89 protein-coding genes and 1 pseudogene (1 of these 90 running past the window's edge) are annotated in these 115343 nt (G+C 69.7%); 40 read left to right on the top strand and 50 right to left on the bottom strand.

All coding sequences use genetic code 11. From position 1 onward, the window contains the following. Positions 1-149 precede the first annotated feature (149 nt). Genes HZB25_03600 through HZB25_03610 form a run of 3 tightly spaced genes read left to right on the top strand, consistent with a single transcriptional unit; the run spans position 150 to position 3675 of the window. Positions 150-1667 carry an efflux RND transporter periplasmic adaptor subunit gene (locus tag HZB25_03600; protein MBI5836309.1) on the top strand — a complete coding sequence of 506 codons (1518 nt, stop codon included), beginning with the start codon at positions 150-152 and terminating at the stop codon, positions 1665-1667. Positions 1668-1720: 53 nt separating this feature from the next. Continuing rightward, positions 1721-2461: an ABC transporter ATP-binding protein gene (locus tag HZB25_03605; GenBank protein MBI5836310.1), complete on the top strand. Its 741-nt coding sequence runs from the start codon at positions 1721-1723 to the stop codon at positions 2459-2461. Then, the gene (locus HZB25_03610; GenBank protein MBI5836311.1) at positions 2458-3675 is read left to right on the top strand and encodes an ABC transporter permease; all 1218 of its coding nucleotides are present in this window, start codon (positions 2458-2460) and stop codon (positions 3673-3675) included. The genes HZB25_03605 and HZB25_03610 overlap by 4 nt, the downstream gene beginning before the upstream one ends. 94 nt (positions 3676-3769) lie before the next feature. On the opposite strand, the gene HZB25_03615 is transcribed toward HZB25_03610, so the two are convergent. Beyond that, the gene (locus tag HZB25_03615) at positions 3770-5068 is read right to left on the bottom strand and encodes an MFS transporter (GenBank protein ID MBI5836312.1); all 1299 of its coding nucleotides are present in this window, start codon (positions 5066-5068) and stop codon (positions 3770-3772) included. 122 nt (positions 5069-5190) lie between these two features. Here HZB25_03615 and HZB25_03620 point away from each other — a divergent pair, with 122 nt between their 5' ends. Next, a complete protein-coding gene (locus HZB25_03620) occupies positions 5191-5622 on the top strand; it encodes a hypothetical protein (GenBank protein ID MBI5836313.1) in 432 nt (143 codons plus the stop codon). Continuing rightward, complete coding sequence (locus HZB25_03625) at positions 5619-6320, top strand: hypothetical protein (protein ID MBI5836314.1); 702 nt, start codon at positions 5619-5621, stop codon at positions 6318-6320. The genes HZB25_03620 and HZB25_03625 overlap by 4 nt, the downstream gene beginning before the upstream one ends. A 96-nt stretch (positions 6321-6416) precedes the next feature. Here the strand turns inward: HZB25_03625 and HZB25_03630 are convergent, their stop codons facing one another. Then, complete coding sequence (locus HZB25_03630) at positions 6417-6824, bottom strand: DUF2203 domain-containing protein (GenBank protein ID MBI5836315.1); 408 nt, start codon at positions 6822-6824, stop codon at positions 6417-6419. Positions 6825-7245: 421 nt separating this feature from the next. On the opposite strand from HZB25_03630, the gene HZB25_03635 reads away from it, so the two are divergent. The 3 genes from HZB25_03635 to HZB25_03645 all read left to right on the top strand — a co-directional run bounded on the left by HZB25_03635 (position 7246) and on the right by HZB25_03645 (position 11316). Next, a complete protein-coding gene (locus HZB25_03635) occupies positions 7246-7689 on the top strand; it encodes an Hsp20/alpha crystallin family protein (GenBank protein MBI5836316.1) in 444 nt (147 codons plus the stop codon). 165 nt (positions 7690-7854) lie between these two features. Continuing rightward, the gene (gene dnaK, locus HZB25_03640; protein ID MBI5836317.1) at positions 7855-9774 is read left to right on the top strand and encodes a molecular chaperone DnaK; all 1920 of its coding nucleotides are present in this window, start codon (positions 7855-7857) and stop codon (positions 9772-9774) included. Positions 9775-9915: 141 nt separating this feature from the next. Then, positions 9916-11316 carry a hypothetical protein gene (locus HZB25_03645; protein ID MBI5836318.1) on the top strand — a complete coding sequence of 467 codons (1401 nt, stop codon included), beginning with the start codon at positions 9916-9918 and terminating at the stop codon, positions 11314-11316. Here the strand turns inward: HZB25_03645 and HZB25_03650 are convergent. Further along, positions 11276-12139: a PEP-CTERM sorting domain-containing protein gene (locus HZB25_03650; protein MBI5836319.1), complete on the bottom strand. Its 864-nt coding sequence runs from the start codon at positions 12137-12139 to the stop codon at positions 11276-11278. The two genes, HZB25_03645 and HZB25_03650, sit on opposite strands and share 41 nt — an antisense overlap. A 206-nt stretch (positions 12140-12345) precedes the next feature. On the opposite strand from HZB25_03650, the gene HZB25_03655 reads away from it, so the two are divergent. Beyond that, on the top strand, positions 12346-14079 hold the full coding sequence (locus HZB25_03655; GenBank protein MBI5836320.1) for an HAD family phosphatase: 1734 nt from the start codon (positions 12346-12348) through the stop codon (positions 14077-14079). 82 nt (positions 14080-14161) lie between these two features. Here HZB25_03655 and HZB25_03660 read toward each other — a convergent pair whose 3' ends face one another. Further along, positions 14162-14983 (bottom strand): response regulator transcription factor, encoded by an 822-nt coding sequence (locus HZB25_03660; protein MBI5836321.1) that lies wholly within the window; start codon positions 14981-14983, stop codon positions 14162-14164. A 170-nt stretch (positions 14984-15153) separates the two neighbouring features. Between HZB25_03660 and HZB25_03665 the strand changes: the two genes are divergently transcribed. From HZB25_03665 to HZB25_03675, 3 genes are read left to right on the top strand one after another with little or no spacing between them, the layout of a single operon-like run. Beyond that, positions 15154-16071: an ABC transporter ATP-binding protein gene (locus HZB25_03665; GenBank protein ID MBI5836322.1), complete on the top strand. Its 918-nt coding sequence runs from the start codon at positions 15154-15156 to the stop codon at positions 16069-16071. Then, positions 16068-17477 carry an ABC transporter permease gene (locus HZB25_03670; GenBank protein MBI5836323.1) on the top strand — a complete coding sequence of 470 codons (1410 nt, stop codon included), beginning with the start codon at positions 16068-16070 and terminating at the stop codon, positions 17475-17477. The genes HZB25_03665 and HZB25_03670 overlap by 4 nt, the downstream gene beginning before the upstream one ends. Next, positions 17474-18154: an SCO family protein gene (locus tag HZB25_03675; GenBank protein ID MBI5836324.1), complete on the top strand. Its 681-nt coding sequence runs from the start codon at positions 17474-17476 to the stop codon at positions 18152-18154. The genes HZB25_03670 and HZB25_03675 overlap by 4 nt, the downstream gene beginning before the upstream one ends. 68 nt (positions 18155-18222) lie before the next feature. Here the strand turns inward: HZB25_03675 and HZB25_03680 are convergent, their stop codons facing one another. Together HZB25_03680 and HZB25_03685 are read right to left on the bottom strand one after the other, a co-directional pair. Next, positions 18223-21909 (bottom strand): UvrD-helicase domain-containing protein, encoded by a 3687-nt coding sequence (locus tag HZB25_03680; GenBank protein ID MBI5836325.1) that lies wholly within the window; start codon positions 21907-21909, stop codon positions 18223-18225. After that, on the bottom strand, positions 21902-25030 hold the full coding sequence (locus HZB25_03685) for a PD-(D/E)XK nuclease family protein (GenBank protein ID MBI5836326.1): 3129 nt from the start codon (positions 25028-25030) through the stop codon (positions 21902-21904). Before HZB25_03685 ends, HZB25_03680 begins: the two co-directional genes overlap by 8 nt. A 303-nt stretch (positions 25031-25333) precedes the next feature. Between HZB25_03685 and HZB25_03690 the strand changes: the two genes are divergently transcribed. After that, positions 25334-25627 (top strand): hypothetical protein, encoded by a 294-nt coding sequence (locus HZB25_03690; protein MBI5836327.1) that lies wholly within the window; start codon positions 25334-25336, stop codon positions 25625-25627. Between the two features lie 39 nt (positions 25628-25666). On the opposite strand, the gene HZB25_03695 is transcribed toward HZB25_03690, so the two are convergent. The 7 genes from HZB25_03695 to metG form a co-directional block, all read right to left on the bottom strand. Next, positions 25667-26266, bottom strand: coding sequence for a hypothetical protein (locus HZB25_03695; GenBank protein MBI5836328.1), 600 nt, complete (start codon positions 26264-26266; stop codon positions 25667-25669). 48 nt (positions 26267-26314) lie between these two features. Then, positions 26315-26905: a hypothetical protein gene (locus HZB25_03700; protein MBI5836329.1), complete on the bottom strand. Its 591-nt coding sequence runs from the start codon at positions 26903-26905 to the stop codon at positions 26315-26317. A 184-nt stretch (positions 26906-27089) separates the two neighbouring features. Further along, on the bottom strand, positions 27090-27725 hold the full coding sequence (locus tag HZB25_03705; GenBank protein MBI5836330.1) for a hypothetical protein: 636 nt from the start codon (positions 27723-27725) through the stop codon (positions 27090-27092). Between the two features lie 187 nt (positions 27726-27912). Then, positions 27913-30066 (bottom strand): hypothetical protein, encoded by a 2154-nt coding sequence (locus tag HZB25_03710; GenBank protein ID MBI5836331.1) that lies wholly within the window; start codon positions 30064-30066, stop codon positions 27913-27915. Further along, positions 30063-30911: a ribosomal RNA small subunit methyltransferase A gene (gene rsmA / locus HZB25_03715; protein MBI5836332.1), complete on the bottom strand. Its 849-nt coding sequence runs from the start codon at positions 30909-30911 to the stop codon at positions 30063-30065. The genes HZB25_03710 and rsmA overlap by 4 nt, the downstream gene beginning before the upstream one ends. Continuing rightward, entirely contained in the window at positions 30908-31732 is an 825-nt protein-coding gene (locus HZB25_03720) for a TatD family hydrolase (GenBank protein MBI5836333.1), read from the bottom strand. Before HZB25_03720 ends, rsmA begins: the two co-directional genes overlap by 4 nt. Before the next feature lie 79 nt (positions 31733-31811). Further along, complete coding sequence (gene metG / locus HZB25_03725) at positions 31812-33437, bottom strand: methionine--tRNA ligase (GenBank protein MBI5836334.1); 1626 nt, start codon at positions 33435-33437, stop codon at positions 31812-31814. A gap of 141 nt (positions 33438-33578) precedes the next feature. On the opposite strand from metG, the gene HZB25_03730 reads away from it, so the two are divergent. Then, positions 33579-34370: a hypothetical protein gene (locus tag HZB25_03730; protein MBI5836335.1), complete on the top strand. Its 792-nt coding sequence runs from the start codon at positions 33579-33581 to the stop codon at positions 34368-34370. Positions 34371-34478: 108 nt separating this feature from the next. Here HZB25_03730 and HZB25_03735 read toward each other — a convergent pair whose 3' ends face one another. After that, positions 34479-35447 (bottom strand): GNAT family N-acetyltransferase, encoded by a 969-nt coding sequence (locus tag HZB25_03735; protein ID MBI5836336.1) that lies wholly within the window; start codon positions 35445-35447, stop codon positions 34479-34481. 450 nt (positions 35448-35897) lie between these two features. Between HZB25_03735 and HZB25_03740 the strand changes: the two are divergent. Next, a pseudogene (locus tag HZB25_03740) lies at positions 35898-35981 on the top strand (PEP-CTERM sorting domain-containing protein). Positions 35982-36122: 141 nt separating this feature from the next. On the opposite strand, the gene HZB25_03745 reads toward HZB25_03740, so the two are convergent. Next, positions 36123-39503, bottom strand: a complete 3381-nt coding sequence (locus HZB25_03745) for an Ig-like domain repeat protein (GenBank protein MBI5836337.1) — start codon at positions 39501-39503, stop codon at positions 36123-36125. A 321-nt stretch (positions 39504-39824) separates the two neighbouring features. Here HZB25_03745 and HZB25_03750 point away from each other — a divergent pair, with 321 nt between their 5' ends. After that, entirely contained in the window at positions 39825-41339 is a 1515-nt protein-coding gene (locus tag HZB25_03750) for a M48 family metallopeptidase (GenBank protein MBI5836338.1), read from the top strand. Positions 41340-41348: 9 nt separating this feature from the next. Here HZB25_03750 and rmuC read toward each other — a convergent pair whose 3' ends face one another. From rmuC to HZB25_03865, 23 genes are all read right to left on the bottom strand, one after another. Continuing rightward, on the bottom strand, positions 41349-42740 hold the full coding sequence (gene rmuC, locus HZB25_03755) for a DNA recombination protein RmuC (protein ID MBI5836339.1): 1392 nt from the start codon (positions 42738-42740) through the stop codon (positions 41349-41351). Between the two features lie 48 nt (positions 42741-42788). Further along, positions 42789-44153: a deoxyribodipyrimidine photo-lyase gene (locus tag HZB25_03760; GenBank protein MBI5836340.1), complete on the bottom strand. Its 1365-nt coding sequence runs from the start codon at positions 44151-44153 to the stop codon at positions 42789-42791. A gap of 28 nt (positions 44154-44181) precedes the next feature. After that, positions 44182-45420, bottom strand: coding sequence for a TlpA family protein disulfide reductase (locus HZB25_03765; GenBank protein MBI5836341.1), 1239 nt, complete (start codon positions 45418-45420; stop codon positions 44182-44184). Positions 45421-45566: 146 nt separating this feature from the next. Beyond that, positions 45567-46073 carry a hypothetical protein gene (locus HZB25_03770; GenBank protein MBI5836342.1) on the bottom strand — a complete coding sequence of 169 codons (507 nt, stop codon included), beginning with the start codon at positions 46071-46073 and terminating at the stop codon, positions 45567-45569. 166 nt (positions 46074-46239) lie between these two features. Continuing rightward, entirely contained in the window at positions 46240-47286 is a 1047-nt protein-coding gene (gene ada, locus HZB25_03775) for a bifunctional DNA-binding transcriptional regulator/O6-methylguanine-DNA methyltransferase Ada (protein MBI5836343.1), read from the bottom strand. A 92-nt stretch (positions 47287-47378) separates the two neighbouring features. Then, positions 47379-47705: a hypothetical protein gene (locus HZB25_03780; GenBank protein MBI5836344.1), complete on the bottom strand. Its 327-nt coding sequence runs from the start codon at positions 47703-47705 to the stop codon at positions 47379-47381. Positions 47706-47726: 21 nt separating this feature from the next. Next, complete coding sequence (locus HZB25_03785) at positions 47727-48536, bottom strand: stage 0 sporulation protein (protein ID MBI5836345.1); 810 nt, start codon at positions 48534-48536, stop codon at positions 47727-47729. 173 nt (positions 48537-48709) lie between these two features. After that, complete coding sequence (locus tag HZB25_03790) at positions 48710-49945, bottom strand: hypothetical protein (protein ID MBI5836346.1); 1236 nt, start codon at positions 49943-49945, stop codon at positions 48710-48712. A 187-nt stretch (positions 49946-50132) separates the two neighbouring features. Beyond that, positions 50133-51056 carry a PD40 domain-containing protein gene (locus tag HZB25_03795; protein MBI5836347.1) on the bottom strand — a complete coding sequence of 308 codons (924 nt, stop codon included), beginning with the start codon at positions 51054-51056 and terminating at the stop codon, positions 50133-50135. A 212-nt stretch (positions 51057-51268) separates the two neighbouring features. Beyond that, positions 51269-52405: a glycosyltransferase gene (locus HZB25_03800; GenBank protein ID MBI5836348.1), complete on the bottom strand. Its 1137-nt coding sequence runs from the start codon at positions 52403-52405 to the stop codon at positions 51269-51271. A gap of 504 nt (positions 52406-52909) precedes the next feature. Then, positions 52910-53080, bottom strand: a complete 171-nt coding sequence (locus tag HZB25_03805; GenBank protein ID MBI5836349.1) for a hypothetical protein — start codon at positions 53078-53080, stop codon at positions 52910-52912. Positions 53081-53294: 214 nt separating this feature from the next. After that, complete coding sequence (locus HZB25_03810) at positions 53295-53927, bottom strand: helix-turn-helix domain-containing protein (GenBank protein ID MBI5836350.1); 633 nt, start codon at positions 53925-53927, stop codon at positions 53295-53297. A 101-nt stretch (positions 53928-54028) separates the two neighbouring features. Further along, a complete protein-coding gene (locus tag HZB25_03815; protein MBI5836351.1) occupies positions 54029-55225 on the bottom strand; it encodes a peptidoglycan DD-metalloendopeptidase family protein in 1197 nt (398 codons plus the stop codon). Beyond that, positions 55222-56091 carry a hypothetical protein gene (locus HZB25_03820; GenBank protein MBI5836352.1) on the bottom strand — a complete coding sequence of 290 codons (870 nt, stop codon included), beginning with the start codon at positions 56089-56091 and terminating at the stop codon, positions 55222-55224. Before HZB25_03820 ends, HZB25_03815 begins: the two co-directional genes overlap by 4 nt. Further along, entirely contained in the window at positions 56088-56741 is a 654-nt protein-coding gene (locus HZB25_03825; GenBank protein MBI5836353.1) for an ATP-binding cassette domain-containing protein, read from the bottom strand. The genes HZB25_03820 and HZB25_03825 overlap by 4 nt, the downstream gene beginning before the upstream one ends. Then, positions 56738-57703, bottom strand: a complete 966-nt coding sequence (gene pdxA, locus HZB25_03830) for a 4-hydroxythreonine-4-phosphate dehydrogenase PdxA (GenBank protein ID MBI5836354.1) — start codon at positions 57701-57703, stop codon at positions 56738-56740. The genes HZB25_03825 and pdxA overlap by 4 nt, the downstream gene beginning before the upstream one ends. 70 nt (positions 57704-57773) lie before the next feature. Further along, a complete protein-coding gene (locus HZB25_03835; protein MBI5836355.1) occupies positions 57774-58010 on the bottom strand; it encodes a hypothetical protein in 237 nt (78 codons plus the stop codon). 17 nt (positions 58011-58027) lie between these two features. Continuing rightward, positions 58028-59350, bottom strand: a complete 1323-nt coding sequence (locus HZB25_03840) for a peptidylprolyl isomerase (protein MBI5836356.1) — start codon at positions 59348-59350, stop codon at positions 58028-58030. A gap of 18 nt (positions 59351-59368) precedes the next feature. Beyond that, positions 59369-61069 (bottom strand): peptidyl-prolyl cis-trans isomerase, encoded by a 1701-nt coding sequence (locus HZB25_03845; protein MBI5836357.1) that lies wholly within the window; start codon positions 61067-61069, stop codon positions 59369-59371. Positions 61070-61103: 34 nt separating this feature from the next. Then, positions 61104-64508 carry a transcription-repair coupling factor gene (mfd, locus tag HZB25_03850; GenBank protein MBI5836358.1) on the bottom strand — a complete coding sequence of 1135 codons (3405 nt, stop codon included), beginning with the start codon at positions 64506-64508 and terminating at the stop codon, positions 61104-61106. Further along, positions 64505-66511 carry a BatA domain-containing protein gene (locus tag HZB25_03855; protein ID MBI5836359.1) on the bottom strand — a complete coding sequence of 669 codons (2007 nt, stop codon included), beginning with the start codon at positions 66509-66511 and terminating at the stop codon, positions 64505-64507. Before HZB25_03855 ends, mfd begins: the two co-directional genes overlap by 4 nt. A gap of 1 nt (position 66512) precedes the next feature. Next, the gene (locus HZB25_03860) at positions 66513-67430 is read right to left on the bottom strand and encodes a DUF58 domain-containing protein (protein ID MBI5836360.1); all 918 of its coding nucleotides are present in this window, start codon (positions 67428-67430) and stop codon (positions 66513-66515) included. Positions 67431-67494: 64 nt separating this feature from the next. Next, positions 67495-68505, bottom strand: coding sequence for a MoxR family ATPase (locus tag HZB25_03865; protein ID MBI5836361.1), 1011 nt, complete (start codon positions 68503-68505; stop codon positions 67495-67497). 517 nt (positions 68506-69022) lie between these two features. Between HZB25_03865 and rlmD the strand changes: the two genes are divergently transcribed. Then, positions 69023-70489, top strand: a complete 1467-nt coding sequence (gene rlmD / locus HZB25_03870) for a 23S rRNA (uracil(1939)-C(5))-methyltransferase RlmD (GenBank protein ID MBI5836362.1) — start codon at positions 69023-69025, stop codon at positions 70487-70489. A gap of 714 nt (positions 70490-71203) precedes the next feature. Here rlmD and HZB25_03875 read toward each other — a convergent pair. From HZB25_03875 to rpmH, 11 genes are all read right to left on the bottom strand, one after another. Beyond that, complete coding sequence (locus HZB25_03875; GenBank protein MBI5836363.1) at positions 71204-72172, bottom strand: DUF523 and DUF1722 domain-containing protein; 969 nt, start codon at positions 72170-72172, stop codon at positions 71204-71206. After that, positions 72172-73035, bottom strand: a complete 864-nt coding sequence (locus tag HZB25_03880) for a ParB/RepB/Spo0J family partition protein (protein ID MBI5836364.1) — start codon at positions 73033-73035, stop codon at positions 72172-72174. The genes HZB25_03875 and HZB25_03880 overlap by 1 nt, the downstream gene beginning before the upstream one ends. Next, on the bottom strand, positions 73025-73735 hold the full coding sequence (locus HZB25_03885) for a ParA family protein (protein ID MBI5836365.1): 711 nt from the start codon (positions 73733-73735) through the stop codon (positions 73025-73027). The genes HZB25_03880 and HZB25_03885 overlap by 11 nt, the downstream gene beginning before the upstream one ends. A 404-nt stretch (positions 73736-74139) precedes the next feature. Beyond that, positions 74140-75000: a class I SAM-dependent methyltransferase gene (locus tag HZB25_03890; GenBank protein MBI5836366.1), complete on the bottom strand. Its 861-nt coding sequence runs from the start codon at positions 74998-75000 to the stop codon at positions 74140-74142. Beyond that, complete coding sequence (gene mnmG, locus HZB25_03895; GenBank protein MBI5836367.1) at positions 74997-77015, bottom strand: tRNA uridine-5-carboxymethylaminomethyl(34) synthesis enzyme MnmG; 2019 nt, start codon at positions 77013-77015, stop codon at positions 74997-74999. The genes HZB25_03890 and mnmG overlap by 4 nt, the downstream gene beginning before the upstream one ends. A gap of 153 nt (positions 77016-77168) precedes the next feature. Next, positions 77169-78728, bottom strand: a complete 1560-nt coding sequence (mnmE, locus tag HZB25_03900; GenBank protein MBI5836368.1) for a tRNA uridine-5-carboxymethylaminomethyl(34) synthesis GTPase MnmE — start codon at positions 78726-78728, stop codon at positions 77169-77171. 53 nt (positions 78729-78781) lie between these two features. Next, positions 78782-80317, bottom strand: a complete 1536-nt coding sequence (locus tag HZB25_03905) for a Jag N-terminal domain-containing protein (GenBank protein MBI5836369.1) — start codon at positions 80315-80317, stop codon at positions 78782-78784. Positions 80318-80325: 8 nt separating this feature from the next. Continuing rightward, entirely contained in the window at positions 80326-82008 is a 1683-nt protein-coding gene (yidC, locus tag HZB25_03910) for a membrane protein insertase YidC (GenBank protein ID MBI5836370.1), read from the bottom strand. Positions 82009-82023: 15 nt separating this feature from the next. After that, entirely contained in the window at positions 82024-82248 is a 225-nt protein-coding gene (yidD, locus tag HZB25_03915; GenBank protein MBI5836371.1) for a membrane protein insertion efficiency factor YidD, read from the bottom strand. Positions 82249-82259: 11 nt separating this feature from the next. Continuing rightward, the gene (gene rnpA / locus HZB25_03920; protein ID MBI5836372.1) at positions 82260-82598 is read right to left on the bottom strand and encodes a ribonuclease P protein component; all 339 of its coding nucleotides are present in this window, start codon (positions 82596-82598) and stop codon (positions 82260-82262) included. Positions 82599-82626: 28 nt separating this feature from the next. Beyond that, complete coding sequence (rpmH, locus tag HZB25_03925) at positions 82627-82767, bottom strand: 50S ribosomal protein L34 (protein ID MBI5836373.1); 141 nt, start codon at positions 82765-82767, stop codon at positions 82627-82629. A gap of 1328 nt (positions 82768-84095) precedes the next feature. On the opposite strand from rpmH, the gene dnaA reads away from it, so the two are divergent. The 11 genes from dnaA to HZB25_03980 all read left to right on the top strand — a co-directional run bounded on the left by dnaA (position 84096) and on the right by HZB25_03980 (position 102030). Then, positions 84096-85436: a chromosomal replication initiator protein DnaA gene (gene dnaA / locus HZB25_03930; protein ID MBI5836374.1), complete on the top strand. Its 1341-nt coding sequence runs from the start codon at positions 84096-84098 to the stop codon at positions 85434-85436. 417 nt (positions 85437-85853) lie between these two features. Next, positions 85854-86972, top strand: coding sequence for a DNA polymerase III subunit beta (gene dnaN / locus HZB25_03935; GenBank protein ID MBI5836375.1), 1119 nt, complete (start codon positions 85854-85856; stop codon positions 86970-86972). 94 nt (positions 86973-87066) lie between these two features. Beyond that, on the top strand, positions 87067-87372 hold the full coding sequence (locus HZB25_03940) for a DUF721 domain-containing protein (GenBank protein MBI5836376.1): 306 nt from the start codon (positions 87067-87069) through the stop codon (positions 87370-87372). A gap of 6 nt (positions 87373-87378) precedes the next feature. Continuing rightward, positions 87379-90708, top strand: a complete 3330-nt coding sequence (gene gyrB, locus HZB25_03945) for a DNA topoisomerase (ATP-hydrolyzing) subunit B (protein MBI5836377.1) — start codon at positions 87379-87381, stop codon at positions 90706-90708. A 1-nt stretch (position 90709) separates the two neighbouring features. Continuing rightward, positions 90710-91624, top strand: a complete 915-nt coding sequence (locus HZB25_03950) for a hypothetical protein (GenBank protein ID MBI5836378.1) — start codon at positions 90710-90712, stop codon at positions 91622-91624. Next, positions 91624-95697 carry a DNA gyrase subunit A gene (gene gyrA, locus HZB25_03955; protein MBI5836379.1) on the top strand — a complete coding sequence of 1358 codons (4074 nt, stop codon included), beginning with the start codon at positions 91624-91626 and terminating at the stop codon, positions 95695-95697. Before HZB25_03950 ends, gyrA begins: the two co-directional genes overlap by 1 nt. A gap of 14 nt (positions 95698-95711) precedes the next feature. Continuing rightward, complete coding sequence (locus HZB25_03960) at positions 95712-96386, top strand: redox-sensing transcriptional repressor Rex (GenBank protein MBI5836380.1); 675 nt, start codon at positions 95712-95714, stop codon at positions 96384-96386. Further along, on the top strand, positions 96383-97231 hold the full coding sequence (locus tag HZB25_03965) for a DMT family transporter (protein ID MBI5836381.1): 849 nt from the start codon (positions 96383-96385) through the stop codon (positions 97229-97231). Before HZB25_03960 ends, HZB25_03965 begins: the two co-directional genes overlap by 4 nt. Before the next feature lie 80 nt (positions 97232-97311). Then, positions 97312-98391 carry a pyridoxal phosphate-dependent aminotransferase gene (locus tag HZB25_03970; GenBank protein ID MBI5836382.1) on the top strand — a complete coding sequence of 360 codons (1080 nt, stop codon included), beginning with the start codon at positions 97312-97314 and terminating at the stop codon, positions 98389-98391. Between the two features lie 328 nt (positions 98392-98719). Next, positions 98720-99769 (top strand): esterase, encoded by a 1050-nt coding sequence (locus HZB25_03975; protein MBI5836383.1) that lies wholly within the window; start codon positions 98720-98722, stop codon positions 99767-99769. Between the two features lie 110 nt (positions 99770-99879). Next, entirely contained in the window at positions 99880-102030 is a 2151-nt protein-coding gene (locus HZB25_03980) for a S9 family peptidase (GenBank protein MBI5836384.1), read from the top strand. Positions 102031-102080: 50 nt separating this feature from the next. Here HZB25_03980 and HZB25_03985 read toward each other — a convergent pair whose 3' ends face one another. Beyond that, the gene (locus HZB25_03985; protein ID MBI5836385.1) at positions 102081-102689 is read right to left on the bottom strand and encodes a flavin reductase family protein; all 609 of its coding nucleotides are present in this window, start codon (positions 102687-102689) and stop codon (positions 102081-102083) included. Between the two features lie 254 nt (positions 102690-102943). On the opposite strand from HZB25_03985, the gene HZB25_03990 reads away from it, so the two are divergent. From HZB25_03990 to HZB25_04045, 12 genes are all read left to right on the top strand, one after another. Next, complete coding sequence (locus HZB25_03990; GenBank protein ID MBI5836386.1) at positions 102944-103663, top strand: hypothetical protein; 720 nt, start codon at positions 102944-102946, stop codon at positions 103661-103663. Between the two features lie 55 nt (positions 103664-103718). Then, positions 103719-104357, top strand: coding sequence for a hypothetical protein (locus HZB25_03995; GenBank protein ID MBI5836387.1), 639 nt, complete (start codon positions 103719-103721; stop codon positions 104355-104357). Between the two features lie 14 nt (positions 104358-104371). Next, positions 104372-105007, top strand: a complete 636-nt coding sequence (locus tag HZB25_04000; protein MBI5836388.1) for a DNA-3-methyladenine glycosylase — start codon at positions 104372-104374, stop codon at positions 105005-105007. Further along, the gene (locus tag HZB25_04005; GenBank protein MBI5836389.1) at positions 105004-105654 is read left to right on the top strand and encodes a hypothetical protein; all 651 of its coding nucleotides are present in this window, start codon (positions 105004-105006) and stop codon (positions 105652-105654) included. Before HZB25_04000 ends, HZB25_04005 begins: the two co-directional genes overlap by 4 nt. A 349-nt stretch (positions 105655-106003) precedes the next feature. Beyond that, positions 106004-108205 carry a hypothetical protein gene (locus tag HZB25_04010; protein ID MBI5836390.1) on the top strand — a complete coding sequence of 734 codons (2202 nt, stop codon included), beginning with the start codon at positions 106004-106006 and terminating at the stop codon, positions 108203-108205. Between the two features lie 408 nt (positions 108206-108613). Continuing rightward, positions 108614-109795, top strand: a complete 1182-nt coding sequence (locus HZB25_04015; protein MBI5836391.1) for an SDR family oxidoreductase — start codon at positions 108614-108616, stop codon at positions 109793-109795. Then, positions 109762-110982: a DUF3419 family protein gene (locus HZB25_04020; protein ID MBI5836392.1), complete on the top strand. Its 1221-nt coding sequence runs from the start codon at positions 109762-109764 to the stop codon at positions 110980-110982. Before HZB25_04015 ends, HZB25_04020 begins: the two co-directional genes overlap by 34 nt. Before the next feature lie 4 nt (positions 110983-110986). Further along, the gene (locus HZB25_04025; protein ID MBI5836393.1) at positions 110987-111706 is read left to right on the top strand and encodes a hypothetical protein; all 720 of its coding nucleotides are present in this window, start codon (positions 110987-110989) and stop codon (positions 111704-111706) included. Positions 111707-111716: 10 nt separating this feature from the next. Next, positions 111717-112301 (top strand): hypothetical protein, encoded by a 585-nt coding sequence (locus HZB25_04030; GenBank protein MBI5836394.1) that lies wholly within the window; start codon positions 111717-111719, stop codon positions 112299-112301. Positions 112302-112314: 13 nt separating this feature from the next. Then, entirely contained in the window at positions 112315-113418 is a 1104-nt protein-coding gene (locus HZB25_04035) for an ABC transporter permease (protein ID MBI5836395.1), read from the top strand. After that, a complete protein-coding gene (locus HZB25_04040; protein ID MBI5836396.1) occupies positions 113415-114122 on the top strand; it encodes an ABC transporter ATP-binding protein in 708 nt (235 codons plus the stop codon). The genes HZB25_04035 and HZB25_04040 overlap by 4 nt, the downstream gene beginning before the upstream one ends. Continuing rightward, positions 114119-115343, top strand: partial view of a hypothetical protein gene (locus HZB25_04045; GenBank protein MBI5836397.1) — the 5' portion only. The gene runs 194 nt beyond the window's last position; the window shows 1225 of its 1419 coding nt (coding positions 1-1225); the start codon lies at positions 114119-114121; its stop codon lies off the right edge, out of view. The genes HZB25_04040 and HZB25_04045 overlap by 4 nt, the downstream gene beginning before the upstream one ends.

Genomic DNA, 115343 nt, shown 5'->3' on the forward strand with positions numbered 1-115343 from the left:
CTTCCCGCCGCAGACAATCGGCCGCTCCGGAGGTAGAATCAGCCGTGTAGCGCCTCGCCGGCACCGCGAAAGAAACCAGCCAGCCGCGAAATCGGCAGGGGGCCCTCATCTTCTCGGCGCTCGCGAATAAAGCAGGCTAGGAGGATCGCTTGTCGAAGGGGAAATGGATCATCGGAGGGCTGGTGGTCGTCGCGGGGCTGGCCGCGGGCGGCTACTTCCTCACCCACCGCAACGGCCAGGTGAAGCTGATCACCGGCGAGGTGACCAGGGGCCCGATTGACGCCAACGTGAGCGCCACCGGCACCGTGAACCCGGTGATCATGGTGCAGGTCGGCAGCCAGGTCTCCGGCACCGTCTCGCAACTGCACGCCGACTACAACTCCCGCGTGGCCGCCGGCCAGGTGCTGTTGCGTCTCGATCCGGCCATCTACGACGCGCAGCTGGCGCAGTCGCAGGCCAACCTCGAGAAGGCCCGCGTCACGGTGAGCGACGCCCAGCGCGCCTTCAAGCGCGCCGAGGAGCTGTTCGCGCAGAACTACGTGAGCAAGGCCGAGCGCGACGCCGCGGAGACCGCGTGGCAGAGCGCCATCGCTTCCGAGAAGCAGGCCCGGGCGGCGGTGAACCTGGCCCGGGTGAACCTGGACCACTGCACCATCACTTCCCCCATCTCGGGCCAGGTGATCTCGCGCAGCGTGGACGTGGGCCAGACGGTCGCGGCCAGCCTGCAGGCGCCCGAACTGTTCCGGATCGCCAACGACCTGACGCGCATGCAGGTGGAGACGGCCATTGACGAGGCAGACATCGGCAAGCTGAAGGTCGGCCAGCCGGTGACGTTCACGGTGGACGCCTACCCCGACGACACCTTCCACGGGCGCGTGACGCTCATTCGCTCACAGCCCATCACGGTGCAGAACGTGGTCACGTACGTCACCGTCATCGAGGTGCCCAACCCCGAGTTGAAGCTGCGTCCGGGTATGACGGCGAACGTGTCCATCCTGGTGGCCCACCGCGACGAGGTGGTGAAGATCCCCAACGCGGCGCTGCGATTCAGACCCGCCGACGACGTGGCCGCCCGGCTTGGGATCAAGCCGGACAAGGGCGGCCGGAGCGGCGGCGGATCCGGAGAACCGGGGCGCGGCGACCAGGCGGGAGCACGCGCGAATGGCGGAGCACGCGCGGAAGGTGGAACACGCGCTGAGGCCGGCACACGCCCCGAGGGCGGAGCACGCCGTGAGGGCGGAGCGCGCACGGAAGGCGGAGCGCGCCCGGAGGCCGGAGCACGCGCGGAGGCCGGAGCACGCGCCGAGGGCGGAGCGCGCGCGGAGGACAGAGCGCGCCCGGAAGGCGGAGCGCGCCCGGAAAGCGAAGCGCGCGCCGGGGGGGGCGCAACGGGTCACGGCGGCGGCAGCTGGAGCGGATCCCGGGGTGGCCGCGGGTTCCGTCCGCCCGCACGCGTGTACGTCGAGACAGCCCCCGGCAAGCTCAAGCAGGTGACCATCCGCACCGGGCTCAGCGACGGCAGCTTCACCGAAGTCATCAGCGGCGACATCCAGCCGGGCACGAAGGTGGCGACCGGCATCCTTGGGGCAGGCGCCAGCGCCGGCAACAACAGCCGTGGCGGGCCGATGGGTGGTCCCATGGGTGGTCCCATGGGCGGGCGGCGCTAGGAGCGGGCGTGGCGGACATCATCGTCGTCGAGGACCTGGCGCGCGACTACCACATGGGCGACATGGTGGTGTCTGCGCTTCGCGGGGTCACCCTGTCCATTCCCGAGCACAGCTTCGTGGCCATCAGCGGCGCCTCGGGCTCCGGCAAGTCCACCTTCATGAACATCCTGGGCTGCCTCGACCGTCCCACGGGTGGACGCTACCTGCTGGGTGGCGTGGACATGCTCACGCTCCCCCGGCAGGAGCTGGCGCAGGTGCGGGGCCGCACGATCGGGTTCGTGTTCCAGAGCTTCAACCTGCTGGCGCGCACCTCCGCGTACGAGAACGTGGAGTTGCCCCTCCTCTACCAGCACATCGACTCCCGGGAGCGGCGCCAGCGAGTCACCGAGGCGCTGGAGCGCGTGGGGCTGCAGGACCGCATGCACCATCACCCCAGCCAGCTCTCCGGCGGACAGCAGCAGCGCGTGGCGGTGGCGCGGGCGCTGGTGAACCGCCCCAGGCTCATCCTGGGCGACGAGCCCACCGGCAACCTGGACACCCGCACCGGCATTGACATCATGGAGCTGTTCCTGGAATTGAACCGCCAGGGCATCACCGTGGTGATGGTCACCCACGAGCCGGACATCGCCCAGTACTCGGAACGCAACCTGGTGTTCCGGGACGGCTGGCTCTTTTCGGACAAGCGCGTCCCGCAGCGGCGCGACCCGAAGGTGGAGCGCGCGGCGCTCGACGAGCTGGAGAAGAAGCTGCACCACGACAGCGCCGCGGCACCGCACCCAGGAGGAATACAATGAACCTGCTGATGGTATTCCGGATCGCGCTGCGCGCCCTGAAGCGCAACCGTATGCGCTCCACGCTCACCGTGCTGGGCATCATCATCGGTGTCGCCGCGGTGATCGCGATGGTCTCCATCGGCCAGGGCGCGCGCGCGTCGGTGCAGGCGCAGATCGCCAGCCTGGGCAGCAACCTGATCATGATCTTCCCCGGAAGCCACACCGCCGGCGGCGTGCACATGGGCACGGGCGCCTCCTCGGCGCTCACCGAGGATGACGCGCATGCCATCCTGCTGGAGTGTCCCGCGGTGCTCCGCGTCTCGGGCGTGGTGCGCACCGGGGCCCAGGTGGTGGCGGGTGACCAGAACTGGGGCACGCAGGTGCAGGGCGTGTGGTCCACCTACCCCGAGATCCGCGAGTGGCCACTGAGCGCCGGGGCGTTCTTCACCGAGTCCGACGTGCGCGGCGCCGCGAAGGTGTGCGTGCTGGGCCAGACGGTGGTGGACAACCTGTTCGGGAACGTGGACCCCGTGGGCCAGGTGATCCGCATCAAGAAGCTGCCCTTCCGCGTGGTGGGCGTGCTGTCGAAGAAAGGCACCGATCCCCGCGGCAACGACCAGGACGACCTCATCATGGCGCCGCTGCCGGTGGTGCAGCGGCGCATGCAGGGCATCACCAACGTGAACAACATCATGGTCAGCGCGGTGAGCAACCTGCTCACCGGGCAGGCCATCGACGAGATCACCGCGCTGCTGCGACAGCGGCACCGCATCCAGCCGCGCGAGGCCGACGACTTCACGGTCCGCAGCCAGGCGGAGATCTCCGCGGCCGCTGAGACCACCACCGGGATCATGACCATGCTGCTGGGGAGCATCGCCAGCGTGTCCCTGCTGGTGGGCGGGATCGGGATCATGAACATCATGCTGGTGTCGGTCACCGAGCGCACGCGCGAGATCGGCATCCGGCTGGCCGTGGGCGCGCAGGAGCGCGACATCCTGTTCCAGTTCCTGATCGAGGCGGCGTTCCTGAGCATGCTGGGCGGGATCATCGGCGTGGGGCTGGGGCTGCTGACGAGCCAGGTGGTGAGCAAGCTGGCAGGATGGCCCACGCTGGTTTCGCCTTCGTCCGTGGCCATGTCGCTGGGGTTCGCGGCGCTGGTGGGGATCTTCTTCGGGTTCTACCCGGCACGGAAGGCCAGCCGGCTGGATCCCATCGAGGCGCTCCGCTACGAGTAAGGCGGGCATCCGTGCCTGCGTCCCACCGCGCCAGGACCTGCGTCCTCGCGGGCCTCTCCCGGGGCGTGGATGTCGGCAGGCGTGAATGCCCGCCCTATGACTCGTCGGCCAGCGCCAGCGGCTTGCGCAGCGCGCCCGCTGCCAGGATCAGCGCGGCGCCGGCGAGGATCGTCGCGGCCAGCGGCGTGACACCGATCCCGAACCGGTCGCCCGCCCAGCCCCCGGCCAGCGCGCCCGCCAGAGCCCCGAATGCTTCCACGCCCGTGATCACCCCCAGCCCCCCCGCTCTCTGATCGCGCCGGATGATCGAGGCCACCATCGCGTTGCCCGCCACCACGAACGCCGGATAGATGGGAATGATGAACAGCGCGGCCACCAAATAGGGCTGCGTGATCAGCACGTTCACGAGGAAGTACACCGCGTAGCCCAGCACGCCCGCCAGGAAGACCACGCGCGAGCCGAAGCGGTCCACCCAGCGACCCGCCCAGCCGAAGAAGAAGACCCCCGCCAGGGCGGACAAGCTCGAGGCCAGGCCCACGATTCCCAGCGAGCCGCGCAGGAAGTCCGTGTACAGGATCGAGAAGAAGGTGTAGAAGAGCCACCGCCCGGCCGTGGTGAAGAACCACACCACGGAGATCCACAGCAGCGCGGGAGTCTCGTAGAGCGCGACCAGCTCCCGCCAGAAGCCGCGCGTGACCGGGGCGGGGCGCGCGGTGGCACCGGCGGCGCGCACCCCTCGCTCGGGCGGCTCCCCCCCGGGCTCCCGGGCCTCGAACTCGTGCGCGCCGATCTCCGGCATGCGCAGCCACGTGAAGACCAGCACCGCCCCCGCCACCAGGGAAGCTCCCGCCAGCGCCCAGTTCATCGCCCGCCAGCCGAAGGCCTCCAGCATCGAGAGGCAGCCCAGGTTGCCGATCAGCCAGCCGATGCTCTGGTTGCGCATCAGCGCGGCCAGGGCGTGCCCCTTGCGCAGCGGTTCGCGCAGCGTCACGAAGGAGAGCGCGGCGGGCTTGAGCGCCGAGTACAACAGCGAGCCTACGAGGGCCGCCAGGAGCACCGCGCCGGAGGTCCGGCACATGGACAGCGCCAGGAGCATGGCGGTGTAGCCGGCCAGGCCCAGCAGCACCAGCGGCTTCAATCGGCGCCACTGGTCGCCGAGGGCGCCCCACATGTTGCTGGCCAGAAACACGCCGAATTGCGGCAGCGCCACGACCAGTCCCACCACCAGCAGCTTGCTCTCACGCAGGTTACGGTGGAGGTGCAGCGGCAAATAGAACACCAGCAGCGCGTCCACCAGCCCGGCAAGAAGTGCCGCCGCGTACAGGGTGCGCGGGAACCGGAACGGTTGGGCCGGCCGGGAGAAGATGCGGGACAGGGCGGGTGGCACGGTCATCGTGGCGGTCCCCGGCGGAATTCCGGGTCGGATTCCTTTCCGTCTCAAGAAGCAGCCCGGGCGGGCCGACATTTCGGGCAAGCAGGAGAGCCGTACCCGCGCTCCAACCAAGAGGATAACGCATGACGTCCCAGGGCCGAAAGCTCCACAGCCGCGGTGGCATGGAGCACCTCCCCAGGTGCATCTCGCTGGTGGCCGAGGCCGGCCGCCGCGCAGGAATGTCCGCGCGACAGCGGGAGGTCCTCGAGTCGGCCGTTCGCGACGCCTACCTGGCCATCGTGGAAGCCGGCCAGCGCGACTCCCGCCGCGCGCCCATCGAGGTGGAAGCCGGCTGGAACGACGAGGCGGTCACGGTGCGCCTCACCCACGGGGGCTCCTCGCTCGAGAAGCTCTTTGACCGCCGGCACCCCGACCCGCGAGTGGCGGCCATGTGCACCGCGCTCGACGAGGTCATGTACGTGAAGGGCGACCGCCACGGTCACCAACTCTCACTGTGCGTGCGCGTGAAGCGGGCCGCCCGTCCCGCGGCCCGGCGCACCGCGGGCTCGCGGTGAGTTCCCGCGCCGGCGCCCAGCCGGAACCCACGCCACCCATAGACGACGAGACGCTGCACCTCTTCTGTCACGACTTCCGCGTCCCGCTCACCACGCTCTCGGCGTACGCCGAGCTGATGCGCGCGCCGTCGCTCCCGGCGGAGCAGCGCCGGCAGTTCGCGGAGGCGCTGCTCAACCAGGCCTGCCGCCTGGCCCGCATGGTGGACGACCTGGAGGGTCTCTCGGCCAGCGCCGGGGAGCTTGCCGAGGACGCGACGGCCGAGGCCGGGGCCTGCGTGCGTGCCGCGGTGGAGGACGTGCGGCTTTCCGCGGAGGCGCGCGGCGTGCGCGTGGTCTTCTCGCCGGCGAAGATGCCGCTGCCGACGCGCGTGCGCGCCGACCACCTGGAGCGGGCGGTGGCGTGGCTGCTGGAAGTGGCCCTGCGCCGCAGCGCCAGCAACACTTCCGTGACGGTCTGGGCGTGCCGCGACCGGGGCCATGTGCATGTCGGGATGGAAACCGGGCTGGACTCGGTGCGCGAGTCCGACGCGGAGGCCCTGCGTGCGTTCCAGCCGGGCCCTTCCCCGCCGGACCTGGTGCGCGGCGTGGCCGGCCCGCTGTGGGCCTCGCTGCACAACCTGGAGCGCGCGGGCGCGACACAGGTGATCACGATCGTGCCCGGCGGGCTGCGGTGGGGGCTGCTGCTGCCCCCGGGGTAGGTGACGCAAAGAGCCGGCAGCGGACAGAGGCAGCACCAGACGTTGAAGCGGGGCGCCCGGATGGGACGCCCCGCTTCGCATTGCCCCTCGGTGCGCCTACAGCGGCACCCTCCCGCTGTAGCCGCTGTGCAGCTCGTGCCAGAAGGAGATCTTCTTCTCCCCGCGGCGCCAGCACAGGAACACGATCCTGCCCGCGCGGCGCGAGTAGAAATCCACCAGCCCCTGGTCCAGGTCCTTGGCCAGGCAGCCCATTTCCTGGATCTCGCGGACCAGCTCCTTCATCTCCTCCACTCCCGCCTGGTGCTCGCGGGTGTGGGCGAGGAATTCCTCGTGGTCGGGATTGTGCGGCTCGCGGATCTTCTCGGCCCACAGCAGTCGCAGGATCGACACCTGGGTCTGCAGGAGACGCAGCCTGTCCTTCTGCTGGTCAATCCGGGAAAAGATCTCCTCCAGCTTGGGCAGCACCTCGTTGGCTTCCTCGACGGTGAACACCCGGTGTTCCATGGCCAGGTCCTTTCAGGGGCGTCGCGTGATCCGGTCCTATTCTGTCTGATACACGCGGACCGCCGCCGATTCTTCCGAGGAACCGATCGTGGTTTCAGATTGAATCATAGGCTTACGGAATGAAGATGGTCTGTGTTTCAATACGAAACATGGCGTCCCGCCGGGGTTGAACATGCGCTGAGGTCCATTCATGTAAGAAATTGTACACCAATAGAATATGCGCTTGCAGGGCGATGGGGCGCCGGCTGGCACATGGGTTGCGATACACCTTTGCAGCGACCCCTCGGGCCGAGAGCCCGCCCGCCGCCCGGGCGGTGGGCCGGGATCCCGACCTGATCACGCAACCAGACCCAAACCGGTTTGCCTGGATCCGACGGGCCGGCGCACCGCGCCCGCCCACACCAGATAAGGAGCCATGACCATGTCCATCGTACGCTGCCACCCCGCCCGCGAGCTGAACTCGTTCGACGAGGACCTCAATCGTCTCTTCCGCGGCTTCTGGGGCCGTGAGCCGCACTGGAATGTAGCCCCCACCGCCTACCTGCCGCCGGTGGACGTCGAGGAGACCAGGGACCAGTACCGGGTCAGCGTGGAGCTGCCCGGGCTCACGCAGGCCGACGTCAAGGTCACCGTGGTGGACGACGCCCTGGTGATCCGCGGCGAGAAGAAGGACACGCGCGAGGAGAAGGACGTCAATCACCACCGGGTCGAGCGCACCTACGGCAGCTTCGAGCGCGCCCTGCAGCTGGGCACCCGGGTGGACCGCAACAAGATCCGCGCCACGATGAAGGACGGCGTCCTTCGCGTCGAGGTGCCCAAGATGGAGGAGGCGCGCGAGCGCGAGATCTCCGTCGAAGTGAACTAGAGGCTGGCGCCCGGGCGGGACAACTCCCGCCCGGGGCCGCGAACCGGGGCGCGAAGCCCGCGCCCCCGGGAGCAACGGAACATCCACCGCGCGATCCGGGCCACCCGCCCGGCCGAGCCGGGCCCCCGCGGGCCCGGCCTTCCGCGCAGCAAGGAACGACCTGCCATGGGAAAGACGATCGGGATCGACCTCGGCACCACCAACTCGTGCGTCGCGGTGATGACCGGCGGCGAGCCGACCGTGATCGCCAACTCCGAGGGCGCGCGCACCACGCCTTCGGTGGTGGCGTTCACCAAGACCGGGGAGCGACTGGTGGGCGCGGTCGCCAAGCGGCAGGCCGTGACCAACCCGCAGCGCACCGTGTACTCCATCAAACGTTTCATGGGCCGCCTGTTCGGCGAGGTGCCCTCGGAGCGCAAGCTGGTCCCCTACGAGGTGATGGAGGGCGAGAACCACACCGCCCGGGTGAAAATTGACGACCAGGTGTTCGCCCCGCCGCAGATCTCCGCGATGATCCTGCAGAAGATGAAGCAGACCGCGGAGGACTTCCTGGGCGAGAAGGTGACCGACGCGGTGATCACCGTCCCGGCCTACTTCAACGACGGGCAGCGCCAGGCCACCAAGGAGGCCGGCGAGATCGCGGGCCTCAACGTGAAGCGCATCATCAACGAGCCCACCGCGGCGGCGCTGGCGTACGGCCTGGACAAGAAGAAGGACGAGAAGATCGCCGTCTACGACCTGGGCGGCGGCACGTTCGACATCTCGATCCTCGAGATCGGCGACGGCGTCTTCGAGGTGAAGTCCACCAACGGCGACACCCACCTGGGCGGCGACGACTTCGACCAGCGCATCGTGGACTGGCTGGCGGACAGCTTCGCGAAGGAGCACGGGCTGGACCTGCGCAAGGACCCGATGGCCCTGCAGCGCCTCAAGAGCGAGGCCGAGAAGGCCAAGATCGAGCTGTCCAGCGCCACGCAAACCGACATCAAGATCCCGTTCGTCACCGCGGACCAGTCGGGACCCAAGCACATCGACGTCACCCTGACCCGCGCGAAGTACGAAGAACTGGTGGACGACCTGGTGGAGCGCACCGTGGGACCCTGCGAGCGCGCCCTGAAGGACGCCGGGCTGTCGGTGACGCAGATTGACGAAGTGGTGCTGGTGGGCGGTGCCACGCGCATGCCGCGGGTGCAGGAGCGGGTGAAGAAGTTGTTCGGCCGCGAGCCCCACAAGGGCGTGAACCCGGACGAAGTCGTGGCCATCGGCGCGGCCATCCAGGGCGGCGTGCTGGCCGGCGACGTGAAGGACGTGGTGCTGCTGGATGTCACCCCGTTGTCCCTGGGCATCGAGACCCTGGGCGGGGTGTGCACCCGGCTGATCTCGCGCAACACCACCATCCCCACGCGCAAGAGCGAGACCTTCTCCACCGCCAGCGACAACCAGCCGGGCGTGGAGATCCACGTGCTGCAGGGCGAGCGCGAGATGGCCTCCGACAACCGCACCCTGGGCAAGTTCACGCTCGACGGCATCCCGCCGGCCCCGCGCGGCGTGCCGCAGATCGAAGTGGCGTTCGACATCGACGCCAATGGCATCCTGCACGTCTCGGCGAAGGACAAGGCCACGGGCAAGGAGCAGTCCATCCGCATCGAGGCGTCCAGCGGCCTGAGCGACACCGAGATCGAGAAGATGGTCAAGGAGGCCGAGGCGCACTCCAAGGAGGACAAGGAGCGGCGCGAGAAGGTGGATACCCGAAACCGCGCGGACCAGGCCGCCTTCGAGAGCGAGAAGCGCCTCAAGGAGATGGGCGAGAAGCTGGACGCCGACAGCACGGCGAAGCTCGAGGCCGCCACGCAGCGCGCGCGCGAGGCGGTGCAGAAGGAGGACCACGCGGAGATCAAGAGCGCGCTGGCCGACCTGGACCAGATGTGGCACCAGGCCTCCGAGAAGCTCTACCAGGGCGCGAAGGCCGCCGGCCCGCAGCCGGGCGGCGGTGGACCCGAAGACACCCCGGGCCCCGAGCCCGAGGGCGGCAAGGGCCCCGTGGAAGCCGACTTCGAAGTGGTGGACGAGAAGAAGAACACGTAGGGCCGCGTGGCCGCCGCGGCGCGGCGGAGCCGTGAGCTCGAAGACAATAGAGACAGCAGCGGCGGGATGGCTTCCACGCTCTCCCGCTCGCACGTGGGCCCGCCGGCTTGTACGGCGGGCCCGGTCTTTTGTGTCGTGGCCTTGACCATCACCCCCCCGGCTGCCCGGCTGCGCCGTCTCGTGCCTCACGTCGCTGTCGCCATCGCCTGGGCCGCGCTGTACCTGGCCGCACGCACACCCGAGGGCGGGCAATCCTGGAACGCCGTCGCCGCCGCGGAGCTGCCGTGGAGATTCCTGACTTCGTTCGTGGGAGTGGAGGCGCCTCAAGAGTGGGTTGCGCTGGTGGGACGCTCGCTGCCGTGGGCGGCGCTGGGCTGCGCGGTCGCGGGGGGACTGCTGCTGGCCACGGACCGGGAGAAGCCCGGCAGAAAGTCCCAGCCCTGGCCCTGGCTCGCCTGGGCCGCGCTGGGCCTGGCACCATTGCTCGGGGTGGCGGGCCAGTGGAGCGCGTACTACTTCAGCTTCGCCGCCGCGGGGCTGTGCCTGGCCGCCGGGGCGGCTTCGCTCCGGGGGCCCGCGTGGGTCACCGCCCTGTTGCCCGCGCTGCTGTTGATCTCGGGGCAGGCGACCACGCTGCTGCCGGTCCCCCCGGAGGGAGCGGGAACCTCGCGCGACCGCTCGTCGGTGTCCCCGGCGCGGCTGGAGTATGTGACCTCGATCGTGACGCGCGCCTTCGCGGACATTCCCGCGCGCGTGCCCGCGCCGCGTCCGGGCAGCCTGTTCCTGTTCGAGGACCTCCCGGACAACAACGGCCTCATCTCCGGGGACGGCCCCGCAATCCGGCTCATGTACTCGGACCCGACCCTCGCCGCCGCCTACCTGGGCGACGTCGGGGAGCGGACCCGCCTCGACCGCCCGCTCTACTCCGTGCGCATGGACGCCACCGGCGAGCGTTTCGTGGCCCTGGAGGTCTCCCCCGCGATGCGCTCCACGTTGCGCATCGGCTTCGAAGTCAGCGGGCGCACCGGTGGCGCGCTGGCGGCGCTGCGTTACGACCTGGACCACGGAGTGATGGGCCCCGCGGAGCACGCGTGGAACCTGGGCTACCTTCGCTGGCAGGCCGGGGACACCGCGGCCGCGGCCGCGGCCTGGGCGGAGGGCTCCCGCCTCGAGGGGCTCGATCTGGCGGCGGCGCGAACGCAGCTCCGGGCGGCGGGCGCGGTGACGGACGCCGCGCTGCGCCTGGGCGCGCTGCTGCCGGTGTGCCGCGCGCTTCCCCGGGAATCATCCGTCCTGGTGGAGGCGGGTGAGGCCGCCGTGCGCGCCCGGGACCCGCAGGCCTACGCGTTGTACTTCCGGGCGGCGATGCTGGCCCCCGCCGACTCGGCACTCGTGAGCCGCGCGGTGAGACTCGGCACTCGTGAGCCGCGCGGTGATTCGTCATCTGTCGTCCGGCGCCTGCCGGCGCACCCGCCCAGGCCCCCTGGAGCCCGGCCTGCGGCTAGGCGGACTTCCGGAAGCGGAACAGCGCCAGGCCGATGAGGCCGGCGCCCAGCAGGCCCAGCGTCTTCGGCTCGGGCACCACGCCGCCGGTGTCGATCTTGGAGCGCGTGGCCAGCGTGAGGATCCGGCCGGCCGCGTCGTTGTCCACCACACCCATGCCGCCGGTGCCGGTGAAGAAGTTGTGCGAGGCGTTGCCGTTGATGTCGGCGTTGGTCAGCCCCAGCGAGGCTCCGAAGGCGGTGATGGTGTTGCCAACCTCGGGCTGGTCGAGCGCCGAGGTGCTGACCAGGAACGGCAGGTAGCCGTAGTGGCCGCCGCCAGGGGTGAGGTGCGCGCCGTTGTTGCTCTCGGCCATCGCGTACAGCCCGCCCCCGTCGTTGAGGAAGTTGATGATGTCGGCGCTGCGCCCGTTCAGGATGTTCAACTCGGCCTGAGTGAGGATGCCGCCGAAGTCGGAGGCCACCACGATGCCGGAGTACTTGCTGCCCAGCAGGTTCAGCTCGGCGTTGAGGTCCGAGGCCGTGTGGCGCTCGAAGTCCACGCCGGAGGTGTAGCCGCTGGCGACGATGCCGTTCATGCCGACCACGTGGCCACCCGGGGGTGCGATGGTGGACTCCACGAACAGGAACTTGTTCACGCCGCCGGCCACGAACGGGTTGAAGCCGGCGTCCATGATGTAACCGATGGCGGTGGTGTTGATCTTCCGCGAGCCGACGAGGTTTCCGCCCATGCTGGCGTGGAAGTCGGGGTCGTGGGCGGTGATGAAGATGGAGCCCGCATGGGCCGCGAGCGGGGCGGCCAGCGCCGCACCGAGCAACAGCGCAGCAACGAGCTTCCCACTCCTGAAGAGGGGACGGGTCATGGCGCGAACCTCCTGGATGTTGCGACCAAGTGAATAATGTTTCGCAACCCGCTCGCGGCCAGACCGGGTTGACTGCGACCTTGAGGATAGATTCTTATCTTACAATAAACTAGGCTGGTTGTCAACTTGGGCTGGGAGTGTGGGGGCGGGGCTCCGGAAGGCCGGGAACCCGCCCGCACGGGGATCAGGGAGGATCGGGCGACACCATGAAGCTCGGAGTCCTGGCGCTCGACTACGACGGCACCATCGCCCGCGACGGCGCACTGGAACCGGCCGTGCGCGAGGCGCTCATGGCGGCCCGCGCCCGCGGCGTGGTGGTGGCCCTCGTCACCGGCCGGATTCTCGCCGATCTGCTCCGGGCCGCCGGCGACCTGGATTTCGCCGACGCCGTGGTGGCCGAGAACGGGGCGGTGATCGCGTTCCCGCCCACCGGGCGCTCCTCGGTGCTGGGCGCTCCCCCGCCCGCACGCTTCCTGGATGAACTCTCCCGCCGCGGGGTCGCCTACCGCGTGGGGGAATGCGTTGTGGAGGCCGACGCTTCCTGCGCGCACTCCATCCTGGACGCCATCCACGGGCTCGAGCTGCCGTTGACGCTGTTCTTCAACCGCGGCCGGGTGATGGTCCTCCCGCAGTCCATCAGCAAGTCCCTGGGGCTGCACGAGGCGCTGGCTTCGCTGCGCCTCTCTCTCCACAACACCATCGCCATCGGCGACGCCGAGAACGACCACGACCTGCTGGCGGCCTGCGAGATCGGCGTGGCGGTGGCCTGGGGCAGCGCCGCGCTGAAGGCGGCCGCGGACGAGGTGCTGGCCGGGGACGGACCCGAGGCCGTGGCCGGCTACGTGCGCGGGCTCATCGCGCAGCCCCGGCTGGCCCCGGAGCGCGCCGCGCGCCACCGCTTCCCGCTGGGCTACGCCGTGGACGGCACCGAGGTCTCGCTCCACGTGCCCGGGCGCAACGTGCTGGTGGCCGGCGAGCCGCGTTCCGGGAAGTCGCTGGTGAGCGGGCTGCTGTGCGAGCAGTTGATCCTGCGCCACTACTGTGTGTGCGTGCTGGACCCCGAAGGCGACTATCGCCCGCTGGTGGCGATGCCCGGCGTGGTGGTCCTGGGCGGTGACGTGGAGCCCCCTCGGCCGCACGAGCTGGCGCGCGCCCTGCGCCACCCGGACGTGAGCCTGGTGGTGGATCTCTCGCAGGTGCCGCACGCGGCCAAGCTGAGCTACATCCGAGTGCTGCTGCCCGCGCTCGCCGCGCTGCGCCGCCGCACCGGCCTGCCGCACCGCATCGTGCTCGACGAGGCCCACTACTTCCTGGACGCGCCCGGCGCTGCGGGGCTGCTGGATCTCGAACTGCACGGGTACACGTTCGTCACCTACCGCCCCACCACCCTGAACTCGGAGGTGCTCACGACCGTCGAGTCCACCCTGTGCACGCGTCTCGTGGATCCCGACGAGGTGCGCGCGCTGGCGATCCTGGCCGGACTGGGCCCCGGCGATCCCGGACTGGGGGAGATGCTGAAGGACCTTTCCAACGGCGAGGCGGCGCTGATCGCCGGCCCCGGCGGGCCCCCGCCGTGCCGGTTGCGGCTCACCCCGCGACTGACCTCGCATGTGCGCCACCGGTCGAAGTACCTCGACGTGCCGGTTCCGGAAGGACAGGCCTTCTGCTTCTCCTCCGACCGCGGCGGGCCCGCCGGACCCCGGGCGCGCACCATACGCGAGTTCGCGCGCGCCATCCTGCGCAGCTCGCCCGAGGTGCTGGAGGATCACATGCGCCGCGGCGACTTCTCGCGCTGGATCGCGACCGTGTTCGGGGACCAGACGCTCGCCTCGCGCATCCGCAGGCTCGAGGAGCGGCACCGCATGGACCACATCCTGGACCTCAGCGAGGCCCTGGTGCAGTTGATCCGCGAGCGCTACGAAGTGGGCGGCGGAAGGTAGGAGACGGATCGCTGCGGCGGGTGACGGTGGCCGGGGGCCGGGAGCGGGGTTGCTGCTCCGGACCACCACGAATGCGGGATCGCTAGCGCTTCGGTCCGGGCGTGCGGTTGAGAACCAGCGGATTGCGGGCGATGTAGAGGCCGATCTGCAGCCGGTCGTCCAGCCCCAGCTTCTCGAGCAGCCGCCCCACGTGCTTCTTCACCGTCGGCTCGCTGATCTTCAGCATAAGGCTGATGTCCTTGTTGGACTTGCCGTCGGCGATGAGGCTGGCCACCTCCAGCTCGCGCTCGGAGAGCGGTTGGGCCTCGCTGCCCGGGCCCATGCCCAGCGAGCGCTGGAGCATGCGCGAGGCGGTGCCGAGGTCGTACCAGACATTCCCCGAGGCCACCGCACGCACGGCGCGGAACAGGTCCTCCGGGGAGGCGGTGCGCCGGATGGCGCCCACCGCGCCCTGGACCACGGCCAGTTCGAGGCAGTCGGTGGCCAGGCACGCCGGCCCGGTCTCGGGAGCTTCGTGCGCCGGCTCGGACTCCTGCGCCCGATGGAAACGCGGCGGGTTGAGCACCAGGCAACGCTGCTCACCCCGGTCCGACACCGCCAGGACGCGGGTCTCGGGGCAGGCCTGCCGGGCGGCGACGATGGATGCGATCCCGTCCAGCCCGGGCATCCGGACCCCCAGCACCAGCACCTGGGGGCGCAGTTCGGCGCACATCCGGACGGCTTCCTCGCCCGATTCGGCCTCGCCGCAGATCTCGAAATCGGGCTGGGTGGCAAGCAGACTCACCATTCCCTTGCGGTCCATCAGCTGGTCGTCGGCGATGAGCAGGCGAATGCGGGGGGCGCCGGAGTCGCGGGTTTCATGGCCATTCGCAGGGTTGGGGCCCTGCGACACGGGAGTCTTCATGGGTCCCATGGTATACCCATGCCGGGGCCGGGGCAAGCTACCTTCGGAGCATCCGGCAGGGGCCGACGCCCCGGGCCCTGCACCGGAACCTGCTGCAACACGCGATTCCACAATCACGTGACCCTGCTATGATGCCGCCTGCAACCGGCCCTTCACCCCCCGGGAGGCTCATGGAGAACGTCGTACTTCGCGTCGCCGACGCGCGCAAGACTTTTGGCCCGGTGAAGGCGCTCGACGGCGCCGCACTGGAGCTGCGGTCCGGCGAGTTGCTGGCCCTGCTGGGCCCCAACGGGGCCGGGAAGACCACCCTGGTGCGGGCGATCGCCGGGAGGGTCCGCCTGGACGGCGGGACCATGGAGCTTTTCGGCCAGCCGGCCGACTCGCCCGGAGCTCGGGACGCGCTGGGCGTGGTGCCGCAGGAGATCGCCCTCTACCCCCACCTCACCGCCGGAGAAAACCTGGATGCATTCGCGCGCCTGCACGGCGTGGCCGGCTCCTCCGTCCGCGAGCGGGTGGAGTGGGCGCTGGACTGGACGGGCCTGGGGGACCGCGCGAAGGAGCCGGTGAAGCGCTTTTCCGGCGGAATGCGCCGGCGGCTCAACATCGCCTGCGGCGTGCTGCACCAGCCGCGCGTGGTGCTGCTGGACGAGCCCACCGTGGGGGTGGACCCGCAGAGCCGCGAGCGGATCTACGAAATGCTGGACCGGTTGCGCGCCGCCGGGTCTTCGCTGTTGCTCACCACCCACCAGCTCGACGAGGCCGAGGCGCGCTGCGACCGGATCGTGATCCAGGATCACGGCCGCGTGGTGGCCTCCGGCACGCTCTCGGAACTGGTGGAGCACACCGTCGGGAGCCGCCGGCACGTGAGCGTCACCGTGGACACGCTGCCGTCCGCCTCCGTGGATGGCCTGGAGGCGGAGCCCGGCTCCCGGGTCCTGAACGGGACCGTGCTGGACGTGGGCGCGGAGCTGCCCGGGCTGCTGGTGCGGGTGAAGTCCGCGGGATGCCGCGTGGACGACCTGCAGGTGCGCAGGCCCAGCCTGCAGTCGGTGTTCCTCCACCTCACCGGAAGGGAACTGCGCGAATGATCGGGATCATCGTGCGCATCGGGCTCACCTCCATTCGCCGCGACCGGGTGGTGCTGCTGCTGGTGTTCGGCGTGCCCATCATCTTCTTCAGCGTCTTCGCGATGGTCTTCGGCGGGGCCCGCTCCAGCACCCCGCGGGTGCACGTGGCGGTGGTGGACGAGGATCACACCGGTCTGAGCCGCCGCCTGGTGGCGGCGCTGAAGCTGGAGAAGGGCCTGGTGGTGGTGACGGGCGCGAAGGCGGCCACGCCCGCGCGCCGGCCCGCCGGGATGCCGCGCACGGCGCGCACCGATGCGGCCGGAGGCGCGGCGCCCGCCACCGGCGGCGGGAACGCCACCTCGACAGGGGGGACCACAGGCTCCGCCTCGGTCGCCGAGATTCCGTTGGACCGTGCGCGCGCCCGGGAGATGGTCCGCCAGGGCGAGCTGCCCGTCGCCATCGTGCTGCCCGCGGGCCTCGACTCTTCGTTTGCGCGCTTCGAAGGCGGCAGCGCACGGATCCAGCTGCTCGCGGACAACTCCGATCCCATCGCGCCGCAGATGGTGACGGGCCTGCTGCAGAAGTGCGCCATGACCGCCGCGCCGGACCTGTTCGCCCGGCGCGGCATCGGCGCCTTCGAGCGCTATGGCGGCGGCCTCACCGCGAAGCAGCGGCAGGTGATGGACCAGTGGCTGCCCGTGATCGGGCGCGCCGCAGCTCCGGAGAGCACCGGCGCGAAGCCCGCGGAGGGGGCCGCCGGCAACGCCATCACCGGACTGGTGTCCGTGGACGTGGTGGACATCATGGCCGCCGCCAATCGCAGGGCGCCGGTGGTGGCCTTCTACGCCGCCGGCATCGCGGTGATGTTCCTCCTGTTCAGCGCCTCGGGCTCGGGCGGCTCCCTGCTTGAGGAGGCCGAGTCGGGCACGCTGGAGCGCGTGATCAGCTCGAAGCTCGGCATGCAGGGCCTGCTGATCGGCAAGTGGCTCCACATCACGCTCGTGGGCTGCCTGCAGATCCTGGTCATGTTCACCTGGGGATGGCTGGTGTTCCACCTGGACCTGCCGGGGCACATCCCGGGATTCGTGGTCATGACCGTGACCACCGCCGCGGCCGCCGCCGGGTTCGGCCTGGTGCTGGCCACCGCCTCGCGCAGCCGCCAGCAGCTCGCGGGCATCTCCAACATCGTGATCCTGACCATGTCGGCGCTGGGCGGCAGCATGTTCCCGCGCTACCTGATGAGCGAAGGCATGCAGAAGATGGGGCTGTTCACCTTCAACGCGTGGGCCCTGGACGGTTACATCAAGGTGTTCTGGCGCAATTCTCCGCTGGTCGAGCTCGCCCCGCAGGTGGGCGTGCTCGTGGGGCTCACGGTGGTGTTCCTGGTGGTGGCGCGCATGCTCGCGAGGAGATGGGAAGTCTCGTGAGGATTGGCGGGCTCGGACGGATGGCGCTGGCGGCCTCGCTGCTGCTGGCGGCGGTTCCAGAAAGAGAGAGCGCTTCCGCGGCCGCCCCGGATGGCGCGCGTGCTTCCGCGGCGGCGCCCGTGGCGGCGGGGGCAGCGGATGTGAAGCCCGCCAGTGGGAAGCGCGTAAAGCCCGCGGGCCCCGCGGCCCTCCCCGACGTCCGGCTCACCGACTCGCGCGGCCGGCGATTCCGTACCCGCACGCTGCGCGGCGGGCCGGTGGCGCTGGCGTTTCTCTACACGCGCGGTGAGCTGCCGGAGACCTGTCCGCGGCTCGCCCGCCAGCTGTCCGAGACGCAGGAGATGATCGGGCTGCCCACCGAACTGCAGGGGCGCGCCCGCATCCTGACCGTCACGCTGGACCCCGAATACGACACTCCGCCGCGGCTGGCGAAATACGGCCGCGAGCGCGGCGCCGATCCCGCCCTGTGGATCCTGGCCACCGGCGACAGCGCCTCCCTCGCCGCGCTCCGCACCGCCGCGGGCGAGAAGACCCGCGGCCGCGGCGTGCGCATGACGCACGACGAAGGCGTGCGGGTGTACCGGCCCGATGGGACATTCTTCCGGCGCATGGAAGGAACGCGGTGGACGCCGCGGGAGCTGGCGCAGGTGATGGAGGAGGCGGCGAAGGACAGGTAGGGCGGGCAGCTGTGCTGCCTGTCGGGAATCGAAGTGACGCACGGCGGCAGGCAACAGAGCTCCCTGCCCTACGACATGCAGCGGAACGCCCTGTTGCCCTCCAGCTTCTTCAGGCACTCCGCGCACCCCGGCCGCGCCATCTCCTCCTCCCGCCCCAACGCCAGCAGCGCGGCCTCGATCCGGCGTTCCAGCACGTCGGCGTCGCCCGGATTCCACGGCAGGTCCTCCACCACACCACGACGCAGGTAGATGAGGCGCCGGCCCGCGACCCTCCCCATCCCGGCGCGCTCCACGGCGGCGGCGTAGATGGCGGTCTGGCGGTCGTAGGTCTCGGCGAGGTCGTCGCCCTTGTCGGTCTTGAAGTCCACCACGCGCCATGCGCCGTCGCTCAGGCGCACCAGGGCGTCCAGCCTGCCGGAGATGCGCGAGCGCAGCACCGACCATTCGAGCACCAGTTCCCGCATCACCCGCTCCGGCGCGCCCGTCAGCTCCCCCAGCGCGGCGGCTACGTCGGGGTTCTCCAGCCACTGCGCCAGGTCACGGCGGTCCTCCGGCGTGAGCTGCGCCAGCCCCGCGGCCCGATCGAAGTCCTCCTTCGGGCTCACGCGCACGTCCCAGTGTTCGAAGAAGGCGTGGACGCGCTGCCCGCGCTCGCTGGCCGCGCCGCCGGCCTCTCCCGCGCCACGCGCGCTCCGGCCCTGGACCTCATCCACGAAAGGGCGGAACCGCAGCAGCCACGGGCACCGCAGCGCGGTGCCCATGTCGGCAGCGCCGACGTCGCGCGGCACCAGCTCGGGGGCGGGGGCGGGCCTCGCGACCCGCTCGAGGATCTCCTGTGCGCGGGCATCCAGGGCGGAGTCCGCCGCCACGGGGATGGGCGCGCCGGCGCGGATCGGGTCGGAGTGGGCCTGCCACAGGGAGGCGAGGGCGCGCGACGAGGGCTTGGGACGCGTGACGTCGGAGGCATCCACTTCGTCGCGGCTCAGCAGCGTACCAACAGGCTGCCCGGCGGCCTCGGCGCTGCGCAGCGCGTCGTCCAGCCAGCGGCCGTAGCCGTCGGGCCAGGTGGCGCCGCTGGAGGCGCTCACGAGTTGCGTTCCGGCCAGGATGAGCCGCTCGCGGGCCCGCGTGGCGGCCACGTAGAGGAGACGCACTTCCTCCAGCCGGTCGTCGTGGTCCTCGGCCGCGTGGAGCAGGTACGGAGCCCAGCCCTTCAACGCCGCGTCGCTGCCCAGGGATGCGCCCATGCGTGCGGCCAGCGCCAGTCTCCGGTCCGGCCCGTCGAAGCGCAGGGTCAGCGCCTTCGGGTCGCGGCCATGGGTCTTCCACCTGCGCCCCAGCCCGGCGACCACGACGATGGGAAACTCCAGGCCCTTGGCCGAGTGGATGGTCGCCAGCTGCACCCCGCGGCCCGATCCGACGGCGCTCTCGCGCGGACCGTTCTCGGTGTCCGCGAGGTGACGGAGGCGTTCCAGCAGGCCCGCGAGGTCCCCGCGGGAAGGCTCGAGGGAGCGGCACTGTTGCAGCAGCGCACCCAGGTTGGCCGCCACCTGGTCGCCGTCGCGTCGCGGGGCCTCGCGGGCCAGGTAGCCCGTCCCGTCCAGCCACTCGCGCAGGATCACCGGCGCGCCCTCGAGGAGGATGCGGCCGCGCGTGTCGTCCAGGCGATCCAGGAACTCCCGCACGCGCCCCGTGTCCCCGGAATCCAGCGCCCCGGCGATTTCGGGGTCCCGGAGCATCCCGATGAGCGGCGGGCGTTCCTCCCCCCGCGCGGTGCACCGTGACGCGGCCTCGGCAAGCCCCAGGAGCGACTCGTCCCGCAGGCCCACGAACGGGGAGCGGAGCACGCCCGCGAGCGGCAGGTCCTGGATCGGGTTGCGCAGGACCTGGAGCAGCGCCACCACGTCGCGGCCTTCGACGCTGTCCAGCAGGCCGGCCTGGAACTGGGTCTCCACGGGGATGCCGGCGTCCGCGAACGCCTTCGCGTAGACCGGGATGGCGCTCTTGGCGCGGGAGAGGACCGCGATGTCGGACCATTTCATGGGGCGCGAAGTGAATTCCCCGGACTCCGGATCGCGCTGCGGAACCTGGGTGCCGCCCTCGCGCAGTTCCAGCAGGCGGGCGGCCACCCGGCGGGCTTCCGCCAGTCCGGGGGTTTCGGCGCCGCGGCCGGCACCGCGCGCGGGCTTGCGAACCACGATCCACTCCACCGGCGGGGCGGGCACGGAAGGCTCGTCCCTGCGGGCCTCCACCCGGTCGAACTCCGCGCCCCCGCCACCGGCGTCCGCCACGCGGACCAGCCAGGGAAACACGGCGTTCACGAAGTCCATCACGCCGCGCACGCTGCGGTGGTTCTCGTGGAGCCGGTAGCCCTTCGAGGTGCTCCCGGCGTCCGTGCCCGCGAGCCGCTTCGCGAAGAGCTCCACGTCCGCGTGGCGAAAGCGGTAGATGCTCTGCATGGGATCGCCCACGCCAAAGACCTCTCCGGAGCGACCCAGTTCCTCGATCAGCCTCGACTGCAGACCGTTGACATCCTGCAGCTCGTCCACCAGGAGCCGTCCCAGCCGGCGGTCGCGGAAGGCCCGGAAGTTGGCGGATGCCTCGCCGAGGCGCATGACGCCCAGCAGCACGTCCTGGAAGTCCAGGCGCGGCGGGATCATCTCCCGCTTGGCCCGGCCGAACGCGCGCAGGTGCTCCCGCAGCACCGGGATCATGACCTTGAGCAGGCGGAAGATCTCCGCGTCGGCGAGCCCCTCCGGCTTCCTGAACTCCTTCCAGGGGGACTGATCGAGCTTGGTGAAGTCCCACGCGGCCTGGCGGACACCTTCGAATCGCGCCTTGTCCGCTGCGGCCCCGTGCTGCTTGAGGGCGGCGTGGGCGTCGGTCCACGCCTGCAGGTCCCAGGCGGGGCCCCCGAGACGCCGGATGCAGTCGCGGATCGTGTCGCGCTCCGCGTCGGTCCGCGTGCCGTCCGCGGCGGCGACCGTGAGACTCCCGCGCACGGCGTCCAGCGCGCGGTGCTGGAGCGTCACCTTGCGCGGCTCGAGATCGCGCATGTAGGACTCCAGGTCCCGCCCCGGGCCCGCCTCCCACTCGTCCAGCAGCGCCTCGGGATCGCCCGCGGTACACAGCCTGCGGGCCGCCTCGATCAGCACGCCGGCCAGCGTGTCGACCTCGAAACGGGTGAACCACTCCTGCAGCGACGCGGCCGCCGCCGGGGAAGTCGTGGACGGCGCCGGGGACGCCGCGGCGGCCGAAGCGGTCGGTGCCGCCGCGGCGGCCGAAGGGATCGGCATCGCGGCCGCGATCCTCCCCGCCACGCCCTCGAGGACGGCCCGCGCCACCTCCCGCTCGAGCTGGTCGCCTTCCACCGGATCCAGCACCTCGAAGCGCGGATCCAGGCCCAGGTCCACGGCATGCTCGCGCAGCGTCTGCACGCAGAAGCTGTCAATGGTCCCGATGCTCAGCCGGTCCACGGCCCGGGTGGCCTCGCGCGAACCGGCGCGGGTCATCCGCTCGCGCAGCCGGTGGGTCATTTCCTGTGCGGCCTTGCGGGTGAAGGTGAACGCGACGCTGCGCTCGGCCTCCGCGGGGCTGGATTCCAGGAGCCCCGCGAGCCGCTCCACCAGGCAGCGGGTCTTGCCGGAGCCCGCCGCGGCCGAGACCCACACCACGCGCTCGGCGGCGCCGATGATGGCCTGCTGGGCCGCCGTCATCCGCTCGCGCTCCGCGCGCGTCTTGCCGGCGTCAGGCATCGGCGCCCTCCCCCTCGCCGGAGGCGGCGTCCGGGGCCGCGGTGTCGTCATCTCCCTGCTCCACCGCCAGCACCCGCACCCACTGGTCCACGCGGCACACGGAGATGTACGGGCAGAAGTCGCACTCGCCGGAGGCGGGTCGGACGCCCACCACGCCGGCCCCGATCTCTTCCCCCAGCCGCAGCGCCAGCTTCCTCGTGTGGTCCTCGACATCGAGCGGGGGCAGTTCCGCAGACTTGCGCCCGCGGTTGAGCGCCCGGTCGAAGTCCTGGAACTTGCCGTCCTTGAAGTGGAAGTGCCCCACGGTCTCCGCCGTCACGCCGGGCATGGCGGCGAGGGCGAGCCGGTACAGGTTGGCCTGCAGCAGCCGGCCGTCGCGCAGCCGCGCGGCGACGGAACTCCTGGCACTGCGCTTGTAGTCCAGGATCCGCATCCGGCTCGGGTCGTCCGCGGCGCGGTCCACCCGGTCCATGCGGCCGGAGAGACGCAGCTCGACCTGCTCGTTGCGGAGGACCAGGGGGGCCTCCAGCGAGGCAGGATCCGCGGGCACCGTGCCCCGGTGCCCCGGCCCGAAGGCGAGCTGGAAGTGCGCGGGGATCCACTTCCCCTCCTGGTGCTCCGCCCACAGCGCGCGGGCGAACCGGCCCAGCGCGCCTCTCAACATCTCCACGCGCACTTTCCACAGCGGGCGCTCCACCAGCCCGGGGAGCCTGCGCCGGACTTCCTCGTCCAGCAATTCGTGCAGGCGCGCGGTGAGCGCCTCGACGCCACCGGTGGATTCCACGCCGCCGGCAGCCTTCAATTCGCGAAGACAGCGGGTGGCGACGTCGTCCAGGAGGGTTCCGTCTTCCAGCGGGCCGAAGTCCTTCTCCCGGGCTTCGCGCAGGCGGAGCGGGAACTGAGCGAAATGCCGGAACGGGCAGCCGGCGAAGATCTCCAGCGCGGTGGGGGCCATCGCCAGCCTGGACCGCTTCAGGCGGGCGATTTCCCCGGGCGCCTCGGGCATCTCCCAGGGCGAGGGCCCGCCGCGGGACAGCCGCGCGTTGTACAGGGCGCGCGCCTCCGCGGTGACGCGCTCGCCCTCGGCCCGCGGCCGGGACAGTTCCAGCGCCACGCGCGATTCCAGCTCGGCCAGGTCGGCGGAGTTGGCGAAGTCGGCGTCGAACGCGGTAACGCGGCGTTCCCGCAGCCACGGCCCCAGCGCGCGGGCCGCCTCGCGCAGGAATGGCGAGGGCTGCAGCCCGCTGCCGTCGCGATCCGCGGCCGGCCGCGACAGGCACAGCCGCTCGGACGCGCGCGTCACCGCCACGTAGAAGAAGTAGTACTCCTCCAGGGAGCGCTCGGAAGCCAGCGGCAGGCGCCGCCCGGTGTGTGCCGCGATCCGACGACGGTCGGCGTCGGGCAGCAGCCGGTCTTCCGACACCGGTGCGGGGAACAGACCCTCCGAAAGACCCGGCAGGAACAGCGCGCGCACTTCCGGCAACCGCGACAGGAACACGTCCCCCACCAGCACGCAGCCGCCCAGGTGCGGCACCTCGCCTCCCGGTTGCGCCGAGAGCAGCTCCAGGAAGACGGCCTCGAACCGGTCCAGCGCCACCGGTCCCTGGAAGTGAGCCTCGAGGTGTCCCAGCAGTTCCTCCACCCCCGCCCACTCGGCGTGGTGGCGCAGGAACAGCCGCGGGTCCGCGCGGCGCGCGTCCTCCGCGCCGAGGGCGGCCAGGCCCTCGCGCACCCTGCCGGCCCACCCGGCGCCGTCGCGCGGCCCGGGCTCCGATGTGAGCCGGGACAGGGCGCGCGCCACCGGCGCCAGCGGCGAGGTCTCCCCCAGCAGCGCCGGGGCCTGCTCGAGCAGCCGCGCCGCGCGCACCAGGCCCTCGCTGCGGGCCCGCATCTCCAGCCGGTCGGCGTCGTCTCGCAGCCCCGGGACCAGCGAGCTGCGGAAGAGCGCCATCGCGGTGTCCGCGTCGGCGGTGGAACGGTGCAGGCGCAACAGCTGGCGCGCGGCGCGCGCGGGCGCGGTGTGCAGCAGCTCCTCGCCGTCGGGGATGAACACCGGCACGCCGCGGGCGCGGAAGATCTCCTGCACGCGACGGCGCGAAGCCTGCAGGCCGCGGAACAGGACCGCGATCTCGTCGTGGCGGTAGCCGTGGTCGCGCACCAGCACGCGGATGCGCCGCGCGATCTCCTCCAGTTCCGCGTCGGGGTCGGCGGCGGCGAAGCACGCGACGCTGTCGTCTTCCGGAACGCCGCCGGGCCGCACCTGGTACAGTCCGCGCTCCAGCCCGGCGATGGCGCGGGCGGATGGGTGGAAACGCCGGGGAGGCGACAGCGTCCGGATGTCGGCGGCGGAGGCGAGGTGCGAGGTCAGCGAGAGCCGGTCATTGTCGAGATGCTCGAACACCCACGGCCGGTCCTCCTCGTAGGGAAACGCCACGGTGAGCGACTCGGCGCGCTTCGCCAGGAGGCGCAGCACCTCCAGTTGCCAGTGCGTGAAGTGCGAGAAGGAATCCACCAGGAAGCGCTGACCCGCCAGGCGCTCCGGGTGCGCGGCCAGCCAGTCCAGGGCGCGACGCTGCAGGTCGGCGGTGTCCGGCTTGCCCGCTGCCGCCAGGTCGTCGCGGTGGAGCGCGTAGAGTCGTGCGAGCTCCCGCTGGCGTGCAAGCCGGGCGTCCGGGCCGAACGCGCCGGCGATCTCCCCGGGGGTGAGCAGCGCCTCCTTCCACTCCCGGAACAGCCGCAGCAGCTCCTGCGCGAAGCCCAGCGTGCGCGCGGCTTCCGCCAGTCCGCCGCACCCGGGTGGATGCTCCTGCAGCATTCGCCGCACCCGCAGCAGCTGGTCCACTTCGGAGATGGCCTCGGTCCACGCCGATTCCCCGGTCACCCCCTCCAGCGCCCACTCCGCGAACGAGGCGCCGGAGGAGCGCGCGTCGAACGTGAGCACCGGACGGCCCAGGACCACCCGCAGGTCCTCCGTGGGCAGCGCCGCCCGCATACTGTATGCGCTCTGCGCCGGCACCAGCAGATGCACCCGGTCCCAGTCCCCCTCGCGCTGCGCCCGGCGCAACTGCTCGAGGCACCAGAAGGTCTTCCCGCTGCCGGCAGGGCCCTGGAGGATCTTCATCGCCATGCCGGCGAATGTAGTCGAGGCGGGAGTGCGGGGCAAACGAAGAGGCTGGAAGTGAAGGTGGGGTCGGGTGATCCGTGTCGGCGCGATCGGTCGCTCGGGACGGACGGGGGCCTGACCTGTCTGCTGCGCCTCCGGTCGGGCTCACCGATGCAGAACATTCCAGCGGTGAGCCCTCCAACGTCGGCTTCGCAGACAGGTCAGGCCCCCGTCCGTCCCGAGCGGCTTCCTCGCGTTGCGATTCGCGGTATCATGCTCCCGATCGCACCGTCACTTCCGTCCCCTTTGGGAGAAACTGAAATGGCACAGTGTCAATTCTGCGGCGCCGAGGTTCCGTTCAAGGGGCGGGTGCCGCGCGAGGAGGAGTGCCCGGGGTGCCGGCGGGACCTGCACTGCTGCCGGCAGTGCCGGCACTTCGATCCCGCGGTCCACAATCAGTGCCGCGAGACCAATGCCGATTGGACGGTGGACAAGGACCGGCGGAACTTCTGCGACTACTTTCTGCTGAGCGAGAGGCCGGCGAAGAATGCCGGACCGCGGGAGACGGCCGAGGAGAAGTGGAAGCGGCTGTTCGGGAAGAAGGATGGCGGGTAGGGAGGGCAGGCGCATGAGGCCGGCCCTCCCTGCGCGTCTCTACCGGACGGTGTACTCCCTGCGCACTTCCAGCAGCTCCGGCTTGCCGGAGGGCTGATCGGCCCACTCGGCGAGCCTCCACATGCCGCTGCCGGCGGGCTCCTGCACGAAATAGAAGAGCGCCGGGCTCACGACGGCCATGGCGTTGCCGTCGCTGAAGGTGATGGTGAGGTTGGTGCTCACGTTGTAGCGCAGCCAGCCCGCGTGCCCGAACCGGGGGTCCGGACCGCTGCCGGTCTTGGTGATCACGAGGCCGATCCTGCTGGCCGGCGGCGCGCCGTCGGGCCCGCCGCGCTGGAACAGGTTCTCGGCGAAGTTCATCTCCTCCACGCGGATCAGCGAGTCCGGGGCGCCCGCGGTGATGTCGGCAGGCTGGAACCGGAAGATGTAGCCCGCGGCCAGCACGGAGTCGTACTGCGTGAAGTCGCGGCTGATGTAGAGCGTCTCCAGGTTCTTGATCACGTTCTCCGGGCTGATCGGGGCGAGGTACTTCGGCGCCGGCGGCTGAATGACATCGTCGTCGGGGAAGAAGATACATCCCCCCAGCGCCAGCGCCAGGACCGCGGCTCCGAGCAGCACGAGCAGGGTACGGGATCTCATGGGTCCACCTCTCCTTGGGGGAGACGGTATTCGCGTCCGGGGACTGGCCTAGCGCGCGCTCACGACCACGGGGGCTCCGGCGGGCTGGTCGGCCCACTCCACCAGCTTCCAGTGGCCGCTGCTGTCGGGTTCCTGCTTCAGGTAGAACAAGGCCGGGCTGGATACGTTGTTCCCGCTGCCGTCCGGGAAGTTGATCGTGAGCTCGGTCCTCACGTTGTATTTCATCCAGCCGAGGTTCCGGTGCTGGATGCGATCGTCCGGCCCGGACGAATTGATGGTGATCCGCAGCGTGATGCGGCTGGCCGCGGGCAGGCCCTCCGCCGGCTTGCCGGTCTCGAACAGGTGCCGCGCGAACTCCACTTCCTCGGCCTTGATCAGCGAATCGGGCTGGCCGGCCACGATGTCGGCCGGCTGGTAGCGGAACACGTAGTTCGCGCCCAGGGTCTCCTCGTACTTGGTCACGTCGCGCTTCTCGTACAGAGCGCTGACGTTGTGGATCACGTTCTCCGGGCTGGTGTCGGGGAGGTACTCCTGCGGCGGCGTGGTACCCCCCGAACCCGGGCTGAAGATGCACCCCGCGGCCGTGAGCAGCGCGGCGGAGGCGACCAGGATGCAGAGGGCGGCCGGACGAAACTTCATTGAATAACCTCCCGGAAGAAGAAAAAGGGGTGCCCGGTGTTCCGCGACACCCCAACACAAGCCATCCTAAGTATAAGCCTGCCGCAAGGGCACGGTCAAGGCACTATCAAATCGTTATGCGCAGCCAAATATGCTCCACAGCGCAAGTTACGAGAAGTCCATCGAATAGGGAAGCCGCGCGCCCTCACGAACGGTTCTTGAACCGCATCGCCCCCCACGAATCCCGGGGGTTCGAGGCCTGCTCGCGGTGGTCCTCCCAGATCAGGATTTGCCACTCCCCCGCGGTGTTTCGCTTCATCGTCAACCGGGCCGTACCGGCGATGTAGGGCGAGGATCCCAGCGGGATGTTCACCCGGTAGGTGATCAGCAACACGCGCCCTTCCGCCAGGTCACCCAGGTCCTGGTCCTTCACCACCACGGCGCGACCGGTGTCCGGTTCGGACGAAGCCACGGAGTTCATCATCGAGGTCAGCGCGTTGCGTTCCTGGACCGAGTGCCAGCCTCCATTCACGAGTTCCCGGCCGGCCGCGTCGGTGGGCAGGACCTGCGCGTCCGCCTGGTCGAAGATCGCCAGGAACTCCTCGGTGGCCCCCCCGGACGTCTGCATGATCCCGCGCATGTAGGCCTGCACCGAGCCGACCCGGAACGCCTCCTTGATGTTGACCAGCACGCTGTCCGGCTCGGTAAGCGATACCGTCCGCGCCACCTTGCCCGGGGAGGGTGACTCGGGGACGGCAGTGGTCAGCCAGTCACATCCGCCGGCACCGGCAACCAGGAGCAGGGCCGCCACGACGCGCAGTCCCGGTGCGAACATCGCCACTCTGGACCTCCCCTGGGCGGAGTCGGCGGAGGCCCGCCGGACCGACGTTCCGGGGCCCTTCGGAGGCACCCCACCGGAACACACGAGACTCCACAAGGAGATAAACCGCAATCCCGCCATGGTTCCCGCCTTCTGCACCGTCCTCATCGGATGCTCCCGCTTGCCCGGGCGTTGCCCCGCGGCGCGCTCACCGGATCACCAGGTCGAACGTGGCCGTGATCAGGAAGTAGTCCCGGTTGTTGTCCCGCGGAGTGCCGGGCTTGCCCAGCGAGTATGGTGTGTAACGATCGGCGCGCGAGGAGCGGGAAAACGTGCCGTTGATCCGCGCGCGCTCCGAGAACGGGTAGGCCACGTTCATCCCGAGGTTCAACTCCATGATCCGCTGGCGGCTGCTGGGGACGGGGTTGCCCAGCCCGTCCAGCCCGTTCTGGTGAATGAATTGCGCGCGCGTCTGAACCTGGGCCGACACGGTGCGCACCAGCCGGTAGTTCACCTTGAGCAGCAGGTCGTTGTTCTGCCCCCGGCTCGATTCCCCCAGCAGCCGGATTCCCAGGCCCGGATCCAGGTCGTAGCTGCCGCTGCGCGTGAGGCGAAGGTTGTTGTTCATTTCGATGTCCACCTTCTTCGTGAGGTTGGTCAGCAGGCGGGTCACGTAGGAGGTGGTCTTGGTGTAGCGGTTGTCCGCCAGGATTCCCGGGTAGCTCTCGAAGTCGGAGATGTTGGCGTCCGCGCTCACGATGTAGCTCTGGCTCAGCGACAGCCCGGCGCGCGGCCGGAACATGATGTCGTACTCGATGGAGTACAACCGGTCGATGGCGTTCTTGTTCGACTGCGAGGAGTGCAGGAACACGTAGTGCGACATCACCTCGCTGGCCTGGAAGCCCAGCGTGATCGGGAACTCCGGCGAGTAGGTGAGGCTGCCCCCGATGCGCCGGTTCAGGTAGTCCTGGTTCTGCGTCGGCACGTCGTAGCGCGTGCCGTTGAGCTGCGCCGACAGATTGAGCTGGAGCTGGAAGCGCTGCTGCATGAAGGCGCGCTGGTAGGTGACGGCCAGCGTGTGCTCGGTCACGTCCTGCAGGCTGCCGGAGTTGCGCTTGCGGAAGTCATTGGTGCTCAGCCGGTCCCCCAGCACCAGGCTGAGGGAGCCCAGGCGCATCGGGTCGGCGTAATTGAGCGCCACGTTCCCGCCGCGGCTGCGGGTGTCGTAGTTGCGCGAGGAGTCCACGTCGCTCAGCACCAGGTTCTTGTTGGCGGTGGCTTCCACGTTCAGGATCAGCTTGGGCACGAGTTGCGCGGTCACCTTCCCGTTCAGGTTGTCCACCTTCTGCGTGAGTGTCTCCTGCCGGCCCAGTGTGGGCTGCTGCTGGCGAGTGTCGCCGTGGGTGGCGCTGAGCTCCGCCGAGAGCGCGTGCCACGGCACCGCCAGCCTGGCCTTGCCGTTCAGGTTGAAGTCCTTGTTCCGGTTGCGGGTGTTGGCGACCAGGGTGGTGTCCTGCCCGCCTACTCCCACTCCCTGCTGGACTCCCTCGGCGTCGGTGACCACGTTCGTGTTGCTGCCGAGGAGCTGCAGCTTCAGGGGCCCGCGCGGCACGTACGTCCACTCGAACTTCTGCGCCAGGTCGTTGCCGCTGCCGGTGCGCCGCACACCCCCGGATTCCTCGCGGCTCACGCGGCCGCCCTCCAGCCCCAGCCGGAGGAAGTTCACGTCGCTCAGGTACACCGAGTCCGACAGTGTGAGCCGGGCGCTGGTGGTGTTGAAGGAGGATGTCGGCTTCAGGCGCCCGTTCACGATGGGTCCGTCGTTGTCGCGCTGCAGGTCCAGCGCGAAGCCCACGCGCAGCCCCCGGGGCTTCCCGTAGGTGAGCGACAGGTTCTGGTTGCGGCTGCCGGTGCGCTGCTTGCGCTCGGTGTCCTCGCGGAAGTTGATGGTGGTGGAGTTGTCGATCTTGAGGTCACGGTAGCGGGTGTCCACGTTCAGGATCTGGTTCCACGTGGCCAGGTTGCGGTTCACCGAGTAGCTGCTGGTGTAGTGGAACGGCGCGCCCGAGGTGTCCCGCGGGGCGGCCACGAAAGGGTTGCCGGTGTCCGCGGCGGCGCTGTCCACGAGCGCGCTGTCCCCGGCGGCGGCATGGAGGCTGTCCACGGCCTCGGGGTTGGAGGTGATGGGCGCCCCCGGCACCGGCGGCGGGGCTCCCTGCGCGAAGGCGCCGGAGGCCAGGCAGGCGAGCGCGATCCAGAGAACGGCGAGCGTGGCCCACGCGGGCCGGCCGGGGCGCGTCGCGCCGCGTGGCCGGACGGCGGCGGCACGCGTCGGGCGCCGGAACGCTTCGGCGCGCCTCACACCAACTCCCCTTCCAGCGCCTCGGCCAGCAACAGGAACTCCTCCAGGGAAAGCGTTTCGCCGCGGCGCTCGGGGTTCACCCCTGCGTGCCGGAATCCCTCCAGCATCCGCTCGCGCCCCGCGGGCATCAGCTCGCGCAGCGCGGTGCCCAACTGCTTGCGACGCTGCCCGAAGGCGCGGCGTACGATGCGGAACAGTGTCTTCTCGCGCCCCGGGGACAGGCCGCGGTCCGGGCGGAGCGTGAGGCGCACCACCGCCGACTGCACGTCCGGACGGGGAAAGAACGCCCCCGACGGCACCCGGAACAGCTTCTCCACCTCCGCGAAGTACCCCACGAACACGCCGATGGACCCGTAGCTGCGCACCCCCGGCGGGCTCACCAGCCGTTCCGCGTACTCCTTCTGCACCAGGAACACCGCCCGGCTCACTCCGTTCCGCTGATCCAGCACGTGGACCAGCAGATCGGTGGTGCAATAGTAGGGCAGGTTGCCTGCCACGGCGAACGGTCCCTCCGGAACCAGGTCGCGGAAGCGGACCTCGCGGGCGTCGCCCTCCACCACCGTCACGTCCAGTTCCCCGCGCAGCCGTTCCGCCAGGGAGCGGTCCAGTTCCAGCGCCCACACGCGCGCGCCCCTCGCCAGCAGGCTGCCGGTCAGCTCCCCGGTGCCCGAGCCGATCTCGATCACGTTCTCGCCCGGCCCGGGGGCCACCGCCTCGGCAATCCGCTCGCACACGCGCCGGTCCACCAGGAAGCACTGGCCGAGGCTCTTGCGCGGCCGCACGCCCCAGCGCTTGAGCCGCGCGATGGCGCTCTCGGCGTGGGGGGAATGGGCCGGGTGGCTCATGGTTCCGCCGCGGGCCTGCCCGCCGCGCTCGCCGTGCCGGGGCCAGCCATGCGGTGGAAGAAGCGCCGCGCGTTGGCGTCGGTCAGCGCCTCGAGTTCCGGGAGCGTCATCCCCAGCGCGCCGGCCAGCGCCAGCGCCGAGTGGCGGAGGAAGGCGGGCTCGTTGCGCTTGCCGCGGTGCGGCACGGGCGGCAGGTAGGGCGAGTCCGTCTCCAGCAGCAGCCGCTCGCGCGGAATCACCGCCAGCGCGTCGCGCGCGGGGTTGTCCGCGCCCTTCCTCCCGTAAGTGAACGCGCCGCCGTAGCCGAAGTAGTAGCCCTGCGGCGTCACGCGCGCGGCGGCGGCGGGGCCTCCCGCGAAGCAGTGCAGGTTCACCGGGCGGCGCTCCGCGGCGCGCTCCTCCTCGAGGATGTCCAGCACGTCCGATTCCGACGCGCGCTGGTGGATGATGATGGGCAGGTCCGCCTCGCGAGCGGCGCGCACCTGGTCGCGGAACAGCGGCTCCTGCACCTCGCGCGGCGCGTAGTCGCGGAAGAAGTCGAGCCCGATCTCGCCCCAGGCCACCACCTTCGGGTGACGCGCCATTTCCAACAGCTTCTCCACGTCGCCGGGCCGTGCGTCGCTCGCGTGATTGGGGTGGAAGCCCACCGCCGCGTACACCTGTGCGTGGCGCTCCGCGAACTCCACGGCGCGGCGGCTGGATTCCACGGTCATGCCGATTTCCACGAGCGCGGTCACGCCCTCGGCGGCGGCGCGGGAAAGGACGGCGTCGCGGTCGGCGTCGAACTGCGGCTCGAGGAGATGCAGGTGGGTGTCAATCAAGGTTCCGCCGCCGCCCGGCGCAACCGGGCCCTTCGATTCCCGGCGGGGCCGGGACGGTGGTGGTCCGGCACTGCCGGGCCTAGGACTTCGGGGATTCCGTGATCGCCGCGGCCGCCTCGAGCTTCGAGACGTCCACGCGCGGAAACAGCACCACGGCCTTGCCCACGGCGTGTCCGGCGGGCAGCGGGTCGGTGCGCCACGCCAGGTCGCGCAGCGCGTCGGGGGACGGCCACGCGAGCCCCAGGTCGGCGCCGATCACCGCGGCGGTCCGCGGCATGGCGGGTGCGACCAGCGCGGCCGTCACGCGCAGCGCTTCCAGCACCGTCGAGAGCACGCGCGCCAGGCGCGCGCGATTCGCCGGGTCCTTCGCCAGCGTCCACGGCTCGGTCTCGGCCACGTACTGGTTGGCGGCCTTCACCAGGCGCCACGCCTCCTGCAGGCCCACCGAGAACTGCCACGAGCCCATCGCCTTCCGGTGGTTGGCGATCACCTCGGCGGCCAGCGCGCCGATGGCCTGCTCGGGCGCTCCCACCGGCCCGGCGGGATCCAGCGCGCCGCCGAAGTAGCGGTGCACCATGGACAGGCCGCGGTTGAGGAGATTCCCCAGCTCGTTGGCCAGGTCGGCGTTGTAGCGCTCCACGAACAGTTGACGCGAGAACTCGCCGTCGCGGCCCATGGGAACTTCGCGCATCAGGAAGTAGCGCAGCGGCTCGTGCTGGATCTCCGCGCGCAGTCCCTCGCCGGCGACCTCGCGGAGCCACCGGCCCACCAGGACCGGGTCCACCACGTTGCCCGCGGACTTGCTGAAGCGCGCGCCGTCGGGCGACTGGATCCAGCCGTGCGCGTACACCGAGCGCGGCAGCGGGATGCCCGCGCTCATCAGCATCGCGGGCCAGATGATGCAGTGGAAGCGCGTGATGTCCTTGCCGATCACGTGACAGTCCGCGGGCCACCACCGGGCCCACTTTTCGCGCGCCGAGGGCGTTTCCTGGCCCAGGCCCACGCCGGTGGCGTAGTTGAGCAGCGCGTCGAACCACACGTACACGGTGTGCTTCGGGTCCATGGGCAACGGCACACCCCAGGCGAGGTTGGCGCGCGAGACGCTCACGTCGTCCAGGCCGCCGCGGATGACATTCAGCACCTCGTTGCGCCGGATCTCCGGCTCGATGAACCCGGGGTGCGCCTCAAGGTGCGCCAGCAGCGGCTCCGCGTACTTCGACAGCCGGAAGAAGTAGTTCTCCTCGGTCACGGCCCTGGGCGGCGTGCGGTGCACCGGGCACAGGCCTTCCACCAGGTCCTTCTCAAGGTAGTAGGCCTCGCAGCCCACGCAGTACAGGCCCTCGTAGTGACCCTGGTAGATGTCGCCGCGCTCGTGGCACTTCGCAAACAGGTGCTGTACCCCGCGCATGTGCGTCTCGTCGGTGGTGCGCACGAAGGCGTCGTGCGAGATGTCCATGGCGGCCCACACGGTGGTGTAGGTCTCCGCCATGCGGTCGCAGAACACCTGCGGGTCCACCCCCTCCTTCTCGGCGGTCTGCGCCACCTTCTGGCCGTGCTCGTCCATGCCGATCTGGAACCAGGTGTCCACGCCCATGAGGCGCTGAAAGCGGGCCATGCCGTCGGCGACGACTTTTTCGTAGGTGTGGCCGAGGTGCGGGGCGCCGTTGGCGTAGTCAATCGCGGTGGTGAGGTAGTATCGGGACATGCGGCGAGTCTAAGCGAAACGGGGGTGAAATGAAAGCGCGGGACGGGGTTATGTGCGCCCGGAATCGGCGGTTGTGTCCCGCGACGGGGAGGCTATAGGATTGTCGCGGTCCGTCTGCGTCAATGGACAAAAGGAGGCTTCATGGCCGCGATTCGCTCCCCTCGCCGCGCCCGGATACTCCGGCTTGCCGCGCCGCTCGCCCTCTCACTCGCTCTCATCGCCCTGGCGGGATGCGGCAAGAAGAGCGGTGACACCTCCACGCTCACACCCGGCGGCACCTCCACCCAGGGCGGGACCGCCGGGACCCGCTCCGACGCCGAGCGCCTGGGCTCGGCCGGCACCGCCACCATGACCGCGCTCACCGAGCCCATGGACCCGGTCCACTACTCGTACAAGGGTGAGGTGAACGTCAACAACGAGTTCCCGCGGGAACCGAAGTCGGAGCCGAAGCTGGGGCCGGTGACGCTGGAAGCCGATGTGGACTCCAACGACATCGTCATTTCAGGCGTGCGGGGCGACAAGAAGATCGACAGCTCCGCGAAGAAGACCCGCGAGGGCGACTGGGCGATGATCAAGATGGCCTTCCTGGGCGCGCCCACCGACGTGGCCTTCACCCTGGCGTTCGCCTCCCCGTGCGCCGTGCCCGCCGGCACCGAGAACGTGGCCGGCGTGGACGGCGACAAGTTCACCTTCGACACCCGCACCGCGACGGCCGAGCAGAAGGTCGGCATGGAAGCCGCCGCCAAGTTCCTGAGCGCCCAGGTCCACCACGACGCCATTTACGGATGGGGCGTGGTGGACAGGGTCAAGGGGCGGCTGATCCGCTTCAACTTTGACGCCGAGCTCTCCGACAAGAACGGTCACAAGTGGAAGGAGCACCACGAGGGGGAACTGACGCCGAAGAAGGCGGGCGGCGGCGCGGCGAAGGGGTGACCGAGAGCGGCGCAGGCCAGGCGTTCCTGGCTGCCGCGGGAATCGGGACGTCCTGAATGGGGCAGGCAACCTGGTTGCCTGCCCCATGGCTTTCTCCTCCGCGGCCGGCTACGGTCGCCGGCTCCAGATCTCGCGCGTGCGCGCGACTTCGAAGTTCTCCGAGCGATAAAGCGCCAGCGCGTTCTCGTTGTCCCCATCCACCATCAGCGTGACCGACGGCGCGCGCTTTTCCTCCAGCCAACCGACGCCCCAGCGCAGCAACGCCCGCCCCAGCCCGATGCCGCGCGCGGCGCGCACCGTGCCCAGCAGCGCCACCTCGCCCGCGTGCGCGTCCAGCTTGTTGCGGCAATAGCCCACGCAGCGGCCGTCACGGTAGGCCAGCATCAGCCCGTCCGCGTGAAAGCCATGCTCACCGGTGATGCGGCGGGTGTCCTCGAGGGTGCCGGGCATGAAGTGATAGTGCTCGGCGAAGGAGTCGTTGTACGCCTCGCACCAGTCCGCGATGGCCTGCTCGGAGCCGTCGAAAGTGCGCGTCACGATGCCCGCGGGCCAGGTCAGCTCCGGGGCGGCCCCACGCGGGCGGTCCATGAGCCAGAAGTAGCGCGCGTGGGAGTAGCCGTGCCGCGCGGCGAATGCTGGCGCGGGATCGCCGTCCGCAACCCGGAAAGGCACTTCCGCCCGGCCGGGGCTCGCGGGCACGTCCACCAGCCAGGCGGACAGGCACAACTCTCCCGCCGGCTCCTTCCGCGCCAGCAGTCGCGCCTCCGCCGCGCGCACCAGCGCGCTCCCGATGCCGCGGCGGCGGAATTCCCCGAGCACGCCGGGCCGCATGATCCCCCACGGACCCTCCAGGCCGTTTAGCGCAAAAGCCAGCACCAGCCCGACGGGCCGCCCGCCCGCGTATGCCACCCCACTCGCCCCCTCCGGGCCGCAGTCCATGTGCGGGTCCCCAAGCCAGTCCTCCAATGCGCCGGGAGGCTGGAGGATGTCGAATTGGGGAGCCAGCGACGGGTGAGTGATCAGGGGCCGGATCAGGTCCGGATCGCCGCGATCCAGGGGGCGAATGTCGAAGTCCATGCCCGGAGACTTGCATGAGGCCCGGGAGCCGGGCAAGCGGGCAGAGCGGCTGAAGATTGCGTATTATCCTGTCTGCGCATATAATCTAGACGGCCTTGAACGTCCGGCCGGAGCCCCTGGTGGTTTGCCGCCAGAGCCCGGGTCGAGATTGTAACTGTAGTTGCACCAACGCCTTGCGTTTTCGGAGGACCCGTGGCTTCCCCCCGCATCTGCATGCGCCCGGCGCTGATCGGTGCGATCCTGATCTTCGCCCTGCCCGCCCGGGCGGCGATCCTGAGCCACCTTTCGGGCGATGCCGCGCTGGCCGCGCTATCGCCAACGTTCTCGTTCGCGGCTGAGGGTCGGATCGGAGACCTCGGTGGAGCCGCCACCTTCGAGCTCGACCTGGGCCACGACACCGCCGCCCCCGCCACCACCGCCCAGTACAACTGGGTCAGCGGTCAGGTGGAGCCGTTCACGCTCACCGGGGACGCCATCCTGTCCTGGACCGGCGCCGCGCCGACGCAGTCGAACCTTGCATTCCAGATCAAGGTCGCTGCGCTGCCCACGACGCCGGTTCGGGCGGTTACCTGGGGTGGAGTGAAGCAGACGTACCGATAGCGGGTTCCGCATCCCCCGGTTCCGGCGCACTCCACATGCGCCGGGGCCGGGGGATTCCAGATGCCCGCCCCCGGGTTACCTCACCACCGCCACCCGCCGCGTCAACATCCCTCCCCCGGCTTCCAGCCTGAGGAAGTACACGCCCGAGCCGACGGGCTTTCCGGCGGCGTCCGCCAGGTCCCAGTTCTCGACGTGCGCGCCGGCGTCGCGGCGTTCCGCGATCAGGCGGCGCACGATTCGTCCCCCCACGTCCATCACGTTCAGGGTCACCCGCGCAGCGACGGGCAGGCTGAACTCGATCCGCGCGCTTCTCCGCGCCGGGTTGGGCGCGATCCGGCCGAGCCACAATATGCGCGGGATGCCGGCTCCCGGAGCGGTGGTGACGTTGTCGAAGCGCACCATGGCCGGGGCGCTCTCATTGCCGCTGCCGTCCACGGCCGTCAGCTTGTAGACGGATCCCGAATCGGCGGGGTCCGCGAAACCGGTGTCCGCGAGCGTGGCGCGCAGGTTTCCGGGGGCGGGTGTGAAGTCGGCATTCCGCCCGCGGTACAGGCGGAACTGCGCGAAGTCCCTCGCCGGGCTCGGGCCCCAGTGCAGGTGCGCCACTCCGCCGACGAGATCGCCCGTGAAGGGCGCGGGCACGGCGGGCGGCAGGTTGTCCACGGAATGCCCTGAATCCGGCGCGGAGTCGAAGTACAGGCTCGGAGTTGCGGTGGCGGCGCGGACCAGGAACACGGCGCTGTGCGTGCCCGCGCCGTTGGAATCGGCCAGCGTGGGCACCACGGCGCTGTAGATGCTGTCGGTGTAGGCGCCCACCGTGGCGACAGCGTCCCAGCCGGCGAGTTGCACGGCGAGCGGGCCGGCTCCCCGCGGTGCGGTAACCCGGCCCGGACGGAACCTCGGGTCAATCCTGCGGAATATCTCGTATCGAACGATCGGCACGGGTGCCCCGGGGCGATCCGCGAAATGCGCGGTGAAGGTCACGCGCACCTGGCGGCCTTCGTCGTTGCGGACGTCTTCGACACGGGAGATGCGCTGCACCGTGTTGGCGGGCTCGAACTTTTGAATCCGCGCAAGCTGCTGGTCCACCACAAACACGTTCCCGAAGGCGTCCACGGCGACCCCGCTGGGGTTGCCGAACTGGCCGGCTCCGCTTCCGGGCTCGCCCCAGCTGCCGAGGGCAGTCCCGTCCGGGCCGAGGCGGCGGACTTCCCGCGCCCCCAGCTCGGCGATGGAGGTCACGTAGACGTCGCCCTCCACGTCCACCCCCAGCATGCGGGGAATCCGGGAGCACTCTCCGGTGCCCTCGCCCAGCACGGACCAGGCGGCGATGAAGTTGCCTTCGACATCGAACTTGCTGATGCGCCGGGCGCCCGGGTCGGCCACGTACACGAAGCTCGCCGCAAAGGTCGCGATGCCGGAAAGCGGCCCGGAGAAGCGACCATTCCCGGTGCCCGCGCCACCCCACATGCCCATCAAGCCCCCGCTGGACGAGAACCGCTGAACGCGGTAGTTGCCTCCGTCGGCCACGTACACATTCCCGGCGCCATCGGTGGCGATCCCTCCCATCGCGGCGCCGAATTGCCCGCCCGAGGTCCCGAAGGAGCCCCACTTCGCGACGTAGATCCCTCCCCCGGTGAACTTCTGCACCCGGTAGTTGTCCCGGTCCACCACGTACACGTAGCCGGTCGCGTCCACGGCCACGTCCACGGGGTTGTGGAACTGCCCCTTGCCGCTGCCGGTGGAGCCCCAGGCGGTCACGAAGTTCCCGCGGGAGTCGAACTTCTGGATGCGATCGTTGCCGGGGTCGGCCACGTAGACGTAGCCGGAGGCGTCGATGGCGACGCCCCGGATGTCCCCGGTGGCGGGGCCGAACTGTCCCGGCCCGGTTCCGGGCGATCCCCACTTGAGTTGGAATGTGGGCGAGGACTTGGGGGGCACGACGGACTGCTCGAGGACGGTCGAGGCGCAGCCGATGAAGCTGGCGTCGCCGTCGTAGACTGCCGTCACGGAGTCGAGCCCCACTGGCAGGGCCGCCCCCACCGAGGCGCAATCCAGACTGACGGTGGCAGTGCCCGCAACCAGTGCGGTGCTCGCGAATTCCACGCCGCCGAGCCGGAGATGCACCGTCCCCGTGGGAGTGCCCACGCCGGGCGAAGTCGCCGTGACTTGTGCGGTGAAGTTGACCGGTTGTCCCACGCCGGATGGGTTGGCGCTGGACGCCAGCGTGATGCCGGTGCCGGCGCGGTTCACGATATGCAACCGCGGAGCGGAGGAGCTGCCAGTGCGGCCAATGTCGCCACCGTAGATGGCCACGATGGTATCCGGGCCCACCGGGAGGCCGGACGTGTTCAGCACGCCGACCCCGCCCGAGAGGGCCGCGGTTCCAAGGAGAAGCCCTCCGCGGTAGAAGCGCATCAGTCCCGTGGCCGCCGACGGGGTGACCGTCGCGGTCAGGCTCACGGACTGCCCGTAGACAGATGGGTTCGGGACCGAGCCCAGGACCGTCGTGGTTGGGGCGAACATGACCATGTGCCGGAGCGGCGCGGAGGTGCTCATGCTGTGCGTGGCGTCGCCCTTGTACTCGGCCGTGATGGTACGTGTTCCCACCGCGAGGGCCGCCGTGGAAAGCACGGCCACGCCACCGGACAGCGACTTCGAGGCGAGAAGGGACCCGCCGTCCATGAACCAGACCACCCCGGTGGCCCCGTCAGGGGTCACGGTTGCGGTGAAGGTCACGGAGTCGCCGAACACGGTCGTATCCCGGTTCGCGACGAGCGAGGTGGCGGTCTGCATGGGTGTCACCATCTGCGACAGCGTCTGGGAAGTGCTTGCGCTGTACCCCGGGCCGGGAAGCAGGATGGCCTGGAGGGAGTGGATTCCCACGGTGAGCGCCGCGGTGGAGCATGCCGCCGTCCCCGACACCACGGGCACCGTCGCGACGGGCGCCGCGTCCGCCAGGAACTGAATGCTCCCGGTGGCGTATGAGGGCGTGACCGTGGCAACCATCGTGACGGTGGTCCCCAGGGCGGACGGATTCGGAGCGGATGTGAGCGTGGTCCTGGTGAAGGCCCCCGCGACCACCACCAGGTTGAAGACCGGCGATTCGCTGCGGGCGTAGGTGGCATTGCCTCCGAAGATGGCGGTGATGCGGTGCGTGCCGATGCTGAAGTCGAAGACGTCCACCGAGGCCTGCCCATGGCTCAGGCCAACGATGCCCAGCATCGTGGCGCCGTCGTTGAACTGTACCAGGCCGGTGGCCGTGGTCGGGCTCACGGTGGCGGTCAACGTGACCGGGTCCGCGAAGTTCACCGTGTCCGCACCGCTGCCAACCTCGATGCTGGTGGGAATCAGCTGCGCCCCCTCGGGGGCCGCAGCGGGCTGGGCAAGGGCCCGGGGGACACTGGCGACGAGGCACGATAGGAGTATCAATGGAAACAGGCGCACGAACCGCATAACACCTCCTGCCGCGGGGATGCAGGCCCAGGGTCGTGGCGGAGAGGCCGGGAGGCGGTACGGCAGATCGAGAGAGTTTGCCCAGGCGGCCGTGAGCGCCACTCTTCGTCGGATGGGTCGTGGAAGTCTTGTGACGATCATAGGGCGAGCCGGGCACCGCGGTCCACGTGCAATCCTCGAAGATCGCGGGCCGGCCATTCCCGCCGCTCGTGCACAGCTGCGCGTGCCGCCCCCGCACTTGCCGGCCGCATGCTCATGCCGCCCCTACCCCTTCCCCGGAGATTCCTGCTACTCTCCGCCGGAACCGCCAAGGAGGGTCGCATGAACGTCCGGTCCGGAATTCTCCGCCTCGCCCCTTTCGCGCTGATGCTGGCAGTGGTGCTCCTCTCGCTCGCGGCCGCACCGCGACCGGCGCGCGCCGCGGACGGACCGTCGCCCGCCGAGATCGTGCCCTTCGACTCCGCGAAGGCCGCCGCCGCCGCGCTGATCTCCGACCCCGCGGCCGCCACGCGCGCCTACCTGGAGTCCGTCCCCGCCGAGCGCCGCGAGAAGACCCGCGCCTACCAGCGCGGCGGGCGCCTGCTGGGGCTGGTGGACTTCGTGTTCAACCAGCTGCTGGTGCTGGGCTTTCTGCTGCTCTCCGGGGCTTCCGCCCGCCTTCGCTCCTTCGTCGCGCGCCACACGCCGTCCCGGGCCATGCAGACGGCGCTCTACTGGTTCATCTTCACCGGGGTCACCTGGGCGGTGGGATTCCCTCTGAGCGCCTATCAGGGTTACCGGCGCGAGAAGGCCTACGGCCTGCTCACGCAGGGCTTCGACGGCTGGATGCGGGACCAGTTCATCTCGCTGCTCATGGCCGCCATCCTGGGCGGACTCGCGCTGATGCTGCTCTACGCCATCCTGCGCCGCTCGAAAGGCCGCTGGTGGCTGTGGGGCTGGCTGACGTCGGTGGCGCTCATGGTGGTGATCGTGGTCATTGAGCCGGTGTTCCTCGCTCCCGCGTTCAACAAGTTCACCCCGCTGCCCGACTCGCCCCTGAAGCAATCGCTGCTGTCCATGGCCCGCGAGCAGCACGTGCCGGCGAAAGACGTGTTCATGGTGGACGCCAGCCGTCGCACGCAGCGCATCAGCGCCTACGTGAATGGGCTGTTCGGCACCATGCGGGTGGTGATGTACGACAACACCCTCCGCCGCTGCACCCCCGACGAGGTGCGCACGGTGATCGGGCACGAGATGGGCCACTACGTCCTGCGCCACGTGTGGATCGGGATCGCGGTGCTGGGGGCGGTGTTCCTGTTGGGCTTCCTGTTCGTGCGGTGGGCCTTCGACTGGGTTCGCGTGCGCTGGCCGCAGATGGGCGTGGAGGGCGTGGGGGACGTGGCGGGACTGCCGCTGCTGCTGCTGCTCTTCAGCCTGTTCTTCTTCGTGGCCGAGCCGATCAACGCCAACATGACCCGCATCATGGAGACGCAGGCGGACAGCTTCGCGCTGGACGCCGCGCGGGCTCCCGAAGCCGCCGCGACGGTATTTCTGAAGCTCGGCGAGTATCGCGACCTGGATCCCGGCGAGTTGGAAGAGATCGTGTTCTACGACCACCCTTCGGGCCGCAATCGCATCCGGCACGCGATGGAGTGGCGTGCGGCGCATGCGGGGGCGGGGGCGGGGGCGAACTACGGGGCAGGCGCGGGGGCGAACTACGGGGCAGGCGCGGGGGCGAACTACGGGGCAGGCGCGGGGGCGAACTACGGGGCGGGCGCGGGGGCAGGCGCGGGCGCGCACTCCGGGGCAGGCGCGGGCCTGGATTCGAGTGCGGGCGCGGGCGCGGCGCCCCGTTAGGCTTCGCGTCTAGGCGAGGCCCCCGTCCGGGGCCATCTGTCCCGCGATGTCGGGTTCATTCGGCGGCAGTTCGGCGGGCGACTCCACCTCCGGCGCGTGCAGCTTGCGCGCTTTCCTGCCCACTTCCTTGAGATCCGGCACGTCCTTCCCGCCGGAGGCTCCCAGCTCGCGGAACTTGCGCGCGGTGACCAGCACGCGGGTCTCGAGCGAGCCGACGGTGTCGTCGTACGCGCTCACCGCCGTGTCCAGGCCCCTGCGCACCCGGTCGAAGTGGCCGGCCAGCACGCACAGTCGGTCGTACAGCTCCGCGCCGAGATCACTGATTTCCTGCGCGTTCTGCGCCAGCTTCTCCTGCTTCCATCCATAGGCCACGGCCTTCAGCAGGCTGATCAGCGTGGTGGGGCTGGCCGGGATCACCTTTCTGTCCACGCCGAATTCGATCAGGGATGGGTCGTACTGCAGGGCGGCGCTGAAGAACATCTCGCCCGGCAGGAACATCACCACGAACTCGGGCGTGGAGTCCTGCTGCTCCCAGTATGCCTTCCCCCCCAGGTCCGCCATGTGCTTGCGCACCAGCGCCGCGTACTCCTTGAGCCGGGCCTCACGGGAGGCTTCGTCCAGGATCTCCAGGGCTGCAAGGTAGACGTTGGCGGGGGCTTTTGAGTCCACCACCACCGTCTGCCCGCCCGGCAGCCGCACGATCATGTCCGGGCGCCGGCGGCCGTCGTCGGTGTCGCTGGACTCCTGCTCCACGAAGTTGCAGTACGGCTGCATGCCGGCCATCTCCACCACGCGGCGCAGCTGGAACTCGCCCCACCTTCCGCGCGCGGTGGGCGAGCGCAGAGCCTGCACCAGGTTGGTGGTCTCCGACTGCAGCAGCTTCTGGGAGTCCGCCAGGCTCTTGAGCTGTTCCACCATCCCGGCGTAGTACCCGGCGCGCTCCTTCTCCACGTTGCGGATCTGCTCGTCCACCGCCTTCAGCGTATCCGCCAGAGGCTTCACCAGCGCCTCCACCGCCAGCTTGCGCGCGTCCAGGTCCCCCTGCGCGCCCTTCTGCGCTTCGCCCAGCTTGGCCTTCGCCAGCTCCAGGAAGGCCTCGTTGTTCTCCCTGAGGGAGCGGGCGGAGAGCGCAGTGAACGTGTCGGCGAGCTTCTTCTCGGCCTCCCCCAGCAGCGTCTTCTGCTCGGCCAGAGCACGGGTCTGCTCCTCCAGCCGCGCGGCCTGCGCGGCGCGCCCGGACTTCAGGTCGGACACCTCGCCGGTCAGCCCGACAATGGTCTGCTCCAACTGGGGAATGCGCTCGGCCTGCGCGGCGGCGCGGCCCATTCCGGCGCGGGCCAGGGCCCAGCCCACCAGCGCGCCCAGGACCAGGCCGACGGCCAGATAGAGGATTGGGGACAGCGGCATGCACACTCCTTGGGTGGCGCGCCCGCCCGGGTCGCGCCGGCCCTACATGGCCCGAATATACGCTTTCGTGTCGAACTTGCGCGAGCATCCCGCGGCGTTCATGTAGCGCACCAGTCCGAAGATGGGCCGCTCCGGGCCCCAGGGCCGGTCGTGCTTGCCTCCGACGGCCCAGGCCACGCCGGCGTAGCCGTTGCAGTCGCGGCCGTCGAGCTGGTAGCGGTCGTTCAGCCGAACGGCGATTTCGAACGCCCCCTCGGGCGAGCGCGTCCACTCGAGGATCTTCTTGGCCCAGTACATCCGCATGTACCCGTGCATCCAGCCGGTGCGGACCATCTGCCGCTGGGCGGCGTTCCACAGCGGATCGTGCGTGACGGCATCCTCCAGCTGGCGGCCGGAGTAGTGATGCTCCCGCGGGTCCCTCGCGTGCGCGGCCAGCGTGCGCAGCGCCCACGCCTCGCAGCCCTGCAGGCGGTCGTAGCGGGGATTGAACTTCACGAAGTTCACGCTCAGCTCGCGGCGCACGATCAGCTCCTCCAGGAACGCCTCCCGGTCCACCCCGGGCGCGTGCGCCGCACTCACCGCCAGCGCCACGGCGCGCGGGCCGAGCTGGCCGAAGTGCAGGTAGGCGGACAGGCGGCTGGTGCCTTCGACCTCCGGCCGGTTGCGGCGGGCGGAGTAGCCGGGCAGGCCCTCCCTCAGGAACTTCCGCAGGCACCGGAGCCCCTCGGTGGTGCCTCCCGCGACGCCGGGCGCCGGCTGCACGCTGCGGTCCAGGGGCATCTGGTCCAGGGTCTCCACGCGCGGCGCGAGCGATTTCATGCCCCGCGGCGGATGCCACGAGACCCGTACCCGCCGGTCCTTCGCGCGCACCAGGAAACGCTCCAGGTGCGCGCGGAGCTTCGGGCGGATGGTGCGCGCCGAGTAATGCTCCCGCTCCAGCAGCGCCGAGGGCACCACCACGTCGGAATCCACGGTCCAGAACGGCACGCGCAGTTCGCCGGCCAGCGAGGCGCGCCAGCGCTCGGGCTCGCGCATGGGGTTCTCGTCGCTGACCACCAGCGCGGCATGCGCCTCGAGGCAGAAAGCCGCCAGGCCCCCCTCGTCGAGGCGGCGCAGCACCAGGCCGATGCCGCGCGCTTCCAGCCGCTCCGCGGTGTCGGCGAGACCCTGCATCATGAAGTGGAAGTGCCGGTAGTTGGCGCCGGGGAAGGAGGGCATGGGCCCGAAGAAGACCACCACCGGCACGCCCAGTTCGTTGGCCGCGGCGATCGCGGTCTCCAGCGCGGGGTTGTCGGTGGCGCGCTGGGCGCGCTGCATCCAGTAGACGACACAGCGGCCGGAGGAGTCGGGCTCGCCCGCGCGGCGGACAGTCAGGCGGACGGCGAGGTCGGCGTCGAGGCGCAGCATGGGAATCCGCGTCCGCGCGCCGCCGGGCCTACTTCAGCCCGGCCTTGGCCAGCGCCGCGCGCAGATCCTCCTCGGAGCGCGCGCCTGCGAAGTGGGCCACGATCTTGCCGGTGCGGTCCACCACCGCCACGGTGGGGATGGCGTTGGCCTGGTACTGCTGGGACACCTTGCCGTCGGTGTCGAGCAGCACCGGGAAGGTGTAGCCGAACTTCTTGACGAACTCCGCGGGCTTCTCGCGCTCCTCGGCCACGTTGACAGCCAGGACCTCCAGGCCCTTCTTCTTCATCTCGGCGTAGAGCGACATGATGATCGGCAGCTCCATCCGGCACGGCCCGCACCAGGTGGCCCAGAAATCCAGCAGCACCACCTTGCCGTGGTAGTCCTTGAGGCTGCGGGGCTTGCCGGAGAGATCGTTGAGCGTGAAGTCGATGCGCGGCTTGCCCGTGAGGTCCGCGAACTTCGGACGCTGCGGACCGAACTGCTCGACTTCCTGCGCGCCGTTGGGCGCGGAGAAGACGAACAGCGACTCGGGCAGCGGCTCGCCCACGCGCACCATCTCGTAGCTGGTGGTCCAGGAGATCGAGTCGAACTGGGCGTTCCCGCCGGGCCGGGCGGCCATTCCCACCTGCTGGCGCAGCACGAGATGGCGGGCGACGTCGATCCACATCTCGCCGCCGGCGTCGCTGGCGCCGGCCACCCCGCCTCCGGCCAGCGAGTCGAAGGCCACCACGTGGCACGGTACCTTGTCGGGGCCCACCTGAAGCGTGTCCAACCGCTCGAGCCGCGGACCGCGCAGGTGCGCGTCGAGCGCGCGATAGTCGGCGAAGGGGTCCCGGTTGGGCTGGTTGGGCGGCGCCGGGAAGGCGGGATCGGTGTCCGCCGCGGTGAGCGGGTGGCGGATGTACTGGTTGAACCGGCCCACGTACAGCCACAACTGGTTCCCGTCGCTCACCGCCGTCTGGCCCATGGCCTCGTGCTGGATCTCGCGCAGGAACCTGCCGGATTCGCCGAACGCGCAGCGCATCGGAAACTCCACCTGCTGGCTCTGCCCGTGCACCACCAGCCGCACCTGGCCCCGGCCCTCGAAGTAGCCGGAGCCCAGCGTGGTGTAGGCGCGCGTCACATCCGCGAGGATGGACTGCACGTCGGGTGCGGCGGCGCCCTCGGCCGCGAGCGCGGATGGGGCGCCCGATGGTGGCATGGCGGCCCCCGCGGCGATGACAGCGATGAGAGCCAGGGCCGGGGCCCCGGGCAGCCGGTTCAGCATGAAGTCCTCCGTATGGGAACCTGTGGCGGGGTGCGCAGCAGCCGCGAGTCTGACGCAGGCGGGCGCGCGAGTCGAGGGGTTTCCCGGGCTGTGCTCCCCGGGCTGGACGCACGGCGCACAACGGAGCCGCCGGCCATGCTCGGTCCCTACTTCCGGGGCTCCTCCACCCGCACCTCGATCTGCACCGGCACGGTGACCGGCGCGAAGCAGGACTTGTCGTCGCACGCCTGGAACTTCAGGGAGGCCGCCAGCGCGTGGCTGCCCGGGCGCGCGGTCTTGCCCGCCTTCAGCGGCACCCGGATCTCGAACGAGCCGTCGAAGGTAGACAGCTTCTCGTCGCTGCCCTCCAGTTGCAGGACCCGGCCCTTCGGATACAGCGGTTTGCCTGCCTTGAACCCGGGAAGGGCCTTCACCTTGAGCTGCGTGGCCACCAGGTAGTCGGCCGCAGCGGGGTTGGCCTGGACGTGGTAGCCGGGCTTCACCGTCACCAGCACCCGCGCCGTGTCGGTGGCCCCGCGACCCAGGGAAAGCGCCTCGACCGCCCTCACGCTCACGACGTCCTTGCCGGTGGGCATGGCGGCCCATGCGGAACCGGCGACGGCGCCAAGGAGAAGCATCGCCGGGGCCAGCGCCCCGGCTGCGGAAAGTCGCATTCCTGCTGGTCTCATTCTGGGCTCCTTGGGCATGCCGGGGCGAATCGGTGCGCAGGTGGAACTCCCCAAGAATACGGGCGCGCTTCGCCGGGCGTCAAACAGCCGGACGAGGGCGCGCCCTGCGGGAGACGTCTCCTGCAGGGATGGCGCGAGGACTCGAATTCCCCTACCGCTTCTCCCGCTCCAGCACCTCCCGTTTCACCTTCTCCCCCCACCGGTAGCCGCCGGACTGTCCGCCCTCGCGCACCACTCGATGGCAGGGTATCACGATCGCCACGGGATTGGTCGCGCACGCCCGAGCCACCGCTCGCGCCGCCTTCGGCTTCCCGATGCGCCGCGCCACTTCGGAGTACGAGCGGGTGACGCCCCTCGGGATCGCGGCCAGCTCCTGCCACACCCGCCACTGGAAGGCCGTGGCGCGGATGTCCAGGGGCAGCGGCGCGCCCGGCGCGCGCCCGTCCAGGCGCCTCAGGATCTCCCGCACCCAGCCGCGCAGGCCCGGGCCGCCCTCGCGCAGCTCGGCCTGCGGATACTCCTCGCGCACGAACTTCTTCAGCGCGACGTCGCCCGCGCCCAGGCTCACGCCGCACACTCCGTGCTCCGTCGCCGCCACCAGCACGCGGCCCATGGGGCTGTCCGCCAGCACGTAGCCGATGCGCGCGCCCCGGCCCCCGCGGCCGTAGACCGCGGGGGTCATGCCCAGGGTCTGGCGCGCCCGCTCATACAGGCGGCTGGAAGAGCCGTAGCCCGCTTCGTACATCGCGGCGGCCACGTTGCCGCGCGCGCGCACCTGCTTCTTGAAGCGGTCCAGGCGGGCGGCGTCGGCGTATTCGCGCGGCGTGAGGCCGAGGGCGCGGCGGAACTCGCGGCGCAGGCGCGCGGGGCTCACGGACAGCTCGCGCGACAGGCTCTCCAGGCGCACGGGCTCGTCGGCGCCGGCCTCGAGCGCGCGACAGGCCCGCCCCACCAGCGCGTGGTCCGCGGCGGACGGGCCGGCCTGGTCCGGGTGGCACCTGCGGCACGCGCGGAATCCCGCGCCGCGGGCGGCCTCGGTGGAGTCGAAGAAGATCACGTTGCGCCGCAGCGGCATGCGCGCCGGACAGCCGGGCCGGCAGTAGATCCCGGTGCTGCGCACGGCCACGACGAACTTCTCGCGCGCCCTGGGGTCGCGCGAACGGAACTGCTCCCAGCGGATGACGTCGGTCGTCTTCATGATTGGTACCTCCGACATCCACGGTACGAAAACCGCGCCGGAGCCTCTATCCGTTTTGGGGTTTCAAATCAGAAAGTCGCCGGGGCTCCAGCCTACCGCGACATGATCCCCAGCAGGCAGTGCACCTGGCAGGCGAAGTCGCCGATGTCGCGCCGGTCGTGGCCCACTTCCGCGCGCCAGGAGTCGTCCTCGCCGGCCTTGCCCATGGCGCGAGCCAGCGCGTCGGTGGCCTCGATCAGGGCGTTGTGCACCTTCGTGCGGCCGTCGTTGCGGGCGGCGCGCACGTCCCGGGCGGAGAGGGCCCACTCGGCGCGGATGTGCGCGTAGTCCACGGCCAGGCGCAGGTAGGCCGCGCGGGCCTCCGTGCAGGAACTGGAGAGGATCGAGGTCAGGAGCTCGGCGGCGCGGACCTGGGTCATGGGCTCTCCGGAGAGGCCGCCCTAGCGGGCGCACCCCGAGCAGCCGCCGCCGTGGCCGTTGCCATCGCCGTCCCCGCCGCCGTTGGTGCGGACGCTACCGCCGCAGTTGCAGCCCTTGGCCTGGTCGCCGATCCCGCCGCCCGGCATCAGCTTCTCCACCAGCCCCGGCACCTCGTCGGGACGGAACGAGCGCTCCTGGCCCTCCGAGTCCACGCCGTGGATCACCAGGCGGAAGAAATCCGAGCGGCGCACTTCCACCTTGCCGAAGCTCTTCGTCTCCACCACCTGCCCGGGGCGCGGGTAGATCCGCGTGGACTCGCGGTAGAAATCCACCTCGTAGGCCAGGCAACACATCAGCCGCCCGCACACGCCCGAGATCTTGCTCGGCGAGAGGGCCAGGTCCTGGTCCTTGGCCATGCGCAGCGTCACCGGCGAGAAGCCCTTGAGCCACGAGGTGCAGCACAGGCGCCGGCCGCACACGCCGTAGCCGTCCATGCGCTTGGCTTCGTCGCGCACGCCGATCTGGCGCAGCTCGATCCGGGTGCGGAACTTCGCCGCCAGGTCCTTCACCAGCTCGCGGAAGTCCACGCGCTTCTCGGCGGTGAAGTAATAGGTCATGCGGTGGCCGTCGAACTGCAGCTCCACGTCGGAGAGCTCCATCTCCAGCTTGCGCGCGGCGATGCGCTCGCGGCAGAAGTGGAACGCCTCGTTCTCGCGGGTGCGGTTGTCCACGTGCTGCTGCGCGTCCTCCGGGGTGGACTTGCGGAGGATCTCGCGATAGGTGGTCATCTTCTGCCGGTCGGCCTTCAGGTTCACGATCTCGCCCAGCATGGATGCCTTGGCGATGTCCTCGCCGCGGTCCACCTCCACGATGATGCTGTCGAGCCGTGTCAGGTCGATCTCGCGCGTGTTGGCGTAGACCTCCCGGCGGAACCCCCGGAAGGTGACTTCCACCAGCGCGCAGGACGGCGCAGTGACCATTGGATTGCCTCGGAGGAGGGTTATCAGGAAGCCGGACGCGAGGCGGGCCGGAATCGGGCTTGCGCCTCGGCCAGGCGGGTCAGTGCGGAGTATAGCAGAACCTCCGGGGCCACGTTCAGGCCCTCGGCGGCGAGGCAGTCCGCGATCACGGCGTATCGCGAGGAGAGCGTCTCCCAGCCGACCTGCGCCGCGGCCTTGCGCAGGCCCTCCAGCTTGTCCTGGTTGGCGACGCCGGCTTCGGGGAGGCCGCCCTTCACCTGCAACAGGTCGCGCACCCACAGCAGCCAGAAGCGCAGGATGCGCCCCACGAGACCACGGTCGCGATAGCAGCGGAACCGCAGGCCGTCCACGGTGCGGTGCACGCGGTCCCACTGGCCGGTCTGCGCCAGCTTCCACAGCTCCAGGGCGGCGTCGCGGTCGGCCAGCAGGCCACCACCCATTGCCAGCAATCCCACCGCCGCCGCGGGACTGCCCTGCGAGAGCGCGGCCGCGGCGCGCGCCACCGCCGGCTCGCTGTCCAGGCGCTCGGCGAGCAGCTTCGCCATCGGTTCCAGCTCCACCGGCTCGAACTCGATCGCCGAGCAGCGCGAGCGCACCGTGGGCAGGATGCGGTGGGGACGCGACGTGGTGAGCACCCAGTGCGTGTTCGCGCCGGGCTCCTCGAGGATCTTGAGCGCCGCGTTGGCCGCCTCGGGCGTGAGCGTGTGCGCCTCGGCCAGCACCACCACGCGGGCGCGGCCTTCCGAGAGCGAGTAGCTCAGCTCGCGCTTGAGCATGCGGATGCGATCAATCTGAATGGAGACCTTCTTGCCCGGCCACAGGCGGTCGGGGTCGAAGGCGAAGAGCTTCGCGGCGCGGCGGGCGGTGAGCACCTCCGCGAGCGCTTCCTCGAGATCCTCGGCCTGGCGCTCGTCGGTGCGGCCGGCGGCGGGCGCGGGCACCGGGTAGATGAGCCTGAGGTTCGGGTGATTGCCTTCCAGCATGCGGCGGCAGGAGCGGCAGGTGTTGCAGGGGGTGGCGAATGACGCGCCCGAGGCGGACGCGCCGGGTTTCTGCGCGCCGGCGGCCTCGATGCTCTCGCAGTTCAGCAGACGCGCCATCGCCAGCGCGGCTTCCACCTTTCCGATGCCGGCCGGGCCCACGAACAGCGATGCAGGCGGCACGCTGCCGCTGGCGACGGCGCGGGCGAGCGCCTGCCACGCGAGGGGCTGGAGCGGGATGGGGCCGGCGGCGGGCCGCTCGGGCGCTCGAGGCGTCATGGCGCTGGAGTACTCCTGGAATCCGGTGCGCTGCGGGAAGACGGGCGTGGAATGGGACGGTCCGCCGGCTGATTCTCGCACAGGCGGAGGCCGTCTTCTACCCCGCCCGGTAGAACAGCAGGTCCACGTTTCCCGGCGCGTGGCCCGGGGCGCGCAACAACAGCGCCACCTGACTGTACTGCAACGGTCAGGGCAGATAGAGATCGGCGTCCCGCACCGATCGCGCCAGCAGCAGGCGCTCTTGGCCCGCGACCGTGACATTGCCAAAGTAGACATGATACACCGTGTCGTGGCTCGCCCCTTGCGCCTTCAGGAAGATGAAGGTGCGGGAGTCGTTGGCCCAATGCGGATTCCCGTCCCCAGGCCCGCTCGTGAGCGGCACCAGGGACGTGTCCTGCATGCCGAGGAGGAAGAGGCTGCCCTGGAAAGGTGCGGTTCCTCGTCTCCAAATCATCAGGGCCCCATCGGGTGAGACCAGTCCTCCCAGGCCCCTGTTCCCCGTCGTTACCTGGGCCACAGGGCTTCCATCCGCCAACGAGACCTTGAAGATCTCTTGTTGGAGCCTGGTTTCTGGGCCAGCCGGAGGGTGCCAGCGGGTCCCGGGCACCAGCAGATGCTCGTCATCCTCGGCCCACTGTGCTGAATTGTACCCGAGGGCCACGCTGTCGCCCTGGAACAGGAAGCTGCGCCAGCCCCGAATCTGGGGAAGTGGAGTCTTCACGCCTGCGGTGTCGGTAAGCCACAGAGCCGCGAGGCTGCGAAGGTAGAGGACATACCGGCCGCTGGGACTCCACTGTGGGTCGAGGTCATACGCGAAAGGGCCGGTCAGGGTCTTCTTCCGGCCTGTCTCCGTGTCCATGAACGCAACGAATGAGTTGTCCCGACCGAGGCTCTCCAGATAGATGACGTACCGGCCCTTGGGGCTCCATCGCGGGCCGCTGGGCGTTCCCCTCGTGAGTGCGAGTCCGGGTGGCACGACGACATCGAGTGACTCGCCAGGAAAGGTGAGCCGGGTCAGGCCACTGCCGTCCAGTCGGAACTTGTACAGGCCCGGCTGGCGCAGGGTATCCCCGGGAAACCAGGCTGCCGTGTCCCACTTGGTGACGATCACCCAGCCATCCGCGGGGAATCCGGAGTTGGGGCGTGTGGGAGGCTCGTGCAGGCACGAGCTTGCGGCGAGACCGAGGATGGCGAGCAGGAGGGGGAAGGTGGCTTGAGACATCCGGCTCATCGATCACCTCAGTGGTTCTGGCCTGTTCGAGATACTGGCATGTTCACAATCCACCATGTCGAACTGATTTGGAAGCTTGAGTGTCGAGCCCTCTAAGACCCCCTCGTACTTCCCGAGGGATTGCGCCTTCCCATCGTCTCGTACATCCGCACGGTCTCCTCCACCATTCGATCCAACGAGAACCCCGCCGCATGCCCTCGCGCCGCCTCTCCCATGCGGCGCGCTTCTTCGGGATCCTCGAGCAATTTCCGCATGGCCTCCGCCAGTGCCCCGGCGTCCCCGGCTTCCACTTCCAGCCCGGTGACCCCGTCCTGGTTCACGAACGAGGTGCCGGTGCCGAGCCGCGTGGAGACCGCCGGCAGCCCGCAGGCCATGGCCTCGGCCATCGCCAGCCCGAAGGACTCCGCGCGGCTGGTGGAGGGCAGCACGAAGAGGTCCGCGGCGCGGTAGTAGCCGCCAAGGTCCTCGTCGGGGACTTCCTCTGCGAAACGGACCCGCGCGCTGAGCCCACCTTCCCGCACGCGACTGCGCACCGCGGCGTACTCCTCTCCGCGCCCCACCAGCACCAGCGTGCCGGGCACGTTTGGAAGCGCCTCCAGCAGCACGTCCAGCCCCTTGTAGTGATGGAACCGCCCCACGAACAGCGTGATGGGCCCGGCGCAACTCTCCCGCAGCGCGCGGGTAACCTCGCGGGTGCGATCGGTTTCCCGCAGGCGTTCGAGGTCGAGCCCGTATGGCAGCACCTCGCAGCGGTCCCGGTGCGGGCGAAGGGCATGGCTCGCGTCGAGTGTCTGCGGGGTGCTCACCAGGATGCGGTCGGCGCGGCGCAGGAACGCCTGCACCGGAGCGTCGAAGACGCGGTGCCAGCCGCGGCGTTGGACGTCGCAGTGGTACGACACGACGACCGGGCGGGCGGGCCGGGTTATCAGGCAGGAGGCGACGCCCGAGAGGCTCGGGTAGTGGAAGTGCAGCACGTCCGGACGCAACTTCCGGATCCAGAACGGCAGCGAGGGGCTGAGCCGGTGCCGGAGCACCTTGCCGAAGGAGGCGGCGTGCACGACGGTTCCGCGCGGGCCGTGGTCCACCCGGGTGACGCGGTCGTGTGATGCGCACAGAGTGACCAGCTCGTGCCCGAAGCGCGGCACGCCGTCCCGGAGGATATTCAGGATGCGCTGAATGCCCCCGTACACGGGCGGATCGTAGGGACCGTAGACCTGGAGGATTCGCATGGGGTGTCCGGGGGGTGTAGGAAATACAGGGCCGGCAACCCGCAGTCTTCTCTATTGGATGGATGTTGCCGTACCCGAAACGGGATAGCGCCCCAGGATCCGCTCCACAATCATCCTGCCTTCGGCCTCGTCGACAGCAGAAGCGAAGCGGATCGTCCTCGCGCCGTAGTCAAACGCCACAACTCCTCCCGCAAGTCCCCATAACCGGAGCCCCGCCCCTGGCTTCCAGGGGTTGAACGGGATTGGGGACACCCTCAAGTTGCTCACGGCCGAGAGGTCGTAGTCACGGCCTCGCGAAAGGCCAAACAGCTCAAACCGATGCTCGAGAACGCCTGGCCTGACAACCTACAAGCCAAATTGGAAGGACCATCAGCGGAGGCCACTCCCGCTTTGCGGGCACAACGAACGTAAGCCCTTCCGGGCCATCGCTCACCGTCGTCTTCTTGGACGGTACCGACACTACGGCCATCGGCACTCCATTCCTTCCCTGGGAACCAAGCTCCCCTACTCGCAGAGCTCCGCGTGGTTCTGGCGGAGCCAGCCGTCCACGGCGGTCCGGAACTCGGGCACCAGCGTCAGAATTTCATCCAGTTCCGCAGTCGTGATTACGGTCGCGTGGACGTAGCTCATTTCGTTGCGCTTTGCACGGCAGGTGTCGAGGTAGGCGGAGTACATTCGGAACTTCTCGGGAGCTGCTGCTTCGAGCGCGACGAACGTGTTGTGGTGGTTTCCGCCCGTGAAAGTCGGCCGGAATCCGGCAGCACGGACCACCGCGGTAGCCAGCGCCCTGGCGGCAGCATAGGCGTGCTCGAATCGGCCCTCCGCAGATATTGCATCGACCCCTGCGTCCGACAATTCGCGCGCGGCAAGGGAGAGAAGTTCCGCGATCTCAGTCCGCTGAGTGGGTCTGCTCTCCACCCGCCTTTGCTTGAGCAAGTCTTGCCAGGGCATCCTCTGTTCCTAGCACGAAGAGCTTCGGGCTGTCCAATACCGATGTGATGAATTGGTGCCGGCCGCCGGCTCGCTGCACCATCTCCTCGGGCGTGCACACCGTGGGATTCACCTCTCTCCCAAGTTGCGCGGCGGCCTCGCGGAGCGGAAGCGAAAGGTCTGCCAATCCCACGCTGCCGACTACCATCAGGTCGATGTCGCTGGTACTGGCTTCCTCGGTCCTGGCGACGGAGCCGAAGACGAACGCGACCCGGATTCTGGTTCCAAGAGGGGAAAGCGCGCCCCGGAGGACATCCACGAGTCCCGCCGTCTTCGCGACCAGACCCCGGAGTTCCGGATAGAGCGGGCTGTCGGCGTCGGCCTGGAAGTAGAGTCGATTCCCGTCCCGCCGAGTCTTGAGGATCCCGGCTTCCACGAGGGCGCCAAGAGGCCTCTGCAATGTCGACGGTCGCACCCCAAACCGGGCGGCAAGCTCACTCCGATACCACCACCGGTCCGGGTGCATCAGGATCGCGGAGAGGAGTTGCTGGCGCGTGCGCGCCATGAGCAAGTCAAGGGGCGTCTGACGCATGTAGCGTCAATATCGACGTAATTTGCGTCAATTTCAAGGAAAATCGTCTAACCTGCTACATGACATCAGGTTGGAAATCAAGCTCAAGATCCAGAAGGCTCTCACCGCAGCCAATCCAGCGGATCCACCGCCGCCCGCCCCTTGCGCACCTCGAAGTGCAGCTCCGCCCCCCGCAGCGACCCGGTATCCCCCACCTTCGCGATCACCGAACCCGCGGCCACCTGCTGGCCCTGCGCCACGCTCACCGAGCCGCAGTGGGCGTAGAGCGTGTAGAACCCGCCGCCGTGGTTCAGGATGATGGTCTGCCCGTAGCCCTCGTACCAGTCCACGAACTCCACCACCCCCTTCTCCACCGCGCGGATGTCGGCGCCCTCGGGGGCCTGGATATCAATGCCGTTGTTGCGGGTCACGGTACCGAACTTGGGGTGGCGGTTCTCGCCGAAGTTCTCGATCACCGTGCCGCGCACCGGCCACGGCAGCGAGCCGCGCCCGTGGCCGAACTGGCCCTCGGGGATCTTCTCGCCGCGCTGCGCGCGCAGCCGCTCGTCCTCCAGCCGGCGCCGCTCCAGCTCGTCCAGCAGCTTCTTGATCTTCTGCGCGGAGCGTTCCAGCTCGGCCGCGGCGGCCTCGTAGCTCATGCGGGTGGTCTGGATGTCGCGCACGGTGCGCTCGCGCTGGCTCTTGAGTCCCTCCATCTTGCGCTGCTCCACCTGCTTCTGGGAGCGCACCTGGCTCACCTCGGTCTTCTTGCGCTCCAGCACCACGCGCGCCACGTCAATGCTCTCGGCCTGCACGCCCAGGCGCAGCACCAGGTGCTCCTCCCCGCGCGCGATGAGGCCCACCCAGCGCAGGCGGGTGTCCAGGTCGGCGAAGGAGCGCGACGAGAGGAGGAACTCCAGCTCGCTGTCGCGGCGGAATCGGTAGGCGGCGCGCAGCCGGCGGGCCAGCTGCTGCTGCGTCATGGAGCGGGCGGATCGGGTGTGCGTGAGGTCGCGCTGCACCACGTCGATCTCGCGGCCCAGCTTCGTCTCGCGCTGGGTGTAGAGTTGCACCGCCGCGCGCGACTTGGAGAGGTTCACTTCCACCTGGTGCAGCTGGCGCAGGACGTTCTTCTCCTGCTTGCGCAGCTTCTGGGCGGCCTGGCGCTTGGCGCGGGCCTCGCTCTGGAGCTTCTCGTAGGTGCTGCGCTGTCTCGCCTCGTCCGGCGGCGGCGCGGCGGCGCGCGATGAATACGAAAGCAGCAGCGTGGCGGCCAGGACGGGCGCCCACGCCAGGCGGAGCGCGACGCGGCGCATCACGGGCTCTCGGCCCGTCCCGCGCCGAGCGAGCCGACCAGGCTCCCGGCGAGGCCGAGCAGCAGGGCCAGGCCCACGAAGGCGGCGTCGAGCGAGAGCGGCATGCGCTCCCAGCCGCTCCAGCGCGTGGCCAGCAGCACCGAGGCGCCCTCCACCGCGGCCAGCGCCACCACCGAGGTGACCGCGGTGATGATCAGTCCCTCGGCCAGGAACGGCAGGCGGATGAACGCCGGGCTGGCTCCCAGCAGCCCCAGCACCCGGAGCACGTCGCGCCGCGCCAGGATGGCCAGCCGGATCACCAGCATCACCAGCACCACCACCCCGAGTGCCATGGCCGTGCCAAAGCCCAGGCCCACCAGCGTGGCGCGGCGCAGCCACACTTCGAGGCGCGTCAGCCACTCGCCCCCGAACACCGCGTCGCCCACCTCCGGATACTGGCGGATGGTCTGCGCCAGCCGCTCGATCTGCGCCGCATCCCGGAAGCCCTCGCGCAGCGACAGCCGGAAGGAAGGCGGCAGCGGGTTGGCGCCCACCGACTGCAGCAGGTCGGGGTCGGCGTTGAGGTCGCGCGAGAGCTGCGCCCACGCGGAGTCGCGCGACACGTAGGTGGCCGCGCTCACCTCCTGCAGCGCGCGCAGCCGGTCGCCCAGCACCGAGTCGGCCTCCGCGCCCTGGTGCTCCTTCATCAGCACCACCACTTCCTTGCGCGCCTCGGCGTAGCGCACGAAGCGCCATCCGTTCCACAGCGCGTCGGCCGTGCCGGCCAGCACCACCCACGCGGCGAACAGCGCCACCGCGGAGGCGGCCGCCACGCCGGGGTTGCGTCGCAGGCCGCGCCAGGCCTCGGCCACGAAGTAGGCGGCGTTCACGCGCCCTCCTTCAGCCGGCCGCGCTCCAGCCGGAACACGCGGTCGCCGGGCTGGATCAGCGTCAGGTCGTAGGTGGCCAGCACCACCGCGCGGCCCCGGGCCTTGAGGTCGCGGAACAGCGTCATCATGACCTGCGAGGTCTCGGGGTCGAGGTTGCCGGTGGGCTCGTCGGCCAGCACCACCTCGGGGTCGTGCACCAGGGCGCGCGCCACGGCCACGCGCTGCTGCTGCCCGCCGGAGATCTGGTGCAGGTGCTTGTTGCCGTGGCGCGCCAGGCCCACGCGCTCCAGGGCGGCCTCCACCTTCTTGTGCATGGCGCCGCCCGGCTCGCCCGCCACTCGCAACGCCAGGGCCACGTTCTCGAACACGGTGCGGTCGGGGAGCAGCTTGAAGTCCTGGTAGATGATGCCCAGCTTGCGGCGCAGCTGCTGCACCTGCGCGGGCTTGACCCCGCCGCTGCGAAACGCGCCCACCACCACTTCGCCGGAGGTGGGGCTGTCCTCGAAGGAGATCAGCTTGAGGAAGGTGCTCTTGCCGGTGCCACTGGCGCCCAGCAGCACCACCAGCTCGCCCTGGGCCACGGAGAGTGTGACGTCGTCCAGCGCCACTTCGTCCCCGAAGCGCTTGGTGACGTGATGGAATTCGATCATCGGCGTCCTGCCATCATGGCGGCCAGCCTCACCGCCGCCCGCAATCCCTCGCTGGAGGCCACGCCCCTGCCGGCGATGTCCTCCGCGGTCCCGTGGTCCACGGAGGTGCGGACCCACGGCAGGCCCAGGGTGACGTTCACCGCCCGGAAGCCTTCCAGCGTCTTGATGGGGCCCAGCCCCTGGTCGTGGTACAGGCCCACCACCAGGTGGAACTCCCCCTCGAGCGCGCGGCGGAACACCGTGTCGCCCGGGTAGGGGCCCGAGACTTCCATGCCTGCCGAGCGCGCGCGGCGCACCGCGGGGGCCACCACGCGGGCGTCCTCGCGGCCCAGCAGGCCGTGCTCGCCGGCGTGCGGGTTGAGCCCGGCCACCGCGATGCGCGGCCGCCGGATCCCGAAGTCGTGCACCAGCGCCGCGTGCGCCAGCGCGGTCACCTCCACGATGCGCGCGGCAGTGAGCCGCTTCGGCACCTCCGCCAGCGGGAGATGGATGGTGGCCAGCACCACCTTCAGCCGCTCGCCCGCGAAGAGCATCGCGCAGCTGCGCGAGCCCGACAGTTGCGCCAGCCACTCGGTGTGCCCGGGAAACGGCACGCCGGCGCGCCGCAGCGCCTCCTTGTTCACGGGTGCGGTGACCATGCCCGCCACCAGCCCGCCGTTGCACAGGGCCGCGGCGGTCAGGATGGCGTCGGCGGCAAGCCGGCCGCTGGCCGCGCCGCACTTTCCGGGCGCGGGCACCGGCCGGCGCGACGGCTTCGTCGCCTGGCAGAACACCGCGCCCCGCGCCGGGAGCGCGTGCATGGGGTTCCATTCGGGCAGGGTGAAGCGGCCGCCCATCCGCGTCGCGGCGGCCTCCATGCAGGGCCGGTCGCCGACCACCACCAGCGGGCGGTCGGGCATTCCCGCGGGACGCCGCAGCAGCTTGAGAATGATCTCCGGGCCGATGCCGGCCGGATCGCCCATGGTGATGGCCAGCGCGCGGCGGCGCTTCACGCGGGCTCCCGGGGGCGCTCGCGGGTTGCGGCGCGGCGTGTCACGCGGGCTCCAGGAAGCGCTCGCGCGTGGCGCGGCTGCACTGCGACCGGGGCAGCTCGCGCACCACGTACGTGTGCGCGCGCTCCCCCACCGCCAGCTCCAGCCGCTGCCCCACGCGCACGGCGTGGCTGGCCTTCACCGGCGAGCCGTCCAGCCGCACCCGGCCCTCCTGGCACCAGTGCGCGGCCTCGGAGCGGGACTTCGCCGCGCAGGCCCGGTGCAGGAACACGTCCACGCGGAGCTCCCCGGGGCCTATCGGACCCCGTGCACCGTGACCCGGTGCTTCTTCTTCAGCTCGCCGACCCATGTGTCCAGCGCCGCGTTGAACTTCTCGTCCCGCGCCGCCTGCAGCAGTTGCTCGGTGACCTCCGCGTACTCGTACGGCCGCGACGGCTGCTTCTCGTCGAGCCGGAAGATCACCCAGCCGCTGGGCGAGCGCACCACGTCGGAGACCTGCATCGGGAGCAGCTTCGAGACCACCCCGCCGATATCGGGGCTGAACGCGCTCAACTCGCGCGGCTCCAGGCTGCCGCCGCGGGAGCGGCTGTCGGGATCGTCCGAGAACTGCTGCGCCAGCTTGCCGAAGTCCTCGCGCGCGAACGCGCGGGCGCGCACCGCGCGCGCCTTCTCGAGCGCCCGGACGGAGTCGGCGGTGTCGGGCTGCACCAGCACCAGGATGTGGCGCGCCAGCGTCTTCTCACCCTGCACCGAGTCCACGCGGATCACGTGGAAGCCAAAGCGAGTCTCCACCACCTCGCTCACCTGGCCGGGTTTCAGCGCCCGGGCGGCCTTCTCGAAGGTGGTGTCGAAGGTGCCGGGAGTGAACCACGGCAGCTTGCCCTCCTCGCGCGCGCTGGGGTCGTCGGAGAACAGCGTGGCCAGCTTGCCGAAGTCCTCGCCGGCCCGGAGGCGGGTGAGCACGGTGGTCGCCTTCTCGCGGGCGCGGGCCTTCACCGAGTCGCCGGCGTGGACCTCCACCAGGATCACGGAGAGCCGGTACATGTCCGGGCGCGGCGGCAGCTCGGTCTTGTGCTTGAGGAAGAACGCGCGCGCGTCGTTGGTGTCCGCGCTCACCTTGCCCTGCACCTCGCGCTGCACCAGCCGGCGCACGGCGAGGTCCTCGCGGACGTCGTCGGAGTACTTCCGGCGCAGGCCCTCCTCGGTGAGGTTCTCCTTGCGGAGCTGCTCCAGGAAGGCGGCGTCCGAGCCCAGCGTGCGCTTCGCCGAGGTCAGCATCTGGTCCACCTGCGCGTCCACCTCGGCGGGCGTGGCGGTGATGCCCTGGCGGTGCGCCTCAGACGCGATCAGCTTCTTGCGCACCATGGAGTCCAGCACCCGCTTCTTGAACTCGCGGGCCGCGGCGGTGTCGCGCAGGTCCACGTTGTTCTGCTGGGCCATGATCAGGGCCTGGTCGGTCACCTCCGACTGGAGGATGACCGCCGAGTCGATCACGGCCGCGGTGCCGTCCACGGTGGCCCGCTTGCCGGTGCGCTTCTTGGGCGCGGCGGCCGCGTGCGCGGCCACCGAGCCCAGGAACGCCGCCGCGCACACGAGCAGGAGGATTCTTCGGAACATCGGTCTTCCTTTCACGGGCTACTGCCCGGCGGCCGCCTTCGCGGCGGGCTTCGCGGGCTTGGCGCCCAGCATGGTCTTGACGTTGACGGTGGGCACCCACTTCTTCTTGAGCTGGTCCACGTGCTCACGCAGCAGCCGGGTCTGCCACTCGCGGCTGACGATCTGCATGAGCGACATGCGCGCGTCCTCGAAGCCCTGGCTCATGGGCGGGAAGGTATTGCGCACCTCGTAGACGAAGTAGCGCCCCTCGAACGCCACCGGCCCCACGACCGAGCCGGGCTGGCGGCCGCGCAGGGAGTCCTCGAGCGCGGGGCGCCTGCCGTCGAACACCAGGCGGCCGGCCCCGTTCAGCCGGGCCTCCTCCGCCGTGGGCTTCGCGTACCGCTTCTGCAGGGTGGCGAACGGTATGCCGGCACGGGCCTCGCGCGAAGCCTCCTGCGCGTCGCGCTCCACGGTGGTGGAGATCACGAAGAACTCGGCCGAGCCGTTGTTCACGAAGTCGCCCTTGCGCTTCTCGTACTCCGCGCGCAACTCCTCCTCGCCCGGGTGAGGGCGGGAGCCGAGCACCTTGGCCACCACCGCCCGGGTGAGGGCCTGCTCGCGGGCCTGCTCGAGCTGCGTGAGCACCCGGGGCTCACGGTCCAGCTTGCGCGAGCGCGCCTCGGCGATGAGCAGCGCGTAGGTGGCGCCGTTGTCCACGAAGCGGGTGACGGTGACGTCCTCGGAAAGATTGGGCCGGCTCATCATGCTGCTGCGGCTGATGTCGCGGAGGAAGTCGCCGGTGGTGTACGGCCCGCCCTCGAACCGCGCCAGCGGCTCGTTGAGCACGTCCTGGGAGAACGCCGGGATGGTGTCGCCGGGGGCGCCGCGCATCCGCTCCACGAAGCGCTTCACGTCGGAGGGCTGGATCACGAACTTGTGCTTGGTCTTCATGGCCTTGACCAGCGCCTGGGTGAGCGTGGTGTTCCGGCGCTGCATGAGCATCTTCTCCAGCTCCGGCTTCAGCTGCGCGTAGGGGGCGACCTCGGCGGGCTTGATCTCCAGGAGTTTCAGGATTTCGAAGCCGCCCTGGTACTCCACAGGACCGCCCACTTCGCCGGCCTTGAGCTTGGCCAGCACGTCCTCGAGCTCGGGGGGCAGCTCGCCGTAGGAGAACGCGTGCGGCACCACGCCGCCCATCATGCCTGTCTGCGGGTCCTGGGAGAACTTGGCGGCGGCCTCCTCGAAGCTCATGCCCTTGGCCACGGCCGCGCGCGCCTCGTCGGCCTTCGCCCGGTCGGCGCACACGATGTGCGCGATCTGCCACGAGCTCTTGCGCTTCTCGTAGATGGCCTTGATGTCCGCCTCGGTGACCTTGGCCTTCTCCACGACTTCGCGCCGGTACAGCTCCTCGGCCACCACCTGGTCGGCCTGGACCCTGAGCTGGTTGTTGACCTGGGCCAGGGTGTCCAGCTTCATGGTCTCGGCTTCCTGGACCAGCAGGGTGCGGTCGATCCAGTCGTCCACCATCATGCGGCGGTACACCGAGTCGGGCGGGGTGGGCCCCCCGGCGGACTGACCCAGCAGGGTCTCGAACTGCTTCAGCGTCAGGGTGTGCTTCTCGACCTTCGCCACCACCTGCTGGCGGAGGATGTCGCAGCCGCCGGCAGCCACGGCCAGCAGGACCAGCGGGGCCAGGACCAGCAGCGAAATTCGGGTACGGCCAAGGGTGTTTCTCAAGCGAATCTCCTTTCGCGGTAAGCAGTTCACGCTATCACCCGGCCAAAAGCAGGGGCAACAGTTTTCTGGCCGCGGCCAGCCCCGGCTTGCGGCGCACCCGCAGCGTCATGCGGGTCGGGTCGGAAGCGCTGAATTCCAAAGGGTATTCCCGGTCCTCGAACAGCCGGCGCAGCTCCTTCACCGGCCGGGGACGGGTCAGCTCCACCTCGAACCGGTCGCTCTCGACCACCAGCTGCGAGATGTCCCCGCCGGAGGCCTCCAGGCGCAGGCGCCGGAGCTCCAGCAGCGTGGCCGCGGGCGGGGGCGGCGGGCCGAAGCGGTCCTTCCACTCCTCCAGCAGCCGGTCCACTTCCTCCACCGAGCGGGCGTCGGCCAGCCGCTTGTACTGCGAGATCTTCTCGCTGGGTGGCACGTAGTCCTCGGGCAGGTAGGCCGGCAGGTCGGTGACCATGCGCGGCTCCACGCGCGACTCCAGCGGCTCGCCCTTGGCCTCGGCCATGGCCTCCTCGAGCATGCGGTTGTACATCTCGAAGCCCACGCCGGTGATAAAGCCGGTCTGGTCGGGGCCCAGCAGGTCGCCGGCACCGCGGATTTCCAGGTCCTTCATGGCGATCTTGAGCCCCGCGCCCAGCTCGTCGTAGTCCTCGATCACCTTCAGCCGCTTCTCGGCGGTCTCGGTGAGCACCCGCCGCTGCGGCACGGTGAGGTAGCAGTAGGCGCGGTGGTGCGAGCGCCCCACCCGTCCGCGCAGCTGGTAGAGCTGCGCCAGCCCCAGGTTCTCGGCGTGGTGCACCAGCAGCGTGTTCACGCTGGGGATGTCCAGGCCCGACTCCACGATCATGGTGCACACCAGGCAGTCGTAGCGCCGGTCCAGGAAGTCGAACATCACCTTCTCCAGCTGGTGCTCGTGCATCTGCCCGTGGGCCACCGCGAAACGGAGGTGCGGGACCAGCTTGCGCAGGAAGGTGGCGGTGGCGTCGATGGTCTCCACGCGGTTGTGCACGAAGAAGCTCTGCCCGCCGCGGTCGGCCTCGCGCAGCAGCGCGTCGGCCAGCAGCTCCGGGTTGAACTCCACCACCTCGGTGTGCACCGGCAGGCGGTCGCGCGGCGGGGTCTCGATGCGGCTCATGTCGCGCGCGCCCGAGAGCGCCAGGTTCAGCGTGCGCGGGATGGGCGTGGCAGTCAGGGTGAGCACGTCCACCAGCGTGCGCATGGTGCGCAGCTTCTCCTTGTGCGCCACCCCGAAGCGGTGCTCCTCGTCGATCACCACCAGGCCCAGGTCGCGGAACGCGACGTCCTTGCTCAGCAGCCGGTGCGTGCCGATGACGATGTCCACGTCGCCTTCCGAGAGCCGCCTCACCACCGTCTTTTGTTCGGCCGGGGTGCGGAAGCGCGACATCATCTCCACGCGCACCGGGAAGCCTGCCAGCCGCTCGGTGAAGGTGTTGAAGTGCTGCTGCGCGAGGATGGTGGTGGGCACCAGCACCGCCACCTGCTTGCCCCCCACCACCGCCTTGAGCGCCGCGCGCACCGCCACCTCGGTCTTGCCGTAGCCCACGTCGCCGCACACCAGCCGGTCCATGGCGCGGGCCGACTCCATGTCCGCCTTCACCTCTTCCACCGCGCGCAGCTGATCGGGGGTCTCGTCGTAGATGAACGAAGCCTCGAGCTGGCGCTGCAGGTCCTCGTCCGGGCCGAACGCATGGCCGGGCAGCGCACGGCGGGCGGCGTAGGTGCGGATCAGCTGCGCGGCCATCTCCTGGACCGCCTTCTGGATCTTCGCCTTGGTGCGCTGCCAGTGCGCGGCGCCCAGCTTGTGCAGCGTGGGGATGGCCGCTTCCTGGGCCTGGTACTTCTGCACCATGGACAGCTGCTCCACGGGCACGAACAGCTTGTCGCCACCGGAGTACTCCAGGCGCAGGCAGTCGGTCTCGTGGCCGTCGATCTCCAGGCGCTGCAGGCCGCGGTACACGCCGATGCCGTGATCCACGTGCACGATGTAGTCGCCCTCGGCCAGCGCCAGCAGGTCGCTGTAGGTGAGCCCGCCGCGGAACTTGCCGCGGCGCTGCCGCCGGCGATAGCGCGCGAAGATCTCGTGGTCGGTGAGCACCACCACGCCGGCCTCGTGCAGCGTGAACCCCGCGCTCCACACCGCGATGTCCAGGCGCACCGGGATGTTCTCCAGCAGCTCCTCCAGGCGCTCGCGCTGGCCGACGTTGTCGCAGAACACGCTCACGTCCCAGCCCTCGGCCAGGTAGGCGCGCAGCCGCTGCTTGAGCAGCTCGAGGTTGCGGCCGAACGACTCGGCGGCCTCGGTGCGGAAGGCCACCTCGGGCATGGAGCGGTGGCCGGCGGCGAGGCTGTCGTCGAAGAGCGCGCTCCGCTCCAGCAGCTGCCGCTCCAGCTCGGAGCCAGGCACGAACAGCGTGGCCGGGGGCGTGACCGGCGGCCACTCGCGCTGCGCCTCGCGATACATGAGGTCCACCTCGTCGGCGAACGCCTCGGCGCGGGCCCGCTGGCGCGACCAGTCCGTCACCAGCACGGTGGTCCCGGGCGGCAGGTAATCCAGGAACGGCACCATCGCCGGCTCGTACAGGCCCAGCAGGCGCTCCATGCCCTCGAACACGCGCTCCTCGCCCACCAGGTGGGCCAGCTCGTCGGAATGCTCACCCGGGTGCTTCGCCAGCTGCCCGAGCACGCGCGCCACGCGGTCGGGGTCGGGCACCAGCTCGCGTCGCGGCAGCAGCCGCGCGGTCTTGAGCTTCGAGGTGGAGCGCTGGGTCTGCGGATCGAAGTTGCGCAGCGAGACGATCTCGTCACCGTCCCACTCGATGCGCAACGGATCGGTGTGGCCGCTGGCGAACACGTCCAGGATGCCGCCGCGGGCGCTCATCTCGCCGTGGCCGGACACCACCGGCTCGGCGCGGTAGCCCAGGCCCGCGAGCCGGCCGCGCAGCGCGCCAGGGGGCAGGGTCTGGCCCACCGCCAGTTCCACCGTGCCCGCGGCCAGCCGGTCCGGCGGCAGCACCCTGCCGGCGATGGCGCGGAAGCTGGTGACCACCACGCCGCGCCGGCCGGAGCGCAGCGCGTCCAGCGCCCCCAGGCGGGTGCTCACGCCCTCGGGCGCGGGCGAGCGGCGGTCGTAGGGCAGTGTCTCGGGCTCGGGGAAGTGCAGCACGTGCGCCTCCCCCACCAGGAACTCGAGATCGTCGCGCGCGGCCTCGGCGGCCTCGGCGTCGGGCAGGATCCACAGCAGCGTACCGCGCTGGCGCACCACCGTCTCGTAGAGATGGCCGACCAGCAGCTGCGCCGCGCCACCCGAAAGTCCGCGCAGGCGCACCGGGCCCTCCAGGCCCTCCTGGAGCATCGTGGCCAGCCGGATGAAGCCGGGGCAGCGGGCGGCGCCGGCCAGCAGGTGGTCGCGGGCGTCCTGGGTCATTCGCGCGGCGCCACGGTCATGCGCGCGACCGCGGTCTCCAGCAGGAAGAGCACCAGCGCGGCGAGCAGGAACTCGCGCCACAACTCTCGGCCGAACCGGCGGCGCAGCACCGCCTCGCGCAGCGACCCCTCCACCACCACCGACTGCGGGGCGATGTTGCGGAGCGCCGCGGGCGGGAGAGAGCGCAGATCGATCTCGCCGTCCGGCAGCGTGCCGGCCACCGCCTCCACCGCGCTGCCCGCAGCCTGGAGCGTGTACAGCCCGGGGCGCTCCAGCGGAACGCTGCGCAACTCGGTGCCACCCTGCGTCAGCTCGCCGGGAACCTCGCGGGCGTCGGGATCGGTCAGCTTGAGCGGCAGGCCCTTCCATTCGGCGGGCACCGGGCGCACCCAGCGCCGGCCCACTTCCACCGAGAGCGGGCGCGTGCGCGATGCCAGCGCCTCCAGCGCCTGGTACAGCCAGGGCACGAACGTGGGACTCAGCGGAAAGTCGTTCCAGGTCGCGTCCAGCGGGCCGGCGAACAGGAGCACGTGGCCGCGCTCGACCATCGCGGGAAGATCGGGGCCGAACTCGGCCGGCGCGGTGGCGCCCGCGGCGGGGCGGATGCGCGCCACGCACAGGAACTTCGCCGACGAAAGCTCGCTGCCGCGCCGGACGGCCAGCCCGCGGAAGCCCGCGTGTCCCGGGTCCAGCACGCGCAGGCGCGCGAAGCTGCGCCCGGTGGAATCGCCCTCCATGCCCTGCACGCTGCCCGGCGAGAGATCGCCCAGTGCCAGTTCCACCGCGTGCGTGGCGACCGAGGCCGGGCCGAGGGCGGCCAGCACGCCGCCGCCGCGCGCCAGGTGCGCGCGCAGCGAGGCCGCGTTCACCCGCTCGGGGTCCAGCAGCGCCCACACGTCCGCGGTGACCGTACCCGAGCCGTCGGGGCTGTCCTGGATTTCGAATGCGCCGGGTGCCGCCTGCAGCGCCGCCTGCACGTAGATGCGCTGCGCGTCGGGGCCCACCAGCGCCACGCGCAGCGCCCGGGTGGACGGGAACGCCACCGCCACGTGGTCGTCGTCTTCGAGTGCGTCGTGCGGAAAGCGCAGCGTCACGCCCAGGTCTCCCGCGTTGAGCCCGTGCACCGGCACCTGCACGCGGGTGTCGGCGCGGGCCGCCAGGTCCACGCGCGCCGCGCCCACCATCCGGCCGCCGGCCACCGCCTCCACCAGCGCGCCGCGGCGCGGCTCGTCGGAGGCGTTGCGCACCTCGCCGGTGACCTCTCCCGCCTCGCCCAGGCGCGTGGCCTCGGCCCACGTCCACGCCGCGTTGGCGGCATCCCGCGAACCCACCGGCACCCAGTACACGTCGAACCCGCGGAGTGCGGCCGCCAGCGAGCCGGCGCGGGAGCTGTCCAGGCCCGCGGCCTGCATGTCGGAGAACACGTAGAACTCGCGATGCAGGCCACGACGACCGGAAAGCCAGCGCGCGCCCTCGCGCAGCGCCCCGCCCAGGTCGGTGCCGCCGTAACCGGGACGCAGCGACTGCACCGCGGAGCGGAAGCGGGCGGGGTCGTGGGTGAAGTCCTCGAAGACGCCGCTGGCGTGGGAATCGAAGGCCACGATCTGGGACTCGCTGCCCGGCTCCAGCAACCCCGCCAGCTCGCGCAGCCGCCCGCGCGACTCCTCGAAGCGCGCGCCCTTCGGCCCCGTGGCGCGCATGCTGAGGCTGCGATCCACCAGGGCCACCACGGTGGCCGGGGCGCGCGAGGCCGCGCCGCGCGTGCCCTGCAGCGCCGGGCGGGCGAACGCCAGCGCCAGGCTCAGCACCGCCAGCGTGCGCAGGAGCAGCAGCAGCCACTCTCGCAGGCGGAGCCGGCGCACTTCCTGCCGGTGCACCTGGCGCAGGAAACGAACCGTGGGGAACGCCTCGCGGCGCGCCTTGCGGCGGCTGAACAGGTGCACCAGCAGCGGCACCGCCGCCGCCAGCGCGGCCAGCCACGCGAACGGGCTCAGGAAGGTCATGTCAGTGCAGCCGCGCGCGCTTCTCGAGGTAGCGGACCAGCGCCACGTCGAAGGGGGTGGAAGTGTCCAGCGGCACGTAGTCGATGAGCCGCTCGCGACACTCGCGCTGCAGCCGACCGGTCCATTCCTCGATGCGCCGGCGGTACTCGCGCGAAACCTCCCAGCCGTGCGTCACCAGCTTCTCCGAGGATTCCATGTCCTCGATCTCCACCGGCTCGTGGAACGGGAACCGCCGCTCGTCCGGGTCGAGCACGTGGAACACCACCACCTCGTGGGCGCGGTGGCGGAAGGACTTCAGCCCGGCGAGCACCTCGTCGGGCTCGTCCAGCAGGTCGGAGAACACCATCACCAGGCCGCGGCGCTTGATGCGCTCGGCCAGCGAGGTCAGGCACGAGGCCACCTTGGTGCCGCTCTGCGCGCGCGCGCGGCCCAGCTCCATCAGCAGTTGGTGCAGGTGACTCTTCACGGAGCGCGGCGGCACGAACTTCTCCATCTTCTCGGCGAACAGCAGCAGCCCCACGGCGTCCTGCTGACCCAGCATCAGGTAGGCCAGCGCTGCGGCCAGCGAGGAGGCGTACTCCAGCTTGGTGGGTCGTCCCCCTCGCGAGAAGCCCATGGATGCGCTCTGGTCCACCAGCAGGTAGGAGCGCAGGTTGGTCTCTTCGTGGTAGCGCCGGATGTAGTAGCGGTCCTGCTTGGCGTACACCTTCCAGTCCACGTGGCGGATGGGATCGCCGGGCGCGTACGGGCGGTGCTCGGCGAACTCCACCGAGAATCCGTGGAAGGGGCTGCGGTGCAGGCCCGCGAGAAAGCCTTCGACCACCAGGCGCGCGCGCAGGTCAATGGCCTCGATCTGCGAGGCGACGCGCGGGTCCAGGAAGCGCCGGACGTCGGCGCCGGTCGGGCCGGGGCGGTTCATCGGGAAGCTGCTCCGGGCGTCACGAGCTTGCGGCCGCCGGCCGTCGCGCGCGGGTGGGCTCCGCTCACGCGCCCTTCCCGTCCGCGGACACCTTCTCCAGCAGCTGCCGGATGATCTCCGGTGAGCGCACCCCGTCGGCTTCGGCGTTGAAGTTGGGGATCACGCGGTGACGCAGCACCGAGGGGGCCACGGCGCGGATGTCCTCGATCGAGGGCGCGAACCGGCCATCTAGGGCCGCGCGGGTCTTCGCACCCAGGACCAGGTACTGCGACGCGCGCGGGCCGGCGCCCCAGCTCACCCACTGCTTCACGAAGTCCGGCGACCCCTCCTCGGTGGGGCGGGTGGCCCGCGCCAGCCTCACCGCGTAGCGCACCACGAACTCCGAAGCCGGCACGCGGCGCACCAGCGCCTGGAAGTCGGTCAACTCCTTCGACGCGAATACCGGCTGAAGATCCGGCACCGACGCGCCGGTGGTCTCGGTGACGATCCGCTCCTCCTCCGCCTGCGAGGGATAGTCCACCTGCACCTGGAACATGAACCGGTCCAGTTGCGCTTCGGGCAACGGGTAGGTGCCTTCCAGCTCGATGGGGTTCTGGGTGGCCAGCACGAAGAAGGGCGGCTCCAGGCGCATCGTCTGGCCGCCGGCGGACACCTCGCGCTCCTGCATCGCCTGCAGCAGGGCGGCCTGGGTCTTGGGCGGCGTGCGGTTGATCTCGTCGGCCAGCACCAGGTTGGCGAACAGCGGCCCGCGCAGGAAGCGGAACTCGCGCTGCCCGGTGGAGCGGTTCTCCTCCAGCACCTCCGTGCCTGTGATGTCCGAGGGCATGAGGTCCGGGGTGAACTGGATGCGGCTGAACTTGAGGTCCAGGACCCGCGCGAGGCTGCTCACCAGCAGCGTCTTGGCCAGCCCGGGCACCCCCACCAGGAGGCAGTGGCCGTTGGCGAAGAGCGCGGTAAGCAACTCCTCGACCACGCGGTCCTGGCCCACGATCACCTTGCGCACCTCGCGGACGATGCGGTCGTGGCCGGACTTGAGGCGCTCGAGCGCCTCCAACGGGGCGTTGGCGGATGTCACGCGGGTCTCCTTCGGAGCTGGATGGTGGTCACGGGGCAACGCAAAAGCGGCGCGCGGCCGATTGCCGGCGCCGGCGGTTCGGGCATCTGCTTCTGCCGACGCAGTATAACACAAGGCCCCCGGCCCCCGGAGGGTCGCCCCGGGCGGTGGGAGCTGCCTATATGGATGATGTGGGCCACCGCTGGGTCCGGGAGCTGGTGTATTCTCCTAAAATGTGTTGTCGCAGTGTTTTATGTCCTAAGCACGGCGGTGGCTGCCGGACGCGCCTCGGGCTCGTCCGGCCCGCCCTCAAGATTTTGCGTTCGCACCACTTGACACCCTCCGCCGGGCCGCTGTATTTTGGGCTTCCTGCGCGCCTCAGGATCTCAACCTTGAGGTACACGAGGGCCGAGAGGCTGAACCGCTCGGCCCTTTTTCATTGGGCATTCCCGGGGGGGCTCGACGGGCGCCAACGCGCCACCCTGCGGGATCCCCGCGGCGGGCTCCCTCCCGCCCCCACCAGTGAGACTGCCCGGCCATGCCTCCCGTTGCACGCGGCGAAGTTCTGGAACTGGAAGTCACGGGCCTCGCCACCGGCGGGCGCGGACTGGCCAAGCTCGACCGCTACGTGGTCTTCGTGGAGGGCGCCCTGCCCGGCGACCGGGTGCGGGCCCGGATCACCCGCAGCAAGGGCCGTTACGCCGAGTCCGTGGCCGTGGAACGGCTTTCAGCCGGACCCGACCGGGTGGAGGCGCGCTGCGCGCACGTGTCGGTGTGCGGCGGATGCCGGTTCCAGGACTACGATTACGCGGCGCAACTCCTCCACAAGCAGCAGGCCATCCGAGATTCCATGACCCACCTGGCGGCACTGGACATCCCCGTGCGGGAAGTGCGGCCGTCTTCTGATATCTTCCATTACCGCAACAAGATGGAGTTCTCGTTCGGCGCGGCTGAGGACGGCCGGGTGAGCCTGGGGCTCCACCACCGGGGCCGCTTCGACACCATCTTCAACCTCTCCGAATGCCACATCTGCCCCCCGGCCATGAACAGGACCGTGGAGGTGCTGCGCGCCCTGGCCCGTCGGGACGGGCTGCCGGCCTACGACCTGCGGAGTCACGAGGGTGAGCTTCGGTTCGTGGCCCTGCGCGAGAGCCGCGCCACCGGCGAGTTGTTGGTGAACCTGGTCTCCGCCGAGCCGCGGGTGGACGTGTTCGGGAGTTGGGCCCTGGAACTCGCCCGGGAGGTGCCGTCGCTCCGGGGCTTCGTGTTCAGCCTGCACCGCGGCCAGGCGCAGGCGGTGCAAGCCGAGAGCTGGCAGCTGCTGTGGGGCGAGGACCGCATCGTGGAACGGCTCAACGGGCTGGAGTTCGAGATCTCCCCGTGGTCGTTCTTCCAGACCAACTCGGCCCAGGCGGAGGTGCTGTACCGCGAGGCGCTGGCTGCGGCGGAGCTCGTTCCCGAGGATCGGGTATTGGACCTCTACTGCGGCACCGGCACGCTCACGCTCACCTTCGCGCGCGAGTGCGCCGCCGCGTGGGGCGTGGAGACGGTGGAGGAGGCGGTGCGGGACGCGGTGCGGAATGCGGAGAGGAACTTCGGGCGCGGGATGCGGACCACCGCGGCCCGGGCGCCCGGGGCGGTGGCGCCGGCGGTTTCGGCCTCGAGCGAGCCCGGCCAGCTCGGCGCGCCCGACGTGCGCTTCTTCGCCGCCGACGCGCGGCCGTGGCTGCGGCTGGGCGGCGCAAAGGAACTGGAGCCCACCGTGGTGGTGGTGGATCCCCCGCGCGCGGGGCTGCACCCGCGGGTCATTGACCGGGTGTGCGAGTTGAGGCCGCGGCGAGTGGTCTATGTTTCCTGCAATCCCACCACGTTGGCGAGGGACCTGGCGCACTTTGCGCGGCTGGGGTACCGGGCGCCGTGGATTCAACCGGTGGACATGTTTCCGCACACGGATCACGTGGAGTGCGTGGCGGCGCTGGAGCCCGGAGAGCCGCCGCCGGCCTGAATCGCCCGCCCCCCTGCCCGCACGTTCAGGCGATTCCACCCTCAATAACCAACCCGCTCACCACCCCCGGACTCACCGACAACCCGCGTAATCCCCTGTCACGCAAAGGAGGTGCATAAGCCACCCCCGCGCGGCTTGTTCTCTTATCGCAAACGATTCGGGAATTGTCATTTAACAGGTTTTCCACAGGGGAGCCGAGTTATCCACACGGCAGGGGAATTGCGCGGCTGCAGCTCGAGCCCGGGACTGAGGGGTTGGTATTGGAGACGGAGCGTGTGATATCGTCCGGCATCCGGTTGCGCGAGCGCCACGCGGGCCTCGCTGGATCCATCGACTTGCATGGGGAACGCGGGATGGCTGGGCAGAACTGCTGGGAGTACAAGTGCTGCGGCCGTCAGCCTGGCGGGGAGCGCGTGGGCGAGTTGGGAGTGTGCCCCGCGGCGGTGAGCCTTCGGAACGCGGGCAAGAATGGCGGGCAGGCAGCGGGCCGCATTTGCTGGAGCGTCGCGGGAACGCTGTGCGGCGGAGTGGTCCAGGGGACCACGGCTCAGAAAGTCGGTAGCTGCACCCGCTGCGAGTTCTTCGCAATGGTGATGTCGGAGGAGGGTGCGGGTTTCACGCGGGGCTGATGCGGCGGCGCCTCCGCGGCACGAGGGTGGCGCGACAGCGGGCCCGCCCGGCGACTCCCCTGGTAGATTCCGCGCCAGCCCCCCGCTACACGTGGTTCCTCAACATCAACTCCCGCGGATGTGGCTGCAGATACGTCTGCCCCTCGAGATACTCCACCTGGTGCCGCCGCACGTGGTGGCGAATCAACGTCAGCGGCACCACCAGCGGCACCAGGCCCCGGCGGTAGTCCTCGATGATCGCGCCGAGTTCGCGCTTCTCCGCCTCGCCCAGGTCCTTCTTGAAGTAGCCCGCCATGTGCTGCAGCACGTTGGTGTGCTGGCGCGGCGTGGCGATCTTCTTCATGGCCTGCATGAAGCCGGCTTCGTAGCGATCCCGCAGCCCGGCGGGCGGGACCTCGCGGGCGCGCGCCACCAGGCGTCCCAGCTCGGTGTATGCAGCGGTGGAGTGCGCGAGCAGCGCCAGCTTGTGCGCGGTGTGAAACTTCACCAGTGCGCCGGGCCTGAAGCGGCCCTCGAAAAGGGTGCGCAGGCGCCGGTAGGCGAACACGCGCTCCACGAAGTTCTCGCGCAGGCGCGGATCCGAGAGCCGGCCCTCCTCTTCGACGGGCAGGTTCGGAAAGCGCTCCATCACTGCGGCGGCGAACAAGCCCACGCCCTCCGGCGAGGGCGCGCCGTTGTGGTCGTAGACCTTCACGCGCGCCATGCCGCACGAGGGCGAGTTCTTCTTCAGCACGAAGCCGCACAGGTCGTCGGCGCGCAGCTTCGCAACCCGGCGCTTCGCGAACGCGCGCATGTTGTCGGTGAGGTCGCGGCCGGTCTTCGGCACCACCAGGCGCACGTCGGCGCCGCGCTTCTCGCGCACCAGGCGGATGGGATCGCGCGGCGTGCCCAGGCCCAGCTCCACCTCGGGGCAGAACGTGACCCACTCCACGTAGGCGCCGAAGGTGTCCACCAGGAAGCCGTCCCGCTTGTGGCCGCCGTCGTAGCGCACCTCGCGCCCCAGCAGGCACGCGGAGATGCCGATGCGGATGGGTGGATCCTTCTCGGCGGCCACTAGCTCACCGTGATCTTCAGCTCGTCCAGGATCCGCTCCAGCTCTTCCATCGAGTAGTACTCGATCGCGATGGAGCCCTTGTGCTGCGTGCCGGTCACGCGCACCCGCGTGCCCATGCGCCGCTGCAGCTGCTCCTCGATCTGCACCAACTCGGGAATCACGCGCCGCTTGATGCGCCGTCCCTTGTGGCGCGCCTTGCGCGCGGTGCGTCCCAGCTCCTCGATGGTGCGAACGGTGAGCCCCTCGGCCACGATCTGCTCCGCGACGCGCAGCATGTCCGCCTCGGAGCCCAGGGCGAGCAGGGCCCGGGCGTGGCCGGCGGTGAGCTTGCCGGAGGCCACCAGCTTTCGGATCTGTTCCGGCAACGTCAGCAACCGCAATGAATTAGAGACTGTGGCCCGGTCCTTTCCCACCCGCTTGGCGACCGCCTCCTGAGTCACTCCAAGGGTCTCGATCAACTTCTGGTAGGCGTGCGCCTCGTCGATCGGGTTCAGGTCCTCGCGCTGAATGTTCTCGACCAGCGCCAGCTCCAGGAGCTGATCATCGGGCACGTCCTTGATGATCGCGGGGATCTCCGACAGCCCCAGCCTGCGCGAGGCCTGGAAGCGCCGCTCGCCGGCGATCAACTCGAAGTGGTAGCCCGCGCGGCGCACCACGATTGGCTGCACCAGGCCGCGTTCGCGGATGGAGTTGGCGAGATCCGCCAGACGGGCTTCGTCCATTTCGGTGCGCGGCTGCATGGGGTTGGTCTTCACGCGGTCCAGCGGGATGCGCTCCACCGACTCCTGCGCCGATGTCGCCGAGGGCGCGTCCCCGGGGATCAGGGCGCTCAGCCCCCGGCCGAGGGCTTTCCTAGTTTGCACTTTCAATCACCTCCCGGGCCAAGTTGCGGTAGCTGGTGGATCCGGTGCAGCCGGGGTCGTAAACCACGGCGGGCTTGCCGAAGCTCGGCGCCTCGCTCAGCCGGACGTTGCGCGGGATGACCGTCTTGTAGACGCGATCGGCGAAGTACTTGCGGGCCTCGTCCTCGACCTGCTGACACAGGTTCAGGCGATGGTCGTACATGGTCAGCAGCACACCCTCCATATGTAAGGCGGGGTTCAGCTTAGCCTGTACCAACCGGATCGCCTGCAGCAGATGGCTCAAGCCCTCCAGCGCGTAGTATTCGCACTGCAGCGGCACCAGGACCGAATCCGAGGCGGTGAGCGTGTTGAGCGTCAGCAGGCCGAGCGAGGGCGGGCAGTCGATGATGATGTAGTCGTACTCCTGCCGCACCGGCTGCACGGCGTCGCGTAGCCGGTTCTCCCGCGCGATCAGCCCAACCAGCTCCACCTCCGCGCCACTCAGACGCTGACCCGATGGCACCAGGTCCAGGTTCTCGACCCCGGAAGGCACGATCGCCTCCTGGATCGGCAGATCATTGATGAGCACCTCGTAGATACTCTTCTCGGTGGTGTCGCCCGAGATGCCCACCCCGCGCGCCAGCGAAGCTGCCAAGTTGATGGCCGTCGTTGTCTTGCCGACGCCACCCTTCTGGTTTGTGATCGCGACGACTTTGCCCATACGTTCCATTTCAGGGTGCCCATGTGGGGAGTGTTTCACGTGAAACATTGCCGCGGGGAGCCTGGATCCTGCAAGGCCGGGCGCGGGTCAACCGACCGTCGGGAAGTGCGCACAGGGATGCTGGGCGCCGGTTGCACGCTGGGATTTATCCCATGCGCACGCGGCGTCCGTCCACATGATTCTTCAGCACTACAGTGTAATTAGCTGGCTGTAAATGAATTGTGGTGTGTGATCCGAAATGTGTTTCACGTGGAACATTTGCCAGGGGGGTTATGGAGGGAGCGAACAAGATCGGGGGGGCGTATCTGCGCGACCCGGGAGCGCAATGGGGGCGCCTGTTGGCCGCGGGCGGACCCCGGATGAGCCAGCCCTGCTCAGGGCGGCGTCACCGCCAGGCTGACGCTCTACCGCGCCGGCCCCCGGCCCGTCGCCAGCGTGGTGTCGGCCCAGTCCACGCGCACGAGTCGAACATCCTCGAGACCAATCCGCGCCAGGGCATCGAGCGCCTGCTGCTTGATCGCCTCGTCCCGGGAGGCGAACCACACCATCCAGCCACCCACAGCCAGATCCACACGGACCTGCTCCGAGATGTGGTTCACCAGCTTCCGATCCGGGGCCACCGCGCGCATGGTGATCATCTGGAATGTGTTGCCTGGAATCACCAGTTCCGGGGTGGGCCCAAACTCAGGGTCTTCGGACACCTCCGCACCCGGGCCCGGCAGCTCCTCGTAGCGCGCCTGGATCACTCGCGCCCGCCCCGGGACCAACCGCGTGGCTGCCTCGCGCAGGAATCGGCACTTCTTGAGCATGCCCTCAACCAGCACGCCCTTCCACGTCGGCCGAGCCAGCAGCAGGGGCAGTGCGGGCAAGCCGCCGCCGGAGCCAATGTCCAGCAGGCTGAAGTCTGCCGCTGTCGGCCCAGCCGCCTCCAGGAGCTCCAGCGGGGCGAGCGATCCAAGCACATGCCGCAACAGATCATCGCGCGTCATGCGGCGCGACACCAGGTTCAAACGCTCGTTCCACTCCATCAGAAGATCAATGTAGGCATTGGCTTGTGATTCAAACTCCGGCGCCAGCCGGATGGTCGGCTCTGAGAAGTCGGGCGCGGGCCGCACCTCAATGGGGACTTCCGCGGCGTCCGGTGTGACCTGGGTGGCAGGGTCCGGGGCGCGTCCGGCGGACGGGACTCCGCGGCCAGCAGTCCCCGCGCGGCCCACACTGCCGGCACGGCCCGCGCTGGAAGTTCTCTCGCGACGATCCTTCACTGGCTCTCCTTGGATATGTCCGTCCCGCCGCGCGCCGCACGCGCCACGTGGATCATGAGTGCGCCGATGTCCGCGGGGCTCACGCCGGGAATCCGCATTGCCTGGCCCACCGAGGCCGGGCGCGAGCGGCGCAGTTTTTCCCGCGCCTCACGCGAGACCCCGTTCAGCTCCGCCTCGAACACGCCCCCGGGGATGGGGGCGGCCTCCAGCTTCAGCATCCTCTGGATGGCCTGCTCCTGGCGGGCGATGTACCCGGAGTACTTCACCCGCACCTCCACGCGTTCTCCCAGTTCCGCGGAAAGCGTGGCACCGGGATCGAACCTCCGGATCATCTCATATGTAATTCCTTGTGTCCTCAGTAGTTCCAGTACAGTCGCCCGTTCGCTTCGACCCGCCAGAACCGCCACGGACTCGGCCGGAAGCCGGTCCCGCGCCGCCCGCGACAGCTCTTCCTCCACCGCGACGCGCTCGCCCTCCAGGTGCGCGAACTCCGCGTCGCTGATCAGCCCGCACTGGTGCCCCACGCGGCCGAGGCGCTCGCCGGCGTTGTCGTGCCGCAACACCAGCCGGTGTTCCGCCTGCGAAGTGAACAGCCGGTATGGCTCGTGCGTGCCGCGCAGCGCGAGGTCGTCCACCAGCACGCCGGCGTAGGCCTGCGCGCGCGTGAGTCGCAGCGGCGCGCGCCCGAGCAGCTTCAAAGCGGCGTTGGCACCCGCCAGCAGGCCCTGTGCCGCGGCTTCCTCGTATCCCGAGGTGCCGTTGATCTGTCCCGCAAAGTACAGGCCGGCCACGCCGCGGCTTTCCAGCGTCGGCTCCAGGTGGAAGGCCGGCGGAACGAAATCGTACTCCACCGCGTAGCCCGGCCGCACAATATTCGCGCGTTCGAGCCCCGGCAGCGTGCGCACCATCGCCTGTTGCGCATCCTCCGGCAGCGACGTGGAGAGCCCGTTCACGTAGATCTCGTCGGTGTCGCGGCCCTCGGGCTCCAGGAACACCTGGTGGGCGGGCTTCTCCGGGAAGCGACACACCTTGTCCTCGATGGACGGACAGTAGCGCGGCCCCACGCCGGCGATCCGCCCGGTGGTGAGCGGCGAGCGCGACAGGTTCTCCCGCACCACGCGGTGCGTTTCGTCGGTCGTGCGCGTAAGGTGGCACGGCAACGGATCCACCTCGATGGGCCCGCCGCTGAAGTGCGAGAACGGCCTCGCCGGCCGGTCGCCCCACTGTGCCTCCAGCGAACTGAAATCAACGGAGGCCGCCTCGAGCCGCGGGGGAGTGCCGGTCTTGAGCCGTGCGATGGGGTAACCCAGCTCGCGCAGCGAGTCGGACAGCCCGAAGGCGGCGGGATCTCCCCGACGCCCCCCGGGAAATGACTCCAACCCTATGTGAATCAATCCGTTGAGGAATGTGCCCGTGCACAGGATGACGGCCCGGGCGCGCAGCAGGTAGCCCGGGGCCGGAGCCGCGGAGGAGTCCCCGGCGGTCTCGGGGGCCTGCCGCCGGACGCCCGGAGGCGCGGCGTCGGCCCGGCCCGCCCCGCTGACCGCGGCGTCGGCCACATTTGCGAGCCCGGCCAGCGAAATCTCCCCATGCCCCGGCACCACCATGGCCCCCTCGATGGCGCCGCCCGGGCCCGTCCGCAGCGACACCCCCAGCCCCTCGCGCAGCTCCAGGCCCGGGGCGGCCTCCACCACGCGGCGCATCTCCACCTGGTAGGCGCGCTTGTCCGCCTGCGCCCGAGGCGCCCACACCGCGGGGCCGCGGCTGCGGTTGAGCATCTTGAACTGGATGCCGGTGCGATCGATCACCCGTCCCATGGCCCCGCCCAGCGCGTCAATCTCGCGCACCAACTGGCCCTTCGCGAGCCCGCCGATGGCCGGGTTGCACGACATCTGCGCCACCGAGTCCAGGTTGCCGGTGAGCAGGATCGTCGCGCATCCCAGCCGGGCAGAAGCCAGCGCGGCCTCGCAGCCCGCGTGGCCGGCGCCGATGACAAGAACGTCGCAGGAGTCCATGGAAGAGGAATTGTACGGTGGGCGACCGCCGGTGGGGCGGAGAAATCGGGGGGCGAGAAATCGGGGGCGAGGTCGGAGGGCGAAATCGGGGGCGAGGTCTGCGAAGGCCCGGGATTCAGCGGGCAGGAGTGTCTGCAGGCATGAATGCCCGGCCTACTTTCCGATGCAGAACCTCGAGAAGATCTCGTCCAGCACCGGCGCCGACGCCCCGATGCCCAGGGCTTCGTCGAATGCGGACAGCGCCTCGCGCAACTCGAACGCCGCGGTGTCCAGCAGTTCGTGCGCGTCCAGGCGTTCGGCGGCGGCCGTGAGCGCGAGGCTCGCGGCTCGCAGCGCGTGCTCCTGGCGCACCGTGGCAACCAGCGGCGCCTCGCGCCCGGCGTCGCCGAGGAGCAGCGTGCGCAGCGCGGCCGCCAGTTCCGCAACTCCCGCGCCGGTTCGCGCGGAGGTTCGCACCACGGGCCAGAGGGCGCTTCCCGCGGCGGCCTGCACGGGGGCCGCGCCTGGGGACGGGGCCGTTGCGGGGGCGACGCCTTCACGCGCCTCGCCCCACGCATCCCCCAGGTCAACTTTGTTCGCCGCCACCACGCCGCGCCGGTGGGCGAGCCGCTCCAGCGCCTCGCGGTCGTCCACGCTCACCGGAACGGAGACATCCACCACCAGCACCAGGGCGTCCGCGGCGGCAAGTTCGCGGCGGGCGAGTTCCATGCCGGCGAGTTCGAGCTGCCCCGGCGGGGGGGCCGACCCCGTGCCCCCGGAAGATATGGGCGGCTCGCCGAGGCCCGCGGTGTCCACGAGCGTCACCGGCACGCCGCCGAGATCAATCGTCTCGCGAAGCACGTCCCGCGTGGTGCCGGGCACCTCGCTCACCAGCGCCCGCTCCTCGCGTAGCAGCGCGTTCAGCAGGCTCGACTTGCCCGCGTTGGGCCGGCCTGTGAGCACCACGCGCGCGCCTTCGCGCAGGCGCCTGCCGGCGGACGCGCCCGCGAGCAGCGCCTCCACCTCCGAGGCGAGGCCCCGCGCTCCGGCGGCGCGCAGCTCCCACGCGAAGTCGTCGGGGAGCTGCTCCTGGAAGTCCAGGTAGGTCTCGCAGTCCATCAGGATTTCGCGCGTGCGCAGGCCCATGGCGCGCACGGCGCGAGAGAACTCGCCCTGCAGCCGGGCCACGGCGCTCTCGCGGGCCCGGTCGGTACGCGCGGACACGAGATCCGCCACCGACTCGGCCTGGGCCAGGTCCATCCGCCCGTTCACGAAGGCCCGCCGGCTGAATTCTCCGGGCTCGGCCGGCCGCGCGCCCGCGCGGAGCAGCGCGGCCAGCAGCGCGGCGGTGGTGGCCGCGCCGCCGTGACAGGAGAATTCCACCATGTCCTCGCCGGTGTAGCTGTGCGGGGCGCGGAAGACGGTGGCCAAAACTTCGTCAATGACGTGCCCGAAGGGCGGGGCGGCGGCGCCCCGCGACGCGGCGGGGGATGGCTCGGTGGGCGCAGCCGCGCCACCGGCCGCCGCCTCGTCACCCACCGCGGGCGTCATCTCGGCGGCCACCGCCCACCCGTGCGCCACGGTGAATCCCGGCCGGTCGGCCAGGCGCACGCGGCCGCGGAACACCGCGTCGCCCACTGAAAAAGCCCGGCGGCCGCTGACTCTCAGGAGAGCCAGGGCCGCCGGGCCGGGTGCGGTCGCCAGTGCGGCGATGGTGTCGTCGAGGTCGAACATCGCTCCTGCCGATCCGGGCGCGCTCGATCCAGGGGAGCGCGCCCGCTCCGCGACTACGCTCCGGGAGGCGCGTACCCCCGCCGCTTCTTGGTGTTCTTCTTGAACGTCGGCATCTTCGGGCCGGCCGCTTCCGGCTGGCCCGTCTCGGCCGCCGGCTGCTCGCCGCCCATGCGGGCCATCAGTTCCTGCTCGAGCCGCTTCGACTCGCTGATGGACGCGCGGATCTCGGGGGTGGTCTCGAAGTGCGGACGGTCGTCCCGGTCGCGGTCACGCCCGCCACGCCCGCGGTCGCGATCCCGGCCACCGCCGCCGCTGCGGCCACCGCGACGATCGCGGTCCCGGTCCCGGCCGCCGCCACCGCCGCTGCCGCCACTGCGGCTGTGCGGCCGGCTGCCGCCAAAGTCCTCTTCGCGGAAGTCGTCCTCGGGGTCGCGCACCGCCGGGGCGGCCGGGGCGGCCGCCACGGGGCTTGCCACTTCGTCCGCTTCGTCCGCCTCGAGCGCCGGTTCGGCGTCGAACTCGTCCTCCGGCTCGTCGAACCCGGCCTCGTCCAGCAGCGCTCCGCCGGGCTCTTCCATCTCGGCCTCATCCACGGGCGTGCCCAGCCCGCGCGGGGTGAACCCGCGGGGCGCGGCCACGGCGGCCTCGCCGCCGTTCACGCCGGCCTCCTCACGACCCTCGCCGCGGCCTCCGCGGCCCCGACGGCCCCGGCGACGGCGCTTGCGGCCGCCTTCGGCACCGGTTTCCCCGGCGTCGGCCACGGTCTCGAACTCGGAGGTCTCGGCCTCCAGCACCTCGTCCAGGTCCTCGGAGTCGTCCACCGGCGTCATGGCGTCGTCGGGCAGCATGCCTCCGGGGGCCGGCGCGCCCTTGCGGCTGCGGTAGCCGCCGATGTCCAGGATCACCTTCACGCGGTCCCGGTCGTGAAGACTCGACATGCGCGTGAGCAGATGCTCCATGGCGGTGAGCGTCTCGCCCCGGCGACCGATCAGCACGCCGTCCAGCTCGCTGGACTCCACCTTGAGCCATACCTCGCCGGAGCGCTCCTCGATGGTGATGCCGGGCTCCGCGCCCATGAGACGCAGCATCTGCGCCGCCTTCTCACGGATGTCCTCGGGCCGCACCGGGCTGGAGGAGGCGCGGGCCGGACGGGCCTCGCGGTCGCCACGGTCACGGTCGCGGTCCCGATCCCCGCGCTCCGGGCGGTCACCACGCGGGGCCCGCTCGGGACGGTCCTGGCCAACGGGGCGATCCTGACCGCCGGCGCGCGTCTCACGGCCGCCGCGGTCGCCACGCTCCCGGCGTCCGCCGCGGTCCCCGCCGCGGTCCCCGCGGTCGCCGCGCTGGGGGGCTTCGACGTCAATCCCGCCCTTCAGCGTGGCGCGCACGCGCGCGGGACGTCCGCCGAAGAGGCCCAGGAGCTTGGGCTTGCCTTCGTCCAGCACCTCGATGCGCGCCCGCTCCTTGGGCACGCGCAGCTCGGTGAGGGCCTTGATGATGGCTTCGTCCACGGAGTTGGCCGTGGCCTCGGCGCTCTTGCGCCGGCTGGAATCCTTGAACTGCCTGTGGTTTCGGTGGTGGGGTTTCATTTCTTTCCTCACGAGGCGACCGTCTCAGCGGGCTTGGTGCCCGCGCGCATCTGCATCTGCTGCAGGACGGTCAGTATGTTGGTGACGGTCCAGTACAGGACCAGTCCCGACGGCATGCCGTAGAAGATGAACAGCATCACGACCGGCATCAGGTAGCCGGTTATGGCCTGCCGCGGGTCCATGGGAGTGAGCTTCTGCTGCCAGATCATCGTTGCCGACATGACCAGCGGCAGCACGTGCACGGGGAAGCCGGCATACGTCATGAGCACGTCGGGGGCGCTCAGGTCGGAGATCCACCCGACGAAGCCGGCCTGCCGCAGTTCGATGGAGCCGCTGAGCACGCTGTACAGGGCGAAGAAGATCGGCATCTGGAAAAGGATGGGGAGGCACCCGCCCAGCGGGTTCACTCCCTGCTCCTTGTACAGCGCGAACGTCTCCTTGTTGAGCCGCTCCTGGTCGCCCTTGTACTTCTCGCGCAGCTTCTCCAATACGGGCTGCAGTTCCTGCATCTTCTTCATGCTCTGCATCTGGCTGTGATTCAGGGGCCAGAACGCCAGTCGCATCAACACCGACAGCACGATGATCACGAGCCCGTAGTTGGGCACGAACTTGTGCGTGAAGGTGAAGAACTTGAGCATGGCCCGGTTCAATGGAACCATGGGCTTGAACCCGGAATCCACGAGGCGCGTCAGGTTGTGCCCGGCGGTCTGCAGCTTCCAGAAATCCACCGGTCCGACGTACATCCCGTACACCACGGACTTCCGGCCCAGCAGCGGGTACTCGTAGCGCACTCCCAGGCGCATCGAGTCCGAGCTGCCGAGTGCGGCCACTCCGCCCACGGCGTCCTGCGGGAACAGGAACCCGGTGGCGAAGTACTTGCTCCGGAGGACGACCCACTGGACCGCGCCCGAGTGGGCCTTCTCCGAAGACTTCTTGAACTTCCCGAGGTCGTCCTCCTCGCGCTGCTCGCCCATCAGCACGGATACGCGGGCGGCGCGAAGGTCCTCGGGCTGGTTGGTCTCGGTGTCCAGCTTCCAGCCGCGCCACTGCACCACCAGCCGGTCGTCGGGGCGCGCGTCGGAGATCTCGCACTCCACGGACGTCACGAAGGACTTGCCGGGGATGTGATAGCGCACGGTGATCGACGCGCCGGAGGACTCCTGCGCCTGGAACGCCAGCACGCGGGAGGTGTCGTCGGTGCGGTCCTCGATCACGCGGAAGTAGGCCTGGGAAAAGTCCGTCTCCGCGCCCGAGCGGCGCAGCGCGAAGCGCTCCAGTCCCGCGCCTTCCGGGATGAGTTCCAGCGGCTTGTGGTCGCCGCGGCGGTGGCCCTTGAGCACCCAGTGGACGGGGCGGGCGCCGCGGCTGGAGAAGACCGCGGTCCACAGCTCGGTGTTGACGGAAATGAGGCTCTCCGGGGGGGCGTCCACCAGCGCGGCCTGGGCCGATGCGGTGGGGCTGCTCATGGTGGCCGCCGGCGTGGGGGTGGCCGGGGCTCCCGCTTTTGAAGCGCCGCCCGCGGCGGGGCTGCCGGTGGGGCCGCCCGCCGGGGTGCCCGGCGCCGTGGCGGTCTTGTCCGGCGGCGGCGGGGCAATCTGCTTGTCGAGCCCGGTGCGGGAGAGCATCAGTTGCCAGCCCAGCAGGATGGCGATGGCCAGCGCGATCGCGACGATAAGTCGGCGGTCTTCCAAGGGGGATCGCCTCTCTCAGGCCCGGGTGCGCGGCACGGGATCGTAGCCGCCCGGGTGGAAGGGATGGCAGCACAGCAGCCGGCGAAGGGCCAGCCGCCCGCCCCGCCACAACCCGTGGGCCTCGATGGCCTCGTGGGCATAGCGCGAGCAGGACGGGTGGAAGCGGCAGCCGCCCGGGACGTGGGGAGACAGCGTGGCCTGGTAGAGCCGGATGAGGCGCAACGCCAGGGTACGCATGATGGATGGTGGGCTCAGGAGAGCAGTCCGGCGCGGACGAGCAGTTGCCGGAGTTCCTCGGCGACGATCGGCCCGGTGGATTTCGCGCAGCGGTACGTGGCCACCAGCACCAGGTCGGCGGGGTTGCTGAGCGCCGACCGGGTCCTGCGGAACGCCTCTCGCATCAGCCGCTTCGCCCGGTTGCGCTGGACCGCGCCCCCGACTTTGCGACTGGCCACCACCCCCGCGCGCACCAGCGACTGGTCGCTGCGGGGGAGCACGAACAGCACGATGTTGGAGCCGCGCTGGACCGTGCCGTGATCGTAGACGTTCCGAAACTCTGAAGCCTGGTGGATTCGGGCCCGCCGCGGCAAGGACTCCAACCGCGCCACGAGAGGACTGCTAGCCCGATACCGTGAGACGCTTGCGACCCTTGGCGCGGCGGCGAGCCAGGACTTTCCTGCCGTTGGCGGACTTCATCCGCTCGCGGAAGCCGTGGGTCTTCTTGCGGTGGTTGTTGTTGGGCTGGTACGTGCGCTTCAAGCTGCGTCTCCTTGGCGGCGGTGGGCTGCCCCGCGGGGCGCCCGGCGCCGGAACTCGGGGCGGGCCCGCGATGGCGGGCCGGCCTCCGGGGCCGTGAGATCCGCGTGGGGGACCCAATGGGGTCCGCTGGCAAAGGCCTGACCCTCGTCCTCCGGGGAAACGCCCGGCGGACGGGAATGGACCAAGGCATCGGGGGAGGGAAGACCGGAAAGGGCGGACGAGATCCGAACGCCGCAACAGGAGAGCTTCCACTCCTCCGTAGGTTCGCCTAGACCCACGCTGCCGGAGAGTCTAGACGAGCCGGGAACCGGGTGCAAGTAGCGATTTTGACACGGGGATACCCCTCTTTTCCACAGGGGGCGGAGGACTGCGATGGGGCGGTCCCGGAGCCCGTTGGCGGGATCGGTGGGGGGCGGGTCGGAGCCGGTCGCTCCGGGGGGCGGTCCCGGTGCCCACGAGGGTCGCCGGGGAGCGGACAGTGGGCCCGGGCTCCGGTGAGACCCCGGATTCCCCGGGAATGGAGCGCGCGGGGCGGCGCCCCCCACCACTCCGCGACCCTCTCCGTACATCTGCCACGCTCCACTTCCCGGAACCGTCTGTGCGCGCAGGCGCGGGAGGGAATCCGCGCGCCGGACGATTCGGTTCTACGAATGTGATCGTTTATGGAACGTCCTCTCGTCAGGGTGTGCGAGGAGGCGCGGCGAACTTTCTCCACACCCGCGAAGTGTGTGACACGGATCGCGCGCGCAGCGCGCACCTGCCGACACGGGACAACTCACAAAACGCCTGTGTTTACGGGGGTTTTCCACACTGCGTCGCGCGGGCGACGCGGTGGGTCAAAAACCGTCAAGAGAAAATCTTGGCGCGAAGCGATGCTTTGAACACACGTTCCACTCGCGGGGCGGCGCGTCGCGCGCGCGTGGTGCTAGAGTCGGCGCACTTCGGCATCTCGCGCACTTCTCCGTGGCGAATCCAGGAGCATCGGAATCGGCCACGGCGGCGTGCGCAAGCTGCCGGGGCGGGCTGCGTGCGGCGGAAACTCGGATGCGCAGAGAACCTGGGTCTGCACCTCGCACTTCATCTCGGCCGAAGACTCCTGTTCGGAAACCTGGACTCGCACCTGGGCTTCTCTGCCCCGCTCACCCGGGGAGTTCGTGGCGGACCGGTTCGTGGTCCGCAGCGCCATGTTTCTCCCCTCGGGATTTCCACGGATGTGGATAACTCGCGTGGATATCCTGTGCCCGCCATATCCAGCTAGCTAATTTGTCTTATTACAATACCTTAGCCTGTGCTGCCACGGAGTGGCGGCGCTGGAGATCCCCCTTACTATGACGTCCGACCCGCTCCCCCTCTGGACGGAGATCGTCCAGCTACTCCGGTCGAAGACGCCGGCCCAGACATTCCACACCTGGATCGAACCCCTGAAGCCGGCCGCACTGTGCGAGGACGCGCTGGAGCTGGAAGTCCCCAACGCCTTTTTCGCCGACTGGATTGACTCGCACTACCTGGACCTCATCCGCGCCTCCGCCGAGTCGGCCGTCGGCCGCCCCGTGGGGGTGACGCTGCGCGTGAACCCCGAGGCCACGCCTCCGCCACGCGCGCAGGCGCCCGCCGAGGACGACCCGCGGCAGTACCTCGACACCGAGAGCCACATCAACCGCCAGTTCTCGTTCGACTCCTTCGTGGTGGGCTCGGGCAATCAGCTCGCCGCCGCGGCCGCCAACGCGGTGGCCGAGCGGCCGGGGTTCCGCCACAACCCGCTGTTCATCTACGGCGGCGTGGGGCTGGGCAAGACCCACCTCATGCACGCCATCGGCCACGCGGTGAAGGCCCGCAAGCCGGACGCGCGCGTGCTGTACGTGTCCAGCGAGCGCTTCACCAACGAGCTGATCTCGTCGCTGCAGGCCGGCTCCATGTCCGACTTCAAGCAGCGCTACCGCAGCCTCGACGTGCTGCTGGTGGACGATATCCAGTTTCTCGCCGGCAAGGAGCGCACGCAGGAGGAGTTCTTCCACACCTTCAACTCGCTCCACGAGACCTACAAGCAGATCGTGATGAGTTCCGACCAGCCGCCCCGCGACATCCCGGCGCTGCAGGAGCGCCTGGTGAGCCGCTTCAACTGGGGCCTGGTGGCCGACGTGCAGCCCCCGGACCTCGAGACGCGCGTGGCGATCCTCCAGAAGCGCGCCGAGCGCGAGCAGGTGCAGCTGCCGCCCGACGTGGCGCTGTTCGTGGCCCACAACGTCACCAGCAACATCCGCGAGTTGGAGGGCGCGCTGACCAAGGTGCTGGCGTTCGCGCGCCTCACCGGGCAGGTCCTGGGCGTGGCGCTGGCCGAGGAGGTGCTGCGCGACGTGCTGCGGCGCACCGACCGGCGCGTGGGCATTCCCGAGATCCTGCTGGAGACGTGCAAGTACTTCGGAGTGGCCGAGGAGAACGTGCGCGGCCCGCGCCGCAACGCCGAGTACACCCGGCCACGGCAAGTGTGCATGTTCCTTTCGCGCGAGATGACGCGTCATTCCCTGGGCGAGATCGGCTCGCACTTCGGGGATCGCGACCACACCACGGTGATGCACGCGATCGGCAAGATCGGCGGCCTGCTGGACCGGGATCCCTCGATCCAGGAAGCGGTTACGAAGATCCGCGAGCGCCTGGTGCTGCAGAAGTAGGGACGGGGAAAACCCGGTGGGAAAACCGGGGGAATGACGGGGAGCCACAGGTGGGTTTTCCCGGCACTCCAGGAGCCTCGGAAGTTGTCCCCGGGGCTTCCCCGGACCGCCCGGATCGAATCCCGGTCTTCCCCACACCGCCCGAGAGCGGTAAGTGTCTGCGGGCCAAGTTATTAACACCTTCTTCCACATATGCACAGGGCTCTTCTACGGGGTACTTCTGGTTGGCTTAACCAAAAGACCAACAGAGACATCACAAGAAAAGGCCCTCGAAACGCGTTGCAGTGGCCCTGGGAGCGATTGTTTTTTCCTTGTCGCCTCCGGGTGTCAAACTTATAATCCGAGTTGATTTTAGAGGCCCCTGGGAGCGTCCCATGCTTCCGGCACTTTCTCCCCCTTGAGGGAGCGAAAGAACGCATGAAGTTTACCGTCCAGCAGAAGGATCTGAATAGGCTCCTGCAGGTAGCCGGGAACGGGGTTCCCCGCAAGACCACCCTGCCGATCCTGTCGAACTTCCTCATCGAGGCGCGCCCCGGTGGCATCCGGGTGGCCGCGACGGACCTCGAAATCTCCATCTCGACCACGCTCGAGACCCCGGTGGAGACGCCGGGCACGGTGGCGGTGAACGCGCGCCGTCTCGAGGAGGTGGTCCGCGAGTTGCCGAAGGACGCGGTGGAGGTCTCGCTCGAGGACGGCAAGTTCCAGATGCAGTGCCAGCGCAGCCGCGTGCAGCTGTTCCCCATGCCGGCGGAGGATTTTCCGACGCTGAGCCAGGAGCGCGCCGCGTTCAGCGTGAAGATCCCCTCGAAGACGTTCCAGCGCCTGGTGGAGATGTGCACCTACTCGGTGTCCACCGACGAGACGCGGCCCGCCCTGGGAGGCATCCTGGTGCAGGTGGCCGACAAGGAAATCCGCTTCGTGGCCACCGACGGCCACCGCCTGGCGAAGGCCTACGCGGCCGGCGCGTTCCCGGTGGAGAAGAAGGAGCCGCGCGAGGCCATCGTGCCGCCCAAGGCGCTGGTGCCGGTGGCGGCCTGGGCCGTGGAGAGCGGCAGCGACGTCGAGATGGACATCTCCGCCTCCGCCGCCACGTTCCGGGTGGGGCCCACCACGCTCACCACGCGGCTGCTGCAGGGGCCGTTCCCGAACTTCGAGCAGGTGATTCCCAAGGAGAACAAGAAGCTGCTGGTGGTGGGCCGGGAGGCGCTGCTCTCGTCGCTGCGGCGGGTGAGCAAGCTCTCCGACACGGCCAGCCACCAGGTGCGCGTGAGCCTGCGCAAGAACCGGGTGCACCTTTCGGTGAGCACGGCCGACGTGGGCGACGCCCGGGACGACCTCGAGGCCAGGTACGGCGAGGACGACCTCGAGATCGGCTACAACGCGGTCTACCTGCTGGACATCCTGAAGAGCATGGATGCCGACAACGTCCAGTTTGCCCTCAACACCCCCGTGACGGCCGGCGTGGTCACGCCCGTGGATCCGAAGTCGGATGCCCAGGCGCTGTGCCTGATCATGCCGCTCCGTCTGCAGGACTAGTCGGGGTGCGCCGCCTCCCGCGCCAGAGTGCGGGACGGCGGTGTCCGCCCGTCACCCGGGCGCGGCGAGGGAGTGCCGCGCCGACGAGCCGACGTTGAAAGTAGCGAGCGACGCGCTGCGCGGCATCCTCAAGGCCTACGGGCTCGAGGAACGGCTGCTCGGCTTCCGGGCCGCGGCGTCCTGGCCGGAACTGGTCGGGCCGACGCTCGCGGCGCGCAGCAGCGTGCTGGACTTTCAGGACGGCCGGCTGACCGTGGAGGCCCGCGGGGCCTCCGTCATGCAGGAGCTGGGCTTGCGGCGGGCGGACCTGGTCCGCGCCTTTGCCGAGCGCCACGGACCCGGGCTGGTGCGCGAGATCGTGCTGGTCCCGGAGGGCGGCAGCCAGGCACCAGGGAGGTAGCTCCGGATGCACAAGCCGACCCCGAGCGAAGACGTCGCCGGCCGCGAACCGAGCCTATTCGAGGATCTGGAAGGGGAGTCGCTGTTGGAAGAAAAAGACACTGCCCAGCAGGCGCAGGACCGGGCCACCCAGGCGGGGCATCACTACAACGCCGCGAACATCAAGGTGCTCGAGGGCCTGGACGCCGTCCGCAAGCGCCCGGCCATGTACATCGGCACCACCGGCCCGCGCGGGCTGCACCACTGCGTCTTCGAGGTGGTGGACAACTCCATTGACGAGGCGCTGGCCGGGTTCTGCGACGCCATCAGCGTGAGCATCCTCAAGGACGGCAGCGTGTCGGTGCAGGACAACGGCCGCGGCATCCCGGTGGACATGCACCACGAGATGCAGAAGCCCGCCGTGGAGGTGGTGATGACCACCCTGCACGCCGGCGGCAAGTTCGACCGCGACACCTACAAGGTCTCCGGCGGACTGCACGGCGTGGGCGTGTCGGTGGTGAACGCGCTGGCCGAGTGGCTGGAGGTCGAGGTGTCGGTGGGCGGGAAGGTCTACCACCAGCGCTACGAGCAGGGCAAGACCGCCAGCGAGCTCAAGGAGATCGGCAAGAAGAAGACCTCCGGCACCATGGTGCGCTTCAAGCCGGACACCGAGATCTTCACCGAGGGCGTGGAGTTCAGCTTCGACATCCTGAGCCAGCGGCTGCGCGAGCTGGCGTTCCTGAACAAGGGCGTGCAGATTGACATCACCGACGAGCGCACCGGCAAGAAGCACGAGTTCCTGTTCAAGGGCGGCATCGTCCAGTTCGTGAAGCACCTGAACGAGAACAAGGAGCCGCTGCACCCCAAGCCCATCTACCACCAGGGCACCAAGGACACCACCGAGGTGGAGTTCGCGCTCCAGTACAACGACTCCTACGTGGAGACGGTGTTCTCGTACGTGAACAACATCAACACCGTCGAGGGCGGCACCCACCTGGTGGGCTTCCGCTCCGCGCTCACCCGCGCGCTGGCCAACTACGCCGAGAAAGAGGGCTTCCTCAAGAACATGAAGGCCGCGGTCACCGGCGACGACGTCCGCGAGGGCCTGACCTCCGTGATCAGCGTGAAGATCGCCGAGCCCCAGTTCGAGGGCCAGACCAAGACCAAGCTGGGCAACAGCGAGGTGAAGGGCCTGGTGGAGAGCATCGTGGGCGAGGGCCTGCGCGACTTCTTCGCCGAGAATCCCTCGGTGGCGCGCAAGATCATCGAGAAGATCGTCTCCGCCGCGCGCGCCCGCGAGGCCGCCCGCAAGGCCCGCGAGCTGGCGCGCCGCAAGTCGGTGCTGGACGGCGGCGGGCTTCCGGGCAAGCTGGCGGACTGCTCCAGCAACGTGCCGGAGCAGTGCGAACTGTATATTGTGGAAGGAGATTCGGCCGGGGGCTGTTTCTCGGGCGACACGAAGGTGGCGCTCGCGGACGGTCGCGCTCTGAGCTTCCTGGAGCTGGTCGCGGAGCAGGAGTCCGGCCGGCAGAACTTCTGCTACACCATCCGCCGCGGCGGCAAGATCGGCCTTGAGCGGATCCTCAACGTGCGGCGGACCAAGCGGGACACCGAGGTGGTGCGCCTCACGCTGGACAACGGCAGCACGATCGTGTGCACGCCGGACCACAGATTCATGCTGCGTGACGGGAGCTACAAGGCGGCTGCGGAGCTGACGCCGGAGGATTCGGTGATGCCGCTGCGCCGCAAGCTCTCGGACATGAGCGAGCCGGGCATTACGATCGCGGGCTACGAACTGACCTGGGATCCGCGCTCCGATAGCTGGCTGTTCACCCACAAGCTCGCCGACTGGCACAACCGCTGGCAGGGCGCGTACTCGGAGTCCGACGGTGACCACTGTCACCACATCGACTTTGACAAGCGGAACAACAACCCCACGAACCTCCGGCGCCTGACGAAGGAAGAGCACCTCGAGCTGCACCGTCGGCACGTTGGCGCCACCCTGCACCGGGCGGAGACCGTCGAGAAGTGCCGCCGCATACGGAAGTCTGACGAGTTCCGCGCGCGGATGAGCGCAAGGATGAAGCAGCCGAAGACTCGGGAAATCACATCGCGTCGGGCCCGCGAACAGTGGCAGGACGAGAGCTACAAGGCCTTCATGAAGGAAAGCTGGCTCCGGTTCTACGAGGGCGATGCCGAATACCGTCGCGAAAACCTGTCGCGGCTCGACGCTGCCCAGCGGCAGTTCTGGTCCAGCGAGGAAAACCGCAGGGCCCAGTCCGAGCGGACGCGGAGCCACTTCGAAGCGCACGCCGAGCGCCGTGAGGCCTTGAGCTTGGCCTCGAAGGCGCAGTGGCAGGACCCGGCGCTCCGCGAATGGCGCCGCCAGGCTACATCGTCACAGTGGACCGCCGAGTTTCGCGCGCTGCGGCGCGCGGCGCTCGAACGCACCTACTACCGAAAGACGATGGCGGCCCTGAAGCAGATAGAGATCCAGAAGGGTTCCGTCGATCTCGACGCCTACCAGGCGCACCGCGCGGCGACGCGGGACAAGTCATTGCTTCGGTTTGACCGTTTCTGCCAGCGGTACTTCGATGGTGAGCAGACCTGGGCGCTCGAGGCGGTGGTCAACTACAACCACCGAGTCGTGAAGGTCGAGCGCCTCACCGAGCGGATGGACGTCTACGACCTGGAAGTCCCGGGCACGCACAACTTCGCCCTGGAGTCCGGAGTGTTCGTCCACAACAGTGCGAAACAGGGCCGTGACCGGCGCTTCCAGGCGATCCTGCCGATCAAGGGCAAGATCATCAACGTGGAGAAGGCCCGGCTCGACAAGATCCTGGGCAACGACGAAATCCGCACCGTGATCACGGCGCTGGGCACCGGCGTGGACGAGGAGTTCGACATCGGCCGGCTGCGCTACCACAAGATCATCATCATGACCGACGCCGACGTGGACGGCGCGCACATCCGCACCCTGCTGCTCACCTTCCTCTTCCGGAGATTCAAGAGCCTGGTGGAACAGGGCCACGTCTACATCGCCCAGCCGCCGCTCTTCCTGGTCAAGAAGGCCAAGGAGGAGATCTACTGCTACACCGAGGCCGAGCGCGACGCCGCCAGCGAACGGCTGGGCAAGAAGAGCGTCAATATCCAGCGCTACAAGGGTCTCGGTGAGATGAACCCCGACCAGCTGTGGAAGACCACCATGGACCCCGAGGCCCGCACCCTGCTGAAGGTCACGCTCGAGGATGAGGTGGAAGCCAACGACATGTTCTCCGTCCTCATGGGCGAGCTGGTGGAGCCGAGAAGGAAGTTCATCGAGGAGAACGCGCTGTTCGTGAGGAATTTGGATGTGTGAGATGGACATGGATTCCAAATGCGCTCCACCCACCACCACCGTCTATTTCGATTCGAGCACTTATGATCATGCTGACAAGTCGATCGGGGTGGACGCAAGTGACATCAAGCTCGTTGAGCGGGCATTTGCGTCAGGTGCGTACTCCCTCGAATTCGGCGTCCATGTGCTCGAGGAGTGGATGCGCTGGGCGGCTCGATCCGCACCGGATCGTCAACAAACCCTGGGTCAAATTCAACTTGCCCGGAGATGGGTGAATCCGAAGCGCATATTTCGGCAGCATCGAGACCTCGCAATGGAAGCAGTGATTGCGGCCTTTTCCGGCTCTAGGCTTCCTGAGCCCTTTGAATACCGAGAGGACTATCTCTGTGGCGCTTTGGAGGACTTGCTGTCCTCCGATGGTGAGGCGGCTGAGGCCGAGCGTCGCCGCCTCTCCAGTTGGGTTGACGAGAGAATCTCGGAGTTCAACGACCTCATCTTGAGCACGGCCCCGGAGTTGATGGAGGCGTGGTCCTCTAAGAGGCGTGGCGCCACGATCGAAGCAAAGTCGTTGTATTTCTACGAGCAACGGTTGAAATCAGCCGTCAGTTTTGCCAGGACTACGCGCTTCGCTCCGATAACTCCTGAGGTCGTCGAACGTATACTGGCTACGCCATTCACAAAAGGCTACTGCGAAGCAGCGGCGTCTTTGCTCTGCAGCTACAGATTCGATGGCCGACGAGTGGATGCAGGTGACTCGCGTGACCTGATGCACGCAGCGCTAGCAGCACACACACAGATCTTCGTCACTGAAGACGCCAGGTTCGCGAAAGTGCTGAAGAGAATCCCAGCCCGTGGTTACGAGGTCATGTCACTTCCTGAGTTTGTTCACGCCGTTCGGGCCTGCGTCGGCACCACACAACTATCAGGGGTAGCCTGATGTCCACACCCTTTGACCACCGCCAGAAGATCGTCCCGATCAACATCGAGGACGAGATGCGGAGCTCCTACATCGACTATTCGATGTCGGTCATCGTGTCGCGGGCGCTGCCCGACGTGCGCGACGGGCTGAAGCCCTCGCAGCGCCGCATCCTGGTGGCGATGCACGACCTGAACCTGATGCCCGGCAGGGGCTACCGCAAGTGCGCCAAGATCGCCGGCGACACCTCCGGCAACTACCACCCGCACGGCGAGCAGGTGGTGTACCCCACGCTGGTGCGCATGGCGCAGGACTTCAACATGCGCTACCCGCTGGTCGACGGGCAGGGAAATTTCGGCTGCTTCACCGGCGAGACCCGCATCAAGCTCCTTGATGGCACTACGAAGAGCTTCGCTGAACTTGCCGCCCTTGGACCCAAGGCAACATTCCACGTGTATTCGGTTGATGCTTCGGGCCGGATCGTCGTGGGCTTGGGCCGGAATGCCAGGGTTACCCGGCGCGGGGCGCCGCTGGTGGAGGTCACACTCGACAGCGGCGAGCGGATCCGCTGCACGCCGGACCACCGATTCCTGCTTCGGGATCGAACCTACAAGGAAGCGCGTGCGTTGAGCCCGAGTGACAGCCTCATGCCCGGGTACTTCGATTGGGCTCCGGTCAAGCCGGGCCTGAACGGCTACTTGCGGGTCCACCAGCCGAAGTCCGACCGCTGGGAGTTTGTCCATCACCTGGCTGACGAGTTCAATGCAGCCCGGGGGCTGGCGAAGCCGACCGGCCGGGCATTCGTCCGTCACCACGAGAATTTCAACCGCGCGGACAATCGTCCCGACAATATCCGGCGAATGGGATTCCTCGAGCACTTGCACCTGCATGCGGCACAGCTCAAGGAACTGTGGACCGACGGCGCATTCCGCCAGGCCCAGCGCGCGGGCGTCCTCCGCTACTACCGGGAGCACCCCGAGGCGCGGGATGCCCGGCGGCTGCGGTTCGCGAAACAGAATCGTGATCCCCGATTCCGGTCGGAGAACGGCATCCGCCTCTCCAGATCGCTGCGGATGCGGTTGGCGGCCGACCCGCAGGCGCGTGGGCGGATCTCCACTCGCATGAGGGAACTCTGGCAGGACCCGGATTACCGGCTCCGCATGTCGGCCGCCTTGAAGGGAGTGGAGAAGACACCGCTCTCCCCGGACCAGAAGCGGCTCGTGGCCAGGATCATCAGCGAGAAGAGCCGTGCGATGTGGCAGGACCCAGCCAAGCGGGCGGAGATCTCCAAGGCAATCATCCGGGCCCTGGAATCCGACGCCGTCAGGGCAAAGCTCCGTGAAAACGCCGCTGCGAACTGGCGCAATGCCGAGTACCGCTCGAAGTTCGCCCCCGACCACGCCTCGAGGATGGCGCACGCTCTCTGGAGCGATCCGTCCACCCGGGAAGTCCACCGGGCGAAGATCGCCAGGCAATGGTGCGATTCGGAATTCCGGTTGGCGCAGCGCGAAGGCGTCCGCGCCTCGAACCTTCGGCGCCTCGCTCAAGACCCGAGCCTAATGCACCGGTTGGCGGGCCAATCCGCAGAGTTGCTGACTCGCTGCTGGAAGCGCCCCGAGTACCGCTCGCAGGTGATGCGTTCGAAGATCGCACGGTACGCGTCCGGGTTGCTGGCGCAGGGCGTGCCGCTGACGCCCGAGGCATACGAAGCCAACCGCCAGCAGGCGTGGGTGCCGCGATTGCGGACCGCCCTGAACTACTTCCACGACTTCGACGAGCTCGTGCAGACGGGCCGGACCTACAACCACCGCGTCGTCTCCGTCCGCGCGCTCGCTGAAACCGCCGAGGTCTACGACATCACCGTGGACGAGCACCACAACTTCCTCCTCGACGCCGGCATCTTCGTGCACAACTCCATCGATGGCGACGCAGCGGCCGCGATGCGATACACCGAGGCGCGCCTCACCGCGGTGGCCGCGGACCTGCTCCGCGACATCGAGAAGAACACCGTTGATTTCAAGCCCAACTACGACGAGACGCGCGAGGAACCGCTGGTCCTGCCCAGCGTGGTGCCCAACCTGCTCCTGAACGGTAGCAGCGGCATCGCCGTGGGCATGGCCACCGAGATCCCGCCGCACAACCTGAACGAGATCGCCGACGCGGTCGCGCTGATCATCGACAAGCCCGAGGCCACCGAGGACGAGCTCTTCGAGATCGTCAAGGGCCCGGACTTCCCGACCGGCGGCATCATCTACGGCGTGCAGGGCATCCGCGACTGCTACCGCACCGGCCGCGGCCTGATGCAGGTCCGCGCCCGCGTGGGCAGCGAGACCGACCCCAAGGGCCGCGAGAGCCTGGTGGTCACGCAGATTCCCTACCAGGTGAACAAGACCACGCTGCTGGAGAAGATCGCCGACCTGGTGAAGGAAGGCCGCGTGGACGGCATCTCCGACCTGCGCGACGAGTCCGACCGCGACGGCATGCGCATCGTCATCGAGCTGAAGAAGGACGCGCAGAGCCGCGTGGTGCTGAACAACCTGTTCAAGCACACCCAGCTGCAGACCACCTTCGGCGGCAACATGCTGGCGCTGGTGAACAGCCGGCCCGAGACGCTGCCGTTGCGCCGCATCCTCGACCTGTACGTGGAGTTCCGCCGCGAGGTGGTGGTCCGCCGTACCCAGTTCGACCTGGACGAGGCGGAGAAGCGCGCGCACATCCTGGAGGGCTACAAGATCGCGCTCGACAACATTGACGCGATCATCGCCCTGATCAAGAAGTCCAAGGACACCGAGACCGCCCGCGTCGGGCTCATGAGCAGCTTCAAGCTCTCCGAGATCCAGGCCACCGCGATCCTGGAAATGCGGCTGCAGCGGCTCACCGGCCTGGAGCGCAAGAAGATCGAGGACGAGTACGCGGCCGTCATCAAGCTCATCGAGGAGCTGAAGAGCATCCTCGCCAGCCCGGCCAAGGTGCTGCACATCATCAAGACCGAGATCCTGGAATTGAGGAAGCGCTTCGGCGACGAGCGCCGCACCGAGATCGTGGCCGCCGAGACGGAGATCGAGTTGCTCGACCTGATCCCCAAGGAGGACATGGTCGTCACCGTCTCGCACATGGGCTACACCAAGCGCCTGCCGACCACCGCGTACAAGTCGCAGCGGCGCGGCGGCAAGGGCCTGATCGGGGCCGGCACCAAGGAAGAGGACTGGGTGGAGCACCTGTTCATCGCCTCCACCCACAACTACATCCTGTACCTCACCGACCGCGGCCGCTGCTACTGGCTCAAGGTGCACGAGATCCCGCAGGCGGGCCGCGCGGCGCGCGGCAAGCCCATCGTGAACCTGATCGAGGTCAGCAAGGACGAGCGCGTGAGCGCGGTGGTGCCGGTGAAGGAGTTCGACGACCAGCACTTCCTGGTGATGGCCACCCGCGGCGGCGTGATCAAGAAGACGGTGCTCTCGGCCTACGGCAACCCGCGCCGTGCGGGCATCAACGCCGTGGACCTGGACGAGGGCGACGTGCTGATCGAGGCCACCATCACCGACGGCACACAGGACATCATCCTCGCCAAGCGGCAGGGCAAGGCCATCCGCTTCCACGAGCAGGAAGTGCGTTCCATGGGCCGCACCGCTCACGGCGTGAAGGGCGTGGAGCTGGAGGAGGGGGACTCCGTGGTGGGCATGGTCGCGGTGAAGCGCGACGCCACGCTGCTCACGGTCACCGCCAACGGCTACGGCAAGCGCAGCGAGATCTCCGAGTACCGCATCAGCCACCGCGGCGGCCTGGGCATCATCACCATCAAGACCACCGAGCGGAACGGCGAGGTGGTGGGGGTGAAGGAGGTCGTGGACGGCGACCAGCTTATGCTGATGAGCCGCAACGGCCAGATGATCCGCACCCGCGTCAGCGACATCGGCGTCATGGGCCGCAACACCCAGGGCGTGCGCCTGATGAACCTCCAGTCCGACGACCTGCTGGTGGACGTGGCCCGCGCGGTGGCCGAGGAAGAGGAAGGCCTCGCCGACAACGGCGAGACCAATGGCGCGGAAGCCGCCGACACCAACGGCTCCGACGACGGGGGCGACGAGAAGTAATCGGCGAGCCACACATGGCCATGAAGCTCTCCCGGATCTCCGACTCCACAGTCCGCCGCCTGTGCGGCTACCACCGCGTGCTCGAGGAGTTGTTGCAGGAGGGCCGCAAGGTGGTCTCCAGCCGCCGCCTGGCGGAGCGCGCGGGCGTGTCCAGCGCGCAGGTGCGCAAGGACCTCTCGTACTTCGGCAGCTTCGGCAAGCGCGGGCTGGGCTACAACGTGCCCCGGCTGCACGACGAGATCCGCGCCATCCTGGGGCTCGACCGCCGCTGGCCGTGCGCGCTGGTGGGCGCGGGGCACATCGGCCGCGCCCTGTATTCCTACCAGGAGTTCCGCCGCCGCGGCTTCGAGATCGTGGCGGTCTTCGACGCCGCCGAGGAGGTCGTGGGGCAGGCCTGGGGCGAGCTCGAGATCCAGCACGTGCGCCGGCTGGTGCCGGAGTGCCGGGCGAAGGGCGTGAAGATCGGCATCGTGGCCACGCCCGCGCGCGCCGCCCAGGAGGTGACCGACCTGCTGGTGGAGGCCGGCGTGACCGGGATCCTGAACTTCGCCCCCCGCAAGCTGACGCTGCCGGCGGAGGTGCACCTGCGCCACGTGAACATGACCATCGAGTTCGAGAGCCTCTCCTTCTCGCTGCGCGCCGCCGAGTCGCGCGGCCGCCGGCGCCGCGCGGTGCCCGTCGGGGAATGACCCGCCGCGAGTCGCTGGTCGCCGACGGCGCGCTGGCGCTGACCACCGTCATCTGGGGCACCACCTTCCCGCTCAACAAGCAGATCCTCGAGATCCTCCCGCCGTTCGGCTTCATGTGCCTGCGCTTCGTGCTGGCCACCGTGGCCCTGGCGCTGGTCGCCCGCGGCTCGCTGGCGCGCCTGGACCGCCGCGCCTGGGGCGCCGCGCTGCTGCTCTCCGCGCTGCTGTTCCTCGGCTTCGCGTTCCAGCTCTACGGGCTGCGCATGACCACGCCCACCAAGAACGCGTTCCTGACCAGCGTGTCGGTGCCCATGGTGCCGTTCATCGGACTCTGGATCCTGCGCCATCGTCCCGGGATCGCCTCCTGGATCGGCTGCGGCCTGGCCTTTGCCGGATCGCTGATCCTCACCTACCAGCCGGGGATCCTGATCGGTCCGGGCGACCTGCTGACGCTGGTGTGCGCGCTGTGCTTCGCGGTGCAGATCGTGATGATGTCGAAGCTCATGCCGGGCCGCAGCGCCACGGCCATGACCACGGCGGTGTGCCTGTGCACGGCGCTGTTCTCGGGCGCGGCCTGGTTCGTGTTTCGCGAGCCGCGGATCGACCCGGCCGTGGTGCCGTGGGGGGCGATGCTGTGGCTGGGGGTGATCGCCAACGGCATCCCGCTGCTGGTGCAGAGCTGGGCCCAGAAGCACACCACGGCGGTGCACGTGGCCGTCATCTACGCGCTGGAGCCACTGTTCGCCGCGTTGTTTTCCTACCTGTGGCTGGGCGACCAGATGACCCCGCAGGCCTGGGTGGGCGGGGGAGTGATCCTGGCCGGAGTGGTGGTCTCGGAGCTGTAGGATCGCCCGGGCCGGACGCCGTCCCGGAGATGTTGCCGGAGAGCGTCGCGCCCGGCCGGCGCATACGACGGAGAAGTCGAATGACCCCATCGCGCCCCACCGGGGCCGACTACATGGAATGGGCCAAGCAAGTCCGCCCCCGGGCGCGCTACTCGCTGGCCCTCTCCGGCGTGCCGTGCGTGACGCGCGTGGAACTGGGCCTTAGGCTCGAGGACCTCGAGCTGTGCGGTCCCAACGAGTACGGAAATCTGCCGCTGCGCGAGGCGCTGGGCGCGCGCTACGGCGTGGACGCCGCGCACGTGCTGCTGGCCGAAGGCACCAGCATGGCCAACGCGCTGCTGGCTGGCGCGCTGCTGCAGCCCGGCGAGCGGGTGCTGGTGGAATCACCCGGCTATGAGCCGCTGCCGCGCATCGCCGAGCTGTTCGGCGCGGAGACCGTGCCGTTGCCGCGCCGCTTCGAGGACGCCTTCCAGGTGGACGAGGAAGTGCTCGCTCGCGAGCTGCGCGGCGGAGCAAAGCTGGTGTGGCTCACCAACCTCCACAACCCCAGCGGGGCGCTCATCCCGCGCGCGGTGCTGGAGCGGATCCACAGGCAGGTGGAAGCCGCCGGCGCGTGGCTGGGAGTGGACGAAGTGTACCTGCCCTTCGTGGAGGGCGAACCCTCCGCAGCATCTCTGGGGCCCCGCGCCATCGTCACCACCTCGTTCACCAAGGCGCTGGGCCTCTCGGACATCCGGATGGGCTGGGCCGTGGGGGACCCCGCGGTACTGGACCGCGCCCGTCGGCTGCACGGCATCTTCGCGGCGCAGACCTCCTATCCCAGCGTGTGCATCGCCCGCGTGGCCGTGCCGCAGATGGACCGCCTGGCCGAGAGAGGCCGCCGCATCGCCGCCGAAGGCCGCGCCGTCCTGGACCCGTGGCTCGCCGAACACCCCGAAATCCGCGAAGTCCGCCCCGCCGGAGGCCTGGTCAGCTTCCCCCGCCTCCCCGAGGGAACCGACGACGCCCGGCTGGTGGAGCGCCTGATGAAACAGTTCGACACCGTGGCCGTCCCCGGTCACTATTTCCAGGCCCCCGGCCACCTGCGCCTGGGAGTGGGCGCGCCGCCGGAGGAGTTGCGCGAGGCGCTGCGACGTCTGGGGCAGGCGCTGGAGCAGTAAGAAACTGATGTAGGGCAGGCACTCACGGTTGCTACGGATGGCCGAGCGTCTCGGGAAGCATGAATGCCCGGACACAGCACATCGACGCACGGCCCTGCAGGATCCTCTCCCGCGGTGCGAGTGTACCCCTCACGGTGCGTCTGCGACCGACGGAGCCAGGGATGGAGGAGGAGGGAGCAGCCGCAGCGAGGCGGAGCAGGATGCGGAGCCGAGCGGGCCGTGAGGGGTACACTCGCACCGCGGGAGAGGTCTCCGAGGACGCATCTTCAGGCGGACAGCCGCGCAGGTACGCAGGCATGAATGCCTGACCTACACATGAGGAGCCACCATGCCACCCAAGCGCAAGCTCCCCCGCCGCGACCGCGCCGCCGAAGCCGCCAGCGCCGCCGCCGGCACCGTGGTCCTGGAACGCATCGCCAGCCGGGTCCTGCGCGGCAACCCCCTGGGCGACCCCTCGGTGCGCACCGTGCCGGTGTACCTTCCGCCCGGCTACGACGACGGCAACCGCCGCTACCCGGTGATCTACCTGCTCACCGGCTTCACCGGCTTCGGGCTGATGAGCCTCAACCGCTCGCACTTCACCGAGGCCATGGACCAGCGGCTGGACCGGCTGATCCTTTCCGGCGCCATGAAGCCGTGCATCGTGGTGATGCCCGACTGCATCACCACCTTCGGCGGCAGCCAGTACCTCAACTCCCGCTCCACCGGACGCTACATGGACCACCTGGTGCGCGAACTGGTGCCCTACGTGGACCGCTTCTACCGCACCAGGCCCGGCCCGCGCCACCGCGCGGTGGTGGGCAAGTCCTCCGGCGGCTACGGCGCTCTGATGCTGGGCCTGCTGCACCCCGAAATCTTCGGCGCCGTGGGCAGCCACAGCGGCGACATGTGCTTCGAGTACTGCTACCTGCCCGACATTCCCGCCGCGTGCACCGAGATGGGCAGGGCCGGCGGGCCGGAAGCCTGGCACCGCAGGTTCCAGGCGAAGCGGAAGAAGACGCACGACGACCTCAAGGTACTCAACATCGTCGCCATGACCACCTGCTACTCGCCGGACCCGCGCGGCCCCCTGGGCTGCGAGTTCCCCTTCGACCTGCAGACCGGCGAACTGCGGGCGCGGACGTGGAGGAAGTGGCTGGCGCTGGACCCGCTGCGACTGCTGCCGTCGCGCGCGAAGGCCCTGCGCGGCATGCGCCTGGTCTACCTGGACGCCGGCTCGCGCGACGAGTGGAACCTGCACCTGGGTGCGCGCATGTTCTCCCGGAAGGCGAAGCAGCTGAAGATCCGGCACGTGTTCCAGGAGTTCGACGACGGTCATATGGACGTCCAGTATCGCTATGACGTGTCCCTGCCGTTGCTGGCGAAGGCCATCTCGTAATTGCAGGGCAGGCACTCATGCCTGCCGAGACTCTACCTGGGAATCGCTGGCAGGGATGAATGCCTGCCCTACCTGGTGCCCCCGCGCCGTCACAAGGAGAACTACCATCCATGCACGCGACCTGTTCCTCCTCCACCGCCGGCGCCTCCGTCCTGGCGCTCGCGCTCCTGCTCCTGCCCGCCGTGGCCGGCGCGGCCGAGTCCAAGGCCGGCCCGGTGTCGGGGCGGCCCGACTACCCGCCCACGCAGGTCCGCGCCGTGAATGACACGCTGCACGGCACCGTGATCACCGACCCGTACCGCTGGCTGGAAGGCGACGACGAGGCGGTGAGGGCCTGGACGGCCACGCAGAACAAGTTCACCCAGGAGCGTCTCGCCGCCTGGCCCGGCCGCGCTGCGCTCCGCGCGCGGTTCGAGAAGCTCTTCGCCATCCCCGACGTGGGCGCGCCCTCCGTGTACGGCCGGCGCTACTTCAGCACCCGGCGCGACGGCCTGCAGAACCACGCCGTGGTGTACGTGCGCGAGGGCCAGTTCGACGGTCCGGCGAAGCCGGTGCTGGATCCCAACACGTTCAGCCAGGACGGCACCGTGGCCCTCGACTGGCGCTACACCTCGCCGGACGGCGGGCGCATCGCCTACGGCAAGTCCGCGGGCGGCGACGAGCAGAGCACGCTGTACGTGCGCGACGTGGCCACCGGCAGGGACCTTCCGGACATGATCCCCAACACCGCACGGGCATCGGTGGCGTGGGACCCCGACGGCAACGGGTTCAGCTACACGCGCCACCCGGCCAGGGGCGAGGTGCCTGCGGGCCAGGAGGTCTTCCACGTGAAGATCTACCACCACAGGATCGGTGACGACCCGTCAAAGGACGTCGTGGTGGTGGGCAAGGAGGGAAGGGCCTTCCAGGAGAACCTGGGCGTGGGCGCCTCCGCCGACTGGAAGTGGCTGTTCTACAGCCGCTCTCTGGACTGGGCCAAGAACGACCTGTTCGTGCGCGCCAACGGCGCCGGCGAGCCCTTCCGCCCGGTGGCCGTGGGCCTGGACGGCCGCGTGGGCGGCGACGGCTACAAGGGCACACTCTACCTGCTGACCAACGTGAACGCGCCGCGCTATCGCGTGGTCACCGCCCCGCCGGCCACGCCGGAGCCCGCGAACTGGAAGGAACTGATCCCGCAGCAGACCGGGGTGATGGACGGCATGGACATCATCGCCGGCAGAATCGTGCTGCTGGTGAGCGAGGCCGCCGTGTCGCACGTCTACCTGTACTCGCTGGACGGGAAGCTGGAGAAGGAAATCCCCATGCCGGCGCCCGGCACGGTGACCGGCATCTCGGGAGACCCCGACGGCGCCGAGATGTTCTTCCGCTTCGACTCCTTCACCTACCCCGGGTCCATCTACCGCTACGACTTCGCCACCGGCGCGCTTGCCTTGGTGGACCGCGCCGATGCCGACTTCGACCCCGCGGACTTCGAAACCCGCCAGGTCTTCGCCGAGTCGAAGGATGGCACCCGCGTGCCGCTGTTCGTGGTGTACAAGCGCGGGCTGCACCTGGACGGCGCCCGCCCCGCGCTGCTCAGCGGCTACGGCGGCTTCGCCGTCACCGAGGCGCCGCGGTTCCGCGCGTCCGTGATGGCGTGGCTGGAGCATGGCGGCGTGTTCGCCTCGGCGTGCCTGCGCGGCGGGGACGAGTACGGGCGCGAGTGGCACGAGGCCGGCCGGCTGGGGCGGAAGCAGAATGTGTTCGACGATTTCCACGCCTGCGCCGAGTGGCTGATCGGGAACCGCTTCACCAGCCCGGAGAAGCTGGCGGCCTCCGGCGGTTCCAACGGCGGGCTGCTCGTGGGCGCTGCGCTGACCCAGCGGCCGGATCTGTTCCACGCCATCCTGTGCCAGGTGCCGCTGCTGGACATGCTGCGCTACGACAAGTTCCTGATCGGGAAGTACTGGGTCCCCGAGTACGGCACCGCCGACGACGCGAAACAGTTCGAGTGGCTGAAGGCCTACTCACCCTACCAGAACGTGAAGCCCGGGACGAAGTACCCCGCCACGCTGTTCACCGCGGGCGAGGGCGACAGCCGCGTCCACCCGCTGCACGCCCGCAAGATGGCGGCGCTGGTGCAGGCCCAGACCGGCGGCGACGCTCCGATCCTGTTGCGGGTGGAGGGCAAGGCGGGGCACGGTCAGGGCAAGCCCACCTCGAAGCGGCTGGACGAGGCGGTGGACCTGTACGGCTTCCTGATGTGGCAGCTGGGGATGTAGGTGTGCCCGCCCCGCCTTCCCGGTGTGGCCGGCGGGGAGCGCGGGGGCGCCTACTTCACCTTGGGCCGGATCATCTCGAAGATGTCGTTCACCCGGCAATACTGCGGGCCGCCCAGGCGGCCCACCGCACCCAGCTTGGGCGTGTCCACGCGCATCTTGTCGGTGAGGTAGAGGTCGTCGCGCACGTGGATGCACAGGATCTCGCCGAAGATCACGGTGTTGGGGCTCTTGCCGACTTCCATCAGGTTTACGGCGTGGCACTCGAAGCGCACCGGGGACTCCTCCACCCCCGGCGGCTTGACAATGGCGCTGGGGCAGGGCGTGAGCCCGGCCACCTCGAACTCGTCCACGCCGTAGGGATAGTCGCCGCTGGCCAGGTTCATCTGCTCGGCGATCTCCTCCACCACCATGTTCACCACGAACTCGCGGTTTGCTCTTATGTTGCGCACGGTGTCCTTCGGGCCCGTCGGGCGGTGCTCGACGGACACCGCCAGCATCGGCGGCCGGCTGCCCACCCCCATGAAGAAGGAGAAGGGAGCCAGGTTCAGGCCCCCGTCCTCGCCCACGGTGGAAATAAACGCGATGGGGCGCGGCACGAGGGCGCTGATCATCAGCTTGTAGGCCTGGTCATGGGTCAGGGTGTTGAGGTCAATCCGCATGCGTGCCTCCGAATGGGTACCTCGCACGGGCGCCGGCGCGCGGATGGGACACCCGGCCCGGGCCCGGCCCGGCCCTCCGCGGGGGGCCCAAGATCGTTTGACACTGTATTCCCCGGGGGATAATCTACCGCAGGCTTCCTCGCGATGCGCGGACAATCGCTTCCTGGGTGTCCGCGTGTCCGGCTGGGCGTCGGCCGCGCGATGGACTCGCGACGGGACTGCCGCCGTACCACCCCTCTCAACGATCGAGGTGCATGAAGATGAAGCGTACCCTCATTCTGACCCTTGCCATGGCCGTCCTGCTTACCGCCACCGCGCACGCCCAGTTCTTCGGCCAGTTCGGCCCGCTCGGCCAGAGCGGCCCCGGCGGCCTCTCGGAATTCGGCGTCTACACCAGCTTCGCCAGCGGCACTTCCATCGCGGCGACCGGCATGGTGCGCCTGGGCATGGGCAAGAAGATGGACCTGGGCATCCAGGCCGGCTTCTGCAAGACCAGCAACAGCGGCCCGACCTCTTTCGGGGCGCAGCTGGACAGCCGCATTGACTTCGCGCACCCGATCCAGGGCAACGACAGATTCAAGCTGGGCGCCGACATCGCTGCCGGATTCAGCCACACCGGTGCCACCACCGTGGAGGTCTTCGGAAGCAGCTACACCACGGAAAGCTCGAACGTGTTCATGGTGAACGGCGTGCCGTGCGTGAGCATCTCCGCGCCGGCCGGCTCGGGCTCGATCTCCGGCTGGGGCGGCGTGGGCATCGAGCTGGACGCTGCCTCCGGCAACACCGCCACCTCCGGCCTGATCCGCATCGGCGGCGAGTTCGACTTCTCCAAGTCCATGGGCGTGGTGGCCGAGTGGAACCACCTCACCGCGGGTGGCGGCGGGGACGCATTTTCCGTGGGCGTGAACTTCCTGAAGAGCAACCAATACAGCGGCTCCAGGGTCAAAGTGACGCCCCCCGCGAAGAAGAAGTAGGCGATTCCAAGGTTGGCGCGCCCGGCCCGTCCGGGCGCGCCGACGGAGAACCACGATGAAAACCACCGTCCGCACCCTGGCTGCGCTACTCCCGCTGCTGTGCCTCGCCGCGTTCGCGCGGCCGGCGCACGGGCAGTATCTCGGCCAGTTCGGCCCCCTGAACCGCATGGGGGACGGGCAGAAGTCTCTCGGTCTGTACCTCGGTTCCGGGCCGGTGGGCCTGGGCCCGCTGGCGGAGGTGCGCGCGAACTACGGTTCGCACGGCACCGTGGGGGTGCAGGCCGGCCTGGCGGACAAGATATTCGCCCTGCAGGGAGACCTGCGCGCGGGCATCATGGGCACCGGCGGCGACTTCCCCGTGGAGTTGGGGGGCGAGCTGGCCGGCGGCCTGGTGACCGGCGGCGGCGACACCGGCATCTACGGGCAGCTGGTCCCCGCCCTGAGCTTCGAGGTTGACGCGGGCAGCGGGCAGTCGTGGGCCGGCTGGGCCGGCCTGGGCTACCGGGTCACCGCGTCGAACAAGCGAATCGGCAGCGGCGCGGGGATCTTCCGCGTCGGCGGGCGGTTCACCTTCTCGCGCCAGCTCGGCATGGCGGCGAACCTGGAGGACGTGGCCGGCTCCGGCCACCTGCTGGTGGGCGTGGAATACCGCTTCGGCGGCGGCGGTGCGTCCAACGTCCCGGGAGGCCGCTGAGCCAGGCGAGACGGATGTCGGCGCTGAAGAGATCGTTCTACAACAGACCCACCGTGGAGGTGGCCCGGGCGCTCCTGGGCCACCTCCTCGTGCGTTCGGAGGGCGGACGGCTGCTGGTGGGGCGCATCGTGGAGACCGAGGCCTACGTCGGCGAGGAGGATCCCGCGTGCCACGCGGCGCGCGGCCGCACCGCGCGCAACGAGGTGATGTACGGACCTCCCGGCTATTCCTACGTGTACTTCACGTACGGCATGCACCATTGTCTGAACGCGGTCACCGAGCGCGAGGGTTATCCCGCGGCGGTGCTGCTGCGGGCGGTGGAGCCGCTGGCGGGTGTGGAGAGAATGTGCGAGCGCCGCGGGATCCAGCGCTCCGGCGAAGGCGCGGCCCCGGATCCCCGCATCGCCTCCGGCCCCGCGCGCCTTGCGCAGGCCTTCGGCCTCACGCGCGAACACAGCCGGCTGGACCTCACGCGTGACGACGGCGCGCTGCGGATCGAGCGCGCCGGCCCACGCCGCCGCGAGCGCGTGGGAGTGAGCGGGCGCATAGGCATCAGCGTGGCGCGCGAGACGCAGTGGCGGTTCTTCATCGAGGGAAACGTGCACGTCTCCAGGGGGCCGCGAGCGGCGGGCGAGGGGAGGGACTCGTGAATATGCTGGCCTCGGGATTGGTGATGCTCACGCTGGCCTTCGGGGCAGCCTGGGCCGAGGCTCCGGCGTGGGCGGATGATGGCGGCGACCCCGGATTGGATTCGCTTTCCACGATGCGGGTGGACTCTCTCAAGGCGTGCCTTCCGGACGCGCGCGAACATCCCGACGGCTGGATCTCGCCGTCCACGGCGGTGGGATTCTCCCTGGCCGCGACAGCCCTTCCGATGGCTGCGGGCGCACTGACCGCCCACCCCGCCTACGAGCAGGGCAGTCAGGTCGCGAGCCGGAGCCTGTTCGCCATCGGGGCCATCGTTGGCCCCTCGGCCGGACGCCTCCTCGCGGGGGGCAGCGGATGGTGGGTCGTATCCCGAGGCGTGATCGTGGCCGGAACCGCCGCAGCCGTGGCCACAGTCAATAGCGATGATCATGACGATTTCTTCGGGGGAACGCTCGCGGATATCATGATCGTCCTGGCCGGGGGCACGCTGCTGGTCATCGACGCATTCATGGACATCGCCACCACACCCCGGACCGTCCGCGCGCACAACGCCCGCTTGGGCGCCGACCCGGGCCGCATCATGGGCCTTGTGCCGGCCGTCTCTCCCAGGACGGGCGCCGCGGGCATCGCGCTCCGCGCGACGTTCTAGCCGGCCGCGGTGTCCTCCCCGCACTCCACCCCGTGCCCATGTCGACTGGCGGATCCTCCCGGCTTCCCAAAACCGGCAATTTGGAGTATAGTATCCGGCTATCAACATAGTTGACCCCGGTGGTGCGTTCGACCCGGTCAGAAAGCCCACGCCCGCCGGGAAGACCCCTTGTTCAAGAGGCTTATTCCGCCGTTGCGGGATGCGCTGCTCGCAGCACACTCCATGCGCGTCCCGCGACTCGGACCGACGAGAGGGGTACATCATGAGGGCCGCCGCCAATCTCCTCGCTACCATTCTGCTTGCATGCCTCCCGGTTGCATCCGCTCAAGCCCAGGATGACGGGGTCATCGTGGCGTGGGGGGACAACAGCTACAACCAGGGCATCGCCCCCGCCGGCACCGGCTACATGAAGATTGCGGCGGGCACCTTCCACGGCCTGGGCATCGGCGCCGACAGCGCGATCGTTGCCTGGGGATGGAACAATCTTGGTCAGTGCGACGTCCCCTGGCCCAACACCGGCTTCGTGGAGGTCGCGGCGGGCCAGTCCTTCAGCCTTGGGCTGAAGTCGGACGGTTCCATCGTGGCCTGGGGCTCCAACTACTACGGTGAGTGCACGATTCCGGCGCCCAACGCGGACTTCGTGGCGATCGCGGCGGGCGTCGCACATGGTCTGGGTCTCAAGTCCGACGGGTCGGTCGTGACCTGGGGGAACAATGAGTACGGTCAGTGCTCCGCCGTTCCCGGCTCCAACTCTGGATTTGTGGCGGTCGCTGCCGGCTTTCTTCACAATCTGGCGCTCCGGTCCGACGGATCTGTCGTCGCCTGGGGGAACAACAACTACCTGGGCTGGCCCTACGGGCCTGCCGGGCAGTGCGACGTCCCCGCGCCGAACTCGAACTTCGTGGGGATCTCCGGCGGCGAGTATCACAGCCTGGGCGTCAAGTCCGATGGCACGGTGGTGGCCTGGGGGGACAACAGTGAGTGGCAGCTCAACATTCCGTCCCCCAACACCGGCTTCGTCAAGGTCGCGGCCGGCCGGACTCACTGCCTGGGTCTCAAGTCCGACGGCAGGATCGTGGGATGGGGAAGATCCAACAATGGCCAGCTCAACGTCCCCTATCCCAACTCCAGATTCGTGGCGATCGCGGCAGGCGCCTACCACAGCCTGGGTCTGAAGGGGTCGGCCACGTGCGCGGGCCTGCTCTACCGGGATGACGATGGTGACTGCGTCAGGGACCCCGGTGAACCGGGCCTCGCCGGATGGACGGTGATCCTGGATCCCGGCGGACACGCGGCGACCACGGGTGCCGACGGACGCTATTCCATGATCATCCGCGACCCCGACCACTACACGCTGCGCGCCATTCCCTACGAGAACTGGACCGTGCCGTGCCCCGCGGGGGGGACGCGCACCTTCGACATCGCGGGTTCGGAGACCCTCACGGGGCTCGATTTCGGCCTCGTTCCAACCCCGGGTGTCCATGACCTGCGCATCACCGTGGCCGGAGGACGGGCGAAGCGCGGGTTCACGAGGACCTGTGCGGTGGCCCTGCGCAACATCGGGACGATGACCGAAGATCCGTGCACCGCCACACTCACCCTGCCGCCGGAGGTGACGTACGTGGACTGCAGCGACGGCGGCGTCTACGACGCGCTGAACAACAGCGTCACCTGGACCGCATCCATGTCCCCCGGGGACGTGCTGACTCGCACCGCGCGGATGGAGGTTCCGGCGTACCTGTCGCTCGGCACGCCCCTCGTGACATACGCGGCAATCGAGCCGTCCGCGCTCGACAGCCACCCGACGGACAACCTCGACCAGGAGGTGCAGCTCGTGGTCGGATCGTGGGACCCGAACGACAAGCAGGTGAGCCCTGATCCGTTTGTTACGCCCGACGGGGTCCTCACGTACAAGGTCAACTTCCAGAATGTCGGTACCGACACCGCCGCCACGGTCGTCCTCCGGGACACGCTGGCAGCGAATCTCGACATGGCCACGGTTGTGGAGGGAGTTGCGAGTCATCCGTACACGTTCACCAGGACCAATCGGGAGCTGCGCTGGACATTCCTCAATATCGGGTTGCCGGACAGCACCGTGGACCCGACCGGCAGCAACGGCTTCGTCAAGTTCACCGTCCGACCGAAGCCCGGGTTGCCAGACTGGACGGTCCTGAACAACCAGGCGGCGGTCTATTTCGACTTCAACGAACCGGTCCTGACCAACATCGCCACCGCGTACGTCATTGCACCGGCAGCGGTGGGAGATCGCGCCCGAAGCGGCGCCCCGCTGGTGAAGTTCGGCAATCCCTACCGGGCGGGCGGGCGGATCTCGCTGGCATCCTTGCCGGATGAGCCCGTCAAGGTCTCGTTGTACGACGTTTCCGGGCGCATGGTCTCCCGGCTGTTCGAAGGCCGGCCGCTGAAGGGCGGCGTGACGCTTTCGTGGAATGGGCGGATGGCCTCGGGGGCGACCGCGAAATCGGGGATCTACTACCTGAGTGTTCGCGGGGAGCGCGTGCGCGTGAGCCGGGGGTTGGTGCTGATCCGCTAGACTGGTTGAGCAGCCGAACAGAAAGTCGGAATCCTACGAGAGGGCGTGCCATTCGGGCGCGCCCCCTCGCGCCGTCTCACATATTCGACTGCCCGTGGTTCAACCGGCGACTACCAATCTCCTGGCAGCCCCCCACGGGGGGTCGCAAGCTTCCCCGCCAAGCAGACACCTGATAACTGGACTCCTTGCCGGCTGATGGCCCTTGTCTGTCCATCCTGACAATCCCCCAATACACCCGAAGTCCACCCCGAGATACTTCCAAGCCCACCGAGCGGAGCCCCCGCGCGCCATCCAACCCCATACTGCATTGTCCCACAAGTACTTGTGCGCCGAGAAATTCCGCGACTCCAATGGCACGCCCCTTGAGATACCACCCCCATGGACCCTGGTATCGAAAGCGAGGCCACCATGACCCCCACCATCCTCCTCACTGGCGCCACTGGCTCTCTCGGCCGGGAACTGCTGCCGCGGCTGATCCGCCGCGCGCCCGGCGCGGAGATGGTGCTGGTGCTGCGCGGAAGTGACGGCGCCGAAGTCGCCTCGCGCCTCGCGGAACTCCGCGACTACCTGCGCGCCTACGCCGGCGCCGCCGCAAGCGGCCGCCTCGAAGCCGTGCGCGGCGACGTGACGCTGCCGCGCCTGGGAATGACCCCCGCGGCGTACGAAGAGCTCGCCAACCGCGTGACGCACATCGTCCACGCCGCCGCGAGCATCGGCCTGAGCCAACCACTAACGGAAGCGCGGCGGGTGAACGTCGGCGGCGCCGCGGAGCTGCTCGCGTTGGCCGAGCGCTGCCGCCGACTGGAGCAGTTCTCGCACGTGAGCACCGCCTACGTGGCCGGCGTTCGGTCGGGACGCATTCCCGAATGCGACCTCGACCGCGGCCAGGGCTTCCGGAACGCCTACGAACAGAGCAAGTTCGAGGCAGAGACGTGGATGCGCGCGCGCATGCCGCGCCTTCCGATCACGGTATTCCGCCCCGCCATCCTGCTGGGAGACTCGCGCGACGGCCACACCTGCAACTTCGCCAACATCTACCTGCCTCTGAAGCTGGTGGCGCGCGGGCTGCTCCGGGACATCCCGGGACGGGCCGACGCGCGCCTGGACCTGGTGCCCACCGACTACGCCGCAGAGGTGATCGCCGAACTCACGATCCACCCGCGGCGGCGCTGCGCCACCTACCACGTGACGGCCGGGATGGAACGCTCGGTCCGCGTCCGTGACCTGCTCGAAGCGGTGATCCACCGCTTCGGCCGGGCCGGAGGCCGGCCACTGCGGTTCCTGGGAACCGGTCACATCTCGCCCGCAACGGAATGTGGGGCCGACGGCGACGCGCTCCGCGCGGACGGTGCCCCCGCGCCTCCGCGCGGCAGCGCCCGCCGCGGAAGCGAGTCGCTGGCATCCTTCTTCGCCTACCTGGACGGCGACCTGGAATTCGACGACGCCACGCTGCGGGCGGACCTGGGCGCCTCGCGCCCGGAGTTCCCTCCGGCGGACGCCTACCTGCCCAACATCCTCGCGTTCTGCGAGGCCACCGCCTGGGGGAGGGACTTGCCGTGGAAAGCACAGCCCTGCAAGAGTGCGGCGTGACCGCCGCGAACGCCGGGAGCGCAAGCGCTGCGAGCGCAATCGGCGGGATCGCGAACCCCGCGACCACCAGCCTTCCGGAAATCCTCGACCGTCCGGTGTTCGAGCGACTCCTCTTCGCCCAGTGCTGGGAAGACCCGCGCATGGACGTGGAGGCGCTCGGGATTCATCGCGGCGATACCGCGCTGGTGGTCACTTCCGGAGGATGCACCGCGCTCTCGCTGGCGCTGCTGGGCCCGGAGCGCGTGATGGCCGTGGACCTCAACGCCGCGCAGGGCTGCCTTCTGGAACTCAAACTCGCCGGCGCCCGGAAGCTGTCCCACGGGCAGTACCTGGAATTGCTCGGCGCGCGCGACGCCCGCCACCGGCTGCAGCTCTATCTCGAGTGCCGCCCCGCGCTCACCGCGCGGGCGCGCGACTACTGGGACCGCCACCCGCACGAGCTGGAGCGCGGAGCGCTGGGCCAGGGCCGCTACGAGCGCTACCTGGGCCTGTTCCGGAAGCTGCTGGAGGTGCTCTACGGCCGCGCGCGCATCGAGCGCCTGTGCGCCATGAACGACTCCGATCAACAGCGCGACTTCTACGAGAGGGAGTGGAACACCCCGCTGTGGCGCGCGTTCTTCCGCGTGTTCTTCTCTCGCCGCTTCCTGGGGGCCGCGGGCCTGGACCCGGCGTTCTTCACCTACGTGGAGAACATCCCGGACTTCGGCGCGCACTTCCTGGGCCTGGCGCGCCACGCGCTCACCGAGCTGCCCGCGCGCGACAACTACTTCCTGCACCAGATCTGCCTGGGCCGCTACCGCGACGAGCGCGACATGCCGCCCTACCTGCTGGCGGAGAACTTCCCGGCCTTGCGCGAGGCCGTGGACCGCGTGGAGATCGTGACCGACGAGGTGGGCGCGCTGCTGCACCGCCTGCCGGACTCCAGCGTGAACGCATTCGCCTACTCCAACGTGTTCGAATGGGTGCCGCCCGCCACCTTCCAGGACATGCTGCGCGAGACGCACCGTGTGGCGCGCCCCGGCGCGCGTATCTGCTATCGCAACCTGCTGGTGCGCCGCAAGCACCCGGCAACGCTCGACGCCCTGTTCCAGCCCGACGACGCGCAGGCCGCGCGCCTGCTCTGGCAGGACCGTTCCTTTGTCTACTCGCACTTTGAGGTGGCGGAGGTCAGGAAGGGTACGAGGTGACGCCATGAACATGTGCCTCCGCTGGACGTTCCTGATCCACCTCTGGACGCTTGCCGGCCTGGGCTTCGCGATGCTCGCGGCGCAGGAACTCCTCCACGGCAACCTGGATGCCGCTGTGCGCTGGCTGCTGCTGGTGCTGGTGGTGGACCACACCGATGGCACCATGGCCCGCGCCTTCAAGGTGAAACAGAAGGTCCCCGAGGTGTCGGGCGAGACGCTGGACCTGATCACCGACGTCATCGGCCTGACTTTCGTCCCGATGATCTTCTGCTGGCGCGCCGGCGTGTTCCTGCCCGGTTGGGGTGCCCCGCTGGCGGTGGCCGCGGCGATGACCTGCAGCCTGAAGTACTCCATGAAGGCTCGCGTACTGGAAGAGGGCGTGAGCCGCGGCGCGCCGCCGGCCTTCTTCTCGGTGCTGCTGTTCTGGTTCCTGGGCCTGCCGCCGGTGTGGGGCACGCTCTACACCGCCGCGCTGATTGTGCTGTGCTGGGCTCCGGTGCGCTACCCCATCACCAGCCTGGTGACCACGCACTGGAAGCCCGGATTTGCGAGCCTCAACAACTACCTGAGCTTCATCGCCATGGCCCCGGCGATGCTGTGGCTGCGCGACGCGCCCCACATCTTCTTCTGGCCGTTGCTGGCGCTGATGCTGTTCCACCTGTTCCTGTCCCCGGTACTGATGGCCGCCGGTACCATCCGGCCGGGCTTCCGGCGGGTGTATTGAGGGGGGGACCATGAAATCACACGAAGGTTGGATACGGTCGGTTGCTCCGGCAGCGTCGCTCGCACTGCTCGTGATCCTGCTCCTGGCCGGCGCCCCGGCGCGGGCTGACCGCATGCAGGAGGAGCTGGCAGGGCAGGCCCCCCAGTGCTTCTGGGTGCTCGCGGACAAACTCAGGACCGGCACCCCGGTGGTCCTGCACCGGGCCGGCGGCGACTCGGTGACCGGGAGCTTCGATTCATTCGACACCGGCACCTCAGTCATCCGGCTCCAGCCCCTTACGGCAGTCCCGGGCGCCCTGCGGGAGTTCCCGCTGGGCGACGTAACCCGCATCGAATACCGCGAAGGCGGCCGTCTGAACGCAGGCACCATGGTGCTGGGCCTCTTCGGCGGAATGGTCGTGGGTTGCCTGGCCGGCGCAATGGTCGGCTCGGCCATGAGCGACGAACAGCCCGAAGGACTCTTCACATTCAGCCCGAGGGAGGTCGCGACCGCCGCGGGTGGAGGCATCGGCGCGGTCGTGGGACTGCTGCTCGGAACGGCGTTGCCGCTGAATCACAGGACCTGCTACGTCGAGTGCCGCGACGTCGGGCAGTGAAGGGAAGTGCGGGATGATCCTCCTGGGCCTGCGTTACGCCGTGCGCGAGCGAACCCGCTCCGCCATCACCGCCGCGGGTGTGGCCTGCGCCGTGGTGCTCACGGTGTTCCTGGCGGGCGTGTACTGCGGCGCGGTGCGCGGCTCGCTGGGCTACATCGAGCGGGCGGACGCCGACCTGTGGGTGGCGCGTCCCGGGACCTGGAACCTGATGCGCCCGGGCGGGTTGCTGCCCGTCTCCGCCCGCGCACGCCTGGAGGCGCAGCCCGACGTGCTCTCGGCCGAGCCGGTGCTCACCGGCCTGTTGCCGGCCCTGGTGGACGGCAGCCCGCACACGCTGCTGCTGGTGGGCCTCTCCGGCGACGCCCGCTCGGGACGCCCGCGCCGGATCGAATCCGGCCGCGCCGTGCCGGGCCCGGGCGAGATCGTGATCGATCGGGCCTTCGCGCTGCGTGCCGCGCGCCGGGTGGGCGACACATTGGAAGTGGCCGGCCGGCAGTTTCGAGTGGCAGGCACCAGCCGCGAGACGAACCTCCTCGTGACGCAGTACGCCTTCGTGCGCGCCGCCGACCTGGACTCGCTCACCGGCCTGCGCGGCATGGCCACCTTCTTCCTGGTGCGCACCGCGCCGGGGCGCGCCGGAGAAGTGGCGCGCTGGCTGGGACACTCGCGCGAAATCGTGGTGTTCACCCGCGGCGAGTTCCTGGAGAACAACCGGCGCGAGATTTCCTCCGGGTTCCTGCCGGTGTTGTGGGCCGTGGCGCTGCTGGGGCTGGCGGTGGGCGGGATGGTCGTGGCGCTGATGAGCTACGCCGCGGTTCTGGAGAAGCGCGCCGACTACGCGCTGCTCGCGGCCCTCGGCGGCAGCGACGCGCGGCGCCTGGGCGTGCTGCTACAGCAGTCGCTGGGCGCCTCGCTGGCCGGCGCGGCCGTCGGGCTGGTGCTGCTCGTGGCGCTGGAGCATCTCCTGCCGCTGCTGGTGCCCGAAATCGAATTGCAGGTGGGCATCCCGCTGGCGGGCGCCGCGGTGGCCGGAGCGGTGGCGATGGCCGTCCTGGGTGCGTGGATCCCCGCGCGCCTGGCGGTGAACGTGCCGCCCATGGAGGCGCTGAGGCGATGAAAGCGAACGCGGAGATCCTGCTCGAGGGAGTGGGCCGCACATTTCCGGGCCCGGCGCCGCTGCACGCGCTGAAAGGCGTGTCGCTGGAGGTGGAGCGCGGCGCGTTCTGCCTGGTGCAGGGCCCCAGCGGCAGCGGCAAGACCACCCTGCTGGCGCTCACCGGAGGCCTGGACCGCCCCACGGCGGGGCGCGTTCACGTGGCGGGCCAGGAGCTCACCACGCTGCGCGAGCGCTGGCTGCTCGAGTTCCGGCGCACCCAGGTGGGCTTCGTGTTCCAGGACTTCCGTCTCCTGGACGTGCTCACCGCGGAGGAGAACGTGCGCCTGGGGCTGGAACTGCGCGGCTGGCGCGCGCGCGAGGCGCGCGCCACGGCTCGCGAGATGCTGGAACGCCTCGGCCTTGGCGCACGCCGTTCCGCTCCGGTGAAGCTCCTCTCGGGCGGAGAGAAGCAGCGCGTGGCCGTGGCCCGGGCCCTGGCCGGCGGCCCGCGGGTGCTGCTGGCCGACGAACCCACCGCCAACCTGGACTGGGAATCGGGCCGCGCCGTGGTGCAGGCCATGCGCGAGATCGCGCGCGAGCGCGCCGCCACGGTGATGGCGGTCAGTCACGACGCCCGGCTGACCGAGTACGCCGACCAGGTGATCGAACTGGTGGATGGAAGGGTGAACGGATTGCCCGCCGCACGAGAGGAGATCGCGTCATGAGCCTGGTGCCCGAAGACTGGGGATTCACGACCGGGCCGGTCGGCGGCCTGGAGATCGGCGGGGTGTCCGCCGAGGCGCTCGCGCGCCGGCACGGCACGCCGCTGCACGCGGTGGACGAAGCCGGCCTGCGCGCGCGCGCCGCGCGGCTGCGCCGTGCGTTCGAGACGGCCTGGCCCGGCCCGGTGTCGGCGCACTACGCCTTCAAGTGCAACAACACGCCCGGAGTGGTGGAGATGCTGCTCGCCGAGGGCCTCCTTCCGGAAGTCGGCACCCCGTACGAATGGGAGCTGGCGCGCCGCCTGGGCTGCGCGCCCGCGGACATGCTGGTCAACGGCCCGCACAAGGGCGCGCTGCTGGAAACCGCCGCGCACGAGGGCGCGGGCCTGGTGGTGCTGGATGGACCGCAAGAATTGGACGCGGCGCGCGCCGCCGCCCGCCGCGCAGGCCGACCCATCCCGGTGCTGCTGCGGGTCAACCCGGACTGCGTGCCGAAGGGAATGAACCGCGCCTCCGCCACCGGTTCGCGCACCGGCAGCGTGTTCGGCTTCGACTTCGTATCCGGCGAGGTGCGTGCCGCCCTGGAAACCCTGCGCGGCTCCGCAGAACTCATCTTCGAGGGCTTCCACTGCCACGCGGGCACCGGCATCCGCCGCCCGCACGACTACGCCGCGCCCATGGAGGTGCTGGCCGAGTGCGCCGCGCAGGCCGCGCGACTTGGGCTGCCGGTGCGCGTGATGGACGTAGGCGGGGGTTTCGGCGTGCCCACCAGCCGCGAGTTCGACACCGCGGAATTCCTGGTGTACCAGGCGGCCGGCCGGCTGCCGAAGCCGCCGGATGCGGGCGGGTTCCCGGCAATCGAGGAGTTCGCGGCGGCCATCTCCGAATCGCTGCTCGATAGCCTGCGCCGCCACGGCCTGCCCGCGCCACGGTTGGTGGTGGAGCCCGGACGCTCCGTGACCAGCGGTGCCGCCGCGCTGCTGCTCACCGTGGGTTCCCTCAAGCGCCGCGAGGGCGTGGGGACGTGGGCCATCACCGACGGCGGCACCGGCACGGTGGCCTTCCCGCTGCACTACGAGTACCACGAGATCCTCCTGTGCCGCGCGCCGCGTGCGCCGCGCACCGCACGCTACTCGCTGGTGGGCCCCGCCTGCTTCAGCGCCGACTGGCTGTATCGCAACAAGGCGATGCCCGAACTGCGCGTCGGCGACGTGCTCGCCGTTT

Source organism: Candidatus Eisenbacteria bacterium (assembly GCA_016235265.1).
Lineage (GTDB): Bacteria > Eisenbacteria > RBG-16-71-46 > RBG-16-71-46 > JACRLI01 > JACRLI01.

Bases quoted from the DNA above. Each gene is read 5' to 3' on its own strand.
- HZB25_03605 (MBI5836310.1), top strand. From the start codon at position 1,721: ATGGGCGACATGGTGGTGTCTGCGCTTCGCGGGGTCACCCTGTCCATT.
- HZB25_03610 (MBI5836311.1), top strand. From the start codon at position 2,458: ATGAACCTGCTGATGGTATTCCGGATCGCGCTGCGCGCCCTGAAGCGC.
- HZB25_03615 (MBI5836312.1), bottom strand. From the start codon at position 5,068: ATGACCGTGCCACCCGCCCTGTCCCGCATCTTCTCCCGGCCGGCCCAA.
- HZB25_03620 (MBI5836313.1), top strand. From the start codon at position 5,191: ATGACGTCCCAGGGCCGAAAGCTCCACAGCCGCGGTGGCATGGAGCAC.
- HZB25_03630 (MBI5836315.1), bottom strand. From the start codon at position 6,824: ATGGAACACCGGGTGTTCACCGTCGAGGAAGCCAACGAGGTGCTGCCC.
- HZB25_03635 (MBI5836316.1), top strand. From the start codon at position 7,246: ATGTCCATCGTACGCTGCCACCCCGCCCGCGAGCTGAACTCGTTCGAC.
- dnaK (MBI5836317.1), top strand. From the start codon at position 7,855: ATGGGAAAGACGATCGGGATCGACCTCGGCACCACCAACTCGTGCGTC.
- HZB25_03650 (MBI5836319.1), bottom strand. From the start codon at position 12,139: ATGACCCGTCCCCTCTTCAGGAGTGGGAAGCTCGTTGCTGCGCTGTTG.
- HZB25_03655 (MBI5836320.1), top strand. From the start codon at position 12,346: ATGAAGCTCGGAGTCCTGGCGCTCGACTACGACGGCACCATCGCCCGC.
- HZB25_03660 (MBI5836321.1), bottom strand. From the start codon at position 14,983: ATGAAGACTCCCGTGTCGCAGGGCCCCAACCCTGCGAATGGCCATGAA.
- HZB25_03665 (MBI5836322.1), top strand. From the start codon at position 15,154: ATGGAGAACGTCGTACTTCGCGTCGCCGACGCGCGCAAGACTTTTGGC.
- HZB25_03670 (MBI5836323.1), top strand. From the start codon at position 16,068: ATGATCGGGATCATCGTGCGCATCGGGCTCACCTCCATTCGCCGCGAC.
- HZB25_03680 (MBI5836325.1), bottom strand. From the start codon at position 21,909: ATGCCTGACGCCGGCAAGACGCGCGCGGAGCGCGAGCGGATGACGGCG.
- HZB25_03685 (MBI5836326.1), bottom strand. From the start codon at position 25,030: ATGAAGATCCTCCAGGGCCCTGCCGGCAGCGGGAAGACCTTCTGGTGC.
- HZB25_03690 (MBI5836327.1), top strand. From the start codon at position 25,334: ATGGCACAGTGTCAATTCTGCGGCGCCGAGGTTCCGTTCAAGGGGCGG.
- HZB25_03695 (MBI5836328.1), bottom strand. From the start codon at position 26,266: ATGAGATCCCGTACCCTGCTCGTGCTGCTCGGAGCCGCGGTCCTGGCG.
- HZB25_03700 (MBI5836329.1), bottom strand. From the start codon at position 26,905: ATGAAGTTTCGTCCGGCCGCCCTCTGCATCCTGGTCGCCTCCGCCGCG.
- rsmA (MBI5836332.1), bottom strand. From the start codon at position 30,911: ATGAGCCACCCGGCCCATTCCCCCCACGCCGAGAGCGCCATCGCGCGG.
- metG (MBI5836334.1), bottom strand. From the start codon at position 33,437: ATGTCCCGATACTACCTCACCACCGCGATTGACTACGCCAACGGCGCC.
- HZB25_03730 (MBI5836335.1), top strand. From the start codon at position 33,579: ATGGCCGCGATTCGCTCCCCTCGCCGCGCCCGGATACTCCGGCTTGCC.
- HZB25_03735 (MBI5836336.1), bottom strand. From the start codon at position 35,447: ATGGACTTCGACATTCGCCCCCTGGATCGCGGCGATCCGGACCTGATC.
- HZB25_03745 (MBI5836337.1), bottom strand. From the start codon at position 39,503: ATGCGGTTCGTGCGCCTGTTTCCATTGATACTCCTATCGTGCCTCGTC.
- HZB25_03750 (MBI5836338.1), top strand. From the start codon at position 39,825: ATGAACGTCCGGTCCGGAATTCTCCGCCTCGCCCCTTTCGCGCTGATG.
- HZB25_03760 (MBI5836340.1), bottom strand. From the start codon at position 44,153: ATGCTGCGCCTCGACGCCGACCTCGCCGTCCGCCTGACTGTCCGCCGC.
- HZB25_03765 (MBI5836341.1), bottom strand. From the start codon at position 45,420: ATGCTGAACCGGCTGCCCGGGGCCCCGGCCCTGGCTCTCATCGCTGTC.
- HZB25_03770 (MBI5836342.1), bottom strand. From the start codon at position 46,073: ATGCGACTTTCCGCAGCCGGGGCGCTGGCCCCGGCGATGCTTCTCCTT.
- ada (MBI5836343.1), bottom strand. From the start codon at position 47,286: ATGAAGACGACCGACGTCATCCGCTGGGAGCAGTTCCGTTCGCGCGAC.
- HZB25_03780 (MBI5836344.1), bottom strand. From the start codon at position 47,705: ATGACCCAGGTCCGCGCCGCCGAGCTCCTGACCTCGATCCTCTCCAGT.
- HZB25_03785 (MBI5836345.1), bottom strand. From the start codon at position 48,536: ATGCTGGGCGAGATCGTGAACCTGAAGGCCGACCGGCAGAAGATGACC.
- HZB25_03790 (MBI5836346.1), bottom strand. From the start codon at position 49,945: ATGACGCCTCGAGCGCCCGAGCGGCCCGCCGCCGGCCCCATCCCGCTC.
- HZB25_03800 (MBI5836348.1), bottom strand. From the start codon at position 52,405: ATGCGAATCCTCCAGGTCTACGGTCCCTACGATCCGCCCGTGTACGGG.
- HZB25_03805 (MBI5836349.1), bottom strand. From the start codon at position 53,080: ATGTACTCCGCCTACCTCGACACCTGCCGTGCAAAGCGCAACGAAATG.
- HZB25_03810 (MBI5836350.1), bottom strand. From the start codon at position 53,927: ATGCGTCAGACGCCCCTTGACTTGCTCATGGCGCGCACGCGCCAGCAA.
- HZB25_03825 (MBI5836353.1), bottom strand. From the start codon at position 56,741: ATGATCGAATTCCATCACGTCACCAAGCGCTTCGGGGACGAAGTGGCG.
- pdxA (MBI5836354.1), bottom strand. From the start codon at position 57,703: ATGGGCGATCCGGCCGGCATCGGCCCGGAGATCATTCTCAAGCTGCTG.
- HZB25_03840 (MBI5836356.1), bottom strand. From the start codon at position 59,350: ATGTTCCGAAGAATCCTCCTGCTCGTGTGCGCGGCGGCGTTCCTGGGC.
- mfd (MBI5836358.1), bottom strand. From the start codon at position 64,508: ATGACCCAGGACGCCCGCGACCACCTGCTGGCCGGCGCCGCCCGCTGC.
- HZB25_03855 (MBI5836359.1), bottom strand. From the start codon at position 66,511: ATGACCTTCCTGAGCCCGTTCGCGTGGCTGGCCGCGCTGGCGGCGGCG.
- HZB25_03860 (MBI5836360.1), bottom strand. From the start codon at position 67,430: ATGAACCGCCCCGGCCCGACCGGCGCCGACGTCCGGCGCTTCCTGGAC.
- rlmD (MBI5836362.1), top strand. From the start codon at position 69,023: ATGCCTCCCGTTGCACGCGGCGAAGTTCTGGAACTGGAAGTCACGGGC.
- HZB25_03885 (MBI5836365.1), bottom strand. From the start codon at position 73,735: ATGGGCAAAGTCGTCGCGATCACAAACCAGAAGGGTGGCGTCGGCAAG.
- mnmG (MBI5836367.1), bottom strand. From the start codon at position 77,015: ATGGACTCCTGCGACGTTCTTGTCATCGGCGCCGGCCACGCGGGCTGC.
- mnmE (MBI5836368.1), bottom strand. From the start codon at position 78,728: ATGTTCGACCTCGACGACACCATCGCCGCACTGGCGACCGCACCCGGC.
- HZB25_03905 (MBI5836369.1), bottom strand. From the start codon at position 80,317: ATGAAACCCCACCACCGAAACCACAGGCAGTTCAAGGATTCCAGCCGG.
- dnaA (MBI5836374.1), top strand. From the start codon at position 84,096: ATGACGTCCGACCCGCTCCCCCTCTGGACGGAGATCGTCCAGCTACTC.
- dnaN (MBI5836375.1), top strand. From the start codon at position 85,854: ATGAAGTTTACCGTCCAGCAGAAGGATCTGAATAGGCTCCTGCAGGTA.
- gyrB (MBI5836377.1), top strand. From the start codon at position 87,379: ATGCACAAGCCGACCCCGAGCGAAGACGTCGCCGGCCGCGAACCGAGC.
- HZB25_03950 (MBI5836378.1), top strand. From the start codon at position 90,710: ATGGACATGGATTCCAAATGCGCTCCACCCACCACCACCGTCTATTTC.
- gyrA (MBI5836379.1), top strand. From the start codon at position 91,624: ATGTCCACACCCTTTGACCACCGCCAGAAGATCGTCCCGATCAACATC.
- HZB25_03960 (MBI5836380.1), top strand. From the start codon at position 95,712: ATGGCCATGAAGCTCTCCCGGATCTCCGACTCCACAGTCCGCCGCCTG.
- HZB25_03965 (MBI5836381.1), top strand. From the start codon at position 96,383: ATGACCCGCCGCGAGTCGCTGGTCGCCGACGGCGCGCTGGCGCTGACC.
- HZB25_03970 (MBI5836382.1), top strand. From the start codon at position 97,312: ATGACCCCATCGCGCCCCACCGGGGCCGACTACATGGAATGGGCCAAG.
- HZB25_03975 (MBI5836383.1), top strand. From the start codon at position 98,720: ATGCCACCCAAGCGCAAGCTCCCCCGCCGCGACCGCGCCGCCGAAGCC.
- HZB25_03980 (MBI5836384.1), top strand. From the start codon at position 99,880: ATGCACGCGACCTGTTCCTCCTCCACCGCCGGCGCCTCCGTCCTGGCG.
- HZB25_03985 (MBI5836385.1), bottom strand. From the start codon at position 102,689: ATGCGGATTGACCTCAACACCCTGACCCATGACCAGGCCTACAAGCTG.
- HZB25_03990 (MBI5836386.1), top strand. From the start codon at position 102,944: ATGAAGATGAAGCGTACCCTCATTCTGACCCTTGCCATGGCCGTCCTG.
- HZB25_03995 (MBI5836387.1), top strand. From the start codon at position 103,719: ATGAAAACCACCGTCCGCACCCTGGCTGCGCTACTCCCGCTGCTGTGC.
- HZB25_04000 (MBI5836388.1), top strand. From the start codon at position 104,372: ATGTCGGCGCTGAAGAGATCGTTCTACAACAGACCCACCGTGGAGGTG.
- HZB25_04015 (MBI5836391.1), top strand. From the start codon at position 108,614: ATGACCCCCACCATCCTCCTCACTGGCGCCACTGGCTCTCTCGGCCGG.
- HZB25_04025 (MBI5836393.1), top strand. From the start codon at position 110,987: ATGAACATGTGCCTCCGCTGGACGTTCCTGATCCACCTCTGGACGCTT.
- HZB25_04030 (MBI5836394.1), top strand. From the start codon at position 111,717: ATGAAATCACACGAAGGTTGGATACGGTCGGTTGCTCCGGCAGCGTCG.
- HZB25_04035 (MBI5836395.1), top strand. From the start codon at position 112,315: ATGATCCTCCTGGGCCTGCGTTACGCCGTGCGCGAGCGAACCCGCTCC.
- HZB25_04040 (MBI5836396.1), top strand. From the start codon at position 113,415: ATGAAAGCGAACGCGGAGATCCTGCTCGAGGGAGTGGGCCGCACATTT.